The 93,324-nt window shown below is 34.1% G+C and carries 64 protein-coding genes; 18 read left to right on the top strand and 46 right to left on the bottom strand.

Annotation, left to right across the window (positions count from 1 at the left end):
- The 19 genes from ACFS3A_RS16430 to rhaT form a co-directional block, all read right to left on the bottom strand.
- Positions 1-1,908: beta strand repeat-containing protein (locus ACFS3A_RS16430; protein ID WP_379826647.1), on the bottom strand; the 1,908-nt coding region annotated here is incomplete at its 3' end.
- 430 nt (positions 1,909-2,338) lie between these two features.
- Positions 2,339-4,273 (bottom strand): family 43 glycosylhydrolase, encoded by a 1,935-nt coding sequence (locus tag ACFS3A_RS16425; RefSeq protein WP_379826646.1) that lies wholly within the window; start codon positions 4,271-4,273, stop codon positions 2,339-2,341.
- A gap of 48 nt (positions 4,274-4,321) precedes the next feature.
- Entirely contained in the window at positions 4,322-6,880 is a 2,559-nt protein-coding gene (locus tag ACFS3A_RS16420) for an alpha-L-arabinofuranosidase C-terminal domain-containing protein (protein ID WP_379826645.1), read from the bottom strand.
- Positions 6,880-8,250, bottom strand: coding sequence for a glycoside hydrolase family 27 protein (locus ACFS3A_RS16415; RefSeq protein WP_379826644.1), 1,371 nt, complete (start codon positions 8,248-8,250; stop codon positions 6,880-6,882). The genes ACFS3A_RS16420 and ACFS3A_RS16415 overlap by 1 nt, the downstream gene beginning before the upstream one ends.
- A 126-nt stretch (positions 8,251-8,376) precedes the next feature.
- Positions 8,377-10,293 (bottom strand): glycoside hydrolase family 97 protein, encoded by a 1,917-nt coding sequence (locus ACFS3A_RS16410; protein ID WP_379826643.1) that lies wholly within the window; start codon positions 10,291-10,293, stop codon positions 8,377-8,379.
- A 148-nt stretch (positions 10,294-10,441) separates the two neighbouring features.
- Positions 10,442-12,865: a sugar-binding domain-containing protein gene (locus ACFS3A_RS16405; protein WP_379826642.1), complete on the bottom strand. Its 2,424-nt coding sequence runs from the start codon at positions 12,863-12,865 to the stop codon at positions 10,442-10,444.
- Positions 12,866-12,990: 125 nt separating this feature from the next.
- A complete protein-coding gene (locus tag ACFS3A_RS16400) occupies positions 12,991-14,574 on the bottom strand; it encodes a glycoside hydrolase (RefSeq protein WP_379826640.1) in 1,584 nt (527 codons plus the stop codon).
- Between the two features lie 250 nt (positions 14,575-14,824).
- Positions 14,825-16,462: a glycoside hydrolase gene (locus ACFS3A_RS16395; RefSeq protein ID WP_379826639.1), complete on the bottom strand. Its 1,638-nt coding sequence runs from the start codon at positions 16,460-16,462 to the stop codon at positions 14,825-14,827.
- 1 nt (position 16,463) lies between these two features.
- Complete coding sequence (locus tag ACFS3A_RS16390; RefSeq protein ID WP_379826638.1) at positions 16,464-18,065, bottom strand: RagB/SusD family nutrient uptake outer membrane protein; 1,602 nt, start codon at positions 18,063-18,065, stop codon at positions 16,464-16,466.
- Between the two features lie 11 nt (positions 18,066-18,076).
- On the bottom strand, positions 18,077-21,109 hold the full coding sequence (locus ACFS3A_RS16385) for a SusC/RagA family TonB-linked outer membrane protein (RefSeq protein WP_379826637.1): 3,033 nt from the start codon (positions 21,107-21,109) through the stop codon (positions 18,077-18,079).
- 47 nt (positions 21,110-21,156) lie between these two features.
- Complete coding sequence (locus tag ACFS3A_RS16380) at positions 21,157-22,554, bottom strand: hypothetical protein (protein WP_379826636.1); 1,398 nt, start codon at positions 22,552-22,554, stop codon at positions 21,157-21,159.
- A gap of 626 nt (positions 22,555-23,180) precedes the next feature.
- A complete protein-coding gene (locus tag ACFS3A_RS16375) occupies positions 23,181-27,203 on the bottom strand; it encodes a two-component regulator propeller domain-containing protein (protein WP_379826635.1) in 4,023 nt (1,340 codons plus the stop codon).
- Positions 27,204-27,581: 378 nt separating this feature from the next.
- Positions 27,582-28,169: a LutC/YkgG family protein gene (locus tag ACFS3A_RS16370; protein WP_379826634.1), complete on the bottom strand. Its 588-nt coding sequence runs from the start codon at positions 28,167-28,169 to the stop codon at positions 27,582-27,584.
- Entirely contained in the window at positions 28,162-29,562 is a 1,401-nt protein-coding gene (locus ACFS3A_RS16365) for a lactate utilization protein B (RefSeq protein ID WP_379826633.1), read from the bottom strand. Before ACFS3A_RS16365 ends, ACFS3A_RS16370 begins: the two co-directional genes overlap by 8 nt.
- Before the next feature lie 171 nt (positions 29,563-29,733).
- Positions 29,734-30,474 (bottom strand): (Fe-S)-binding protein, encoded by a 741-nt coding sequence (locus ACFS3A_RS16360; protein WP_109193952.1) that lies wholly within the window; start codon positions 30,472-30,474, stop codon positions 29,734-29,736.
- Between the two features lie 95 nt (positions 30,475-30,569).
- Positions 30,570-31,931 carry an FGGY-family carbohydrate kinase gene (locus ACFS3A_RS16355; protein ID WP_379826632.1) on the bottom strand — a complete coding sequence of 454 codons (1,362 nt, stop codon included), beginning with the start codon at positions 31,929-31,931 and terminating at the stop codon, positions 30,570-30,572.
- Between the two features lie 161 nt (positions 31,932-32,092).
- Positions 32,093-33,367 carry a TIM barrel protein gene (locus ACFS3A_RS16350; protein WP_179005570.1) on the bottom strand — a complete coding sequence of 425 codons (1,275 nt, stop codon included), beginning with the start codon at positions 33,365-33,367 and terminating at the stop codon, positions 32,093-32,095.
- Between the two features lie 202 nt (positions 33,368-33,569).
- Positions 33,570-35,711 carry a bifunctional aldolase/short-chain dehydrogenase gene (locus ACFS3A_RS16345; RefSeq protein ID WP_379826631.1) on the bottom strand — a complete coding sequence of 714 codons (2,142 nt, stop codon included), beginning with the start codon at positions 35,709-35,711 and terminating at the stop codon, positions 33,570-33,572.
- A gap of 26 nt (positions 35,712-35,737) precedes the next feature.
- A complete protein-coding gene (gene rhaT / locus ACFS3A_RS16340; RefSeq protein WP_379826630.1) occupies positions 35,738-36,787 on the bottom strand; it encodes an L-rhamnose/proton symporter RhaT in 1,050 nt (349 codons plus the stop codon).
- A gap of 373 nt (positions 36,788-37,160) precedes the next feature.
- On the opposite strand from rhaT, the gene ACFS3A_RS16335 reads away from it, so the two are divergent.
- A complete protein-coding gene (locus tag ACFS3A_RS16335; RefSeq protein ID WP_379826629.1) occupies positions 37,161-38,201 on the top strand; it encodes a GntR family transcriptional regulator in 1,041 nt (346 codons plus the stop codon).
- Positions 38,202-38,313: 112 nt separating this feature from the next.
- Here the strand turns inward: ACFS3A_RS16335 and ACFS3A_RS16330 are convergent, their stop codons facing one another.
- The 11 genes from ACFS3A_RS16330 to ACFS3A_RS16280 all read right to left on the bottom strand — a co-directional run bounded on the left by ACFS3A_RS16330 (position 38,314) and on the right by ACFS3A_RS16280 (position 51,083).
- Complete coding sequence (locus ACFS3A_RS16330) at positions 38,314-38,490, bottom strand: histone H1 (protein ID WP_026729959.1); 177 nt, start codon at positions 38,488-38,490, stop codon at positions 38,314-38,316.
- Positions 38,491-39,007: 517 nt separating this feature from the next.
- The gene (locus tag ACFS3A_RS16325; RefSeq protein ID WP_379826628.1) at positions 39,008-39,397 is read right to left on the bottom strand and encodes a hypothetical protein; all 390 of its coding nucleotides are present in this window, start codon (positions 39,395-39,397) and stop codon (positions 39,008-39,010) included.
- Between the two features lie 19 nt (positions 39,398-39,416).
- Positions 39,417-39,764, bottom strand: coding sequence for a hypothetical protein (locus ACFS3A_RS16320; RefSeq protein ID WP_379826627.1), 348 nt, complete (start codon positions 39,762-39,764; stop codon positions 39,417-39,419).
- A 451-nt stretch (positions 39,765-40,215) separates the two neighbouring features.
- Positions 40,216-40,959, bottom strand: a complete 744-nt coding sequence (locus ACFS3A_RS16315; RefSeq protein ID WP_379826626.1) for a rhamnogalacturonan acetylesterase — start codon at positions 40,957-40,959, stop codon at positions 40,216-40,218.
- Positions 40,960-40,979: 20 nt separating this feature from the next.
- A complete protein-coding gene (locus tag ACFS3A_RS16310) occupies positions 40,980-42,335 on the bottom strand; it encodes a glycoside hydrolase family 28 protein (RefSeq protein ID WP_379826625.1) in 1,356 nt (451 codons plus the stop codon).
- Between the two features lie 21 nt (positions 42,336-42,356).
- The gene (gene pelA, locus ACFS3A_RS16305; protein WP_379826624.1) at positions 42,357-44,357 is read right to left on the bottom strand and encodes a pectate lyase; all 2,001 of its coding nucleotides are present in this window, start codon (positions 44,355-44,357) and stop codon (positions 42,357-42,359) included.
- 7 nt (positions 44,358-44,364) lie between these two features.
- Positions 44,365-45,954, bottom strand: a complete 1,590-nt coding sequence (locus tag ACFS3A_RS16300; protein WP_379826623.1) for a glycoside hydrolase family 43 protein — start codon at positions 45,952-45,954, stop codon at positions 44,365-44,367.
- Positions 45,955-46,080: 126 nt separating this feature from the next.
- The gene (locus ACFS3A_RS16295; RefSeq protein WP_379826622.1) at positions 46,081-47,304 is read right to left on the bottom strand and encodes a glycoside hydrolase family 88/105 protein; all 1,224 of its coding nucleotides are present in this window, start codon (positions 47,302-47,304) and stop codon (positions 46,081-46,083) included.
- A 23-nt stretch (positions 47,305-47,327) separates the two neighbouring features.
- Complete coding sequence (locus tag ACFS3A_RS16290) at positions 47,328-48,548, bottom strand: glycoside hydrolase family 88/105 protein (protein WP_379826621.1); 1,221 nt, start codon at positions 48,546-48,548, stop codon at positions 47,328-47,330.
- A 31-nt stretch (positions 48,549-48,579) separates the two neighbouring features.
- Complete coding sequence (locus ACFS3A_RS16285) at positions 48,580-49,518, bottom strand: alpha/beta hydrolase fold domain-containing protein (protein WP_379826620.1); 939 nt, start codon at positions 49,516-49,518, stop codon at positions 48,580-48,582.
- Between the two features lie 122 nt (positions 49,519-49,640).
- The gene (locus ACFS3A_RS16280) at positions 49,641-51,083 is read right to left on the bottom strand and encodes a glycoside hydrolase family 28 protein (protein ID WP_379826619.1); all 1,443 of its coding nucleotides are present in this window, start codon (positions 51,081-51,083) and stop codon (positions 49,641-49,643) included.
- 288 nt (positions 51,084-51,371) lie between these two features.
- Between ACFS3A_RS16280 and ACFS3A_RS16275 the strand changes: the two genes are divergently transcribed.
- On the top strand, positions 51,372-52,400 hold the full coding sequence (locus ACFS3A_RS16275; RefSeq protein WP_379826618.1) for a LacI family DNA-binding transcriptional regulator: 1,029 nt from the start codon (positions 51,372-51,374) through the stop codon (positions 52,398-52,400).
- A gap of 303 nt (positions 52,401-52,703) precedes the next feature.
- On the opposite strand, the gene ACFS3A_RS16270 is transcribed toward ACFS3A_RS16275, so the two are convergent.
- The 9 genes from ACFS3A_RS16270 to ACFS3A_RS16230 all read right to left on the bottom strand — a co-directional run bounded on the left by ACFS3A_RS16270 (position 52,704) and on the right by ACFS3A_RS16230 (position 63,737).
- A complete protein-coding gene (locus tag ACFS3A_RS16270; protein WP_379826617.1) occupies positions 52,704-54,326 on the bottom strand; it encodes a UxaA family hydrolase in 1,623 nt (540 codons plus the stop codon).
- Between the two features lie 34 nt (positions 54,327-54,360).
- Positions 54,361-55,806: a tagaturonate reductase gene (locus tag ACFS3A_RS16265; protein WP_379826616.1), complete on the bottom strand. Its 1,446-nt coding sequence runs from the start codon at positions 55,804-55,806 to the stop codon at positions 54,361-54,363.
- A gap of 219 nt (positions 55,807-56,025) precedes the next feature.
- A complete protein-coding gene (locus ACFS3A_RS16260) occupies positions 56,026-56,694 on the bottom strand; it encodes a bifunctional 4-hydroxy-2-oxoglutarate aldolase/2-dehydro-3-deoxy-phosphogluconate aldolase (protein ID WP_379826615.1) in 669 nt (222 codons plus the stop codon).
- A 12-nt stretch (positions 56,695-56,706) separates the two neighbouring features.
- Complete coding sequence (locus ACFS3A_RS16255; protein ID WP_379826614.1) at positions 56,707-57,729, bottom strand: PfkB family carbohydrate kinase; 1,023 nt, start codon at positions 57,727-57,729, stop codon at positions 56,707-56,709.
- A gap of 9 nt (positions 57,730-57,738) precedes the next feature.
- Positions 57,739-59,142, bottom strand: coding sequence for a glucuronate isomerase (uxaC, locus tag ACFS3A_RS16250; protein WP_379826613.1), 1,404 nt, complete (start codon positions 59,140-59,142; stop codon positions 57,739-57,741).
- Between the two features lie 25 nt (positions 59,143-59,167).
- The gene (locus ACFS3A_RS16245) at positions 59,168-59,959 is read right to left on the bottom strand and encodes a gluconate 5-dehydrogenase (RefSeq protein ID WP_379826612.1); all 792 of its coding nucleotides are present in this window, start codon (positions 59,957-59,959) and stop codon (positions 59,168-59,170) included.
- A gap of 4 nt (positions 59,960-59,963) precedes the next feature.
- A complete protein-coding gene (gene kduI / locus ACFS3A_RS16240) occupies positions 59,964-60,803 on the bottom strand; it encodes a 5-dehydro-4-deoxy-D-glucuronate isomerase (protein ID WP_379826611.1) in 840 nt (279 codons plus the stop codon).
- 100 nt (positions 60,804-60,903) lie between these two features.
- Complete coding sequence (locus ACFS3A_RS16235; protein ID WP_379826610.1) at positions 60,904-62,220, bottom strand: MFS transporter; 1,317 nt, start codon at positions 62,218-62,220, stop codon at positions 60,904-60,906.
- A gap of 47 nt (positions 62,221-62,267) precedes the next feature.
- A complete protein-coding gene (locus tag ACFS3A_RS16230; RefSeq protein ID WP_379826609.1) occupies positions 62,268-63,737 on the bottom strand; it encodes an MFS transporter in 1,470 nt (489 codons plus the stop codon).
- Between the two features lie 395 nt (positions 63,738-64,132).
- Here ACFS3A_RS16230 and ACFS3A_RS16225 point away from each other — a divergent pair, with 395 nt between their 5' ends.
- On the top strand, positions 64,133-65,071 hold the full coding sequence (locus tag ACFS3A_RS16225; protein WP_379826608.1) for an alpha/beta hydrolase: 939 nt from the start codon (positions 64,133-64,135) through the stop codon (positions 65,069-65,071).
- Between the two features lie 81 nt (positions 65,072-65,152).
- Here ACFS3A_RS16225 and ACFS3A_RS16220 read toward each other — a convergent pair whose 3' ends face one another.
- The 3 genes from ACFS3A_RS16220 to ACFS3A_RS16210 form a co-directional block, all read right to left on the bottom strand.
- The gene (locus ACFS3A_RS16220; protein ID WP_379826607.1) at positions 65,153-66,616 is read right to left on the bottom strand and encodes a PepSY-associated TM helix domain-containing protein; all 1,464 of its coding nucleotides are present in this window, start codon (positions 66,614-66,616) and stop codon (positions 65,153-65,155) included.
- A 74-nt stretch (positions 66,617-66,690) separates the two neighbouring features.
- The gene (locus ACFS3A_RS16215) at positions 66,691-67,929 is read right to left on the bottom strand and encodes a DUF4374 domain-containing protein (RefSeq protein ID WP_379826606.1); all 1,239 of its coding nucleotides are present in this window, start codon (positions 67,927-67,929) and stop codon (positions 66,691-66,693) included.
- 23 nt (positions 67,930-67,952) lie between these two features.
- Positions 67,953-70,352, bottom strand: a complete 2,400-nt coding sequence (locus tag ACFS3A_RS16210) for a TonB-dependent receptor (protein ID WP_379826605.1) — start codon at positions 70,350-70,352, stop codon at positions 67,953-67,955.
- A gap of 107 nt (positions 70,353-70,459) precedes the next feature.
- On the opposite strand from ACFS3A_RS16210, the gene ACFS3A_RS16205 reads away from it, so the two are divergent.
- The 9 genes from ACFS3A_RS16205 (at position 70,460) to ACFS3A_RS16165 (ending at position 81,112) form a co-directional block, all read left to right on the top strand.
- Positions 70,460-71,491, top strand: coding sequence for an AraC family transcriptional regulator (locus tag ACFS3A_RS16205; RefSeq protein WP_379826604.1), 1,032 nt, complete (start codon positions 70,460-70,462; stop codon positions 71,489-71,491).
- A 1,424-nt stretch (positions 71,492-72,915) separates the two neighbouring features.
- Positions 72,916-73,230, top strand: coding sequence for a hypothetical protein (locus ACFS3A_RS16200; RefSeq protein ID WP_379826603.1), 315 nt, complete (start codon positions 72,916-72,918; stop codon positions 73,228-73,230).
- Positions 73,231-73,453: 223 nt separating this feature from the next.
- Entirely contained in the window at positions 73,454-74,143 is a 690-nt protein-coding gene (locus ACFS3A_RS16195) for a hydrolase (protein ID WP_379826602.1), read from the top strand.
- 84 nt (positions 74,144-74,227) lie between these two features.
- Positions 74,228-76,015, top strand: a complete 1,788-nt coding sequence (locus ACFS3A_RS16190) for an amidohydrolase (RefSeq protein ID WP_379826601.1) — start codon at positions 74,228-74,230, stop codon at positions 76,013-76,015.
- A 6-nt stretch (positions 76,016-76,021) separates the two neighbouring features.
- Complete coding sequence (locus ACFS3A_RS16185) at positions 76,022-77,389, top strand: alginate export family protein (RefSeq protein WP_379826600.1); 1,368 nt, start codon at positions 76,022-76,024, stop codon at positions 77,387-77,389.
- A gap of 129 nt (positions 77,390-77,518) precedes the next feature.
- On the top strand, positions 77,519-78,085 hold the full coding sequence (locus ACFS3A_RS16180) for a 2'-5' RNA ligase family protein (protein ID WP_379826599.1): 567 nt from the start codon (positions 77,519-77,521) through the stop codon (positions 78,083-78,085).
- A 178-nt stretch (positions 78,086-78,263) separates the two neighbouring features.
- Entirely contained in the window at positions 78,264-79,187 is a 924-nt protein-coding gene (locus ACFS3A_RS16175; RefSeq protein ID WP_379826598.1) for a helix-turn-helix domain-containing protein, read from the top strand.
- Between the two features lie 198 nt (positions 79,188-79,385).
- Positions 79,386-80,108: an SDR family oxidoreductase gene (locus ACFS3A_RS16170; protein WP_379826597.1), complete on the top strand. Its 723-nt coding sequence runs from the start codon at positions 79,386-79,388 to the stop codon at positions 80,106-80,108.
- 239 nt (positions 80,109-80,347) lie between these two features.
- The gene (locus tag ACFS3A_RS16165; protein ID WP_379826595.1) at positions 80,348-81,112 is read left to right on the top strand and encodes an SDR family oxidoreductase; all 765 of its coding nucleotides are present in this window, start codon (positions 80,348-80,350) and stop codon (positions 81,110-81,112) included.
- Between the two features lie 285 nt (positions 81,113-81,397).
- Here ACFS3A_RS16165 and ACFS3A_RS16160 read toward each other — a convergent pair whose 3' ends face one another.
- The 3 genes from ACFS3A_RS16160 to ACFS3A_RS16150 form a co-directional block, all read right to left on the bottom strand.
- Complete coding sequence (locus ACFS3A_RS16160) at positions 81,398-81,871, bottom strand: hypothetical protein (protein WP_379826594.1); 474 nt, start codon at positions 81,869-81,871, stop codon at positions 81,398-81,400.
- Positions 81,872-82,003: 132 nt separating this feature from the next.
- The gene (locus tag ACFS3A_RS16155) at positions 82,004-82,708 is read right to left on the bottom strand and encodes a LytR/AlgR family response regulator transcription factor (RefSeq protein WP_379826593.1); all 705 of its coding nucleotides are present in this window, start codon (positions 82,706-82,708) and stop codon (positions 82,004-82,006) included.
- A complete protein-coding gene (locus ACFS3A_RS16150) occupies positions 82,705-83,742 on the bottom strand; it encodes a sensor histidine kinase (RefSeq protein ID WP_379826592.1) in 1,038 nt (345 codons plus the stop codon). The genes ACFS3A_RS16155 and ACFS3A_RS16150 overlap by 4 nt, the downstream gene beginning before the upstream one ends.
- Positions 83,743-83,916: 174 nt before the next feature.
- On the opposite strand from ACFS3A_RS16150, the gene ACFS3A_RS16145 reads away from it, so the two are divergent.
- From ACFS3A_RS16145 to ACFS3A_RS16120, 6 genes are all read left to right on the top strand, one after another.
- On the top strand, positions 83,917-85,302 hold the full coding sequence (locus ACFS3A_RS16145; protein ID WP_379826591.1) for a TolC family protein: 1,386 nt from the start codon (positions 83,917-83,919) through the stop codon (positions 85,300-85,302).
- A gap of 12 nt (positions 85,303-85,314) precedes the next feature.
- On the top strand, positions 85,315-88,605 hold the full coding sequence (locus tag ACFS3A_RS16140; protein ID WP_379826590.1) for an efflux RND transporter permease subunit: 3,291 nt from the start codon (positions 85,315-85,317) through the stop codon (positions 88,603-88,605).
- Positions 88,606-88,825: 220 nt separating this feature from the next.
- Positions 88,826-89,914, top strand: coding sequence for an efflux RND transporter periplasmic adaptor subunit (locus tag ACFS3A_RS16135; RefSeq protein WP_379826589.1), 1,089 nt, complete (start codon positions 88,826-88,828; stop codon positions 89,912-89,914).
- Positions 89,915-90,285: 371 nt separating this feature from the next.
- Entirely contained in the window at positions 90,286-91,713 is a 1,428-nt protein-coding gene (locus tag ACFS3A_RS16130) for an AAA family ATPase (protein WP_379826588.1), read from the top strand.
- 30 nt (positions 91,714-91,743) lie between these two features.
- The gene (locus ACFS3A_RS16125) at positions 91,744-91,908 is read left to right on the top strand and encodes a hypothetical protein (protein ID WP_379826587.1); all 165 of its coding nucleotides are present in this window, start codon (positions 91,744-91,746) and stop codon (positions 91,906-91,908) included.
- A 210-nt stretch (positions 91,909-92,118) separates the two neighbouring features.
- On the top strand, positions 92,119-92,586 hold the full coding sequence (locus ACFS3A_RS16120; protein WP_379826586.1) for a hypothetical protein: 468 nt from the start codon (positions 92,119-92,121) through the stop codon (positions 92,584-92,586).
- A gap of 51 nt (positions 92,587-92,637) precedes the next feature.
- Here ACFS3A_RS16120 and ACFS3A_RS16115 read toward each other — a convergent pair whose 3' ends face one another.
- Entirely contained in the window at positions 92,638-92,871 is a 234-nt protein-coding gene (locus ACFS3A_RS16115; RefSeq protein WP_379826585.1) for a hypothetical protein, read from the bottom strand.
- Between the last annotated feature and the right edge of the window lie 453 nt (positions 92,872-93,324).

The following is a 93,324-nucleotide window of genomic DNA, read 5'->3' as shown; positions in this document are numbered from 1 at the left end:
TTCTACCAAACCTAAAGTATTGGTTGTGCCTGAAGCTAAAATTGGACTTAAATCTAAAGCCGTACTTGAAACTCCGTTTACAGTGGTAGTCAAACTTGTTCCTGATAATGATGTTTCATTTAAATTCACAATTGGTGCGCCTGTACTTGTTTGTCCATTCACGGTCACAGTTGCTGTATTTCCAGTCGATGAATTTGAAACAGAAGTTGCATTTGAAAGCGATGTTGGCGTTAATAAAGAACCTCCGTCAGTTCCAACGGTTAAAATATTGCCTGTATTTGTACTTGTTACATTCGCGGTCTGATTAGTTCCGCTTTCATTGGTATACGTAATAACTCCAGTACTTGCAGTCTGAACTAAATCGGTAACCGTCTGCGATGCCGAAATTGCTGGAGCTAAATCCAAAGCTGTGCTAGCAACCCCGTTTACTGTTGTAGTCAAACTTGTTCCTGATAAAGAAGTTTCGTTTAAATTCACAATCGGTGCGCCTGTACTTGTAATTCCGTTTACCGTAACTGTTGCTGTATTTCCTGTCGATGCATTGGAAACTCCGCTGACTGTATTTGATGTTGACGAAACTCCATTTACATTTGAAGTCAATGTATTTCCTACCAAACCTAAAGTATTAGTTGTGCCTGAAGTAAGGATCGGAGCTAAATCCAAAGCCGTGCTTGAAACTCCGTTTACAGTCGTAGTCAAACTGGTTCCTGATAATGATGTTTCATTTAAATTCACAATCGGTGCGCCTGTACTTGTAATTCCGTTCACAGTCACTGTTACTGTATTTCCTGTTGATGCATTGGAAACTCCGCTGACTGTATTTGATATTGATGAAACTCCATTTACATTTGAAGTCAATGTATTTCCTGCCAAACCTAAAGTATTGGTTGTGCCTGAAGCTAAAATTGGACTTAAATCCAAAGCCGTGCTTGAAACTCCGTTTACAGTGGTAGTCAAATTTGTTCCTGATAAAGAAGTTTCATTTAAATTGACAATCGGTGCGCCTATACTTGTAATTCCGTTCACAGTCACTGTTGCTGTATTTCCTGTTGATGCATTGGAAACTCCGCTGACTGTATTTGATGTTGACGAAACTCCATTTACATTTGATGTCAATGTATTTCCTGCCAAACCTAAAGTGTTGGTTGTTCCTGAAGTAAGGATCGGAACTAAATCTAAAGCCGTACTTGAAACTCCGTTTACAGTGGTAGTCAAACTGGTTCCTGATAAAAAAGTTTCGTTTAAATTCACAATTGGTGCGCCCAAACTGGTTACTCCATTTACTGTAACTGTGGAAATATTCGCAGTTGAAGCATTAGAAACAGTCGTAGATCCAACCGGAATTGAAGAAACATCTAACATTGCACCACCATCAATTCCTACCTTAAGTAAATTCCCCGCATTAGCACTTACAACTTGAGAGGTAGTTGAATTTCCTGCTTCGTTTGTATAAGTTATTGCTCCTGTCGCTGTATTTTGAATTTGAGTTGTTACAGTTTCATTAGCTTTAACGATAGAACTAAAATCAATTATTTGAGAGTTTCCCGAATTATCTATGTATAAAAAAGTCTGAGTAACCGGGTTATAAATAACAGATCCGGCAGGAACCGCTGTTTCTCCAGATATCACAATTCTATTCCATTTATTATCAAACCAATAGTAATACCCCGCTTTTATATCTGAAACTGTTGCAGTATTAAATACAAGTAAACTATTTACATTTCCGTTTGTAATTGTTGAAGCATCTGTAGAACTGGTTAAACTTATTCTGGGAATTAAAACCCCTCTATTGCTTGCAGTAATTTCTAATTGAGAAGAAGCATTAGGCATTGGTGTACCTATTCCAACTTGAGAATAAATAGTGAAACTCCCTAAAAATATAAATATGCTAAGTAATTTATTCTTCATAAGATTGAATTATTAGTATTAACAATTTTAAATTATAACAGAAATAAAAAAACAGAGAAATAAACTCTTGACTACTTTGACTGAGCAGAATTCTGAAAAAACTAATGTTTAAACAAAAGACAAATCAAAATTGCCAAAGCAATTTATTTGATAAGTAAAACGAAAAAAATAATTGATAAGGGGGCAATTGTATTCCTAATACACTGATTTTAGATGGCAGGTAATACTAAAAGGAAAATTGGTGCAGATATGAAACTTGATAAAAATATAATCCGTTTATTTTTGATTTGTAAATTTAAACAAAAATAAACTACTAATAATCAAACATTTAGAAATTTATTATTACTAAAAAACTTGCACAGAGGTATTTAGACAAAAAAAGCCAATTTCTGAGTAGAAATTGGCTTTGAATTCTGAGCTATTAAAAAACTTATTTTAAACTTTCTATTCCTTTATGAGTTGGAACAACCTGTTTAATAGTTCCATCAGCATTAAACTCTAATTTATCTATACATACTTCACGATGAAAACCTCCTGCATTACCCATTTTTATTCCGGTTGGATATGAGAATCTATGATAAACCATATACCATTCATCTTTGTTTGGAATTTGTAATACCGAATTGTGCCCTGTTGCATAAATTCCTTCTTCCGTCTTGCCTTGAATAACAATATTATTTTCTGGAATTTCTAACGGCCCAGTTGGAGAATTTGAAATCCCATATCTCACTTTGTATTTAGGACTTCTGGTATCGTCTTCACTCCAAAAGAAATAATATTTTCCGTTTCTGTAAATCACATAAGTTCCTTCACGGAAAGAATTATTTACTGCTATGATTTTTTGTGTATTTGGCTTTAACGAGACCATATCCGGATTTAATTCGGCTACAGCCATATACATATTTCCCCAGTACAAATAACTTTTGCCTGTTTTAGGATCTGTAAACACATCAGGATCTATTTCCTGTCCGTCTTTTATTTCCTGAGGTCTTTCGGATATAAGTGCTTTTCCACTGTCTTTAAAAGGACCTGTCGGATTGTCTGAAACCGCTACTCCCACCTTTTGAGCAGCAGTAAAATAATAGAAATATTGATACTTTCCTTTTATCTTTTTCTCCACAATACAAGGCGCCCAGGCATTTCTATTTCCCCAAGGAACATCTTTTTTAAGATCAAGAATTACGCCTTCGTCTTTCCAATCTACTAAATTATCTGATGAAAACGTTTTAAAATAATAACCAGACCAACTGTCAAATCCATCGCTTGTTGGATAGATATAATATTTCTTTGTTTTATTTGAATACAAGATTTCAGGATCGGCATAATAGCCTTCTAAAACGGGATTGTGATTTACTTTTGGAAATTTTTCAGGAGTTCCCCATTTGTCTGTAATTCTTTTTAATTCAGAACGTGTGATTGGCAGAATAGTTCCGTGACGCGGATTAAAATCCATTGAAATATCGTTATCAATAACCGTAAAGTTTTCTAAATCTTTGGTTTTCGTAAATTGATATCTTCCTTTTGTATAAACATCATACATCAAGATATATTCATCAGAATTGTTTAGTTTAAAAACACTTGATCCCTCCACTCCATCTTTGGTCTGCTGTAGATAATTGTCGTTTTCTATCCATTTTCCAGAAGTTAAATCTGTTGTAGTGGCTACTTTTATGCCTGACTTTTCTGTTTCGGTTTTATAAAAAAGATGATAAACTCCGTCTTTTTCTATAATATCTCCATCAATACAAGCTCTTCCAGATTTCGGAACAAACAATAATTTCGGCTCACTTTCTAAAGCTGTAAAATCTTTGTTCGCATAAGCGTAATAAATTTTATCAGGACCACCAGCATGCTGCATACTGAAATAAATCATATATTTTCCTGCCTTAGCATCATAAATAGTCTGCGGTGCCCAAACTCTTTTTAGGTTTGCGTTTCCTGGAAATGTAGTCTGAATATTTACAATACTGCTTTTCCAGTTAACCAAATCGGTACTTTTTAGTAAAACCATAGCGCGGTTGCTGTCCCAGCCTTTTGAAGAAGTCATATCAGTCAAAACCATATAAAATGTTTTGCCATCATCTCCACGTAATATATGCGGATCGCGAACACCTCCTGTAGAACTTATTGTTTTACTGTCTATAACAGGTTTGTTTCCATTAATGCTGTAATAATGGTATCCATCTTGACTTACGGCATAATTAACGGCTTCTTCTTCGACTTTATTTCCAATAAAATATACGAATAAATAAGCTGTTAAATCTTTCTCTGCCACTGCAGGCGGAATTCCTTTTGCTTTATCTTGTGCTTGTAAAAAAGTTGAAATTAATAACAAGACTACAAGACTATATTTTAATTTTTTCATTTTATAAAAAGTTTAATACCGTTCTATTTTCGAAAATAATACAACAGTTTATTTTTTGGTTTTAATACGAATCACAGTAAAAGAATATGGCGGTAATTCTTTTGAAAATGCTTCTTTAACAGTAACATTTTGAGTTATGGGTCTAGCATCTGTTTTTTCTGGATTTCCCGCTAATACCGTATAACTCGCGTTTTCGTTTGTAGTCAAATTAGCGATTTCAATTGATGGCGTAACCGCAACTGGAAGCACATTAACCAATTTTATAATCAAATCTCCCGAAATACTTTCTTTAACAACAGATACTCCAATGCGTTTATTAACCTCAGCATTATCCGAAGCTTTTATACTTCTCTCCAAATAGATATCGCCAGGATTCTGACCGTAAAGCTTTTGAACGAAATAATTTACCGTCGGTTTTACTTCATTTCCATTAAAATATATGAGATCTGGATTCCATTGCGTATGTTTTTCTCTTGCTATTAACGGCGCATAAGAAGCCATTGAAACCACATCTCCATTTCGTTCAACACCTGTAAGATACAATGCCTCGGCTAATGCATTATAAAACTTATTGCCCCACGAAGCATATTCTCCCAGATAGACTTTAGATTTAGAACGATCATAGCTATCATAAAAATCCTGATTATTGATAAACCAGCCCGGAGATTGGTAATAATGTTCATCAACAAGTGGCAGTTTCAAATCATCGGCAATTCTCCATCCTTCTCTATAATCTGTTCCTTCAAAAAATGGCCCGACAGTACCGATAATTATAATCTCAGGATATTTTTGCTGTACTGCTTTTACGATCATTCGATAACGTTCTTCAAAAACATCACTGATTAAATCTTCATTTCCAATCCCGACATATTTTAGATTGAAAGGTTTTGGATGTCCCGCTTCAGCACGTTTTTTACCCCAAACGGTATTGACACTTCCGTTAGCATATTCAATTAAATCCAAAACATCCTGCACATATTCGTCCATATCTTCCATCGGAATTCCAAATTGCTGTCCAGAACCTCCATCAGATGAATTTTGACAAGGTACTCCCGCTGCTAAAACTGGAACAGGTGCTGCACCAAGATCCTCGCAAAACTGAAAATACTCAAAATACCCCAATCCCATTGATTGATGATATCCCCAGATATTTCGAGATCCAATTCGGCTTTCAAGCGGGCCAATGGTGTTTTTCCATTTGTAAATATTATGCAGTCCATCTCCATGCGCCACGCAACCGCCTGGAAAACGAACGAATTTTGGGTGCATGTCTGCAATTGCTTCAGCTAAGTCTAAACGTAATCCGTTTTTACGATTTTTAAATGTTTTCTGTGGAAAAAGCGAAACCATATCAACAGCAGTTTCTCCATTGGTACTAATTTCTAAATGAGCATCATTTACTGTTTTAGAAGGTTTTAAAACCAGATTGAATTTCTTCCATGAATTTGAAGGGGAAAATGCCGCTTCCGCTAAAGTTTCTCCGCTTGCCGATTTTAGACTTACAACTGCTTTTGTTCCTTTGGCAAAAACACTAAAATCGTACTTTTCATTCGCTTTAAGAGCAATTCCGTCAAAACCTGAATTCGTGATATTTCCGTTTTTGATTACGGCATAATTGGGATTGTTAACATGAATTGGATTCTCTTTTTCAATTTTAAAATCACCGCTCCAAGCCATTGAAGCATTCCATTTCTCGTCTCTTCCTTTTTTATCATGAAGTGAATATTCGAAATCACGATTCTGAATCAATTCTCCGTATAAACCGCCATCTGCTGCATAATTGATGTCTTCAAAGAAAACACCTGTAAGCATATTGCTTATTTTTTTTGAATCCTGATTGTTTATTTTAATTTCGGCTTTAACAGGTTTTAAACCCAAAAATAACAGACTATCACTTTTAGGAGAAGTATTATTCTGCTTATCTCTAAACTTAACCGATTCCATGTTTTTAATCATGTTGTCAACCAAACTCCAATTAACCTGATGTATCGTTCCTTGTAAAACTTCGCCTTGAATTTTGATTTCACTTCTTAATTTTAATGTAGAAACATTAGCATCAATTACAGTTGGCGTATAATTTTGAAAGTCTTTTGTGGCAGTGTAATAATTTTTCCCGCTTTCGCTAAAGTGAACCAGATATTGCCCTTCTTTTTGACTTACCTGAACATTTAGAATTACCGATTTATCTTCGCCTTTTCCAACAAAATTTTTCATTCCCTGAATATAATTTTGTCTTCCCCAATTGATCAAGTCTTTGCTTTCTGAATGCGCAAAAACATTATCCCTAACACTCCAAAAACAGTGAAAAATTCCAGCATTATCTTTAACTAAAAAAGCTTCTGACATACTCTTGCCCGTTGGTCCCCAGCTTCCAAAATCTGATTTTAGAAAACTGAATTCTGGACCAATTGCAAACCAATTTTTCTGATCTGTACTCCACGCAAAATGAAGTCCGTTTTTTCCATTATTTTTTACAGTAGAATAAGCAAACAAATACACTTTATCTGGATTTTTATCATTTGTTTTGATGTTAAATCCAGATATTCCAAAAATAATAAGAAAAGATAGAATCAGTTTTAAACTACTATCAAGCAAAAACCTTTTCATTATTTTTTGCTTTTTAATTGATACAGAACTGAACTATGCGGTTTTAAATCGGCTCCAATTTCTTTTGAAGTTGTTTTAGATTTTTCGCCTGTCCACATATTTAAAACTTCAGCTGTACCTGAAATTCCAAGCTCTGAAAGATTTACAGATACTTTCTCTGAGTCTTTATCTGAAATATTGAATAGCGCCAAATAAACACTTCCGTCTTTTGCATTTTTTGAAGTCACTGCAATTTTTCCGTCTTTCTGGAAAAGTTGTTTTACAGAAGTGCTTTCGTTATGCATTTTTACAACTTCTTTATTCGTCAATAATGATAAAGTGAAAGCATCATTGCTTGGTAAATCCCCACCAAAAAACAATGGCGATTTGAAGATATTGAAAAATGTAATTAAAGTATATTGTTCGTCTTTTGTTAAACGGGTCATTCTGTCGTTGCCACGTTCTCCTCTAATCGAAATACGTCCTAACGGAATCATATCACAATCCGGCCAAGTTCCCGGTGCAATGTATGGATACCATTTTTGAGCCACATCCATCAAATGCGTGATATGAGGCCAAGTATCCCAAACATCATCAACCATACGCCACATGTTAGCATGTGTACTTACGTGCTGTGCCGCAGAAATTGGTGTTTCTCCTGGCGACGTGCTTAATACAATCTTGCGTCCGCAATTGTCTATAGCATTTCTAATTAAATTGATTTCACCTTCGTGATACGGTCTCGATAAATCATCAATTTTAATAAAGTCTACTCCCCATTGTGCGTACAATTCGAAAATAGAATTATAATATTCCTGAGCTCCCGGTTTATCCGCAACAACGGTATAATTGTCTCTCAACCATTCGCATTGCAACGCTGTTGAATAGATCTGATCTGCTGTAATCCCTTTTGCACCTTTAATCGGCATTTTATCTTCAACCGCTTTTTTCGGAATACCGCGCATAATGTGAATTCCAAATTTCAATCCTTTTTTATGAATATAATCGGCTAAAGGTTTAAAACCTTGTCCATCTTTCGCTGAAGGAAATCGGTTTACAGCAGGAAGATATCTTCCGTACTGATCGATCACATAACGTGGATCCGTTTGATTGTATCCACCTGCTTTGTCATTTTCGACAAACCATCGAATATCCACAACGACATATTCCCAGCCAAATTTCTTCAGCTCTTTTGCCATATAATCTGCGTTGGCTTTTACTTCGTGTTCTTCAACAGTCGGACCGTAACAATCCCAGCTGTTCCAACCCATTGGAGGCGTCTGAGCCCATTGTTTAAATTCTTCTTTTTGAAATGGTTTGGTTTGTGCAGTAGATACAATTGATAGGAAAAAGGTTCCTACCATCATGGCTAGTAAGTTAGTTTTTTTCATTATAAATGGTTTATGTGTAATTTTCACACTTTAAAAGTAATGAACTTTTTTTAATAACGATTATAGTTTTCTGTCAATTAGAGATTTACTTGTGAAATTCTTCCAATTTGAATTTCTATTGTAAGGTTATTTTGCCAATTTGATCAAACCGGCAAATCCTCCTCCAGGCAGACAATCAACAGTAATTTTTTGACCTTTTTTTATTTGAAGAACTTTAGTTGTGAAAGATTTATCATCTTTTCCATCTGAAATCAGTTCCAAATTATAGGCATTCCCATCAAGAAAATAAAAATCAAGGGTTAAAGTTTGAGCCGTATCTTTTCCGTTTAATCCCCCGATATACCAAACATCATTTTTCTTTCTGGCTATAATTACTTTTTCTCCCGGATAGCCATCAATCAATTTGGTATCATCCCAAGCGGTTGGGAAATTTTTCAAAAATTCTTTTGGTTCCTTTGGCAGATTATAATAGGCTGAAGGACGGTCTGCAAAATGCTGCAATCCCGATTCAAAAACTACTGACAAAGCCAATTCATGTCCATAAGTTGTTATATGAGGATGCTGGCTATCCGAAAATGTCACAGGCGTATAATCCATTGAACCCACTACGTTACGTGTAAACGGAAGCGTAGTATTATGAACTGCCGCTTTATTGGTTAAAATTGGTTTATTATTATACCATTCTGCACCATAAACAGCTTCTGTCGTCATAAGGTTTGGATACGTTCTTGCCCAGCCACGCGGAATTGTAGCTCCATGAAAGTTAACTATTAAATGAAATTTTGCAGCATCTTTTAAAATGTCAATATAATACTTCATCATATCTTGTTGATCTCCAGCAAAAAAGTCAACTTTTATTCCGTGAATTCCAATTTTATTCAGCCATTCGAATTCTTTTTTTCGTTTTTCTGCGGTAAGCAATCTGTCTACAGGAGTAGGTTCCAACCAGCTTGTTCCGGAGTTGTACCAGATAAGCGGTTTGATTCCTTTGCTTTTAGCATATTTGGCTGCAGCTTCTAAATTTCCTCCATTAGCCATTACATCCCATTCCCAGTCTATCAACACATACGGCCATTTCATTTCTACAGCTAAATCAACATATTCCACTACTTTTTGGTAATCTTTTGATCCGTGATTATAAGCCCAATAGATCCATGAAACAGCTCCTGGTTTAATCCAATCAATATCCTTTAATTGATTTGGCTGACTAACATCTGTAACTAAATTCGACTCTGTAATATCAGATAAACTTCCAATCGCAAATGTATGCCAAGGAGAACTCCAAGGCACTTTGGCAATGACTCCAATCTGCTGAAAATTATCTCTTCCTGTGGGATAAGTTACTTTATATTCCGATTGCATTCCGCTATTATTCAACATTGAGGCACAGTGGTTTTCTGTAATTCCTGCCTCAGAAATAAGCACCCAAATTGGAGCTTCGTTTACCTTATAAAGCGCAGGAAAACCCCAATTATTATTTTTATCTTCACTCAATCCAGTTTGACTTTGAGGATAGAATCCTTCATAAGAAACTTCAAAAGGCTGTATCCATCTGGAAGTACCGTCTGGTATAACGTATGTCGTAACTTCTTCGGAAATATTAATATTCTTTTCTGATGAGTTAGGAAATACATACTGGAAAGCAACTCCATTATTATAAGCCCGAAAAACTATTTCAAGCTTTTGATTGTTTTTATTCTTAAAACTAAATGTTTTTTGATTTCCGAAGTTTTCACAATGTTTACGTTTTCCGCAGATCATTTGGTAATCATCGTGAATCTCAACAATTTTGGATTCTCCTACGAATGCGAGATTATCAAAACGTTCCTTTTTCTGTACAATTCCTAGTTGGGATTGTGGCAAAACTTCAGTAAAGGTTTCTTTGTTTTTACACAATATCTTAAAATAAACCTTATCCGTTCTGTCTTTGGCAGTTATTAATTCTATTTTAATGTTCTTATTTGGAGACACAAGATCTTGCGCTTTTAGAAGAAAAAAATTTAATACAAAACTACAAATTAGAATCTTTCTTATTGCTTTCATTATAAACGTTTTTATGGACAAAATGTCCCAAATGGGACATTTATCAATTTGTTATCAATGATATTATAATCCAACGGGACATTTTTTTACCAATGAAATGTCCCGTTGGAACATTTTTCTACCGATGAGATGTTCCGATGGAACATTTTTATTTTACATTAATCGTAACTTCAACTGGTTTTAGCCATTGACTTGTAAATTTAACTTTGATAGGTTCTGTCGAATCTCCTTTTGCCTGAATATAAGCCGCAATATGTCCGTGGAAAACTCTCTGCACATTATCAGTATAATCAGTCATATCGCTGTTGTTTCCTGCTTCTAATCCTAATAATGTTCCTGGGCCAGTAATTGTACACGTAACTTCATTGTCTGAAAGCATTACCGGAAGTTCGTTTTGGTCTTTAACCTGAACCATGATTTTAGCTACTCCTTTGTCTTTACTAATTGTGATGTTTTTCTCTGCAATCGTTAATTCAACTGGCTGTTGTGTTGAATTGATTGCATAACGGCTCACTTCTTTATCGCTTTTATCTAAACCAACTACCTCTAATTTCCCTGAAGCAAATGGAATATCCCAATATATAATTCCTGTTTTTTCGTCGTATAATTTAGTTTCTCCAACCACTTTTCCGTTCAATTCTAAACGAGCTTTTGCCGCATTGGTATAACAAACTACACGGATTTTTTGTCCGTTTTCGTAATTCCAGATTGCCCATGCATCTTTAGAAACATCTTTTTCATTTACTAAAGGATAAGTTCCTAAATAAGCCATTGGTTTATCTGACCATAAAGACTGACGGAAATATCCTCTCGGTTTAATTACTCCTGCAAAATCAACTAATCCAGAGTAAAATCCTCTTGAAGGCCATCTTCCAGATTCTCCTAAATAATCGATACCAGTCCAAAGGAATTGCCCGAAAATATGTTTGTTATTTTTTACTGCTAACCAAGGTTCCATATCATGAACATTTTCACTTCCGTAGATTACTCTTTTCGGATATTTAGCGTGATCTGACTGATATTTACTTTCTGTATAATTGTATCCTGTAATGTCTAAAGCGCCTGGGTATTCTGTTTCATTAGACATGGCAACTCCTGCTAAACCAGCTGTTGTTGGACGCGATTTATCGTATTTTTTAACTGCTGCCACCAAACGTTTTGCGATAGCTCCAAGTCGCATGGCATCTGGTGCATCTGGTTTATAACCGCCATAAGCTGCTTGTCCGAAACCGTCTTTTCCTTTATCCAAAACAGGATGCGAATACGGATCGTTTGGATAATCTACTTCGTTACCAATACTCCACGCAAATACAGAAAGATGATTTCTATCACGACGCACAAAATCCTCAAGGTCTTTTTCAGCATACTCTGCGAAAATATCAAATGAACCTTCAAAACCTGGAGTTCCATAATTCCAGCCTTCTAACCATTTACGTTTTGGAAATTCCCATTCGTCATACGCTTCGTTTAAAACTAATAATCCTAATTCGTCGCAAAGTTCATAAAAATCTGGTGCCTGCGGATTATGACTTGTTCTGATGGCATTTACACCAATTTCCTTCAAGGTTTGTAATCTTGTTTTCCAAACTTCTCTTGGAACCGCTGAGCCTAAAACTCCGGCATCGTGATGCAAACAAACTCCCTTCATTTTCATCCACTTTCCGTTAAGAGCAAAACCATTGTTTGGATCGAAAGTGAAATTTCTGAAACCTGTTTGTGTTACCGTTTTATCGATTTCTTTTCCGTCTTGTAAAACGGTTGTTTTTAACTGGTACAAATTCGGATTATCTAAATCCCATAACTGTGGATTCTTAACATTGATTTTAGCCGAAACTTTTCCGTTTTGATTGGCTGCAACTTCAACTTTAGAAGTTGTTTTTCCAACTGATTTTCCATCTTTTGAAAACAATTCATTTACAACAGTTAAAGATGATTTGGAAGCAGAACCATTTTCTACATCTACCTCAACATTCAAGGTTCCTGCTCCTTTTTTCACTTCCGGATAAGCATAAACTCCCCATTGTGCAATATGAACCGGATTAGCATAAACTACCCACACATTTCTATAAATTCCAGAACCTGTGTACCATCTTGAATCTGCACTCTGGCTGTGGTCAACACGAACGGAAATCGTATTTTCTCCACCAAATTTCACAAACTGCGTTGCATCATACGCAAAAGAAATATAACCATTGGGACGCTTTCCTAATGATTTTCCGTTGATGAAAACTTCACTTCTGTTGTAAACTCCCTCAAAGTACAAATACACTTTTTCGCCAGATTTGCTCTGCGGAATATTAATTGATTTTCTGTACCAAGCAATACCGCCCGGCAAGTATCCTTGACAGCTTGCCAACGTTGGACTCAATTGTCCTTTTACGCTCCAATCGTGCGGTACATTTACGTTCTGCCATTTAGCATCATCAAAATTGGCATTTTTTGCATCGGAAACATCCTGAAGATTGAATTTCCAGTTGTCATTAATTTTCTTTGAATCTCCAAACGAAATCTGACTGCTCGCAGACAGACATGAAAAGAGTAAAACAGGGATTAAAGTTTTCTTACTTAACACTATATTTTTATTTTTTAGTTAATTTATTTTTCTTGCATTTTCGAATTAGTTATCAGTCGCAGTCTCAGTATACAGTTGCTGGACTGAAAACTGCGACTGCGACTGAATACTAAAAACCTGCTCACTTACTCAAATTCTCCCACAAACGTCACTACCGACTTTGCAGGAATCTCTAAATTATTAATTTTCTGTGTATTTCCTCTTTTTAAATTTAAATTATCAGAAGTTATATAAGGAGTGAACTCATTGTTTTTTAAAGTTCCTTTTGATAAATCGAATTTGTATTTCTGAGTCTCTTTTCCACAGTTTACTGCTACTACTATCAGTTTTTTGTTTTGAATATCCTTGTAAGCGGTTAGCATTACATCATTTGCTGCATCTAATTCTTTTTGGTTTGGAATATCAATTCTCTGCATTCCCGGACGAACAAAAAGCGAATAATTTCCTAATGTCCAAAGCAGTTTTGAATCGTGAAATTCGCCATCATTTTTCACATAATTGGGCTCAGTTCCTCCGTTGCTTTTTCCGTCATCCAGATAGATTAAACCGTCTTTGTAATCTACTCTTGTAATCGAAGTCCACCATTGCCATGAAGCTGCATTGGCAACCGCAATATCATTATGGATTAATCGCGCTACAAACAAAGCAGTCTGCATTCCTAAATCTCTTCCACCTCCCGAGCCTCCAGGAATTTCAGCTTCTCCTGGATTTTCTAAAATACAGTATTCCGACTGCCAGTATTTTAATCCTGGTTTTTGTTTTACCTCTGCTGCAATTAATTTACGGCTTAAAACTTGTCTTTCAATTGGCCATGTTGTAAAATAACTGTGTCCTAGGATTACATTTTTAACATTCGGAAATTTAGTTACATTGGTTTTGGTCTTTCCGAAGAAAAAATCAATCTGATTGTCACGATTTTCTGCATTTACATTTTCATACAAATAGTCTATTTGTGCCGCTTCCGCAATTACAATTTCAGTATTCATTTTTTTTGCTAACAGCTTTTCAGAAAGAGATTTGGTTAAATCATAAATTTCCTGATTCGTTGCCGGCGTTCCTTCCTGACTGTTGGTATCACCTTGTTTTGGCATCCATTCCCACTGCGGTTCATTTATTGGACTCACATAATCGAATTTGATTCCTTCTTTTTTCTCCAATCCCTGAATACTTTGAACTAAGAAATCGGCAAATTTTGGAATTGCACCATCTTTTAGATTCAGTTTATTCTTTTGAGAAGCAAAAGACAATCCATTATTCGTCATATAAACCGGAGGGCTGTTGGTAAAAATCAAAAACTTTTCAACTCCACGTTTTTTAGCTGCCTGCAAAAACCATCTTTGCCCCTCTTGTTTAGAAAAATCATAACTCCCATCAGCATTTAGAAAACATTCACTTCTTCTCCATTCATCAGAAACTTTGCTGTTTTCACCTTGTTCCGTACTTCCGGCTCCCAGATTAAATCGCCAGATCGAAAGTCCGATTCCTTTTGGATTTCCGTTTGCATCGATTTCTTTACTGAACAGTAAATCTGCAATGGCATTTTTTTTCTGTTCCGGCCAGTTTTTACCCACAAACTGTGTTCGCCAGGCATCTGAGCCTCCAAAACCGTCCATGGTTTGTACTACCTTATCTGTGCTGATAGTAACCGTTCGCTGTGCAAAAGACAGCGAACTGATTACCAATAAAAGCGAGAGATATACTTTTCTCATTTATTCTTTTTTTTATCTTATTGACGTTTTTTTTATCGTCTAATTTGTCATTCCGAGGAACGAGGAATCACACTAGGAATTCCGTAAAGCAAGTCGCCAATCTTTGTCGAGTTTCTTGTGTGATCCTTCCTTCGTCAGGATGACAAGATTGTGTTGAATAACTTTGTCAAAGTTTTAAACTTTGACAAAGCTTGTGCTAAAAACCTTAGTATCTTAGTGACTCAGCCCCTATATCTATCGGGACAGCATCTTATTTATATGTTCCTACATAAGTCACAACTGATCTGGCAGGAATTTCAAAACCAGAAACATCAACCGCAGTTCCTTTTTTCAAACTTAAGGCTTCAGAAGTAATATAAGGTGTTAATTTATTATCGGTTACAGTTCCTCCTGCAAGATTCAATTTATAGGCTTTCGCCGATTTGCTGATGTTAACTGCAACCACAACTAATTTTTTGTTGGCTACATCTTTATAAGCCGTAACCATTACATTATTTAATTCTGTTGTATTATCAATACTTGGAATTTGAACTCTAACCATTCCCGGTTTTACGAAGAATGAAAAGTTTCCTAATGCCCAAAGCGTTTTAGAATCTCTGATGTATCCATCATTTTTACAATAATCTGCATTTCCGGCTCCGTTGCTTGCACCATCATCTACATGAATCAGACCATCTTTGTAGTCTCCACGGCTGATTGCTGTCCACCATTGCCAAGAAGTAACACCTCCAACAGCAATATCAGTGCTGACAATACGAGCTGTCCAAAGTGCTAATGACATTCCTAAATCTCTTCCTGCTCCTGCTCCACCTGGAAGTTCAGCTGTTCCTGGACTTTCTAAAACACAATATTCTGATGACCAAAGACTAACTCCACCAACCGACTGGATTCTTGATGCCGCTTCCTGTCTTGACGAAATAAGGGTGCTTAATGGCCAGGCCTGCCAATAACTGTGTCCTGAAATAGTTTTCTTTACGTTGCTTAAACCTGTGATTTTTTTAGAAGAATTCGCCGCAAAAAAATAATCAATCTGGTTTGATCTGCTTTCTTTTCCTGAAACGGTTTTGTACAAAGGCTCGTAAGCTCCTGCTTCTCCCACTACAATTTTAGCCTCTAAGTTTTTGGCCTGCAATTTTGGAGATAAGATGTTTACAAAACTGTAAATATTAGTGTTGGTTGCCGGCGAACCTTCTTGTCCGGAACCATCCCATTCATATTGTGGTTCATTAAACGGACTTACATAATCGATTGTTAAACCGTGTTCTGTTTTTAATTTGTCTAAAGACGTAGCCCAAAAATCAGCTAGATCTGGCATTTTACCGTCTTTTAAATTATAAAACTCTTTGATAGAAGCATGCGCTTTTCCGTTTTGAGTTAAATAAACCGGAGCACTGTTGGCAAAAGCTAATAATTTATCAACACCACGTTCTCTTGCTGCTTTCATAAACCAAACCTGTCCGGCTTGTTTACTCATATCATAAGTAATTCCGTTAGTCGTAAAACATTCCGATCTTCTCCACTCATCAGTAATATCGCTGGCATCACCTTGTTCGGCACTTCCTGCTCCAATATTAAAACGCCATAACGACAATCCGATACCTTTTGGATTTCCGTCAGCATCTAAACCTTGGCTAAACAATAAATCGGCTATTTTATTTCTTTTATCTGTTGGCCAGTTTTTTCCAATAAAATTACACTGCCAGGCATCTGAAGCTCCAAAACTTTCCATCGTTTGAAGATTCATATCCAAACTTACCTTCAATTCTGTTACAGCATTTTCTGAACCTGAATTTTCAGATTTTTCAGAATCACAACTTACAAAAAGAGAACTTGCGAAAAGTAAGCCTGCACATAACAGACCTACTTTATTTTGATTATTTAACTTCATATTAGTATCCAGGATTTTGTTTGATGACATTACCACTCAAATCAATTTCTAATTGTGGAATAGGCCACAACAAGTGTTTTGCCGGGTTAAAATTGATTCCTTTATCCTGAGGTTCTCTCAGGTTCGTGGTTTCGTACGGATCTGTAGAATTCAAATTGTACTGGACAAAAGTTCCGTTTGGTCCCATCAATGATTCTATAACCGGTCTTCCTGTCGTTGGATCTTTTTCACGACGAATATCAAACAAACGTAATCCTTCAAAAGCCAATTCTAAACGACGTTCTTTGTAGATTTGTCTTAAAAGCGTTGGTCCTGAAATTCCTGTTTTTGGATCTAATTTTACACGTGCTCTCACAATATTGATATCTGCTAAAGCATCTCCGCCAGTATGATAATTCGCTTCTGCTCTTGTTAAATACATTTCAGCCAAACGAATCAACGGAATATTTAAAGGCAAGTGCGCATCTTTTTTATCTAATGAACGACGTGTTGCAATTGGAATATAATATTTACGGCAGATACGTCCTGATTTATTATCGTTTAAACTGAATTTATGAGTTGGATTTAAAACCTCATCCCCATAAGCCGCTTCTCCCCATTTTGTAATGGTGCTTCTACGACGGATCACATCATTTTCAGATAAATAAGCATTTTCCAAATCACTTGTTGGCATACACCATCCCCATCCGTCCAGAACATCTGCAGCATCATTACTTGGGAAATTCTTTTTGTCTTCTCCCCTTGCTCCTGATAAAGTTGGCAATGCAGCTCCTAAATCTCTATTTTGAACTGAAGAAGATTGTGCTTCTAAAATAGATTCCACACCGTTATGGTTGTTTACATTCCAAATATTTAAGAAATCTGTTTCTAATTGGAAAGGACCTTCTGTAATTACTTTGTTTGAATACGTTTTTGCTTCGGCCCATTTTTCCTGAAACAAAGATACACGTGCCAATAAAGCATAAGCCGCCCATTTGTTGATTCTACCATCTTTATTTACCGGAGCGCTTTCTAGTTTTGCAGCTGCATCTTTAAGATCGGCTTCAATTTGTGCATAAACATCTGCAGCAGAACTTCTTTCTAATGTTAAATCTGCTGTTCCTAAAGATTTTGTGTACAACGGAACTCCACCAAAAAGATTGACTAATTCGTAATAGCAATAGGCACGTACGAATAAAGATTCTCCCATATACTGATTTTTCTGTGCTTCTGTTATTGGTGACAAAGCCATTTTTTCTAAACCAATATTAGCCGATTCAATCGTGTAAAAATGTGCTGTATAAATACCGTTCATATCACCCATATTATCAGGAGTGATGATGTATTGTGAAGCAGGTCTGTGAGCACTATTATCTTGTCCTGTGTTTCCCATCCAAGCGTCATCTGTTGACATTTCATTGGTTACTCTTGGCGCAGTTAGCACCCACCATTCTTTTGCTAATAACAAACGCTGTGTTAATTCGTTAGCATAATTTTCGCATTCTTGTGCCGTTTTAAAATAGTTTTCTAACGTCTGCGTTCCTCTTTGTTCTTTTTCAATAAAATCACTGCAAGAAACAGTTAATAATGAAAAAGCTATTATTGATACTATTATTTTTTTCATGATTTTTTTAATTAAAATGCAACATTAAGTCCCATCAAGATTGTTGGTTGCACTGGATAATTCCATCCTCCGAAACCTGAACCTTTTACTCTGTCTCCTTTATCAGGATCTCCTGCACCTACTTCCGGATCAACTCCTGTGTAGTTTGTCCATGTCCATAAATTTTGTCCTGACAATGAAATTCTCAATTTATCCAATCCGAATTTGTTGTAGAAAGAATATCCTAATTGCAGGTTTTTCATACGAACAAATGAACCATCTTCAACATATAAAGAAGAGAATTTTGTAAAGTTTTCGTTGTTGTCATCTTTCGATAAACGCGGAATAGAATTAGACGTTCCTTCTCCATGCCAAGCCATTTGCTCTAATCCGCTCACCTTATTAGTTAAACTTGCACCGTTGTATAAATCTGAAATATTAGTATTCACAATATCGTTTCCAATACTAGAGTAGAAATTCGCTACTAAATCGAAATTTTTGTACGCAAAATTTAAGTTTAAACCAATATTGTAATCTGCCCAAGGAGAACCAATTTTTGTTCTGTCTTTATCATCAATTTTTCCGTCTCCATTTACATCTTTAAAACGAATATCTCCCACTTGCGCATACGGTTGTAATTTAGTTCCGTGTTCATCGGTATGAGAATTCAATTGAGTTTGGTTTTGGAATATTCCATCAGCTACATATCCGTAGAAATATCCTGGTTCATCACCTTTTATCGTTAATGTTCTGTTGTTTGAGCCATACAGTCTCTCTCCATCCGCAGAAAGATTCAACATTTCGACATTTACTGTTGTAAAAGTTACATCAACGCCATACGAGAAATCTCCTTTTTTATTTTTATAAGAAAGTAACAAATCAATACCGCTTGACTGCATAGAACCAATGTTTGTCCACATTCTAGAATTATCAGGAAATCCGCTGTAAGTTGGAAATTGTTTTAAGAACAACATATCGTGAGTCTGTTTTCTGTAGTATTCCAAAGAACCCGATATTTTGTTTTTCCAAAATCCGAAATCAAGTCCAAAACTCATATCTTCTACGGTTTCCCATTTAATGTCTTTATTTGCCATTGAAGAAGGAAAAGCAGTATCCACAACTTCACCACCAATTACATAATAACCTTGTCCGATATTAGATTGATACACGGCATCTGGTAAACCTTGATTCCCAACTTTACCCCATCCTGCTCTTAATCTAAGGTCGCTTACAACATCTTTTGCAGATTCCATAAAACCTTCGTTTAAAATTCTCCAGGAAACCGATGCTGAAGGGAAATTAGCCCATTTATTATTGGTCATGAATTTAGAAGAACCGTCACGTCTAAATGTTCCTGTGAAATAGTATTTCCCATCGTAGTTATAAGAAAAACGAGAAATATAAGACATTAATGAGTTAGACCAGCTATTCCCTTTACTATCTTTGTTTTTAGTTGCGGCATTAATCTCTCTCATGGAATCAGAATTATTAGGAACACCTTCTCCATATCCCCAAAGATCATTTCCGTTATATTCTTCCATAGTGTTACCAATCATTAAAGAAGCATTGTGTTTTTCTGCAAATGTTTTAGAATAGGTAATTGTATTCTGCCAGGTCCAATCTACATTTGTAGTATTCCATTTCTCAACCTTATTGATTTCTTGTTTTTCGTGCGCTGCATCGATTACAAAATCAGGAGTAAATGCATTTCTAACTTTATTTCCTGCCTCAACAGATGCTTGTGTACGAATTACCAAACCTTTGATTGGCTCGTATTGTAAATAGCCGTTTGTGTTTAAATTGTACTGATCTGTATAATCATCATATCTATTAACTGATGCAACCGGATTCCATACATACGAAGGAGATCTCGCATAAATACTATATTCGTTTTCTGTACCATTTAACTGATCGGCTGGTTTGTAAATTGGTGTAATTGGATCAATTTTATCAAAATCTGCCCAGTTTCCTGGAGCTCCCCAAGTTTCGTAACGTGGGTTTAAAGTGATTCCTGCCGAAAATTTATCAGAGAACTTGAAATCATTAGCGATTCTCATTGTTATTCTTTCCCATCCGCCTACTCCGTACATAGAATCAGAATTGTAGTAGTTTAAACTGATAGCATACGTATGTTTATCGGAACCTCCAGATAAACCTAAAGAAGCATTAGTTACGGCTGTTCCTCTTCTAATTCCGGCTTTCCACCAATCGGTAGTTTTTCCTCTGTATTGAGATGGATTTGGAAGATAATCCGAATATCCTGAATTATTGTAAGCTGTATTCATAATCGAAGCATAACCTTCGGCATCGGCCATATTGTAAGGATTATTCATGATCTGCATACCAGAACTTAAATCGAAATTAAATCTCGTTTTACCTACTTTTCCTTTTTTAGTGGTAATCAAAATAACTCCGTTTGAAGCACGAGAACCATAAATAGCACTTGCTGAAGCATCTTTTAAGACCTCCATAGATTCAATTTCATTGTTGCTTAAGAAATTAATACTGGTTCCCATTGGAATTCCGTCTACCACATAAAGCGGATCAGTATTTAAGTTTAAAGTCGAAATACCACGAATTAAAACTCTGGGTTGAGCTCCCGGGCCTCCGGCCCCCGTTACCTGGACTCCGGAAACTTTCCCCTGTAATGATTCTGCTACGTTACCTACTGTCATGGTTTGTAATTCTTTTCCTTTTACAGAAGAAATAGAACTTGTTACATCACTCTTTTTTACTGCAGCATAACCTACTACAACTATCTCATCTAATGCCTGACTAGATTCTTCCAGTATTACATTAAGTTCTGTTTTATCTCCAATCGTTTCTACTTTAGTAGTAAAACCAACAAAAGTAAATTCGATCTGCGCATTTTTATTTGGAACATTCAGTACATAATTCCCATCAAAATCAGTTGCTGCCGATGATGATGTTCCTTTTACCAATACATTCACACCCGGAATCGGCACATTGGCTTTATCCTTTACAGTACCTTTTATTTTTATTTGTCCAAAGGATACCGTAGTACACAAAAGGGCAATAAAAAATCCTATATATTTAAATTTCATATGAAGCTGTTTTATTTATTAAATGTTACAACAAAGGTCATAACCCACTATTTTTTTGTGATAAATACTCTTTCTAATTCCGTATCTAAAACTACTTTGTATACACCCGGAGCAGCAGGATATTTAGCATTTCCATTTTCGCCAGGCGACATGGTTGCGATACCATTTTTAATTAATCTCCAAGATGGATCCCACCATTGACCTGTGAAAGTAGCTTCCATAGTCCCCGTTAAAGTATATTCTCCAACTAATTGATATGGATTGGCCGAATTGTTTGCTAAGTGCAACCCTTTTTGTGTCCAGGCATCCCAGGTGTCCCAAGTTGCGCCCTGAATTCCGCCACCGCAAACACTTACAAATGGTTTTCTCTGCGCTGCGTCATCGTGCCATAAACCGTTTGCTATATTTGCCCAAACTTTACTTGAAGGCGTGTATTTTTCGGCAGTATATTTTAAAGTGTTTGGATTTACTTTAATTTTATAATACCCTTTTGTTGGCAAAATAATTGGTGTTGAAGCCACATCATCGACTAATTCATTTGAAGCATTTAAACCAAAACAATGCGGTGCAAAATCGGACTCCTGACCTAAGAAATAAACTTCTTTATTGTCTTTATCAGCATAATATTTGAATTCGAAATCCTGACCTGTTTTTTCATGGAAATACATTGGAACCCCCACTGCATCTGTTGTCAAATTAGTTCCTTTTGGCTGATCGCATAAATAAATTGCAGGATATTCGTTTGTTGCTACGATGTTTACAGTTAATGATCCTGTATTTGGAATCGCAAATTTATCTTTAGCAGTAATAGTTAAAGCATAATTTGCTGCTGTAACTGGCAATGTATAGGTTTTATTGAAGGTATAAGATTGTGGAGAACCTTCTAATTTTATTGTTTCGTCAATTGCTAAGTCTTCACATTTAATTTGAATGTAATCGATTCCTGAATCATCGTTTACTACAAAATTTACTGGCATTTTATTGCTTGTTGACAATAAAATTACTGCTCCTTCTTTTGGAGTAATCATAGAAATACTTGGTGCGGCAAATTCCCCGTCCAGTCGTAAATTGATTTCTTCGTTGACAACATTTCCTGAAACATCGGTAATAATTAATTTGATTTTGAAAGCTTCTGAAGTTCCTCTATTTGCAGGAACTTCAAAAAAGTAACTAAGATCGTACGATTCTAAAAGCGGATCTGTTTTAAAACTGATTACTTTATCTAATGATAATTCCGGAATTTGAATCTCTACACTTTTTAATCCTAAATCGTCTGCAAGAGCTGCTTTGATTTCAAATTTTCTACTAGGTGCTCCATAAATTTCTTTTGTGGAAACTACTACTGTAGGATTATCAGAACTAGGAAATCCTGATTCATTATTTTGACATCCGATTACTAGAATGCCAAAAAGAGCAAGAAAAAATAAAAATACATTTTTTTTCATTTCTTAAAATTTAAGGTTTAGTTAGTTAGGTTTCTTTCGAAAACGAAAGTTTGTTTTTACTCGCAGGTTATTCGAGTTTTATTTTTCCTGAGGCGCGGAAAGGAATCAAAAATCTATTATGTGGCTACTTGCATATTGAATTGAATTTGGTTAATTGTTTGCTATTTTTTTTCTCTTTTTACTACTTAATGTATGTTAGTGGCTTTTTAAATTAACCCGCAGCTTACAAATAAGCTGCGGGTTCAAAAAGTAATGTAACCAACCATTACTTTTAGAAAATTTAAAGAGTGCTCAGCTCTTTAAACAGATAAAAAATTATCTTGAAACTAACATTTATAACTAACAGCAATTCCGTACTATTTGATTGCTATAAGTGCAAAGAAATGTTTATTATACACTTCTAAGGAGGGGTAAAATGGAAAAAAAAGGAGGTCAAAATTGCAATTAGCTGTTATTTTTAAAGAAATTTTACGAAGTATTAAAAATTATATATTCATTTTTGAATTATATGTAATTATTGAATAAATAGCAGTTTTTCAGCTAAAACGATTACGTTAGATAGAAGATATTAATCATTACAGCAAAAACAAAGCAGATTTTGCAAGCAAAAATTAATACCAACCTAACTATTTAATAACGTTTAAATCTGAATTGAAGGAGTTTTTATACTTTTTGATGTATTCTGACGGAGTCATTCCAAAAAGTTTTACGAATTGTTGTCTAAAGTATTTTGGATCTTCAAAACCTACCTCCGCACTTGCTTGTGCAATATTCATTTCTTCTGTCAACATCAACATTGCTGCTCTTCGAATTCGTAAGGAACGAATGAAAGCGTTTAAAGTCTGTCCCGAAATAATTTTGATTTTGGTATAAAGCGTTCTGTGGCTCATTCCCATTTCAAGCGCAAAAGTTCGAATCGTAAAATCTTTTTTATGAATATTGGCTTCTACAATATCTATACACTTTTTTAGCATCTGCTGATATTCGACAGGAACTTTCTGAGTGTTTTCTTTGAGCGTTATACTATCTAAGAAATAAGCACGTAAATTGTGTCGGTTTCGCAATAAAGATTCTACACGTGCTGTCAGAATATCATCGTCAAATGGTTTTGTGATATAATCGTCTGCCCCTTCATTAATTCCCTGTAAATGGGTTTCAGGATTTTTGGATGCCGTTAATAAAATAACAGGAATGTGCGATAAAGCATTGTCTTCTTTAATTTTTCGGCATAATTCCAAACCATCCATTTCTTCCATTGTAATATCACTGATTACAAGATCTGGCATGTGTTTTTTGGTCAGTTTTAGTCCTTCTTCTCCATTTTCTGCACTATAGACAATGTAATTATCAGAAAACAACTTGATTAAATAAGCGCGAATCTCAGCATTATCATCAATAATTAAGACAGTACGTTTTTCTGTTAACATAGTCTTTTTAAAATCGCTTTCAGAAACCGAGTTTATTATTGCTGGTTCTTCCAATTCATCTGGAATCAATTCGTCAAATAACTGGCTTCTCTGTGGTTTTTCGTCTGTTATTTCAGCATTTTCAAAATGGTTGTTTCCTTTTAAAAAGGTTAGTTTAAAAATACTTCCCTTTCCAGTTTCACTACTGCAGGTTACAGAACCTTTGTGTTTGTCCACAAAATATTTCACGATATAAAGCCCGATACCAAAACCAGTTCCAACGGAAACTTTTGAATTGATCTGTTTGAATTTTTCAAAAATAACATCGATATCTTTTTTGTCAATTCCGTCTCCGCTATCGCTTATTTCAAGAAAAACTTCATCTTCATTTTCGGTTACTTTCAAATTGATTTCTCCTCCAATTGGTGTATATTTAAAAGCATTTGACATTAAATTGAATAACGAAATTTCGATCTTTTCATAATCGCCGATAATGGTAATTTCATGCTCAGGAATAATGAAATTATAACTAATCTGCTTTTCTTTTGCCTGATTGACGAAGCATTGATAAACTTCATTAGAGAGATTATTTACATTGATTGGAGACAATCGCAAGGAATCAGCATCGTTTTCAGCTTTTCTTAATAAAAGCAACTGATCAACCAAACTTAAAAGTCTTCTCGCATTTCGGTGCGCAATAGCCAAATCACTTCCAGCAGAACCATTTTCAACATTTTCTTTCTGAACCGCTTTTTTCAATGGATTTATAATCAGCGAAAGCGGCGTTCTAAATTCATGCGAAATATAAGTAAACATTGACGCCTGTTTTTCGGCTATCTCTTTTTCTTTTTTACTTTCCAGTTCGGCGATTTTTACCTTGTACTTTAGTTTTTCTTTATTCTTATTATAATCCAGATATAAAAATAAAATTCCTCCAATTACTGCTAAATACAAGGCATAAGCCCACCACGTTCTATACCAAGGCGGTAAAACGGTTATAGAAACCAAACTGACTTCTTTGTTCCATCCACCCTGAAAATTGGTTGTTTTTACTTTAAAAGTATATTTCCCTTCAGGAAGTCTAGAATAATTTGCTTTTCGGGTTTGTCCAACATAATTCCATTGTTCGTCCCAGCCTTCTAGAAAATAGGCGTAATTTATTTTGTCTGAGTTGTTATAATCCAACGCAACAAATTCTAATGACAATGTCGTTTGATCGTATTCTAAACTAACCTCTTTTATTTTATCGGAATCAGTATCAACTTCTGCTTTACTTTCTTCAATCAGCTGATTGTTGACATAAAAATCAGTTAGCAAAACAGTATTCTTTTGGTTAAAACCTTTTATCGCTTCTGGATAAAAAATATTAAACCCATTAATTCCTCCAAAAAGAAATTCTCCTGAAGAAAGTTTGATTCCTGCATTAAAACTAAATTGATTACTCTGAAGTCCGTCATTCACAGAGAAATTACGGAATGTTTTGCTCTTTTTATCATAGCGGCAAATTCCGTTGTAAGTACTCATCCATAAGTTGCCGTATTTGTCTTCCAGCAGTCTTAAAACAGTATTCGACGGCAGGCCATCATCAATCGTTAATCTTTTAAAAGTATTTGTTTTTCGATCGAATAATAACAAACCTCCTTCTTGTGTTCCAATCCAGAGATTTTTATCTTTATCTTCATAAATACATCGAATAGGATTTCCAATGGCTTTTTTAGTAACTTTTCGCGTTTCTTGTTCTATAGATAAAAGTGTACTATAATTTCCTGCCCACAATTTTCCATCTGAAGTTTCCGTCATGCATTGCAGATTGTCAATATTTTTATCAAAAAGTTTAAAACTATCCTCGTTTCTGTCTAAAAGATACAAGGAACCTTCATTTGTTGCACTTGCCCAAATGTTTGATTTCGAATCCTTGAATACAAACCAGATATTTTTTTCTAATTGTTTTGTATAACTGTTGTAACAAGCGTAATGCCTTAAACTGTTGTCGCTTTTATTTATTTTGTTTACTCCCCCAGCCCATGTTGAAATCCAAATGTCGTTGTTATCATCACGAACGATTCCTGTAATAAAAGTGCTTGGAAGCAGATTCCTGTAAGTCGTATAAGTATTGTTTTTTCTATCCCAATATTTCAAACCTGCACCATCTGTACCAACCCAAACATTCTTTTTTTCGTCTTCACAAAAAGATAAAATAAAGTTATCTGCAGGTTCTTTTGCATTGTATCGGATACTTTTAAAATACTTAGGCGTATCACTCAGCATACTGATTCCCCCACGAAGTGAACCAAACCATTTGTTACCCGATTTGTCTTCGTATAAACTCCAAACCGAATTACTTTTTGCTAATTGTTCGTTATAAGGAAAAGGTTTATTATTTTGATTGATACAAAAAATACCACATCCGTCTGTTGTCAGCCAGGTTTTCCCTTTTTTATCTATTAAAATATCTGTAACACTGCATTTATTGGTAAAATAATTTTCAGAAACTAAACCTGTCTTAGTATTCAATAAAAACAATCCTTCATCGGTTCCTAATAAAAGATTTCCGTCATCGGACAATTTCATTGCTTTTACTCCAATGGAAAGCGGAAATATTATTTTTAAATCTTTTATCTTATAATCATAATTACACACCCCCACATTTCGAACATACACCCAGCATCCTGATTTTTCTTTGTTTTCCTGAATAGCAATCGCGTCATAAGTATTAATGCTGATTCTGTTTCCTAAAGCATTTAGCGAAATATGTTTTCCAATAAAAGAACCATTTTCAAAAGCCAATAATCCTAATTTTTGGGAAGCAACCAACACCAATTGATCTGACACGGATCGCATCTGATGAATAATATCCTGTAAAACTTTTGTTTTTTTATCTTGAGCTATATATCTAACGGTATGAAAGACGGCTTTCTTCTTGTCGTAAATACAAATTCCGTTGGTTCCGCCAATCCAAATATTGTTTTTAGAATCACCTTCAATATTGTAGATTGTATTGAATAAAAGTGATTTTTTATCGTTGATCCGATTTCTAAAAACTTTAAAATTGTAGCCATCATATCGGTTTAGACCATCATAAGTTCCAAACCACATAAATCCCTCATTATCCTGGTAAATAGAGATAATTGAATTATTAGACAAACCGTCAGAGATATCAAGGAATTTGACTGGATAATCTTGTGAAAAAACCTCAGAAGAAAATCCTAAAAGGAGTAGAAAATAGAGAACAAATAGTTTCAAAATGTACTTAGTTAGGGTCGGGTAATAAGTACAATTATAAGATAATTTTGCTTAGATTCCTTAAATTTTAGACCAAAAGCATATTTCTGTACTGTAGTTGCAGGATTTTATTCTTACACGTTGTTTTTAACAAATTAATTCTTGTCTTTTTTTTCAATTAACATATCGCCCAGGTATTCAACCATGGAAATTTTGTATTGAATCTTATATTCCATCCCAATCGTTATGTTTATTATAAATGATAAAATGATCTGTAACCAAACGTTCCTACGGAACGCAAAATAACTATAATTTTACTACCAACGAAATGTTCCTACGGAACATGAAAAAAGAGCCTGCCTCAAAAATAAGGCAGGCTCTATTCTATTATTTTTTTTATTAATCTAATAAAAAAACAATCAATCCTCTTGCACCATGTGCGCCTAGAACTAGAGATTGTTCAATATCTGCTGTTTTTGATGGGCCTGCAATGAAAGTCCCAAATCCATATTCCATATTGCCAATTCTGTCATAAGCCTGTTGCATGGTTGCCAGAATGTCTTTTTTATGAACTACAATAGCTAAATATTGTGCAATAAAAGGCGCAACACGCTGACCTAATATATCATCTGTAACCCAAAGTCCACTGTTTTCTGCAACACCAAAATGCGCTTTGATAACCGTTAATTCAACATCCTGAAGCGAATGAGGATCAACTGTTTTCCAGTCTAAAGACGCAATTTCAGAAAGTTCTGGAAGTGTTGTAATTAATCGTTTCTCCAGATTATAATTGGACTTGATGTAATTAATAATTTCATTATAATCAGCAACTTCAACAGGATCTCCTCCGATCCCTTTCAAAACCGTTTTGTACGTTTCTAATACATCAAATTGTTCAGAACCTAAAAGTTTTAAATCTGGCAATTCTGCAAGTTCATTAGGCTGATTCGCTTTTATTCTTTTTAAAATTTCGCCTTTACTACTCATTTCCTTTTTCTTTAGATTCTCTCGAATTTTTCTTGTACCATTCTCTAAAAGATTCTTCTGGAACATCTGGCATTTCGCGCTGATCATACCATTTATTCATCTTATTGTTAACCATTCCCGGAATGTTCTTCATTACAAATCGCCCTGATTTCCCGGCAATATTAAAAACCGTTGGATTTGCCAGAACTGTTGCCATCGTTTTCATCGCCACCGTTTTTACCTTTGGCGTATGGCCTTCTTTTACCAAAACCTGACGCCATTTGTACAATTGGTCGTGAATATCAATTTTTACAGGACAAACATTCGTACATGAACCGCAAAGCGTGCTGGCAAAAGGCAGATCAGCATTTTTACTCATATCTAAGTTTGGTGCTAAAATAGAACCAATTGGCCCCGCAACTGCATTATGATAACTGTGTCCACCGCTTCTTCTGTAAACTGGGCAGGTATTCATACAGGCACCGCAGCGAATGCATTTCAATGAATTTCTAAAATCTTCTCTTCCTAATTGCGTGCTTCTTCCGTTATCTACAATTACGATATGCATTTCTTTTCCGTCTCTTGGCTTTTTGAAATGGCTTGAAAAAGTAGTAATAGGCTGTCCTGTGGCGCTTCGCGCTAACAATCTAAGGAAAACACCTAAATGTTCTCTTTTCGGAATCAATTTCTCGAATCCCATGCAGGCGATGTGAACGTCAGCTAAATGCGCACCCATATCAGCATTTCCTTCATTGGTGCAAACCACGAACTCTCCTGTTTCTGCAACAGCAAAATTAACTCCTGTTAAAGCCACTTTTCTAGTCAAGAAAGTATTTCTCAAACTATGACGAGCCGATTCTGTTAAATACTGCGGATTAAAATTTCCTTTTTCCGTTCCCAAATGTTCATGAAAAGTTTCACTTACGTCTTCTTTTTTAAGGTGAATCGCAGGAAGTACAATATGGCTAGGCGGTTCTTTACGAAGCTGTACAATATATTCTCCTAAATCTGAATCGATTACTTCAATTCCTTTTTCAGCTAAATAATCGTTTAAATGACATTCTTCTGTAAGCATCGATTTGGATTTTACCATCTGCTTTACATCATGTTTCGCCATGATCGAATGTACAATTTCGTTGTGTTCTTTGGCATCAGCCGCCCAATGTACAATTATTCCGTTTCGTTGCGCATTTGCTTCAAATTCAACTAAATAATCGTGTATATTAGAAAGTACATTAAATTTTATTTGGGAAGCCGTTTCGCGAAGCAATTCCCAATCTGCTATTTGATGAGCTGATCTGTCTCTTTTAGCGCGAACAAACCAAAGTGTTTCATCATGCCAATTCACACGTTCTACATCTTTATTGAACTTTGCCGCTGCTTCGCTGTGCTTTATTATTTTTTCTGATGACATTTTCTACTATTTAAAAGTCAATTTTGAAATGTTTATCATTGGTATGCTTTATTTAACCGCAAAGTTCGTAAAGAAAAAAGCGCAAAGTTCGCAAAGATTAAAATTAACTTTGCGAACCTTGCGTAAAACTTTGCGAACTTTGCGGTTAAATTTTATACTCAACATCTATTCTTAGTTTTCGAGTGAATTTAATATTTCGGCAATATGGATGGTTTTGATCCTGCTTTTCTGTCTTTTTAGAATTCCATCCAAGTGCATTAAGCAAGACATGTCTCCACCTGTAATATAATCCACATCATGACTTTCATGATCTTTAATACGATCTTGCCCCATTTTTACAGAAACCGCTTCTTCAGTCACACAGAAAGTTCCTCCAAAACCACAGCATTCGTCTTTTCTGGTTAACGCAACTAAATCAAGATCTTTTATACTATGTAATAGTTGTTCTGGTTTAGAGAAAAAAGGCGCATTTAATTCAGACATCTGCGAAAGCTTCAACCCACGCTGACCGTGACAACTTACGTGCATTCCGACTTTAAAAGGAAATCTTCCGTCGATATGATCAATTTTTAAAACGTCTGTAATGAATTCTGTAAGTTCGTAAACTGTATTTCGTATTGCTGTCGCTTTCTCTTCTTGTTTTTCATCGTGTAAGTGATCTTTCACATGCAAAACACAGCTTCCAGAAGGACAAACAATATAATCAAATCCAGAAAAATTGGCAATAAAATTAGCGTCGCATCCTTTTGTTAAATGTGCATAACCACTATTTGCCATTGGCTGTCCGCAACAAGTTTGTCCCATTGGAAAATGCACGTCACAGCCTAATTTTTGAAGTAATTCGTAGGTTGCAATTCCTACTTTTGGGTAAAATTGGTCGACATAACAAGGTATAAAAAGTCCAATTTTCATATTGTAGTATTTAGTGTGTTGTTCATTAGGCGTATAAAGTAAAAATGTAAAAAATACGTTTTTCAGCAAATTTACAACATACAGACCGTTTTTACCTAATGTTTATAGAATTTCAAGTCAATTAAATCGTTCTGAATCGGTTTTGGATTCCAGTTTTCATGAATTGCCAATGCCGCGCCCAAAGCACTCGCCTGTGCCATTGAAGCTGCATAAACTTCCACATCTGGAAAAGCCTCTGCCAATAAATTCATATAAATTGAATTCTTGCTGAATCCGCCATCTACAAAAATCTTTTTTACAGGACTGTTCTGGATTACCAAATTGGTAGAAAAATATTGCTGTTCCACTAAATCCAGCATCAATTGATGATACGCAGTTTCATAATCTTTAAACTGTGATAAATCTCTCTTTTGAAAAGGACACTCTTTTAAAATATCATAATCATATTTCTTTGGATAGAAAATCTGATAGTTCAGTGAACGTAAATTGGCTGTTATTTTTTTGTCAAAATAAACCTCCTTATAAGTATCCACAGGTAGATTAAAATGTTCCGCCAATCTTTTGGTTTGCACTTCATGTTCGTTTCCAGCAAATAAACGCGCCGCTTTAACGGGCTTATTTGTGTATTGCATATAACACAAACAATCATGCTGCAACTCTTCAAAAGTCAATGGTTTAGTATTAAAAGGATTTAGAGAAATACTCCAAGTTCCCGTTGATAATAAAACGAAAGGTTCTGTAAAGTTTATGGTGTACGGAATTATTGCTGAAGAACTATCGTGAAGTCCTGTTCCAATAGATAATCCTTCTTTTGTTCTTATAACATCTTTACCATAATAAATTGGAGGTAATTTAGCCTCAATTTCTTCATTTTTTAACCATTTATGATATTTCATTTTTTTGAAATTCCACAAATTGGTATGACAGCCGATGCTTGTAATATCTGCATAAGCTTCATTGGTTAAAAGAAAACTCAAAAACTGTGGCAAATGCAGACAGTATTTTACTTTCTGAAATAATTCAGGCTTTTCTTCTTTCAACCTGTAAATCTGCATTCCGGAATTCAGACTGCCTAAAACTGGAGAAGCTGTTTTTACAGCAAACTTTTCTTCTCCCTTATATTTTTTATAAAAATCAGATTTTAATTCCTCCGGATAATCTTTTAAATAATTATACAGAGGAGTTAAAACTTTTCCTTTTTCGTCTATATAAACGAAGCTGGCTCCGTAAGTGCTGAAATTGATGGCTTTTAAAACATAATCAGTCAGCTTTTTTATTTCTTCTAATCGATCTAAAATCCATTTTTGAAGAACCTCTATATCTTCACAGGGAAATCCGTCTTCATCTTTTGTTTCCTCCAGATTAACTGATTTTTCCCAGACAATTTTATAATTTTCATTAAATAAAAAAACCTTTTTGTTTGTTTTACCAATATCAAAAATCGCAACTACATTCATTTTATTTAGTTATGAGTTATGAGTTATAGGTTATTAGTCATGTTGAAAAGTTTAATATTATTATGCTTAATCATTTGTTTTTTACAACAAATAAACAATACAAGCAACAATAGTTAATCTACTTAACTCATAACTAATAACCAATAACTTAAAAATTCAGATTATAATCCTGTTGCCATTGTTTTTAAACCTCTTTCTTCGATAAGATTTTGTCTTACTTGAAGTGAACGATATAATGCCACTGGATCTAATGCTGCTCCAGAACGAAGACGAGCTTCTGACACTAATGCGCGAACATCTGTACGGAAAGCATTTTGAAGGATTTCTTGTGCTTTTACCACATCATTTTCTTCTTGCGCTTTTTCCAATGCTTTTCTGTCAACAGAAAGTGCTTGTGCATAAGCAATCATAATCGCTTCAACAGATTGCAATAAATCTTCTAAAGGGTCTTTAATGTTATGAGAAGCATCAATCATCCAGCCTAAATCTTTGGCGTGATTCATTCCTCTTGCATCCATACCTTCTACTAATTCATTAAAAATTAAGAATAACTGGTATGGTTTTAAAGCTCCTGCAGTTAAATCATCATCTCCATATTTTGAATCGTTAAAGTGGAATCCACCTAATTTATTATCCATCAATAAAATAGAAACAATTTGTTCGATGTTTGCATTTGGCAAATGATGACCTAAATCAACAAGTGTTTTCGCTTTGTCTCCTAATTTTTGAACGTATGAATAAGACTGTCCCCAATCTGCTACTGTAGTAGAATAAAAGTTAGGTTCAGCACATTTATATTCTAAAAATAATTTCCAATTTGAAGGCAATGCATCATAGATTTCTTCTAAACTTTCTAATGTATTTTGATAAGCTTTTCTAAAATTTAATTGTCCTGGAAAATTAGAACCATCAGCTAACCAAATTGTTAAAGACTCAGATCCTAATTCTATTCCATGCTTAATTACTTCAATATTGTGAGCAATCGCCTGTTTACGAACTGCTTTGTTTACGTTTTGTAAAGAACCGTATTTGTAAGTATGTTCAGAACTAGCCTGATCTTGAAATGTATTTGAATTCATTGCATCAAACTTCAAACCATGCTGACCAGCTAATGTTTTAATTGCACCATAATTCGTTGGAATATCCCAAGGAATGTGAAGTGAAATTGCACCTGATGCATTGTTCAACTTATGAAGCAATCCAACATCTTCAATTTTTTCTTCTAAAGAACGAGGCTCTCCTCCTCCTGCAAAACGTCCAAATCTTGTTCCTCCCGTTCCTAAAGCCCAAGATGGAATTGCAATTTGAAAATCGATTAATTTTTGAATAATAGCTTCTGTTTCATTTATTTCTGAAGCTGTAAAAACTAATTTATTTTGATGTTTTTTTAATAAATCCTCATTATGAGAATCAATATGGTTTGATGAGATTAACATAGTTATTGCTATTTTAATGGAATTTACAAGATATAACTTTATAAGCTGTAAACTCCCGTTTTACTTCAATTTTTTGTTAAGTTTTCGTTGTTAAAGCGCAATGTTATATGCTAAAAAAATCTAACGTCCGAAAGATTCGAACGTTAGACCACAAAAAACCACTTTTGCTTAAACAAACTTATATAAAAAACCTAAACAATCTTTATCTATAAAAGCCCATTGCAACGCCGCCGTCTACGTTTAAGGCATTTCCTGTAGATTTACCAAGTAAACCTCCAACAAAAGCAAAACAAGCATTGGCAATATCATCAGGCAATATGATTTCATTTAATAACGTACGTTTTGCATAGTAAGCCGGAAGTTCTTCCACTGTGATTCCGTATGCTTTTGCACGACCTTCTGCCCATCCTCCAGACCAAATGTTTGAGTCTGAAATTACAGCATCAGGATTTACTGTATTTACACGAATTTTATCTGCTCCAAGTTCTGCAGCCATTAAACGTGTTAAGTGCGCCTGCGCCGCCTTAGCCGAACCATAACCTGGGTTATTTGGACCTGCCACAACAGCATTTTTAGAAACGATATTTACGATATCGCCTCCAAAACCTTGTTTACGCATTACTTCGATTCCTGCTTTAGAAACAATAAATTGTCCTTTTACCAAGATATCGTATAATCTATCCCACTCTTCTAAGGTATGTTCTGCAATAGATTTTGAAATACTAATTCCAGCATTGTTCACTACAATGTCAACACCACCAAAAGCTAAAGAAGCTTCATCTAATGCTTTTTCTGTACTTACTTCGTCAGTAACATTCAATAAAGTGCTAGAAACTGCATCTTTTCCGAAAGATTTGATGAACTCAGCAGTTGCACCTTCTAAACGCTCTTCATTAATATCATTAATAACAACACAAGCACCTTCCTGAGCGAATTTTTTAGCAATAGCTTTACCTATTCCTCCCGCTGATCCTGTAATCAAAGCTACTCTTCCAGATAATGCTTTTGGCTTTGGCATACGCTGTAATTTAGCTTCTTCCAACAACCAATATTCAATATCAAAAGCTTCTTGGTGTGGCAATGAAGTATATTCAGAAACTGCTTCAGCACCTTTCATTACATTTACAGCATTGATATAATATTCAGATGCTAAACGCGCCATTGTTTTATCTTTAGCAAAAGTAAACATTCCAACTCCAGGATATAAAATTACAACTGGATTTGGGTCACGCATTGCTGGTGAATTTGATTTTTTACAAGCATTGTAGTACTCTTTATACATCGCACGGTATGCTTCAAAAGCTGGAGTCAATTTTGCTTTGATTGCATCAACATCAGACAAATCTTCGTTTGGATCTAATTCTAGAACCAAAGGACTAATTTTAGTTCTCAAAAAGTGATCTGGACAAGAAGTTCCTAATGGAGCCAATTTCGACAAATCATTAGAGTTGATGAATTCTAAAACTCTTGCATCATCTGTATAATGACCAATCATTTGACGCTCTGATGAACAGAAACCTCTTAAGATTGGAGCTACTTTCGCTGCTTTTAATTTACGATCTGCTTCTGAAAGACTTTCTAATTTCTGACCTCCAAAAACCGGACGATTTTTACCATAGTTGCTTTCTAAGTATTCAGCACATTTCTCGATTACTTCCAACGTATTGATGTAACTTTCGTATGCCGTATCTCCCCAGGTAAATAAACCGTGAGAACCTAACATAATACCACGTAATTGTTTTCCGTTTTTAGCTGCTTCTTCTAAACAAGCTCTTAACTGAAGACCAAGGTCAAAACCTGGACGCTGCCAGCCAACCCAGCCAATTTCTCCGTTAAATAATTCTTCTGTAATTTTCTTTCCATCTTTTGCAGCCGCGATTGCAATTGCCGCATCTGGATGTAAGTGATCAATATGTTTGAACGGAAGAAAACCGTGCAAAGGTGTATCAATAGAAGGTGCTTTAGAAGCCAAATCAAAAATACAGTGGTTGAATAACTCTACCATCTCATCTTCAAATTCAATTCCTCTGTAAACATTTTCAAGATTACGAAGTCTGTCTAAATACAAAGCCGCACAACCAGATTTTGTCAAAGTTCCAATATCACCTCCAGAACCTTTAATCCACATTACTTCAGAAGATTCTCCTGTTAAAGGATCCTTATCTGTAATTTTTACAGAAGTATTCCCTCCTCCATAATTAGTTAGTCTTAAATCAGCTCCTAATATATTAGAACGATAAATAAAAAGCGCTACTTCATCTCCCGCTAGTTCTGCGGCTTTAGCATCATCCCAAAGGTAGCTTACATGCTTAAAATTTGTATTAATTGTTTTTGTATTCGACATATACTTATATTATTTTCTTGTATTATTTATAATGAGTTACCAATTCCTACCAAAACGATCGCCAGCATAATAAGCCCGATCCCCCAGAAAAAAGTTCTTATTGTTTTTTTAGAAACTCCTTTCCATTCTTTCAAATAAAAACCCCAAAAGTTTGCTGTTAAAATAATGGTTGCCATGTGCAGAATCCATGAACTGGCACCATTTCCAAGTTTGCTCTCTCCCATTCCATAAAAGAAAAACTGTAAAAACCACATTGTTCCAGCAAGAGCAGAATACATAACGTTTTTAGTTATTGGAGTAGATTTGTCTGTATAATTTTTAATTGTTTTATTTTTAAAATTCAAATAAAGACACCAAATAAAGTTAGTGGTTAAACCTCCCCATAACAAAACAACATAAGTTACATTATTCTGAAACAACGGATTAGAACCTGTTATTACAGCTTGCTCTGCCATTGATTTTCCAGCTTCAATTCCGTAATTAAAGAATGAACTCAAAATTCCTGAAATCACAGCTACAATCAAACCTTTTACTAAGTTGAAATCTTTATCCTTATCTTCATGACCTGTTGCAAAATCCTTTTCTTTCAACATTCCTGCTTTTCCAGAAATAGCAATCCCAACAAGATATACGACAACTCCAAATAAAACCAGCTGTCCGCCAGAATTAGAAAGCATGTGAGAAAATGAAATTTTCCCTTCAGTTGGAACAAAATCATAGTAAATAGAAGGAACTAAAGCGCCAAATGCAGAACAAAATCCCAGAGTAATTGAATTCCCTAAAGACATTCCTAAGTAACGAACTCCTAAACCGTAAGTTAGACCGCCAATTCCCCAGATTAATCCCATTGAAAAAGTAAAGGCTTTTATTGATGGAGAAGCTGCTGCAATAATTTCGGCAAAATTTGGAATCGTTAAGTAAGCTGCAATTGGCGGAACGATCAGCCAGGAGAAAAATCCTCCTACAAGCCAATAGCTTTCCCAAGCCCAGTCTTTTACTTTCTTAAAAGGCATATAAAAACTACCTGAAGAAAATCCTCCGATAGAATGAAAAATAATTCCTAATAATGATTCCATATATTTTTTTTGGTTTAAGGTTTGGTTTGTTAGTAATTTGGTTTTGTAAAATAATAGAATGTAAAAAACAAAACTGTCCTGTACTATCCTTTATGTTTTTTGTATTTTTTGTTAAAAATTGAAGGTTATTAGAAATAACAGTCTGTAATTATTGGAGAAATAAATTTAAAATGGCTATTTTAGCAATCGATTTCGTAATTATTGAATCCACATTTTAAGGAAATTTAATAAATTATAAAAAAAGTATTACAAGCCTTGTAGAAATTCTCTTTTTTGTGTGCTCATAGAAAACATTAGGCCTAAAAAGAGTTTCTAGTAAAAGTTATAATTAAAAATCGTTTCGTCGAAATACGCGACAAGTTTCCCAGATACCATGATTAAACTTATTAAAATAGATGAAGATTCACGAGTTCCAAAGTACAAACAAATTGTAGACTCTATTCTTCAAAACATCGCCAATGGAAATTTAAAGATCAATCAAAAAATTCCTTCCATCAATAGTTTCAGCGAAGAATTCTATATGTCTCGTGATACTGTGGAAAAAGCATATAATATTTTAAAGGAACGAAAAATCATTTCTTCTATTAGAGGAAAAGGGTATTATATCACAAGAACTAAGCTGGAGTCCAAAGTAAATATTTTGTTTTTGACAAATAAGCTGAGCTCTTATAAAATGAAAACCTATAGCACTTTTATCAATACTTTAGGAGCCAACGCACATGTCGATCTTCAGATTTACCACTGTGATGAAACTTTGTTCTTAAACATATTGGATAAATTCGAAGGCGCCTACGATTATTATGTAATCACAACCCATTTTAAAACAGACGAATTAAAACACTTAAGTTTTACAGATGAAGTTGTAGATGCTATTAAAAAAATTCCACAAGAAAAATTAGTTGTTTTAGATAATATCAAATTAGGAACCGGAAACGATGTCATTAAAATTTATCAGGATTTTGAAAATGACATTTATAATGCTTTAAAAGAAGGCCTTTCTAAAATAACGAAATACAAACGCTTAATTTTAGTTTATCCAGACAAAGCAGTTTATCCTTATCCGAGAAGAATTTTGCACGGTTTTAGAAAATTCTGTGTAGAACACGAAATCAATTTTGAAATTCTAAGTGAAGTTTATGATGATATGATTCTGAAAAAGGGAGATTTGTTTATCACAATTGAAGAATCTGACTTAGTAAATTTAATGAAACAGATTCGGGATGAAGAGTTTGTTCTAGGAAAAGAAATCGGCGTGATCTCTTATAATGATACACCTTTAAAAGAATTATTAGGTATTACTGTAATGTCTACAGATTTTAATATTATGGGAGAAACAGCAGCCCGAATGATATTAAACAAAGAAAAAGGACAGGTAAAAGTTCCATTTAATTTTATTGATAGAAATTCTATTTAAAGATGCAAAGTTACAGAGGAGCAAAGCAACAAATGTTTCTTCTCTTTGTCTTAAACTTAACTTTTTTTTTAAGCATAAAAAAACCTCGCCAATTGACGAGGTTTTAGTTGTATTATTTTTTTGATTCTTCGATAGAAACTTTTCTGAACTCTTTTAAAAGTTTTTCAATTTCTAAAGTAGCTTTACGTGCTCTTGGACCTGCAGCTTTAATTCCTTTTTCAGTTAAAGATTCAGCTTCTGCTTTAAATGTGTCAATTTCGGCGTTGATTTTTACTAATAAATCTTTCATGCTTATATATTGTTAAATTAAGCCACAAAAATAAAAGTTTGTGTGATAGTTACAACAAAATTGCTGTTAAATTTAATGCAGTTTTTCATTCATTTTCTTTACAATAAATTGACTCATTATTTTGTCAAACCCTTTGCAAACACAAATAACTAACAATCAAACACTTATTTTTTAAAAAAAATATCTACAGTGCCTTCGATGCTTTGTAGATAACATATCTGAATACAAAAAAATGTATGAAATATAGTAGAATGCGATTGTTTTTCTTTGTAAAGAAGGGGACAAATCAGGCTAAAAAGGGAGAGTTCATTGCAAATAATACCTTATTCAGGATCACATTTTTGGAGGAGGGGTCGTTGAGAATGCTTTTATCTATTTTGGTTTTGGCTGATTTTTTACTTCAATTTCTAACTTTTTCTGAAGAAACGTATAACAAAATGCAGGAAAGGAAATTGTTCTTAACCTGCCAATTTTGGTTCTACTATCATTAAAGTAGTTAAACAAAAAAATAAAATAATTACATTAGATAGTACATAGCCTTATAATATTCAGGAAATTTTGTAAGGTTACTATCTGATTTTTTAAACGAAATTTTCTCATTTTTAAAATCCAGTTTCTTTTTAAAAAATGATTTTAATTCTGTAAAAATTTCCTGTCTTGTTTTAGATTCATCAAACAAAATCAAGCTATTTATTATCTCTAAAAATGACAGACTGGTATAAAACTGTTTATCAAATAAACAAACTAAAACATTTGCACTTCGATTTTCTTGCAAGAAACCAAGCAATTCCTGTCTTTCATAAACTACATATACAATACGGTCATATTGCTTGATTTTATCTTCACTATTATCAAAAAAAGATTTTTCATGAAAATCAAAATCAGCTTTTAATCTTCTTTTAAACATTTTCAAAAAGATCCCTTTATTATCTTGCTCCTGGTGCTCCATCACCTCCTGCGATTCCTGAATTGCCTCCTCCTTCTCCGGAAACAGCTATTCTGTTCCATCTTCCTTTATACCAGTAGTAGTAACCAGGTGTAATATCTGTTGCAATTACAGTATTAAAAACTAACAAACTTTCAACATTTCGTGGTTTAATAGTTGTAGCATCTGTTGTGCTTTCTAATGCAACTCGGGGAATCAAAAGCCCCTTATCACTTGCAAAAATATCCAATTGCGCAGAAGAATTTGGCTCTACTGTTCCTACACCTACCTGTGAATAAGCAGAGTAAGACCCTAAAGCGACAAATAATGGGAGTAATCTATTTTTCATGACCTTTCAATTATTATACGTTTTATTTTTTGTTTGCTATAAGAGAATGATTATCAGTAAGATTTTTACAGTGTAGATAAAAACCTTACAAGATTCCCTACAACAGACTCATAATCAAAAACTTATTTTCAGAGTGCAAATTTCTCCTCAAATACCTTTAATTTTTGCCAGTAAAAGTTTTTAAACTTATAGATTAAGACATATCTTATAAAAAACGACTAAAATTTGAAAGACAGGGTATTAAAAATATACCTGTAAGTCTTAAAATCGATTAAGACATTTTGAAAAAAGTTAAATAAAATTCTGTTAGAAAAAGACATGAGACATTCTGGAAATTAATAGTTTAGTTCTTTTCCAGCTCAAAAAATGTTACTCATTGTATAAATAGCATAAAAAAAGGAGAGAATATAAATTCTCTCCTTTTTTGAAGTATTACTATAAAATTTACTTTTTATTTAATTCCTTTTTTAAGACTCGATACTAACGGATTATTAAGTGCTTTAATCTGATCTACTACAATTTGTGCAATTTTTGTAGCTCCCAATACAGAAAGATGGGTATCATCTGCTTTATCTTTATCGTAATAAGGATTCTCTCCTGCTTTGAAATGTAAATGCAATGCTTTTGATTTTTCCGGTCCGTAGGACTGTTCCAGTAATTCTGTATAATATTCCAGATCAATAAAAGGCACTTTGTATTCTTGTGCCACCAGACGCGTCTCTAAAGGATAATCTCCATGTGTGGGAACTAATACTCCTTTGTCATTGAAATTACGTCGGGAAATGGAAGTCAATAATACCGGTATTGCTCCTTTTGCCCTGCTTTCTTTTACAAAACGAATCAAATTGTATCTGTAGGCGGTATGTGGATTAGTATAACGTGAAGAATCTTCTATTTTCTCATCATTATGTCCAAATTCGATAAACACATAATCTCCTTTTTTCAATTTATTGTAAACAGAGTCCCAGCGTTTCTCGTTGATAAAGCTTTTGGTACTTCTTCCGTTTACTGCCTTGTTTATCACTACTATATCATCTTTAAAAAAAGATTGTAATACCTGTGCCCATCCGTGTTCCGGATTACGCTCCGGATCTTTTTTATTTGCCATTGTCGAATCACCAATACAATATAATGCTGTTTTTTGTGCAAAAGATACTGATGTTATCAGAAGGGTTATTAGAATGTATTTTTTCATTTTTAATCTGTTATTATTTTTTAAGGTTTTGAAACCGCAGTTGGTACACTTGCTCTCTGCCCAATAAAAACGTCTGTCATTAAAACATTTTCGGCATTCTCGTTGGACAAGGCATTTTTAGCTTCTTTGATTTCAATATTTTTTAAAGTGATGTTTTGAATCTTTTTATCCGGAAACCCCTGAATAACTATTCCGGATTCGGAAGCTTTGTTGCAAGTAATATTCGAAAAATGTACATTGGATATATCCGACTGAAAACCTTTTCCTTCTCCATGATAATTAGCTGTGATGTAAATACAATCTTCTACCTGGTCTAATTTTAGATCCTGAACAAATATATTCTTAATATACCCTCCACGGTCTGCGTTAGTTTTTAAATAAATGCCTCTTTTTAAATACCCAACGGTTTTGCAGTTTTCTACAAAAACATTTTGTACCCCAGCTGACATTTCACTACCAATTACAACTCCATGAAGTCCTTTAAAATTACAATTTCTTATTACAATATTTTCACTCGGTGTTGCTGTATTGGCTCTTCCTTCGTGATCACGTCCGGCTTTAATTGCAACATTATCATCGCCATTATTAAAGGTTACATCCTCAATCAGAACATCTTTGGCATATTCAGGATCAATACCATCGTTATTGTGGTTTAATGATTTATAACTTATTCCGCGAATTGTGATACTTTGCGATTTTAGTAAATGCAGACACCAAAATGGGGAATTCTCAATTCGGATATTTTCAACTAAAATATTCTTGCAGTTTAAAAACTGAATCATTTGAGGTCTTAAAAAATAACCTTCACCAAATTTTCTTTCTGTAACAGGAGTATTATTATGATTCATTTCACGGCTTCGATTTTTACCTGAACCTTCTTTTGCTTTAAAAGTTTTCCAATTTCTTCCTCCTTCTCCATCAATTGTTCCTTCTCCGGTAATCGCTATATTGTTACAGTCATTTGCATAAATCAGCGGACTGTAATTATAAAGCATCGTTCCTTCCCAGCTTGTTAAAACTAGCGGAAGATAATCTTTCGGATTGTCGCTAAATTTGATTTTTGCTCCTTTTTCAATCTTCAGGTTAACATTACTGACAAAATGTATGGGGCCGTTTATTTTATAAATTCCTTCCGGTACAATTATAGTTCCGCCCTTATTCTTTTTACATAAGGCCATCGCTTTATCAAAAACCTTTTTGTTATCGGTAACAGAATCACCTTTTGCTCCTAATTTCAGCACATTAATTTGATAGGACGGAATTAGCGGAAGCTGAATTGTTTTTACAATCGAATCTGCTTTATCAGAAGGGAAATCGCTTTTTTGGGAGAAACTAACCCAGGAAAGCAATAAGAGAAAACAATATTTGAAGTTCATAAATTCTATTTTTAAGCAATTCTAATTTGAATACCAATTTACAGCCTTATCTTTAAGAATGTTTTCGGTAGTATACTGCAGGGCTTCTTTTTTCGAAAGCTGATGTGACCAGCTTACTCTTTTAGATGGCTGAAAACCTTCGCCTGTACAATTGTATTCTGCATAAAAAGCACTTTTTTCTGCCTCGGGTTTAGACCAATTCTCCCAGCCTTCCGGTTTAATTTGTTTTCCCATTTCACAATTGATAAATACTGTTTTGGCATAAATACGCCAGGGTCTGCCCAGATAAACATCTTTAGCATCAGGATTCGCCGTCAGTTTGCAATTTTTGAAAACAAAGCCAAAAGCTATTCCTGCAGGAGTTGAGGCAGCTGTAACATAAGAGCTTTTGATGCTGTGAATAATACAGTTTTCAAACAAGGCTGTAGCTCCTCCAAAAATAAAATCGGTGGTACCTTCAATATAACAATCTTTAAAATATTGTTTTGCTTCTTTCCCTGATAAATACAAGGTGTCCTGATTTCCTAAAAGATTACAATTTAAAATTTTTACTCTGTTTCCTGTAACAGACAATGCGATTGCCTGACCATGTTCTCCCGAAGTGTTTTTAATCGTTAAATTAGATACCAAGAAATCGTCTCCTTCAACTAAAAGTGTGTAGGTATAAAAAGTACTGTTTCTTCCTAAAGCAATTTTCGAAAAATTATCATCAAAAGTAATGATGGTATTTTCTTTACTTTCTCCTTTTAAGATTACATTATTATTCCATTCCGGAATTCTGACTTTTTCATTATAAATTCCGTTTTTTACATAAATTGTAACTTTCTCATAAGGAAATGCCGGACATGCATAAACCGCATCCTGAATCTTTGAAAAATCTCCTGAACCATCCTGTGCAACAGTAATTAAAGTCACATTTTTCTTTTCAGCAGAAGAGACTTTTGTACCATTTTTTACTGCCCAGTCCGGGAATTTCTTTAATACTTCTTTTGGTGCTTCTGTATACCAGGAATAACCATTTCGTCTTTCTGTACCAATTTGATCAAGTGATTTCTTTTTAATTCCATCCCGATCACAAAAAAAAGGTTCATTGTTTTCCAAATCCATAAATCGAGCCCAGATTGGTGCTGCATTTACAGCCGGAATCATTTTTTTGTCTGTAATTTTTCCGGCATCATTTACAACTCTCTTCTCTTCTAAATTAGTAATTTTAGTCTTTTCAAACCATTCAACAGCACTTTTTACTGCCGTAACTATTTCTCGTGAAGGTTTATCAACGGACATTAAAAGCAAAACAATTTTTGCAGACTCATAACCGCTTAATGAAACCAGTTCAAAAGCCCTTGCATTTGCCGGAGCCAAAGTAACTTCATCATGCTGTGCACACCATGCCGTTAAAACTCCATTTTGTTTGTACTGTGTTTTTAAAATACAGTCAATTCCTTTATCAAAAGCTTTTTTACATTTTTCGACAATTTCTTTAGAAGGTTTGATACTGTAGTAATCGGTTTCATCAGCAACTGCTCTTATTACATTCATTATATTGATCATCGAATCATCATTATAAGTAATGTGTGTATAATATCCTTTTTTTAATGGATAAAACTGAGGCCAGCCACCATTTGCATATTGCGCTTCCAACAGATAGTTTAATCCTTTTAGAAAAGATGCAGCATAACGTTCGTCTTTTACCTGAGCATACATTTTGGACATGAAAAGCATTTCCTGACAAGTAGCTCCATTGTCTGTTGTGGTTTCAACTGCAGTCTTTTTTAGTGCAATCAGATCTTTCTTCTGCTTTTCTGTAAGTTCTTGCTGCATCTGAATGTTTTTTGGCCAACCACCAATATCTCTTTGATATAGCAAAACATTATCAGCTATTTTTTTTGCTTCCGCCGAAGAAAACCAGGCTGCATCACTTTTACGGATTATTTCAGACCAGTTTTTGTAAGTATTTTGAGCCTTTACCATAAAACTGCAAAGGCATAAAAAAAGTAGTATTTGTTTTTTAAACTGCATCATTTCTTTCTTATTTCGTTACTCTAAACCAATCTACGGCTACATTTCCGGAATCATTTTTTACTTCTTCGCCTAAAGCAAAAAGTCCGACTTTAGCACCAATCCATTTTCCTTCTCTAGCTTTAAATTCATTTCCAATTGCCTGGTAATTCTTATCCTCTAAACTGTAAAAGAAAGTACATAAACCATCTTTTTTAATTTTTACCCTTAAATAGATTGTGTTGTTTTCTATCAGTACAGCTTTAGTTTCTGTTTCTGAAACGGTGCTGGCAAAAGTTCCTGTTTTCTGATTTAGGTATAATTTTCCATTATCATTTTTAAAAGAGAGATAACTATAATCTAATCCCATAATAATTAAACCTGTACTTTCCCCATTGTATCTGGCATTGAAAGTAAGTTTTGCAGTTACCGTAAATTCCTCTGCCGGAAATTTCTGCAGCAGTAAATTTGGTGCATTAAAAATGGTAGTGGTTGTTGTATTACAAAACAAATTAAGATAACCTAAACTGGTAGGAAATCCCCAATTGATTTGTTTATTGGCCTGCCACTGCCATTGTAATCCTAGTGTGGGTTCGTTAAACTCATCTGAAGTTTTCGGGACTTCTATTAGATATTTTTTGCCAACATCTGGTTTCTTATAAGTAGTAACAGGCTCTCCGATTCCGTTTTTATCAAAATCCTGTCCCATCACCGGCCAGTCGTTTTCCCACTTCATAGGCTGTAAATGGACAATTCGTCCGTAAGCTCCTTTATCCTGAAAATGAAAAAACCAGTCTTCACCTGTCTGAGTTGTTACCCAAGCCCCCTGATGTGGACCGTTTACAGTTGTAGAACCTTGTTCTAAAACCTTTTTCTTTTCGTAAGGACCAAAAACATTCTTTGATCTTAAAATTGTCTGCCAGCCTGTAGGTACTCCGCCGGCAGGAGCAAAAATGTAATAATATCCATTTCGTTTATAAAACTTTGGTCCCTCTATCGTTTCTTCTCCTTCATGTCCGTCAATTATCATAACTTCATCATTATTAATAACAGTACCATCCAGGTTCATTGTACAGACTACTAATAAACTTTTAATCTGTGCCCGGCTTCCTGCAAAAGCATGAGTCATATAGGCTTTGCCATCAGTGTCCCAAAGCGGACTCGGATCTATAAGTCCTTTTCCAGCTTTAACCAAAAGAGGTTCAGACCAAGGTCCTTGCGCTTTTTTGGCTTTAATCATATAAATTCCGAAATCAGGATCCGGATAATAAATGTAAAACTCATTTTTATGATAAGTAATACTTGGCGCCCAAACTCCATTTCCGTGTTGTACCCTGTCATATGTTTCATACGGCGGTTGTTTAAGCAATGCATGACCTATAATTTTCCAGTTTACCAAGTCTTTTGAATGTAATATTGGTAAACCTGGTATACAATTGAATGAAGAGGCTGTCATATAATAATCATCACCTACACGAACAACATCCGGGTCTGAATAATCAGCATGAAGAATTGGATTTGTGTATGTACCGTCTCCATTATCAGGAACCCAGACTTGCGCTGTGCTTTTCTGAAAGAAAAAAATGGAAAGCAGTAAAAGGATGATTTTTATATTTTTCATTATAGAGGTATTTGACTTTTAAGAGACCTAACAGGTTTTAAAAACCTGTTAGGTCTTTCTTATAACTTTTGGATTCAAAACAAATCCGACAGGTTTTTAAAATCTGTCGGATTTGTTGAACTTTTTTTATCTATTCAATTCTAAAGCAGCCAAAATAAAAGGGCCTGTTGCTTTAGGATCGTTGTCCTTTTTTCTTTCGTTTACATAATATTCGTAAGATCCGTCACGGTAAGGATTTCCTCCTAAACCAGCAACCTGACAGCAGTTTGTTAATGTGATTCCGCCATCTTCATCAACTTTTTTAATTAAAACTGTACTTAAACCGTCGAAAGCTTTATTGGCAGCTTTTTTAAATTTAGTCGGTAAATAACCTTTATTTGCTCCTTTTGCAAAAGCATACGAAAACATAGCAGAACCAGAAGCTTCTAAATAATTTCCTTTTTCACCACCTTTGTCTGTTACCTGATACCATAAACCTGATTTATCCTGAAATTTAAGTATAGCTTCAGATGTATTATTTAGATATTTAACCAATTCTTTACGTTTTGGATGATCTTTCGGCATATAATCTAACACATCAACCAAAGCCATTACGTACCAGCCTAAAGATCTAGACCAGAAGTTTGGAGAATTTCCTGTTTCTTTATTAGCCCAGGGCATTTGTTTACTTTCGTCCCATCCGTGGTACAATAATCCTGTTTTGGGATCTGTTGCTTTTGACTGAATCAACTCAAATTGTTTAGCAATATCATCAAAACTCTTTCCATTCTCAAATTTAGCAGTGTATTCAGCATAGAATGGTTCCCCCATATATAAACCGTCCAGCCACATTTGGTTTGGATAGATTTGTTTATGCCAAAAACCGCCGCTTGCCGTTCTTGGTTGTTCTGTAAGCTGTTTGCGGATTAATTGTAATGCTTTTAAATATTTCTCTTCTTTTGAATAGGCGTAAACATCAAAAAGTAAACGTCCCGGAAGTACTAAATCAATATTAAATTTATCAAACTCATAAGTATTGATACTTCCATCTGCCTGTACCAACTGATCAACATAACCTCTTACATAAGCTTTATATCTCGGATCAGGATTTTTTTTGTACAATTCTTCAATTGAATGTAAGACCAGAGCATGAACATAATCCCACTTTGGCTTTTTAGCATCATCCAACATATAAGATTCAGGATGGCGTTTCATTAATGTCAAAGCCATTTTATCAGACCACTTTGCATTTTTTGCAATTACAATATCCTTTTTTGCCGGTTCCTGAGAAGTTACTTTACAACTTGTAATGGTCATAACGCAGATCATCAAAACCGACATCCAATAACTTTGCTTTCTATTATTTTTCATTTCAAAATATATTTAAATTCTAATTATTTATTTAACTCTATTGCGGCAAGTAAAAACGCTCCAAGGCCTATCGCACCGTTATCTCTTGGTTTTGAAGTAAGATAATATTCGTTTGTTCCGTCCCGAAAGGGTTTTCCTCCTAAACCAATATTTGATGACACATTCAAAACATTTACTTCTCCTTTTTTATCTACTTTTACAAACTCTTTCACAAAACTGTCAAAAGATTTTTTGGCCTGTGATTTATAACTTCCTCCCAAATAACCTTTATTTGCCCCTTTTGCAAAAGCATAAATAATCATACCAGAAGCAGATGGCTCAACATAATTTCCAAACTTTTCCGGTTTATCTGCTACTTGATACCATAACCCGGATTCACTTTTATATTGATTTACATTCTTTGCAATCTGATTCAGATATCCCTCCAAAACTTTATATTTTGGATGTGACTTTGGAAAATAATCTAATGTCTCTACCAAAGCCATCATGTACCATCCAATTCCTCTTCCCCACATTGTTGGTGAAGTTCCTGTTTGTTTATCTGCCCAGCCAATTTCTTTGCTTTCATCCCAAGCCTGATATACTAAACCTGTTTTTTTATCTACCATATAATTTTGCACTAATTCAAATTGTTTGGCAATGTCATCTAAACTTTTTCCTTTTTCATACTTAACTGAAAACTGTGCATAAAATGGTTCTGTCATGTACAAACCATCAATCCACATTTGATTTGGATAAATCTCTTTGTGCCAAAATCCTCCACTAGCTGTTCTAGGCTGTGTTTCTAATTGTGTTCTTAACTTTCCAATTATCTCAAAATAGCGCAAATCTTTTGTAATATCATACAGATTAAACAGCAGTTTTCCTGGATTTAAATAATCTATATTATATTCTTTTATATCATATTTTTTTATATTTCCAGTGCTGTCAATCATTTCGTCAACATACTCCTTGATATAATTCAGGTATTTTTTATCGTTTGTTTTTTGATATAATTTTTCAAAACCGGATAATACAAATCCCATTTTATAATCCCATTTTGGCTTTTCGTTTCCATCCAGCTGCCAAGCCTGTGGATATTTGTTTAAGATCGTAAGCGCCATTCTTTCCGACCATTTTAAATCGTAAGAAATAATTGCCTGTACTGATTTATTCTGATTTTGAGCTATTGTTTTAAAACCTAAAAAAAATAATAAAACAATTGCCGTTTTAAGTTTAATCTTTGTAAGTAGAGATTGATACATAATTTTTACTAGTTTACATTTTAACTCTAAATTACTTAAAAATCTTATCTAAAAATCCTACAGTATACGAAATAGTCTGTCCAAACCAAGGTTCATAAAACCAAAAGGAATGGGGTGAATCAGGAATCGTATGTACTTCATTGTAAATTTTATACTCATTCAAAATTTTAATCATATCATCTCTTCCCGCATGAAATCTTGGAATACTGCTACAGATAAACAATGTTGGCGGCGTATTTTTATCGGTATGGCTTAAAGCAGAAGCATTTTTCCAGTTTTCAGGAATTTCATTTGATTTACCGCCTAACCAAAATGCAGCGACTTCTCCTTCTGTAGATTCTGGGTGTTTCATTGCCAAAACTCCGTCTACATCGATGATTGCATTTACTTTTGATGATGATTTACTTTTAAAAGTCTTGTCTTCAAAAATTGGATTGTTGTTTGTGGTTCCAATCAAAGCCGCCATCTGTCCTCCTGCAGAACAACCTAAAACGGCTATTTTATTGGGATCTACATTAAATTTTGAAGCATTGTCTTTGATAAATTTTATAGCATTTTTTACATCAATAACTCCTGTTGGGTATTTTGCTTCCAATGACAATCTGTATTCAATAGAAAAAGTGGTATATCTTTTTGCAGCAATTTCTTTTCCCATAAACTGCATCTGATCTTTATTTCCAGATCTCCATCCGCCTCCGTGAATCATAATTACAGCTGGATTTTTTTTCTGTTTTTTATTGACAAAGGCATCAAAATGAAGTACTCTCTCTTTTTCTTTATTGTAAACCAAATCAAACATTTCCTGAACATCTGGATTTGGTTTAACCTCTGGAATGGTAATAAAAGGATGTTTCTTAATTAATTTAGCATAAGTGCTTTTTATAGTATAAGATGAATCAATCTGATATTGCTGACTCTGTGCCACAACGACATAAAAAAACACCAATAAAATTAATTTCAATTTCTGCATTTTTATTTTTATTTTTCGGTTAAGAAAGGAGCTTAACAGCAGTTAAACTCCTTTTTAACTCCTTCAAAAAACAATACTCTCAAAAAATTTTCAAATTACTAATTACCAATTTTGAGAAACTCTTATTTTACAGATTCTACTTTTTTTCCATTAACGTAGGTATCTATAAAATTTATATTTTTCACATTTTTCAATAAATAGAGTGAATCTACTTTTTGAATTTTTACATTTTTTAATGTGATGTTTTCAACTGGTGATTCAGCATAGCCATCTGCCCAAACACTGTATTTACCACCATTTTTTACGTTTACATTTTCTAAACTCACATTTCTGATTGTTGGAATAAAATTTCCGGTCTGAGATCCGTAAACATTATAAAACATATTGAGTTTTAAAACACATTCTTTTACAGTTCCCACTTCCAGATTTCGAACAAAAATATTTTCAATAACTCCGCCTCTTTTGGAATTGGTTTTAATACGAATGGCACGATCCAGATTGGGACTGTCCATTACACAATTTTCAACAAAAACATTGTTTACACCTGCAGAAATTTCGCTTCCAATGACAACACCGCCATGACCATCGATCATTTTACAGTTTTGAACAATAATATTTTTACTAGGAATCGCTACTCTTCTACCGTCTCCATCCCGACCTGCTTTAATCGCAATACAGTCGTCTCCTGTGTTGAATGTGCAGTTTTTGATTACAATGTTTTGAGAATATTCAGGATCGCAGCCATCATTATTTGGCCCGTGGCTGTTAACCGTTACACCATCGATAATCATGTTATTGGTTTTTATTGGATGTAAAATCCAAAAAGGAGAATTTATAATGGTAACATCTTTTATCAATGCAGTATTGCACTCAAAAAACTCAATAAAATTTGGCCTCAAATAGCGTCCTTCTCCAAAAACTCTTTCTGATACAGGGACTCCTTTTTCAGCCATATCAACTAAAACTTCACGATTTGTTGGATCATTTTGAGACGGTATCCCTTTTTTCCAGCCATAATTTTTTCCACCAGACCAAATCCACCAATTTGTGCTGTCTGCCTGACCATTTAAGGTACCTTTTCCTGTAACAGCTATATTAGTTTTATTTTTAGCATAAATAAGCGGTGAATAATTCATTACTTCGGTTCCTTCCCAGGAAGTATGAACAATTGGATAATCTTTAGGATTTAAGCTAAAAAGGATTTCAGCATTATCTGCTAAATGTAAATTGACATTACTTTCTAAATGGATTGCACCGGTTAAATATTTACCGTTTGGAACCAAAACTTGTCCTCCGCCATTTGCAGCACATTTTTTTATTGCTCTTTCAAATGCTGCTGTATTTAAAGTTTTACCATCTGCAACAGCTCCAAAATCATTTATGTTGTAAATTTTTTCAGGAAACTTTGTAGCAGGAATACTTTTCAAAACTAAATCCATTTTCTTCCATGGATTAACATCATTTAAAGAAGAAGATGAAAGTTGTTTTGAACAGGATACAAACAACACACCAAAAAAGGTTAAAAATAAAATTTCTTTGAATGTGATGCTCTTATTTGTAATCATTTGAGTAGTAATTTCTTGTTTAATAACTAAAAATGCGCAAAAATTATGTAATCGATTACACGAAAGTAGAAAAATTGTTCTAAGACACCAAATTTATTTAGAAAAAAATTATATATTTAATTTTTATTATAAAATTTAATTACATTTAATGCAAAAATTTAGATAATTTATTATCATTGTAAAACCTAAAACGTTTTAGTTTTGAATTATGGTAATCGATAACAATTTTTATTGCATAATGAAAAAAAATGTACTTTTGTCTAAAATAAACCGATAAACTTTTTTTGAATGAGTGAAAAAGTAACTATTTATGATATTGCTGAAAAACTAAACATCACTGCTGCAACGGTTTCGAGAGCGTTAAACAATAATCCTAAAATTAAGGAGGCAACACGCGAACTGGTTATTAAAACTGCCGCAGCAATGAACTACAAGCAAAATAAACTGGCACTGGCTTTAAAAAGCGGTCGAAGTAATAATATCGGAGTTATTGTACCGCGTATTGACAGTAATTTTTTCGCCTCTGTTATTCGGGGAATTGAAGAAGAACTTTATCCTCACGGCTATCAGGTCATTATCTGTCAGACACATGAAAGCATTAAAAGAGAGAATGAAAATCTTCATACTCTTGTAGACGCACAGGTTGACGGAATTATGATGTCTGTCACAGGGATTTCCAATGAAAATGATAGTGCTTTTAGAAATGTCTTAGAAAAAAATGTTCCATTGATTTTCTTCGACAGAAGTAAACACATTGATGGTGTAAGCTCAGTAACAATTAATGATTTCAAAGGTGGTTATTTAGCCACGAAACACTTAATAGATGAAGGCTGCAGAAATATTGCACATTTTTCAGGAGATCAGTCTTTAGATATATTTAAAAACAGATTTTTAGGATACAAACAGGCCTTATTGGACAACGGTATTGAGTTTAAAGAAGAATATGTAATCTATACCAAAAGTGCTGTGGATGCAGGAAAAGAAGCTGTCGATAAATTATTGCAATTAGAAACACCTCCGGATGCTATATTTTCTTCAAGTGATTTTGCAGCATTAGGAGCTATTCAGGAGTTAAAAGAACGTAATATTAGTATTCCAAATGAGTTTTGTGTGGCAGGATTTAGTAACGAGCCATTTACTAAATTTATGGAATTATCCATCACTTCTGTAGATCAGTCTCCGTTAGAAATGGGTAGAATGTCTGCTCGTGTTTTCTTAGAACAAGTAGATAAAACAGATACTATTAAAATTGAAAAAAAGGTCGTTTTAGCACCAGAATTACACATTCGTAAATCTTCTGCTAAAACTAACTTTTAATTTTTTTTTACCACATAAGTTATGTAAGCTCATTTTAGAATGGGCTTTTTTTATGCAAGCTTCAGAGAAGCGAAATATTTATAGATAACAATTAGTCATCGAGAATAAAGCTCCAGCGGAGCGAAATATTTAGGTTGCAGAAAAAAATGTCGCTCCTCCGGAGCTTTTATTTGTCTGTCTTATTACAATTCTATAAATATTTTGCTCCGCTGGAACACTCTCTATAAAAAAAAAGACGCACAATTGTGCGTCTTTAATATAAAACTTTGTCTCTTTGCAACTCTCTAACTTTGAGTCTAAAAACTAAAGCGATACCCCTCTTTTCCAAGGAATAAAATCGTTTTGATTTAATACTGCAGCTTTTGTTTTAATGGTACCGCTGGCAACATTGATAATAAACTCAAGCATTTCGTCTGCCATTTCATCAATTGATTTTTCACCTGTGATAATTCCTCCAGTGTCAATATCAATAATATCAGACATTTTGTTTGCTAACTGCGTGTTTGATGAAATCTTTACAACCGGAGCAATAGGATTTCCTGTCGGAGTTCCTAAACCTGTTGTAAACAATACCATATTCGCTCCGGAACCTACCATTGCAGTTGTACATTCAACGTCATTTCCTGGCGTACATAACAATGTAAAGCCTGGTTCGTTAATATATTCTCCATAATCGAAAACACCTGTAATTGGTGATGTTCCACCTTTTTTAGCAGCACCAGCTGATTTCATAGCATCTGTAATCAAACCGTCTTTAATGTTACCTGGAGACGGATTCATATCAAATCCTGAACCGGCATCAACAACTGTCTTTTCGTACCATTTCATCAAGTCTAAGAAACGTTTTCCATCCTTATCATCTATACAACGATTTACTAATTCCTGTTCTACCCCACATAATTCAGGAAATTCAGAAAGAATTGTAGTTCCTCCCAAAGCAACTAAATGATCCGATAACACTCCTAAAGTTGGGTTTGCAGAAATCCCAGAGAATCCGTCAGATCCACCACACTCTAAACCAATTCTTAATTTAGACAATGGAGCTGGTTCTCTTTTTATTTCATTTGCCTTCTTAATAGCCTCAAAAGTATCTTTTACCACACTGCTCAACATTGTTTCGATAGTTCCGATAGACTGCTGATCGTAGATCAAAACAGGCTTTTTACTATTTGGATTAATCGCATCTAAAGCATCTTTAAAAATTGAAATTTGAAGATTCTGACACCCTAAACTCAATACAGTTGCTCCAGCCACGTTTGGATTATTTACATAACCCGCCAAAAGTTTTGCCAAACTATGAGAATCCTGACGAATTCCACCACAACCACCTTGGTGCGTGATAAATTTAACTTCAATATTATTGAACAAGTTTGCATCGTTTGAAGCTTCCTGATTTCCTGCTCCACCTGTTTCTGATTTTACCAAAGAACGCAACAACAACTGATAATCGTTCTCTTTTGGCTTCATCAATTCTTTCTCAAAGATATCTTTTAAGATTTCGATGTTTCTGTTTTCACAAAAAACTAATGGAAAAAATAACCATACATTTTCTGTTCCTACTTGCCCATCTTCTCTGTGATAACCCTGCCATGTTCTGTCTTTCCATTTATCTACATTGGGAGCATTCCAGCCGATAGTTTCTGTTTTACCAGTAACTTTATCACTTTCGTGTTTTACGTTTGCTGTAGAAAGTAAACCGCCTTTTTCGATTCTAGCGCTTGCTTTCCCAACCAAAACACCGTACATAATGATTCTGTCCCCTACATTAAAAGGAACCATTGCAATCTTATGTTTCATTTTTACGTCAGACTCTACTGTAATTGATTGTCCTTCAAAATCAATCACTTCGCCTGCAGTAAGATCCACCAAAGCAACCGCAACATTATCGGTTGGGTTTACTTTTATTAATTTTTTCTGCGTTGCCATAATTAACCTTTGTTCTTTGTTCTTTTTGTTTTTTTTATTTTATTCTTTCCTGAAACTTAGCAAAACCAGCTTCAATTCCGTTTGAATCTATTTCTTCTAATGCAATTGTAATTGCTCTTGTTAATCCTGGAATTTCAGTTAAATCTTGATCCCAGAAAGTCTTGTTTTGTAATGTAAGTCTTGCTATTTTTTCATAATCATCTGATTTCCATAATCCATCAAAAAATAAAACAATATCTTCGCCATCTTTAACCGGTAAACTTTGACCATTCCAAGTTCCTTTGTAGAAACGAATTAAACTCGCTAATGAAAAAGTCAAATTAACAGGCAATTTTTTGTTAGTATTATAATATCCTAATAAACTAGGCAAAACTCTTACTTTGAATTTCGATACAGAATTTAATGCAATATCAGCAAGTGCATGTTTGATAAATGGATTTTTAAATCGGTCCATTACTTCCTCAGAATAGGCCGTAATTTCATTTTTATCCATATCAAGAGTTTCACTAATTTCACTAATAACGCTATTTACAAATTTTCCGGTAAAATCTCCGTTAACAGTTTCCATTACCAATTTATTACCATGTAAAAGTGAAAAAGGAACCATCGCAGTATGCGCACCATTTAAAATACGAACTTTAATCATTTTAAAAGGACGTATATCATCAACGATTTTTACATTCAAATCTGTTTTGTGAAAAGGCAATTTTGCTTTTAGATCATCTCCACCTTCAATAGCCCAAAGGAAAAAAGGTTCAGCCGCAACAATTAAATTGTCCTCATAATCTAATTTATTATTGTATTCTTCAATTTCAGCTCTTGGATATCCAGGAACAATTCTGTCAACCAAAGTACTATGATAGGTACAAGCATCTGATACCCAAGTTTTAAACGCATCTTCTAATTTCCATAAATCAACATATTGTAAAATATATTTTTTAAGTGTCTCAGAGTTATAATCAATTAATTCACAAGGAATTATTGTAACTCCTTTAGAAGTATCCCCACTAAAATGTTTAAATCTTTCATATAATAAAACCGTCAATTTTGCAGGAAATGATACTGGTGGCTGCATGTCTGGAGTATCACTTTCAATAAATTCAATTCCAGCTTCTGTAGTATTAGAAACAATAAACTGAAGTTCTTCTTCTTTGGCTAAAGCCAAATAATTAGAAAATTCAGTATATGGGTTTATAGTTTTTACAATATTATTAATTAACTCAATATCTTGTATCTTTTCACCTTTTTTAATTCCGTTCATAAACAAGGTATAAAGACCGTCCTGAGCATTAATCATATTTACCATACCGTCTTTCAAAGGTTGAACTATTGCAATACCGGCATTAAAATCAACCTCTTTATTTAGTTTATCAAAAGCATAATCAACAAAGGCTCTCAAAAAGTTACCTTCACCAAACTGAACTACCTTAATTGGCTGTAACTTTTCTAATCCTGTATTTATTCTATTTAATTTTTTCATTTTAAATTTTCTTTAATGCGTTATAAATAACCATTTATAAACCTTATTTCTTCATTTCTACCTTTTAAATTGTAAAAGAAACATTACACCCGATTGAATAAAATAAAACCTGCTGTGAGGAATGGCGGGTCAAATTTTTCAAGCGTAATGTTCTATTACAATCTCTAAAAATCTAAAAAAAACTTATAAAATAAGGAGTTGGCATGATTACTCCTTAATCTATTTTCTAATCTCTTTTATAATATCAAGAACTTGACTAACTTTTGCCGTTAGGCCATCAAAGTCTTTATTTTCTAATATATCTTTTGAAATCAACTGTGAGCCTAAACCAACACAAGTTGCTCCTGCATTCAACCACGAACTCAAGCTTTCCACTGTTGGATAAACTCCTCCTGTCGGCATAATATTTGTCCATGGACAAGGCCCTTTTATAGCTTTGATAAATTCTGGACCGTAAGTATCAGCTGGGAATAATTTCACGATTTCACAGCCTAATTCTTCTGCTCTAGCAATCTCTGTCAAAGTACCGCATCCAGGCGACCACAATACTTTTCTGCGGTTGCAGGCAATTGCAATATCTTCCCTGAAAACTGGCGTTACAATAAAATTTGCGCCTAAACTCATGTATAACGAAGCCGAAGCCGCATCTGTGATAGAACCCACCCCCAGAATCATTCCCGGAAGTTCTGTCAAAGCATATTTGTTCAGCGCTCCGAAAACCTCATGTGCAAAGTCGCCTCTGCTGGTAAACTCCATCAATCGGGATCCACCATCGTAACATGCTTTCAACACTTTTTTACTCAATTCGATATCAGAATGAAAGAATAACGGAACCATACCATTCTCTTTCATTGTTGATGCCACTTCAATTCTTGAATATTTTGCCATTTCTTATTTAAATTATCTTGATACTAATGCAGAACCATCACCATCGATCATATTTTCAACTTCCTTTAAAGTAACCAGGTTATAATCTCCTGCAATAGTATGCTTCAAACAACATGCTGCAACTGCAAAATCCAAAGCTCTTTGGTTGTTATTTTGATATTCTAATAAACCGTAGATCAATCCGCCCATAAAAGCATCCCCACTTCCAACTCTATCAACTACAGGTGTTACTTCTTTTACTGCTGCACTATGAATTGCTTTTCCGTCATATAAAATTCCCCCAATTCTTTGGTGCGAAGCGCTAACCGAATAACGAAGTGTCGTTGCAGCAATTTTCAGATTCGGAATCAATTCAAATAATTTATCGTACACTGCTGGAAGTGTTTTTTCATCCTGATAGTTCGGATTTACTTTAGGAATTCCCAACATAAAATAAGCTGTATCAATATCTCCTAAAATGACATTGCTATATTTTAACATTTCCGGCATTACTTCACTTGGCGTTTTTCCGTACTGCCAAAGTTTTGATCTATAATTTAAATCACAAGAAATTTTGATTCCTTTTTTGTGAGCCACTTTAATCGCTTCCAAACAAGCTTCCGCCGCAGTTTGTGAAATTGCAGGTGTAATACCGCTCCAGTGAAACCATTCAGCTCCTTCCAAAACTTTATCCCAGTCCACCTGTCCTTTTTCTATTGTTGACATCGCACTGTGAGCACGATCATAAACCACATTGCTGCCACGTGTTCCAGCTCCGGTTTCCAGAAAATAAATTCCTAAACGTTCCCCTCCATAAACAATGTTTTTAGATTCAACATTCATTTTTCTGATTTCTTTTAAAGCAGAAAAACCAATTTCATTTTCTGGTAACCTTGTAACAAATTCTGCATTTACACCATAATTTGCCAAAGAAACACATACATTAAATTCTCCACCTCCATAGGTAGCACCGAATGCTGTAGATTGCGAAAAACGTAAATGTCTTTCTGTTGATAAACGCAACATAATTTCTCCAAATGCAACTACTCTGCTCATAATACTTAATTAAAAGTTGAAATATTCTTTTGCATTGTTATATGAAATATCAGAAACTAATTTTCCAATCCATTCCATATCATTTGGAAGTTCACCACGTTTAATTTCGTCTCCTAAAAGATTACATAAAATACGTCTGAAATATTCATGTCTTGGGAAAGACAAGAAACTTCTTGAATCTGTCAACATTCCAACGAAACAGCTAATTAATCCCATATTAGAAAGGGCATTCAACTGTTTTGTCATACCGTCTTTCTGATCTAAGAACCACCATCCTGATCCAAATTGTACTTTTCCACGTACGCTTCCGTCGTTGAAATTTCCAATCATAGTTGCCATAACTTCGTTATCAGCCGGATTCAAGTTATAAATAATTGTTTTAGTCAATTTATCTTTACTATCTAAAGCATTTAAAAAGTTAGATAGTTTTTGAGCCTGAGGATAATCTCCTATAGAATCCCATCCAGTATCCGGACCTAAAATTCTGTGCATACGGGCATTGTTGTTACGTAATGCACCTAAGTGAAATTGCTGTACCCATCCAAATTCGTGATACGTTTCAGATAAGAATACTAAAACTGCACTTTGGAATTTCAAAGCTTCTTCCGGCGATAAAATTCTATTTTCTCTTTTCTTTTTGAAAATTGCAGAAACCTCAGATTCTGTAAATTCTTCAAAATATATTTGATCTAAACCGTGATCACTTAATTTACATCCGTTCGCATTAAAAAATTCGATTCTGTTTCTTAATGCTGTTTGTAAATCTGCAAAAGTATTAATTGCAACTCCGGACACATCCCCTAATGTGTCCAGATATGCATTATAACCATCGTTAGCAATCAAGATGGCTTTATCAGGTCTGAAAGCTGTACTCATTTTAATTCCAACCGAATTGTTAGCGAATTTTTGGTGAAATTCTAAACTATCAATCGGATCTTCTGTAGTACAAACCAATTCAGCATTTACTTTTTTAAGAAGGTTCTGCGTGCTGTAAGCCTGAGAATTTATTTTCTCAGAAGTTTCGATGTAAATTTTCTCCGCTGATTTTTCATTCAGTAAATCATAAATATCGAAATAACGCGCTAACTCTAAATGTGTCCAGTGGTATAAAGGATTACGCATTGTATATGGAACTGTTTTTGCCCAGTTTAAGAATTTATCTTTATCTGAACCATTTCCTGTTACAAACTGCTCATTAATTCCTAATGTACGCATTGCACGCCATTTGTAATGATCGCCATTGATCCATACATTGGTAATGTTATCAAAAATCTTATCTTCAGCAATAAACTGCGGATTTAAGTGATTGTGGTAATCAATAATTGGCTGATTTTTAGAGTAATTATGATACAACTCTTCAGCGTATTTATTTTCTAATAAAAAATTGTCATGTATGAATGTATTTGCGCTCATGTCTTTTTTAAATATAATTTGAGAATTATTCTTCGTTTGAAGGTTTTCCAATTGTTGCTAAGATTCCACCGTCAACATATAAAATATGACCGTTTACAAAATCACTAGCTTTGGATGATAAAAATATTGCTGCTCCAGCTAAATCACCCGGATCTCCCCATTTTGCGGCAGGAGTTCTGCTAATGATAAAATCATTAAACGGATGTCCGTCTACTCTAATTGGCTTTGTTTGTTCTGTTGCAAAATAACCTGGCCCGATTCCGTTAATCTGAACATTGTATTTCGCCCATTCTGTCGCCATGTTTTTAGTCAGCATTTTCAAGCCTCCTTTTGCAGCAGCATAGGCAGAAACTGTATTTCTTCCTAATTCACTCATCATAGAGCAAATATTGATTATTTTTCCTTGTCTTCTTTGAATCATTCCTTTTGCAACATGCTTAGAAACAATAAACGGACTAACTAAATCAATATCAACTACTTCTCTAAAATCCGAAACTTCCATATCCAAAAGCGGAATTCTTTTAATAATTCCTGCATTATTGATTAAGATATCGATTGATCCCACTTCGCTTTCAATCTTAGCAACAGCTTCTTTTACTTCTTGCTCTTCTGTTACATTAAATTTATACCCCACAGCATTGATTCCTTCTCCTTTAAGCAATGCTACAGCATCATCTATTTTTTGTTGAGATGAATTTCCATTTACTACAATTGTAGCTCCTGCTTCTCCAAGTCCTTTTGCCATTGCCATTCCCAGTCCGTGTGTACTTCCTGTGATAAGGGCAACTTTTCCTTTTATGTCAAATAAGTTTGTCATTTTCTTATCTTAAATCAGTGATTTTACAAACATCCATATCTCCGTAATCTAAATTTTCACCTGCCATTCCCCAGATAAAAGTATAGTTGCTGGTTCCTGAACCTGAATGAATGGACCAAGGCGGAGAAATTACTGCCTGATGATTGTTCATCCAGATATGTCTTGTTTCCTGCGGTTGTCCCATAAAGTGACAAACAGCCTGATTTTCCGGAATATCCAAATAGAAATAAACTTCCATTCTACGATCATGTACGTGTGCCGGCATCGTATTCCAAACACTTCCTGGTTTCAATTCTGTCATTCCCATCTGTAATTGGCAAGTAGTGACTACACTTCCAATAATCATTTGATTCACGGTACGGTGGTTTGCCGTTTCCATTGTTCCTAACTGTAATTTGTTAGCTTCAGCTAAACTTACTTTCTTAGTAGGATATGTTGTATGTGCTGGCGCGGAGTTTAAATAAAATTTAGCAGGATTGCTTTTGTCATCACTTTTAAAAACCACTTCTTTATTTCCAGCTCCGATATACAAAGCATCTTTAAAACCTAATTCATAAGTTGTTCCTTCCACAATTACAGAACCACTTCCTCCTACATTAATAATTCCCAGCTCTCTTCTTTCTAAAAAATAAGGCGCTTTAAGCGGATCGATTGTTTCCAAAGCTAAATCACCTTTTACCGGAACTGCAGAACCTGCGATGTATCTGTCGTAATGAGAATAAACCAATACCACTTCATCTTCCTGCATTAGATCATCAATTAAGAATTCTTCTCTCAATTGTTGAGTATCATATTTTTTTACAGCTTCTGGGCTTGACGCGTATCTTGAACTATATTTTGTCATAATTTTTATTTAATGTAATCGATTGCACAAAATTAATTTTTTTATATTGAAAAACCATAATTCAAGCCAAAAATTATTTCGATTGAATCATTTTTGGTTTTTACAACTCCACTTTTTTCATTCTTGGAACTAGGATATGCATAATCAGCCAAGCCAATAAATACGAAGCTCCACAGATACAAAACATAATAAAATAACCCGTTTCTATCTTACCTATTTTAGTGTAATAAACAAACATATTTTTCTGCACCAACAAGGTTAATAAGATTCCACCAAGTGCTCCAAACATTCCTCCCATTCCTGTAACCGATGCAGTAGCTTTTTTTGGAAACATATCTGAAACTGTTGTAAAAATATTTGCACTCCAAGCCTGATGCGCAGAAACTGCCAGACCAATAACCAAAATAGCAAACCAAATATTTATTGCTCCTAATTGTTGTGCAAATAAAACAGGTAAAACTGCAAAAGCATACAATAACATACTTGTTTTTCTTGCTTTATAAGCCGGCCAATTGTTATTTATTAATTTTAGCGGAAGCCATCCCCCACCTATACTTCCAATGCTTCCAATCATATACACCAATGCGCAAGGCCAAATAATTTCTGTTGCTGTCAGTTTATATTGTTTCATTAAGAAATCCGGAAGCCAGAATAAATAAAACCACCAAACCGGATCTGTCAATAATTTTCCAATCGCAAAAGCCCATGTTTGACGAAATGAAAGCAATTTTATCCAGGAAACTTTTTCTTTCGATTCTGTTTCAACTTCTGTCACTTGGTCAGAAGTAATATATTCTAATTCAGCCTGCGATAAACGTCTCTGTTTCTGCGGTACTTCATAAAATAAAAACCATAATACAAGCCATACAAAACCAACAATACCAGTTATAATAAAAGCCCATTGCCAGCCATAATTTTCAGCAATAAAAGGAACAGTTAACGGAACAATAATAGCTCCAATATTACTCCCTGAATTAAAAATCCCAGTAGCTAAAGCCCTTTCTTTCTGCGGAAACCATTCAGCAGTTGCTTTTATTGCTGCCGGAAAATTTCCTGCTTCTGTAACTCCTAAAAACACACGAGCTATTAAAAACCCTCCAGTTCCGGTTGCCAGCGCATGTCCAATTGCAGCTAAACTCCACAAACCTGTTGCAATTGCATAACCTAATTTCGTTCCTAACTTATCAATAATCCCACCTGCAACCAACATGCCCAATGCATAAGCAATTTTAAAAGCAAGTTCTATATTCGAATAATCAATAACTTCCTGCTCCGGTGTCCAGTGAAACGCTTCAGCTAAAAAAGGTCGAAGGTAACTTATTACATTTCTATCCAGATAATTGACAGTTGTAGCAAAAAAAACTAAACTACAAATAGTCCAACGGTATTTCCCTATTGCTGCATTAGCTTGGTTCATGATATGGTTTTGGTTTAGGTTGGTTAGTTAGTTTCGAAAAATCCTGGTTAGAGATTTGTAATCGGGCTGTATTTTGGAACCAATGTTTTCATTACAATCCAGCCTGTTAAATAACACACTGCACAGATAGAAAAAATGATAAAATATCCTGCTTCAATCCCTTTAAATCCCATAAAAACCATATTAGTCTCTTTTGCATGATCAAATAAAACTCCAGATCCTTTATTGATTAAAGTTGACCCAATTCCGCCTGCTAAACCACCAATTCCTGTAATGGTTGCAATTGCTTTTTTAGGAAACATATCTCCCACAGTTGTAAAGATGTTTGCTGACCAGGATTGATGAGCCGCTCCCGCAATTCCGATAATAATTACCGGCACCCAGTAACTAATGTACCCTAAAGGCTGTGCAATCAAAGCTAACAAAGGAAAGAATGCAAAAATCAACATGGCTCTCATTCTTCCTTCGTATGGATTCATTCCTTTTTTCTCAACAAAATATGTTGGCAACCATCCTCCAATAATTGACAATAATGTAATCATGTAAAGTACAAATAATGGCAACGCTGCTTCTGTAGAATCCATTCCGTAAACCGAACTTAAATACGCCGGAGTCCAGAATAAGAAAAACCACCAAACACCATCTGTCATAAATTTACCAAATGCAAATGCCCAAGTCTGTTTGTATTTAAAACAATCTGCTAAAGATACTTTTGTGCTTGTTTCTGGTTTGTATCCCTCTATTTTACTATCTAAAAGATCATCTTGTTGAATATATGCTAATTCTTCTGCACTTACTTTTGAGTGTCTTTCTGGCTTATCGTACATAAACATCCAAAATCCCATCCAAACAAATCCTAACGCTCCGATGATTATGAATGACATTTCCCATCCGAAAGATTTTGCGATAAACGGAATTGTAATTGGCGCTGCTAAAGCTCCAACTGTCGCTCCTGCATTGAAAATACTGGTTGCAAAAGCCCTGTCTTTTTTAGGAAAATATTCTGCAGTAGTTTTAATTGCTGCAGGAAAGTTTCCAGCCTCTCCCACTGCTAAAACAAAACGAGCGAAAATAAACAATGCAACACTTACATTAATTACCATCGCTGTATCACTAACTGTACTTATAATCTCTTTTGAACCATGAAATCCTACAAACCAGTTTCCTGTAATGATTCCTGAAGTTGCAATTCCGCAAAATGCATGAAGGCAAGCTCCTACAGACCAAATTCCAATTGCCCAAAGAAATCCTTTTTTGGTATCCAACCAGTCAACAAATCTTCCAGCAAACAACAATGAAACAGCATAAAAGATAGAGAACAAAGCGGTAATATTTCCGTAATCATTATTTGTCCAATGAAATTCTGGCGCAATAAAATCACTCCAGGTTAACGAAAGTACTTGTCTGTCAAGATAATTAATGGTTGTTGCAAAAAATAATAAAGCGCAAATACTCCAACGGTATTTGCCTGCAGCTTTGACGCTCTCATTTACTGCAACAGTTTCGGTTTGATTCATAGTAAGTGGGTATTATAGTTTTGTAATTTTTGGTAATTTTAGCAATACTATTTACCTCTATTTAAAAATATTAAAATCAACATATTAACAGTTCTAAAAAGAAATAATGTAATCGATTGCACAAATATAGTTTTTAATCTCTACATTCCAAATAAATTGTATAAAAAATAATTTAAGGTTTTTAAATAAACATATTACATAAAAAAAAGAATACAAAATTACACATTAAACAATATATTTGTTAAAAGCTAATGGGTGAAATTCATCCTTTTTGCAGGGTAAAATTGTACTGAAATTCATGCTTTGTTAAATCGTTTTGATTAATTTAGACTATCGGTTGCAATTTTCACAGAAAAATACATAAATCACTAATAAACAATTAATTAAAAAACAATTTGAAAAAATCAAAATCACCATCTTTAGTAAAAATCACATTAAGTTTTCTGTTTTTTTCGGGCATATTTTCTATTACAGCACAGAATCAGGTAGTTCCATTATGGAATAAAATTCCAGATGAAATTAAAGCAACAGATTATAAAGAAAAAGAGAAGATAAATGACGGAAAAGTGCAAAGCACCAGTCAGGTTTCTGTACCTACTTTAAGTATTTTTATTCCAAAAGAAGCAAAACCAAATCAAACGGCTGTTGTAATTTGTCCTGGAGGTGGTTACACCCACTTAGCCTTTGATAAGGAAGGAACAAAAGTGGCAGAATGGTTCAATAGTTTAGGAATTACAGCTTTTGTATTGAAATATCGCATGCCTGCCGATTTAACTATGAAAAATAAAAATATCGGTCCGCTACAAGATGCTCAGGAAGCTCTTCGTTATGTAAGACAAAATGCTGCAAAGTGGAATATTGATCCGAATAAAATTGGAATTCTGGGATTTTCTGCAGGAGGACATTTAGCCGCTACTTTATCCACTCATTATGACGACAAAGTGTATGAATCTAATTTTAAAGTCAGTGCACGCCCTGATTTTTCTATTTTAATTTACCCTGTAATTTCAATGGAAAATGAAATTACTCATAAAGGTTCACAAACTAATCTGCTTGGAAATAATCCATCGCAAGAGCTTATCAATAATTTTTCAAACGAAAAAAAAGTAACTGCTAAAACACCACCTGCATTTCTAATTCATGCTACAGATGATACCGTTGTGATTCCAGAAAATAGTATTAATTATTATCTGGCTTTGAAAAAAAATGGAGTTACAGCAGAGTTACATTTATATGAAAAGGGCGGCCACGGATTTGGCTTAGGAGTAAACGATACCAGTAAATTCTGGACAAGAGATTGTGCAGAATGGCTTAAAGCAAACGGTTACAATTAAAAAAAGAAAGGCAAAACTTTTTCAAGTTTTGCCTTTGGATCAAAAAAAAACAAAAAGGAATTAAAAAACCATTTTAATATCTTAAGCAGTAACTTCTTGTTCTGCGTTATTTTTCAATTTAGAAACAGGAATCGCTTTACTTGCCACTTTTGGTTTTGCTGCAGGCGTTTTCTTTTTGCCAAACTTCTGTTTTCCCCACCAAATAATAAATCCTGTAATAGGTAAACTGGCAGAAATTAAACTCGCCAAAAATGCAATAATTTTACCTGTTAATCCCAGAACACTTCCTACGTGAATATCATAATTCATTCTACGAATTTTGTCCGGGATATTTGCCTCCATATATTTCCCAGAGAAAGGTGTTTTAATCGAGATCTCTTTAAGAGACTGCTGATCAAAACTATAACGATCCATATTGTAGTAGGTATTTTTTTGCTTGTAAACAAAAGCTCCAATTGGATCAGCAGGTTTACCTGGAATACTTATCATAATCCCCGATGCCTGAGGATTTTCTTTCTTAATATTCAATAATACTTTATCCGCTGTTGTAATTTTAAACTCTTTTACGTGAGTCGTATCCGATTTAGGAGATTCTCTGTTTTCTACTAATGGTTTTCCTCCTGAAGTTACCCAATACAATGATTTACTCCACCAGCCAAAACTCCAGACTAAGCCCGTTACTGCAATAAAAAACAGAAAAATACAGCTGTAAAAACCCAGTACATTATGCAAATCATAATTGACACGTTTAAAGCTCGCGTCCCACTTAATTTTAAAACTTTTATCAATAATCGATTTTATCCACTTTGTAGGCCACCACAAAACGATACCTGAAATCAATAATACAACGAAAATCAAAACTGCAACTCCCACAATAGGACGACCTATATCGTAAGGAAGCCAAAGTGCACGATGACCGTTTAATATCCATCTGAAAAAATCCGGAGAATCACCTCTTGAAAATGTTTTTACATTTAAGATTTCTCCTGTGTACGGATTCATATATACACTTATAAAAGTGCCACTCCTTCTTCCGCCTTTGCCTTTACCTTTTTCTCCCTTTCCTTTTCCTCTTTCTTTCGCTTTTTCATTGGCAAGAGGTTTTAACTCAGCTTTTCTTTCACTTTCATTTTTAGCAATATCTTTTCTCTTACCTCCTCTTTTCTGTTCTTCTTTCTTATTTTCTCCTCTGCCCTTTTCTCCTTCTTCTTTTTTTTCCACAAAATAACCTACAATTGCAGCTTCATCTTTTGCACCAAAAGTTACACTAGTAGCTTTTTTATCTTTCATTTTTTTGTCAGCAATGGCGACCAATTGCGAGGGCAATAAAAATTCTTTCTGCTGTGGTTTAACAAAACGCCAGTCTTCAATAAAATCTTTAATCTCATTTTCGAAAACATAAATGCAGCCAGTAAGACTGACAATAACTACGATAATTCCGGATGCTAGCCCAAGCCATAAATGCAGCCAGGCCATAATACGCTTGAAAAGCGATTTTTTACTCTTTTTCTTATTAGTTGTTTTTGGTTTTGAAGAAGAAAACATATTGGATAGATAAATAGGATAAATATAAAAAACCGTAAGTCCTCATATAAATAAGGACTTACGGCAAAAAAAAATTAGTATTTTAATTTCTGAATTGCAGTAATTTGCCCTCCTTCAACTTTCATACCTTGTGTCGCTGCAGCAGAGGTACCATTGATGGTATAGATCCAGTTTCCATCAGGAGTGTTTACACCAAGAACAGCCGAATTTCCATCTTCTGTTGTAATATTATAACGAGTAGTAGCATTTGTTAATATAGCCGGCATACCAGTAACCCATTTAAAGGTTTGGTTGTATACGTCAGCAACAGCTAACCTAACAGCTCCTGCATTAGTTCCAACGTTTCCGTACATTAATAATAAAAACTTACCATTTGAGATATAACTTGTTGAAGAAATTTTGTACCCTCCTGATTTTTCCTGAACATTAAAGAAATAAGATTTGTCAAATTCTGTGGTTCCTTTAGTAATTTTAACAACAGCCGAAGGTTTTGTAGAAGTAACTACACCATTAGCTGTTCCAATAGCTCCGGAAAATCCATAAACATCTCCTTTTTCATCCTGAAATAGTCCATTAGTAAAGTAAGCTCCTAAGTAACTTGTACGGTTATCTTTAATTACTTTTTCTAATTTTAGATCCGGATAACTATACACCGCTACCCAAGTACTATCAGCATGTCTTGTTCCAAAAGTATCCGGAGCAATACCATTAATTTTCATGTAAGGCATAAATACTTTATCTCCCACCTGAGTTGCCCATGTAAAATGAGCTCTTTCTGCTAAATCCGGATTTTTATTTCCAATTAAAAGTCTGGTATCTTGTGCTTCTGTCCCTGTAAGTATAGATTTTTCTGCATCAACTTTATACATATAAGAAATTGAAGCGCCACTTCTAGGCACTTTTACCATTAGAATGTCTTTATTAACTGGTGCAAAAACCTGTACTGTCTCCGACTGGAAATTTGAAGTCTTGGTTAGATCTCCATTTGCTGTTAAGCCATAAGTAGTAACAGCTCCTGGGTTTCCCTGACCGTAAAGGAAACTAAAAAATTTGTTTTGCGTTGATAAATAATAACGATAAGTACCATCTTGCTCTAATCCGTTTCCAGCTGTGGTAATTGATCCTTTCGAAACGTCATCAGCAGTCAATAGATAATCCGCTACTCCTGTTGCTCCTGTAGAAACGGTAATTATATATTTTGATTTTCCAGTTTCTCCACTAGTTTCTCCATTTTGCTCATCGTTACTCTCACATGAAGCAAAAGTGAAAGCAAATGCTGCTAACAGTAAAGGTAATTTGGTAATTGTTTTCATAAGTATTAAAATTTATATTAGAATTATTTATTCGATTTATTAAAAAAGTATCTAAATTTTACATAAAAAGCCCTACTAGGTTTTTGAAGTGAAAAATTATCCACAAGTTCATTATCCAATAAGTTTTGACACTCTAAGGCGATGTTGTATTTTCCATCCGCCATCGTGTAAACCAGGTTTAAATCATGCTTCATTTGTACAGGAATATCGTGTTTACCATTTGAGCCTCCTCTACTTGGCCAGTACAAATAATAGGCATGGACATAAAGAAGATTATAGCCTACAGATAAATTATTTCCTTTTTTAAAGACATCGTTAAAAAAAACTGTTCCATCAAGATTACCAAATAAGTAAGGGATATTAGGCATTCTGTCCTTATAGTAATAGGAAACATAATTTTGCTCTGGCTCATATTTGGTCATATTGCGTATATCCTGATACGTCATATTAAGACCAGAAGTAAATCGTCTTTTGTAAGAGTATCGAATCTCTCCATCAATACCTTTTGTTCTTACACCTCCCTGATTAACGGTTACAGTTTTGTTCTGATTATTATTAAATTCAGTACGAATAAAATCAGTACTATTGCGGTAGATACCATTTACATCAAATGTTAAAGCATTAACGTCATTAAAACTAGTTTGCCAACTCAAACCTAAATTAATATTGTTACTCGATTCTGGCTTTAAATTATTATTACCCTGTAAATTAGCATTGGGATCACCAAAAATTTCATCTGATGTAGGTAATCTATACGTTTTTTCATAAGAAGCTTTTAGCTGTAAATTTTGCTTTAAATAGTAGCTGCTTGCTCCTCCATAACCTAAATTAGATGATTTATCATTTAACACCACATAAGCAACATCTCCCCAGTTTCCGGAAGGATTATAACTTCTGGTGAGAGTAGTACTTAAATCATAATTTTTCACAAATAACGAAGTGCTCCATTTTTGATTGTAGTCAAATTTATAAGCCGCAGCCAAAATATTCTTTTGTAGCTTTTGAGGCTGCTGATACGTTATGGACTCTGGATAAAGTTCGTCACTTCCTTTGCGGTCAAATGTGTTAAATGTATTGTTTACTAATAAAGAGTGACGTTCTCCTATAGCATAAGTCGCATTGAAAGTAGCTATTCCATTGTTGTTTTTAAATTTATAAAGGGATCTCTCAGCTTCTCCACCCAGACCTGGTCTTGGATCATATTGTCCAAACCAATTGTATCGTCTGTTTACAGTATCTACAGTTTGTTCATAACCAAAATTAAAATTTCCTGTTACATTCACATTCAACCCTTTTGTAAACAAATCTTTTACCTGGTATTTTAAAGTAGGCATCAAAGTATTGCCACGTCTATATCTTTCACCAAATACTGCAACCATTCTGGCTCCGGTTTGAATATCGGCCTTATTTTGTCCAGCTGTAAAACCAAACATCAATTTATCGGCATATTTTTTACCTGTAATTCCAATATTAAAGATTACAGTTTCATTATGGTAATTATCATGAAATCTTCTTACTCGTGTTTCTTTAAAATATTGATTAGTTTCTAAATTTTGAGCTTCAACATTTACCCAGTAATTATTATCCGAATAATTCTGAAATGCATTAATCTCTGCGGTAAAACCACTTTTTGAAGTATAACCTGCATTTATAGCAGTTTTAAACGTGTTAAATGATCCAAAGGAATAAGAAGCATCCACATAGGTTCTAGGTTTACTATTCGTTACAATATTAACCGCTCCTCCCAAAGCATCTCCACCCAGCCAAATAGGCACAACCCCTTTATAAACCTCTACACGATCAGCCAGGTTAATTGGAATGTTATTGATTTGAAAAGACGAACCAAAATTATCCATCGGCACGCCGTCAATAAAAATTTTAATTTGGTTCCCTGAAAACCCATTAATCGATAATTCTGATCGGGATCCCACACCTCCGGCTTCACGAAAACGTACGCCTGACACTCTATCTAAAGCATGTGCCAGATCCAGAGTAGAGTTATGCAGTTTTTTTGCATCTACAGCTGTTACATTATAAGCTTGTTTATTGATCTTATCTACTGACGAGCGTCCTATTACGGATACGTTTTCTAATTCGTTTAACTCATTTTCTAATTTTATAGAGAGGTTAACATTGTTGTTATTAGGCGAAAGTTCTACATGCTTTTTGATGGGAGCAAATCCAATAGCCGAAATTTTTAAAATATACTTTCCGGATTTGACATTCTTAAAAACAAACTTTCCATTTTCATCAGAAATCATGCTTAAGTTAGTTTTTTCTATAACTACTGTTGCAAAAGGAATTGTTTGACCAGATTTTTCAGAAACTTGTCCAGATACCGTGAAACCTTGATTTTGTTGGGCTTTTACAAAGAACGAAAGGAAGAAAAATGAAATAAAAAATAAAAATTTTTGAGTTGACATATCTTTAATTAGACTAATTATAAATAACTTTGCCGCAAAAGTACCATCAACAACCAGAAAAAAGATAGGGAAAAACGGATTATTATTTTGTAAAAACGGATTAAATTTTGAAAATCAACGCCACTCTTTTAACACCAGAAACTCCAATTATTAAAATTCAAATTGGAGATAAGTATTACCCAAAAAGCACATTAACTGAAGAAACAATCAATATAGAAAATAATGATTCTGAAAAAATAACAAGTCGCCATTTAATAACAGAAGGCCTGGTTTTATTAGATACTCAAATGTACTATGACAGTTCTAAAACTGTAATTTTTGAAATTGATGAAGAAACTGTAGTAATGAATTTTATTTACAGCAGTAATGTCGAAACCCAAATTGATCAATTGGAAGGTGAAAAGTATTCCAGAGAAAATACTCATAATATATTTTATACCAATAATTTTAAAGCCACTTTTACTATTCCTGCCCATAAGCAGGTTAACTATTTATCTATTATTCTTTCTAAAGAGTTTTATTACAACATAATTAATGAGGACTGGCAGCTTCATGAAAAATTTTCAAAAAACATTTTACATAAAAAATCCAGTTATCTCACTTCCAAATATCTTCCATTTACTCCAGCAATACAATGGGTTACGCATGAAATAAAAAGCTGTACTCGTCAAGGTGCATTAAAACGAATTTATATCGAAAGTAAAATCAAAGAACTTCTCATTTATCAGCTGGAAGCCATTCATACGAAGCCCTCCACAAAAGAAAAAATTGAAGAAGAAGATTACAAAAAATTATTAAAAGCTAAAAACATATTAGACAACGATTATCGAAACACTCCTACTCTACCCGAACTTTCCAGACAAATCTCCTTAAACGAATTCAAATTAAAAAAAGGATTTAAAGCCTGTTTTGGCACAACTGTCAAAAGCTATATCATTAAACTTCGAATGGAACATGCTAAAGAATTGTTTCAAAGCAAATCGGCAACAGTAAGCGAAGCTGCCTATAAATGTGGATATAAAGATGTATCACATTTTTCGGCGGCATTTAAAAACTATTATGGATTTTCTCCTCAGAAATTCAAAATCAACACCGACATTATTAAATTTTGGCTAATTGGGCTTTCCTTTTTGTGGTAAAAAAAAGGGTTTTAAAATTATGTCCGTCGACTTAATCTTAAAACCCAAAAAAATTAGACATTAATTGTACATTGCAAACTATATACAAATACCCACGATCAAATGAATATGTCTCATTAAAATAAAAACGTTTCTCCAAAAACTGTTTTCTGTAAAAATTCTAAGTGACCTCTAAAAAGGTAAAGAGTAGCACCGTTTTCAAATTTCTACATCCCAAAATTATAATGAAGAAAACAGATTCCCTTACGGTTTTCCACATCATAACAAAAAAGAAAGCATTTTTCAAAACAAAACAAAAATAAGTCATTGTTTTACAAATAATTAGATTTAAAAGTTTAACATTTTTTTAAACTTAATAAAGAGCATTTTTTTCAAAAAAAACATTAAAAATTTAAAAAATACACTTAAATATCGTTTTCTTATTCCAGATTAAGAGTTCTTTCCTCTTCACCTCTTTACATTTGCAAAGTAAATTTATAAGTTCTGTCAAAAACTAAAATTAAAATAGAAAAGAAAACTTAGAATCTTAGTGCCTTAGCATCTTAGAAAATTAAAAAAAATCTTTCTTATTCCAGATTAAGTTGAAGTAAAATTGGAACTGATAAATTTGCAATATCAATTACAAGTTCTGTCAAAAACTGAAATTAAAATAGAAAAGAAAACTTAGAATCTTAGTGCCTTAGCATTTTAGAAATTTTAAAAAATCTTTCTTATTCTAGATTAAGTTGAAGTAAAATTGGAACTGATAAATTTGCAATATCAATTACAAGTTCTGTCAAAACTGAAATTAAAATAGAAAAGAAAACTTAGAATCTTAGTGCCTTAGCATCTTAGAAACTTAAAAACAATCTTTCTTATTCCAGATTAAGTTGAAGTAAAATCGGAACCAATACATTTGCAATATCAATTACAAGTTCTGTCAAAAGCTGAAATTAAAATAGAAAAGAAAACTTAGAATCTTACTGCTTTAGCATCTTAGAAACTCTAAAAAAATCTTTCTTATTCTAGATTAAGTTGAAGTAAAATCGGAACCAATAAATTTGCAATATCAATTACAAGTTCTGTCAAAAACTGAAATTAAAATAGAAAAGAAAACTTAGAATCTTAGTGCCTTAGCATCTTAGAAACTCTAAAAAAATCTTTCTTATTCTAGATTAAGTTGAAGTAAAATCAGAACCAATAAATTTGCAATATCAATTACAAGTTCTGTCAAAAACTGAAATTAAACATAGAAAAGAAAACTTAGAATCTTAGTGCCTTAGCATCTTAGAAACTCTAAAAAAATCTTTCTTATTCTAGATTAAGTTGAAGCAAAAATGAAAGCAATAAATTTGTAAAGTAAAATCACAAGTTCTGCGAAACTGAAATTTCAAATTAAAAAACATAGAAAATCAGAATCTTAGAAGCTTAGAAACTCAAAAAAAATGAAAACACTTGAATTCTTATTACTCGGAAAAAACGAAGCGATCCTGGCCATTTTACTTCGCCTTGTAAATGCTTATGAAGACTGGAATGCAGTCGCATTTAGCAACGAAACAGAAGCTCAGGACTATTTTCAGAACCACAAAATTGACGTTGTTCTTTTGAGCTCCGGAATCGAAGATCATGTCGAAAAAGAATTTACTTTATTTTGCTTAGAACAACAGCCAGACGTAGAAGTAATTGAACATTTTGGAGGCGGAAGCGGATTATTAAAATCAGAAATTCTCCACCGTTTACATCTAAAAGGAAAAATTTAGGTACCACATTTTTCTCTTTTAAAATTCAGTAAAAGTTTACCGAAAATCATTTAACGAATATCCAATTTTTTATAACGATATATCGCTAGGATCACTATTGCCTTTTCTGAAAAACCTTTTAAAATCAATACATTAAAAACAAGGCATTTATTTTGAATGCAAAACACTGAAAATCAAATACAAAATATTAAAAACCTTTATTTAACAACAAAATCAAATTATCATGAAAAAATTAATCCTTACCGCAGCTTTATTATTTGTAACCTTTATCGGATTCGCTCAAAAACCAAGTCCGGCACAATTAGATCCCTTCAATCACACTTTAGTTTTAATTGATTACGAAAGCCAAATGGCCTTTGCAGTAAACAATATTCCAATCGATCAGCTTAGAAACAATACTGCTTTAGTAGCAGGAGCTTCTAAAATATTCAAAGTTCCAACCATTGTAACAACAGTAGCGGAAAAATCATTTAGTGGACCAGTGTTTAAAGAAATTGAAGAATTCTACCCACAAAAAACATCTAACTATATTGACCGTACTTCTATGAATACCTGGGAAGATATTCCGGCACACAAAGCGATAGTTGCAAAAGGTAAAAAGAAATTAGTCTTTGGAGGTTTATGGACAAGCGTTTGTATCGTTGGACCAGCTTTATCAGCAATCAATGAAGGATATGATGTTTACGTAATTACAGATGCAAGTGGCGACGTTTCTAAAGAAGCCCACGAAATGGCTGTAACTCGTATGGTTCAGGCTGGTGCTCATCCAATAACTTCTTTACAATATTTATTAGAATTACAACGCGACTGGGCTCGTCAGGAAACTTATGTACCGGTAACTGATTTGGTTAAAAAATATGGAGGTGCTTACGGTGTTGGTGTTCAATACGCTCACGAAATGTTGAAACACTAAATAAAATCGCATACAGATCTTTTTAAAAAGGCTGTGTTATTGCACAGTCTTTTTTTTTTCCAAAACCAATTAAATACCACAACCATGAAACTCTCTTTAAAAATAGCCGCTTTTCTTTTAATCATTTCCCTTCCCATTTTCGGACAAAACAAAAAAGCCACACTTATCGTTCATCATGCTGTAATTCACACTTTAGATGATAAAAATACAATCGTCGAAGCTATGGCTGTTGTCGATGGAAAAATCCTAAAAACAGGAAAAAACAGTGAAATCTTAAAATTAAAAGACAAAAAGACAACTGTAATTGATGCTAAAGGAAAAACAATCATCCCAGGTATATTCGATTCTCACATGCATATTATCAGAGGCGGAAGATTCTACAATACTGAATTACGTTGGGACGGTGTTCGTTCTCTCAAAAGAGCTTTAGCCATGTTGAGAGAACAAGCACAACGAACTCCAAAAGGACAATGGGTTCGTGTTGTAGGTGGATGGAACGCTTATCAGTTTGAAGAAAAAAGATTGCCTACTTTGGCTGAAATCAACGAAGCAACCGGTGATGTTCCTGCATTTATTCTTCATTTATACGGACACGCTTATTTAAACAAAGCAGGTTTGGAAACTTTAAAAATCGATGCCGATACGCCAAATCCAAATGCCGGATTGATAGAAAAAGATCCAAATGGAAATCCCACAGGACTTTTAGTTGCAGAACCAAATGCTTTTATTTTGTATTCAACATTAGCAAAACTTCCTGAATTAACACAAGAAGAAAAATTCAATTCGACTAAACAATTTATGACCGAAATGAACCGTCTTGGCGTCACAGCGATTATGGATGCAGGAGGCGGATTTCAAAACTTTCCTGATGATTACGGCGTAACAAACGGTTTATGCAAAGACAGCGATTTAACGGTTAGAATGCCTTATTATTTGTTTGCACAAAAAGCAGGAACTGAATTAAACGATTATACTAAATGGATGCAGACAGTCGAAATTGGCGAAGGCTGCGACGACGATCATCATTCAGATAAAGTAGAATATCACGTTCAGGGTGCAGGAGAAAATTTGGTAATGAGCGCCGGAGATTTTGAAAATTTTGATAAACCAAGACCTGAATTAAGCCCTGCAATGGAAGGCCAATTAAAAGAGGTTTTGTCTTTATTGGTAAAAAACAGATGGCCGTTTAGAATTCACGCCACTTACAACGAAAGCATTACACGATTTTTAAATGTAATTGAAGACATCAACAAAGAAACACCTCTAAACGGACTTTTATGGTTCTTTGATCATGCGGAAACGGTTTCTACAGAGAATTTAAAACGAATAAAAGCTTTAAACGGCGGAATCGCAATTCAGCACAGAATGGCGTATCAGGGTGAAAGTTTCATTAAAAGATACGGAAAAACAGCTGCTTCAAGCACCGTTCCATTAAAGAAAATGTTCGAATTAGGAATTAAAGTCGGAATGGGAACAGACGGAACACGTGTAGCAAGTTACAATCCGTGGGTTGGTTTATATTGGCTGACAACAGGAAAAACTTTAGGCGGTTTAAAATATATGAATGATGAAAATATTCTAGACAGAACCAAAGCTTTACAATTGTTTACTTACGGAAGCGCACAATTAATCAATATTGAAAAAGACAGAGGAATGCTCACATCTGGAAAATTGGCCGATTTTGCTATTCTTTCTGATGATTATTTCTCTACTTCTGAAGAAAATATCTTAAACATCGAATCAAAACTGACAGTAGTAAACGGAAAAGTAGTTTATGCCGATAATGATTTTAGAACTTTTGCTAACGAAAAACCAAAAGCAATTCCAGATTGGAGTCCGGTAAATTACTTTGGAGGATATCAAAAAAACTAATTCAAAATGAAAAACACATTCTTCTTATTGTTGCTTTTGGGAATCTTTTTTTCTGCAAACGCACAACAAAAACCAGTTTTCCAAAGGCTGCGATATGAGGATGATTTCACTTATCTAAAAGCTGATTCTGCGAAAACTTTATACGAGAAAATCAAATATATTCCGTTAGGACAAAACGATAAATACCACGCCTCAATTGGCGGTGAAGCCAGACTGCAATATACCTATACAGTCAATAACAAATGGGGAGACGAATCTGATGACGATGGTTATTTACTTTCCCGCTATCTGTTTCATGCGAATGTTCAATTAGGAGTTTTCAGAACATTTATTGAATTACAAAGCAGTTTAGCAAATGGTAAAACAGATCCAAGTCCGGTTGATGAAAATCAGTTAGACATTCATCAGGCTTTTCTGGATATTGATTTTATCAGAAAAGAAAACGAACAATTAACGTTTCGTTCTGGAAGACAAGAAATGATGTACGGTTCCCAGCGTTTAGTTGCAGTTCGTGAAGGTCCAAACAGCAGACTTGCTTTTGACGGATTGAAATTATTTTATAAAAAAAACAATTGGCAGACAGATGCTTTTTACACACATCCCATCGCCAATAAACCCGGAACTTTTAATGACCGTTTTAATGAAAATGCCAAATTTTGGGGAAGTTATACAGTGATTCACAAAGTACCATTTATTCAGAATATCGATTTGTATTATTTAGGATTATGGAAAAGCCGAGCTGTTTTTGATGATGCAATTGGAGAAGAAAACAGACAATCTATCGGAACCCGAATCTGGAAAAACAAAGGAAACTGGAAATATGATTTTGAAGGTGTTTATCAATTCGGAAACATCAATCAAAAGACAATCTCAGCCTGGACAATCTCTTCTTTTGCCTGTTATACTTTCGAAAACATAAAATATACTCCCGAAATTGGCTTAAAAACAGAAATTATTTCTGGTGATAAAAGTTCCGGCGACATGCATTTACAAACCTTTAATCCGCTATATCCCAGAGGCGCTTATTTTGGTTTGGTTGCTTTAATTGGACCGTCTAACTTAATTGATGTTCATCCCTCAATTAATTTCAGTTTATCCGAAAAATGGACTCTTGGAATTGATTATGATATTTTCTGGAGACAAACAATAAGTGATGGTTTATATGCGCCAAATATGCAGCTTTTATATTCCGGAAAAGATACTACTGAGCGTTTTATAGGTTCTCAGTTAATTTCAAATATAAACTATGATATGAATAATCATTTAGGTTTTACATTAGAAACCGGCTGGTTTAACGCAGGAAGTTTTTTAAAAGAAGTCGGTTCCGGAAAAGATTATTTTTATGCAGCGCTGACAGCACAGTTTAAATTTTAATAACAGAACTGAAGGTTCGATGCATTTTGTAGGGACGGATTTTAATCCGTCCATAAGGAAAAGATTATTTTTATGCGACGTTGACGGCACAATTTAAATTTTAAATTTGTGTAATTCAAAATCCTAAAAATGGAGAAAACATATTCGGTTGTATTTTATTCGAAAAAAGTGGTTGGCCCTGTCAAAGAATTAAAAGACCTCTTGAAAAGCAAAGTACATAAAAATTGGTACAGTAGCTGCAACTCTGAAGCTCATATTACCATCTGCGAATTTACTATTGATGAATCTCAGCTTGACTCTGTTAAACCTAAACTTTCTAAAATTTCAGATAATTTTACGCCTTTCCAGGTATCTTTAGATCATTTCGCCTCTTTTCCGAATGCTGGTGTTTTTTTTATTGGTGTAACCGAAGATTCAAAAAATCATTTTGTTCCAATCATGAAAAAGATTCATGAAACTTTGAAATTTTTAAAGCTCAAAAAAAGCGAGAAACCACATATGTCAATCGGCAGAAGATTAACTCCTGAAAATCTTAAAATTGCTTCTGAACTTTTTACTACAATTGATCTCCAATTTGAATGCAATGAAATTGTTTTAAGAGAATTTGATCCAATAAAAAAACAGTTTTTTGTAATGGATGCTTTTCCTTTTGGAAGTAATCCCGAACCTGAATTTGTGCAGGGAAGCTTGTTCTGATATAGGTTTTGCCGCAAAGACACAAAGTCACAAAGATTTTTTAGCAAATTTTTAAACATACAGTTTGTTATTTCAGAAATGACGAACTGTATGTTTAATAAACTTTGCGACTTAGCGCCTTGGTGGCAAAAACCAAATAAACATTTTTTCGTATATTTGAATTTTACAATTCATAAATATGAAATCCTTAGATTCATTTTACCAAGACATTACCGAAGGTTCGGCTGTTGACCCTACTTCTCTATTACCAAATGATATTCAAAAGGAGATCGGGCATTTTAATGTTTTTGACATTAAAGAACTTCTGGAGCGTATGAAAGGAAAACCCGGAATGCCTTATGACAGGAGAGCTTATTATAAAATAAGCTTAATTAGAGGTCACAACAAAGCAGAATACGCCAATAAAATAATCGAAATAGAAAAACAGGGATTGTTATTCGCAACACCAAAGATTCCGTATAATTATTTACCACAAGATACGAATCAGGGCGGGCAATTTTGTGTTTTTACCAGCGAATTTTTATCCAAAAGTAAAAGCGGAATTGATTTGGACGAACTGCCTATTTTCGCCTCAGACGGTTATCCTATTTTTCAGTTATCAGATGAAGAAGTTGAAGAAGTGGCTTTGATTTTCAAAAAGATACAAAAAGAAATCAATTCCGATTATATTTATAAATACGACTTAATTAGAAATTATGTTGCTGAGCTGATTCACTTTGGGCAAAAATTACAGCCTATAACCGCTTTATATTCCAAACACAATTCCGCAGCAAGAGTTTCTTCTTTATTTGCTGAACTACTTGAAAGACAATTCCCAATTGAATCCCCAAATCAGCGTTTAGAACTTAGAACTGCGAAAGATTTTGCAGCAAGATTATCTGTCCATGTCAATCATTTAAACAAAGTATTAAAAGAAAACACCGGAAAAACAACAACAGAATTAATCAGCAACCGATTAACAAACGAAGCCAAAATCCTTTTAAAACAAACAGACTGGAATATTTCTGAAATTGCCTATTCACTTGGTTTTGAAGAATTAGCACATTTTTCTAATTTCTTTAAAAAGCAAACTTCCTTGACGCCTCTGGCCTTTAGGAGTTAGGTTGTTTTATTTCAGATTTCAGATTTCAGGTTTCGAGAACTTTGTAAAAGTTTAACACGCAAGTTTGGAATCTGGAATTTAAAAATTTTGGAATTTACCACTAGTGATTTGAATTTCGCAAACATCGGTTTGATATTTACAATTCTCGACATCTGCTTTGCTCCTACCTTTGCCTCATCAAATTAAAAGAACAAAAAGATGAATTTATCAAACAACAAAATTCTAATAACCGGAGGTGCAAGCGGTATCGGACTTGGACTTACCGAACGATTTATTCAGGAAAACAATACCGTGATTATCTGCGGAAGAAGAGAATCTGTTTTAAATGAAGTTAAAGCAAAATTCCCAACCGTAATTACAAAAGTCTGTGACTTGTCTATTGAAGAAGAACGTACAGCACTTTACGAATGGATTTCTGAAAATCATCCTGATCTAAACGTATTAATCAATAATGCAGGAATTCAAAACTGGAAATCGATAACAGATGTTGATTTCTATGAAAGCATGAAGGCAGAGATCCATACTAATATTGAAGCGCCTTTACATTTAACTTCCTTATTTATTAAGTTAAAATCTTTGACAACAGTAATGAATGTAACTTCGGGACTAGCATTCTCTCCTTTTGCAAAAGTTCCTGTTTATTCGGCTACAAAAGCATTCTTTAGATCGTTTACACTTTCATTACGTCATTTATTAAAATCAAAAAATATTGAAGTAATCGAAATCATTCCGCCAGCCTTAAACACCGATTTAGGCGGAATTGGTCTTCACGACGCACATCCGAGCGTAAGCAGTTTTATCGAATCTATTTTTGAACAATTGAAAGAAGGCAGATCAGAACTTACTTTCGGAACTAGCGAAACAAGATTAAACGCTAGCGCTGAAGAATTGAGAAATCATTTTAATGCAATGCATTCTTAATCTTTAACTTTTAATTTTAAACACATAGAAACATAGTTTTGCTTTGTCCATAAAGGCGTTTTACTCAGATAAATGCACATAGCTATGTGTTAGAAACTAGTTTCTTTCTATAATCTTTAAAAGAGAACAAAAATCTATGTTTCTATGTGTTTAAAAAATAATCGTACTAAATGTCTTCGACTTCGCTCAGACTGACAAACAACAAACAACAAACTATAAACAACAAAATACTATATAAAATGGCAGTAAATACAAAAATAGCTCTGGTTACAGGCGGTAGCAGAGGTTTAGGAAAAAACATGGCAATTGCGATTGCCAAAAAAGGAATTGATGTAATTATTACTTACAACAGCAAAAAAGAAGAAGCTGATTCAGTGGTAAAAGAAATCGAAAACTTAGGTCAGAAAGCAGCAGCACTTCAGTTAAACGTAGCTGAATCTTCAACTTTCGATTCTTTTTTTAAAGAAGTTGAAACCACTTTAAAAAATACTTTTAAAACAGATAAACTCGACTTTTTAATAAATAATGCCGGAATTGGAATTCACAATTCATTCATTGGCACAACGGAAGCTGAGTTTGATCAATTGACTAATATCCAGTTTAAAGGGCCTTTTTTCCTAACTCAGAAAGGATTAAACGTAATGAATGACGGTGGGGGAATTGTAAATATTTCTACAGGTTTAGCAAGATTCTCTTTCCCTGGATATGCGGCTTATGCTTCTATGAAAGGAGCAATGGAAACTTTAACTAAATATCAGGCAAAAGAATTAGGAGCCAGAAAAATCAGAGTAAATATTGTTGCTCCGGGAGCAATCGAAACTGATTTCGGCGGCGGAGTGGTTCGTGACAACGAGCAAATGAACCAGCAGATCGCTTCGGTAACCGCTTTAGGAAGAGTTGGTTTACCTGACGATATTGGTGGTGTTGTCGCCTTTTTGTGTACAGAAGATGCGCGCTGGATAAATGCCCAGAGAATCGAAGCTTCCGGCGGAATGATGTTGTAAAGTGGTTTCAAGTTTCAAGTTTCAGGTTTCAGGTTTAACCGCTATGAACGCTAAGGTTTACGCAATGTTCGCAAAGTTTTTCACATAAAGCTTTGCGAACTTTGTTTTTTTTTGCATGATCTATTAAATAAAAAACTTTGCGCTCTTTGCGTTAAAATTATGTTCAAAGTAAAGAAACCTGAAACTTGAAACCTTGACACAAAAACCTAAAAAACAAAACCCGATAAGCATTAAAAAACTTATCGGGTTTGTCGTTTCAAATATAATTTGAATTAGTAAGCAATCTTAATTTTTTTCGATAATTACATCGAAACCACCGTCTTTATCAAACTGAATGTCATAAAATTTGGCGTCTTTGGTTATTCCAACTTCATAAGTTGTCATATTTTTATAATCCACCACCATCGCAATCTCACGAATGGCTTTTGGCGAATAGTTTTTCTTTAAATAAGCCTGTGCTTTTGGTGGCAATTTACTTAGGGGAATCTGTAATTCATAAGCTTTCATATTACCCAGATTGTCATAAATTGCTAATGCTTTGGTTGTCGTATTTACATTATATCGTGCTTCATAACGAATTTCGTCATTATCGTCTCCCACATACTCCTCAGACCAAACCGGTACTTTGCCCGGATATTCTTTTTCAAAAGCAAGTCTCACCTGTTCCGGCGGCGTGATTACTTTCTTCATATTGATTCCTTCTTGTGCAATTACAAAACTGCTGCATAAAAAAGTGAAAATCAAAAACACGTTTTTCATAGTTTTATTTTTAAATTAAACTTCAGACAACGTATTAAAAGTACTACTTTTTAATGAGGTACAAATGAAGAAAATAAAATTTTTAAGAACGTTTTTTAACATTAAAAACCATACTATTAAACTAAGTTATAATTACAATTCTAACTTTTTTAATCTGTCGGTCAATTCTCTTTTATAAGTAATTCCAATTGGAATTCTTTCATTTTTAATAACAACAAAATCTTTTTCTGTTGCTTCAATTTTATCAAGTGCTACGATGTAAGATTTATGGATACGCATAAAATTCTTTTCCGGCAGACATTTCTCAAACTCAGTTGTCGTAATAGAAGCCAGATAATTTCGTTTGGTCGTATTAAGCTTTACATAATTCCCAAAACTCTGCGCAAACAAAAGTTGTTCTAATTCTATTTCAATAAAATAACCATCTACTTTTACACTAACCGAATTGATTGTCGCTTCTTCTGCTTTTTTTACATTTTCTGTTGCAAAAAAACGGTCAATTGCTTTTAAAAACCTTGGAAAATAAATAGGTTTCAGTAAATAATCAATTACGCCGTAATCGTAACTTTCTAAAGCAAATTCAGAATAAGCCGTTGTCAAAATAGTTTTAGGATGCGTCGGAAGAATTTTAAGCAGTTCCATACCGGAAATCTCAGGCATATTAATATCCAAAAACATTAAATCTACCGTATTTTCACGAAGAAAATTCATAGCTTCAATACCATTATATCCCTGAAAAACCAATTCTAACTGCGGATTCTGTTTGATATAATTAGCCAGAACATAATGCGCAGCAGGTTCGTCATCAACAATGATACATTTTTTGGTTTCTCTCATCCTACAAACTTTTTAAGCTGTATTTCCAAATCTACAATATAAGTCTTCTTATCGTCCTGAATATCCAGTTTATAGTCTTTTCCGTAAATTAAATTCAGACGTTCAATCGTGTTTTTTAAACCAATTTTAGTCGAAATCACATCATTTTTCTTCGGAATCGAATTCATAACATGAAGATTCAACAATCCGTTTTCAACCGTAATCGTGATTTTTACAAAGCAGTTTTCGATAGCACAGGTTCCGTGTTTAAAAGCATTTTCAATAAATGCAATTAACAACATTGGTGAAATTTTATAAGCGTTTTCGTTATCCACATTACTTTCAAATGCAATATCACAACGATAGCCTACACGCTCTTTTTCCAGCTGTACATAACTGTTTATAAATTCCAGTTCGTCTTCTAAAGATACGCATTGTTTACTGTTACTTTCTAACTGATAACGCATTAACTGCGAAACTTTCATAATTAAATCCGGTGTTCTGTCCGGAAACTGAAGACTGATTCCGTAAAGTGTATTAAAAGTATTAAACAAAAAATGCGGATTTAATTGTCCTTTCAAAGAATTTAACTGCATCTGATTGAACAATAAAGCCGCATCGGTTTGTTTTCGGTGAATACGATAAAACTTAAAGACAATTATCGGACTCAGAATACAGACCAAAGTTCCTAAAACACTCGCCAATTGGTAAGCATAACTTCTCTGATGAGAGTTTTGATACAAATGACATTTGGCAAACATATCCAGCATTGTAATTTCATACAAAATAACAGAAAACACAAAAACCCCAAAAAGCGTCAGGATGATATACGTAAAAGGCTTGTTTGCTTTAAATAAAATCGGAAGTAAAAAAAAGCGGTTAAACTGGGCATGCATGTACAAAATGCAATAGAAAAATATACCCATTGCAATAGATACGAATGAACTAAATAACATCCAGTCATTTTTCAAGGTATAAATTGTAAATGAAAAAAGGACAACAGCCACTTCCTGCCACCATTTGTTGTCCAATATGTTATCAATTTTTTTATTCATTCTTAATTTTCAAATAGGGTACAAAGTTCGAACAAATATTTAATTAATAATTCGTAAAAATGACCAATTCAATTCGTCATTTACTAGTGCAGTACATCACTTAACCTGACTTTTATCAGTGTAAGAGAAATAAATTTGTTTCATCAAAAACATTTTATATCACACCTTGAGTTTATGTATTTCAAAAAAATTACCATTTTATTTTTATTGATTTTTGCCTCAATCGGTTACTCTCAAACTCTGTCATTAAAAGAAGCAGTAAAAACAGGGCTTGAAAACTACGGTTCGATCCGGGCAAAAAACAATTACACCAATGCATCAAAAGAGACTCTAAAACAATCCAAACGGGATTATCTTCCGAACTTAAATTTATCTGCGCAGCAGGATTACGGAACGGTAAACGGGCAAAACGGACCGCTTTATGGTTTTGGAGGTTTGGGAGTTGCTTCATCAGGTTTACCTCTTCCTGAACAAAATTGGAATTCGGCGTTTGGAGCGCTTTATTTAGTCAACATGAACTGGGATTTTTTCACGTTTGGAAAAACACAGGAAAAAATCAATTTATCTAAAATTGATATTCAGGCTAAAGAAAAAGATTTACAACAGGAAAAATTCCAGCAGGAAATCAAAATTTCAGCTGCTTATCTGAATTTATTAGCAAGTCAGAGATTGTTGATTTCACAGCAAAAGAACTTAGACCGTGCTGAAGTTTTCAAAAAAACAGCAGTTGCGAGAGTTAAAAACGGATTATTAGCCGGAGTCGATTCTACATTGGCTACAGCCGAAGTTTCTAAAGCCAAAATCGCTTTAAACTTAGCCCGAAATTTTGTTAAGGAACAAAACAACAAACTGGTCGATTTAATGGGCGTTGCGCCGCAGGATTTTGTTACCGATACCCTTTTTGTAACTCAGATTCCAAAAGAATTAATTCAGGGTAATGCTGCAAATGACAGTCTGCATCCTTTATTGCAATTTTATAAAACCAAAATCGATTACAGCAATCAGCAGGTTAAATTATTCAAACGTTTCTATTATCCAACTATGAGTGCTTTTGGTGTTTTACAAACCAGAGCTTCGGGATTTGAAAACAGTTATGCAACAGATCAGACTGCTTTTAACAGAAATTATTGGGATGGCGTAAATCCGGATCGTACAAATTATTTAGTCGGAGTTGGAATTACATGGAATTTAACCACACCATTTAGATCCAGCAAACAAGTCAGCGCTCAGAAATTTGTTTCTCAGGCCTTGCAGGAAGAATACAATCAGGCAGACAGAGAATTGAAATCGCAGTTGAATTTTGCTGAAGATAAGATCAAAATCACATTAGAAAACTATGCCGAAGCGCCAATTCAGGTCGATGCGGCAAAAAGAGCTTACGTACAGAAATCGACTTTATACAAAAACGGTTTAACCGATTTAACTGATTTAACACAAACAATGTATGTTTTAAACCGTGCCGAAATCGATCGTGATATTGTCAACAATAATGTATGGCAGTCGTTTTTACTGAAAGTAGCCGCAACTGGCAATTTTGACTTATTTATAAATGAATTTTAATTATAGATCCTAATGAATTTAATACGTTTTGCACTCCGCAAACCCATTTCCATATTAGTATTGGTTGCGGGTCTATTTTTCTTCGGAATTGGTGCCATCAAAGACATTAAGGTAGATATTCTGCCAAAAATGAATTTGCCGGTTATCTATATTGCGCATCCTTTTGGAGGTTACACGCCGGACCAGATGGAAGCTTATTTTGCTAAGACTTATGTCAACATTCTGCCTTTTGCCAATGGTGTAAAATCGGTAGAAACCAAAAATATTCAGGGGTTAATGATTATGAAATTAACCTATTATGAAAACACAAATATGGCGCAGGCTGCAGCCGAATTGAGTTCACTTTCGAACAGGATTCAGGCGGCATTTCCTCCGGGAACACAGCCTCCATTTATCATTCGTTTTGATGCTTCTTCTCTTCCAATCGGACAATTGGTTTTGAGCAGTAAAGTACGTTCCAACAACGAATTACAGGATTTAGCCAACGTTTATGTTCGTGCTTCGTTTACTTCGATTCCAGGATTATTATCTCCTGCTCCTTTTGGAGGAAGTCCGAGAACTATTGAGGTTAATGTTGATCCCGATTTATTGCGTTCGCACAATATGACACCGGATCAGGTTGTAGAGGCGATTCGTGTAAACAACCAGACGGCTCCTTCCGGAAACGTGAGAATGGGCGACAAAAACTATATTACACCAACAAACAATACGATTAAAGAAGTTAAAGATTTTGAAAACATTCCGTTGTTTAAAGGAAGCGTTCAAAACTTAAAATTAGGCGATGTTGCCACTGTAAAAGACGGTGCCGATATTACAGCAGGTTATGCTTTGGTAAACGGAAAACGTTCTGTTTATATTAGTATTGCAAAAGCGGGAGATGCTTCAACCTGGGATGTGGTTCAGAAATTAAAAAAAGAACTTCCTAAAATTCAGAGTACATTACCCGAAGACGTTAAATTATCGTATGAATTTGATCAGTCCGTTTATGTAATCAACTCGGTTAAAAGTTTAATTACTGAAGGAATTATCGGTGCGGTTTTAACAGGATTAATGGTTTTATTATTTTTAGGAGACCGTCGTGCCGCTTTGATTGTAATTATGACCATACCAATTTCGATTATTTCGGGAGTTTTATTCCTGAAATTATTTGGACAAACCATCAACTTAATGTCATTATCAGGATTAGCTCTGGCAATTGGTATTTTGGTGGATGAAAGTACCGTAACCATCGAAAATATTCACCAGCATCTCGACATGGGAAAACCAAAAGCTCTCGCCATTTGGGATGCCTGTCAGGAAATTGCACTGCCTAAATTATTGATCTTACTTTGTATTTTGGCTGTATTTGCTCCTGCATTTACTATGGTTGGTATTCCCGGAGCGTTGTTTTTGCCTTTAGCTTTAGCAATCGGATTTTCAATGGTGATTTCATTTCTGCTTTCGCAGACCTTTGTACCTGTAATGGCAAACTGGATGATGAAAGGCCACGCCAAACACGAACATGGTCCTGAAATCACAGATGATGAAGCCGAATTTAATGACAGCGGTATAACGCCGGAATCGGAACAAAATCTAATCACTCAGAAAAAAGGATATGTAGAAAGAGAAGATACCAACAACGACGGAAAAGTAAGCTTATTTGAGCGTTTCAAAATTCGCTTTATGAGAACGCTGGATCGATTGTTTGTTCATAAAAAAGCAACCACAATAGTTTATTTAGTTTCGGCTACGGCACTGGCAGTTGTTTTAATTACTTTTATTGGAAAAGATGTATTTCCAAAAACCAATTCAACCCAGTTTCAATTGAGACTTCGCGCTCCGGACGGAACCCGTTTGGAAAGAACAGAAGAGCAAGCCGTAATTGTTTTAAAAGAATTAAAGAAAATGGTTGGGCCGGAACATATCGGAATTTCTTCTGTATATGTTGGTCAGCACCCGTCTTTATTCTCGATTAACCCAATTTATTTATTCATGGCAGGTTCTCATGAAGCTGTTTTTCAGGTGAGTTTAAAAGACATTCATCTGGATATGGATGATTTTAAAGATGACTTTAGAGCAAGACTTAAAAAAGTACTTCCGGATACTAAAGTTTCATTTGAACCAATTGAATTAACGGATAAAGTTTTAAGTCAGGGATCACCTACTCCAATCGAAATTCGAATTGCAGGAAAAGACAAAAAACGAAATGAATTGTACGCTACAAAAATTGTAGAAAAACTAAAAGCAATTTCGTATTTCAGAGACGTTCAAATTGGTCAGCCTATTCATTATCCGGCTATGAATATTGATATTGACAGAACCCGTGCAGCCGAATTGGGAGTAGATATGAATGATATTTCCCGTTCACTTGTCGCTTCGACCTCATCATCAAGATACACCGAAAAAAATATGTGGGTCGATGAAAGAGCCGGATTATCGTACAACGTTCAGGTTCAGGTGCCGTTGAATCAAATGAAAAGTAAAACAGATATTGGAGAAATTCCATTACTGAAAAACTCGCTTCGTCCCGTTTTAAGTGACGTTGCTAAAATTACACCCGGATTTGTAAGTGGTGAAAACGACAATTTAGGAGCCATGCCGTACATTACCGTTACTGCAAACATTAGCCAGACCGATTTAGGAACGGCAACAAATGATGTGGGCAAAACAATTAGTTCATTAGGCGAATTGCCACGTGGTTTATTTATAACGCCTATTGGATTAAGTACTGTACTGACCGAAACATTAAGCAGTTTACAATCCGGATTATTGGTTGCCATTTTCGTAATCTTCTTAATGTTGGCTGCTAATTTCCAGTCGTTCAAAGTTTCGCTGGTTATTTTAACAACAGTTCCTGCGGTAGTTTTAGGTGCTTTATTAATGCTGACCATTACCGGTTCAACGTTAAACCTACAATCGTATATGGGAATCATCATGTCGGTTGGAGTTTCGATTGCCAATGCCGTTTTACTGGTTACGAATGCCGAACAGCTTCGAAAAATAAACGGTAATGCCTTAGAATCTGCGAGAGAAGCGGCAGCGCTGCGTCTTCGTCCGATTATCATGACTTCGGTTGCGATGATTGCGGGAATGTTACCAATGGCAATTGGTCATGGCGAAGGAGGCGATCAGGTTTCTCCGTTAGGAAGAGCAGTTATTGGCGGATTATTATTTTCTACTTTTGCTGTATTGTTAATCCTTCCGCAGATATTTGCGTGGGCACAAGCAAAAACAACGACACAATCTGTTTCTTTAGATCCTGAAGACGAAGAAAGTATCCATTATATCTCATCAATAAGTAAGTCGAAAGTTGGAAAATCATAAGGTTGAAAGTCCAATCGTGTAACTAAAAAATAAACACATAGAAACATAGAATTTTATGTCAAAAAAAGAGAAGAAGAAGAAACAAGTTTCCACACATAGCTAAACTATGTGCATTTAAATTAGTGAAATGCCTTTTTTTAAGCTTCAACAACTATGTTTCTATGTGTTAAAAAAATTACACTCAACGGGTTAAAACATATTTATCATATAAAACCAAAAAATGAAAAGCAACATTATAAAATCATCTGCATTATTATTTACAGCATTAGTTGTATTAAGCAGCTGTGAAAAGAAAAAAGAAGAAACTGCGAAACCAGAAATCGAACCTAAAGTAGAAACTTTCGCTTTAGCTAAAGAAAAACTGACTACAGAATTGCGTTTACCAGCCGAAATTACGGGTTTTCAGCAAGTAGATTTATATGCTAAAGTAAGCAGTTTCGTAAAATTATTAAAAGTAGATATTGGAACGAAGGTAAAAAAAGGACAGCTTTTAATTGTTTTGGAAGCGCCCGAAATTAGCTCGCAACTGGCTGCTGCCGAATCGAGATTAAAATCGATGGAAGCCATTTACGCGACCAGCAAAAGCACTTACAACCGTTTGTACGAAACCAGCAAGGTGGAAGGAACGATTTCTAAAAACGATTTAGAAATGGCAAGCGGTAAAAAGAATTCTGATTATGCGCAATTACAAGCGGCAATTGCAGCACACAAAGAAGTTTCGATTATGAGAGGTTATCTGGAAATCCGTGCTCCTTTTGATGGTGTTGTAGCGGCTAGAAATGTGAATTTAGGAACATTTGTTGGCCCGACAGGAAAAGGGTCTGATTTGCCTTTATTAACGATTCAGGAACAAAGCAAATTGCGTTTGGCAGTTTCTATTCCGGAATTATACACAGGATATTTACACAACGGCGACGAAATGAGTTTTAATGTAAAATCGTTACCTGAAACTTTTAAAGCTAAAATTACCAGAATGTCCGGCGCTTTAGATTTAAAATTACGTTCTGAAAGAGTCGAAATGGACGTTCACAACACCAAAGGTGATTTATTACCCGGAATGGTTGCCGAAGTTTTGTTACCGCTTAACGCGAAAGACAGTACGTTTGTAGTACCAAAATCGGCAGTAGTAAATTCTGCTGAAGGTTTATTTGTGATTAAAGTTTTAGACCACAAAGCAACAAGAGTAAACATTAAAAAAGGAAGAGAAATCGACGATAAAATCGAAATATTTGGCGACTTAAACCCAAAAGATAAATTGGTTAAAATTGCCAGCGAAGAAACTAAGGAAGGCGATATCATAAACGAATAACCTGCGTTTAGTCTTCATTTTAGTGATTACCAATTACTGTACGCATTCTTAGGAGTGCAAATTTTTAAATTTGCTTAAAAGGGCAGTTCTTCTTTAATTGGAGGGACTGTCCTTTTTTTTAATTATCTTTTTTTAATTAATTAACTTTTTAAACTTGATCTGTTTTTTGATTTTAAAATTCTTTTGAAGATTTTGTAAGTTTTTCAAACTTTTAATAAATAAATATCAGGTATATATACGTATTACCACAGTCTAAATATTTATTATAATTGTTAAAATTATGGTTTTCCGTAATAATTGAATTTCTTAAAAAAGCACATTTGTTGCTTTAATGTTTTTCAATAGATTTTAAACAAATTTAAATTATGAATATGGATTTTTTAAAAGGAAGTGCTTTGGTAGCATTTATAGTTGGGTTTTGGGATAAAATAAAAACTGGTTTATGGATGATAGTATCAATTTTTATTCAAAAAATAGAAATTAAAAGTGAAGATACACACGATTCAATAGTCGCTTTTTTAATAAAAAACTACAAAAAACTACCAAGCTATGACAAAGTTTACGGTTCGCAATATGAATCCTTTCGAAATGGAAAATATGGTTTAGTGCCTTATGAAAAGTTTGGCTCAAAATCAATTATTTTTTTGAATAACAAAAAAGTTTTAAATTTCATTAAACTTCCTTTTTATTTTAGTAATTCAAATCCAAATAATGATTCTGTTGCAGAAAATACACACCATGCAACTGAAAATGAAAAGACTTATTCATATATTTTATGTTTAAGATCAACTTTAGATTTTGATGAAATTGTTAAAAACGCAGTAATAGGAAGAAATAAAATTAGTTGGAATATAGACGAGAAAGAAGAAAATTCAAATAGATTTAATATATACTATTTTCCTGAAAGAGAATATGGTGGTAATGAACGTCATGGTCATAATTCTGGATTTGCATGGTACAGACAAGATCAATATAGAATATTAGGTGTCGCACAAGAAGAATTAGGAAGAGAGAGAAAAAGTAATGGGAAAGCACTTGAAAATCTTTTCTTTCCTAAAGAAGTTAAAGATTTGATTGATGTAATAGGATTGTGGGTTAAGAGTCAGAATTGGTATAAAGAAAAAGGAATTCCTTGGAAAAGAGGATGGCTGTTATATGGCCCTCCAGGAACAGGAAAAACTGCTTTAGCACGTGCATTTGCTGAAGATTTGGATATGCCAATCTATTTTTTTTCAATTGGACAACTTTCAAATAGTGATTTCATTAAATCATGGCAAAGTATGCAACTAAATGTACCTTGCATTGCATTGATTGAAGATATTGATAATGTATTTGATAAAAGAAAAAATATTGTTCAAAATTCCATGCTTCTTTCAGGAATTATGAATAATGAAAATGATGGAAGTACTAATGATAACCAATCTATGAAAATGCCATTAACATTTGATACATTATTAAATTGTATTGACGGAGTTGATAAATCAGATGGAATATTCACAATTATTACGACTAATGATATTTCAAAGATTGATTCAGCTATTGGAGTTCCGGAAACCCTCGAAGATGGGTCTCAAAAATTCATTTCTACTCGACCAGGAAGAATTGATAAAGCGATTGAGCTCACATATATGTTGAAAGAAAATAAAATTGAAATGGCAAATAAGATACTAGGTGATTTTCAAGATCAATTAAATGCCACTTTAGAATATATAGACACAGACACAAAAGAAACTCCTGCTCAATTTCAAGAATATTGTTCACAAATAGCTTTGCAAGAGTATTGGAAGCTTAATCAATAATTTTTTAACCCCTAAATAAACTATCAATTTATGAAAAATTTAATTTTAATTATTGCTCTCTTACTTGCATTTAATGTTAATGCACAAGCAAAAAAGCAATATAGAAGTGCAAAAACCGGGCAATATATTACAAAAGCGAAAGCTCAAAAAAGTCCTTCAACAACTTACAGTACAACAAGGAAGTCAAGAAAATAAACAAAAGAAAAAATAAACCTCGATTCTTAAAAAATCGAGGTTTATTCATTTCACAAATTCTACTCCCTACTCAAATAAGGATTCAAAATTTCCCCACGCTAGCGCGAGCGTCTCGCTCGTGAATACTTAGAATTTCTAAACAAAAATAATTGTAAGAGGACTAAACTTTTTACTTTAAATTTGACTTTGACCAAAAAATTTAGATCTAAAATGCCATCAGAAAGTAAATTAAAATATAAGTACGGACAACTTTGGGTAAAAGATGGCTTTTTATTGGTATTCTATATTTTTCTTTTTGACGAACTTAAAAATGATAATTCAGATTTTATTGAACTAAAAAAAGAACTCGTTCAAAACATTGATAATATATTAATGGACATGTTTGGCTTTCTTGATTTTAATGAATTTATAATTTCTGATGAATTAAAAAATAGTATAATCCATCATATTGAAAAGATAATTACAAAAGTAAACGAAGAAAGTAATTATTTTTCGTTAGAAAATTTAGATACAATTTTATCTGACATCAAAATTTATCATTCAGAAAATCTAGATTATGAACCTTCAAAAGAAATGATTTCAAATATATATGATGAAAATTTATACACAGTAAAGGATAATTACGTGGAAGAGTTTAATGATATAAAATCATTGCTAGAAAAAGATTATCGCATTTAAATTAAAAACCTCGATCCTAAAAAAAATCGAGGTTTTTTCATTTCACAAACTCTACTCCCTACTCAAATAAGGATTCAAAATCTCCGCCAATTCATTGAGCCAATAATAATTGTCTTCAAAATTGGTTAGTCCAATTTGGAGGGTTTCGTGTTGTCGCATTACGCCGAGAGCTAAAATGCAATTTACTTGTCTTAAGATTTTAGCCATATCTTCGGGATCTATAATATGGTTAAAAAAATCAATCAGCCTTGTTTCGGCTTCTTTGGAAAGGGTGTTTGAATTCATAATGTCGTAATATTAGGAATATAAAAACCCTTGCATCTTAGTGTTCCTAACGCTTACGACGGCGTTTACGGTCGTTTCCGATACCGTACACATAATACAAGGGCAAATCTTGTTCTAATTTAAAGTCGTAATATTTAGGAACTTCAAATGTAAGAAAACTTTTTAAAAGAAAGATTTTTCTTTCAATAATTATATTATTAATATCAAATATAAGAATTCTATATTTCAGCAGCGATTTATAGCATTTTTGTCATTTTGACCGAAGGGAAAAATCACACCAGAAACTTCGCAATCTAAGTCGCCAATCTTTGTCGATATGCGCGTGTGATTTCTCGTTCCTCCTTTAGATTTGTTTTTTGAAATTTTAAGTAGATTTATGATTGAGAAAGGAAGCAAAAGTAAACTATTCGGTCCTCCGAGCTTATGACTCATATTTCGATTAAGACTTTAGCT

This window comes from Flavobacterium notoginsengisoli, assembly GCF_042686225.1.
GTDB classification, from domain to species: Bacteria; Bacteroidota; Bacteroidia; order Flavobacteriales; family Flavobacteriaceae; genus Flavobacterium; species Flavobacterium notoginsengisoli.
Note: the sequence above shows the minus strand (reverse complement) of the source record. Positions and strands in the feature narration are given on the sequence as shown.

Coding starts and splice junctions, on each gene's coding strand:
- ACFS3A_RS16425 (WP_379826646.1), bottom strand. CDS start 4,273: ATGAAAAAATTAAAATATAGTCTTGTAGTCTTGTTATTAATTTCAACT.
- ACFS3A_RS16420 (WP_379826645.1), bottom strand. CDS start 6,880: ATGAAAAGGTTTTTGCTTGATAGTAGTTTAAAACTGATTCTATCTTTT.
- ACFS3A_RS16415 (WP_379826644.1), bottom strand. CDS start 8,250: ATGAAAAAAACTAACTTACTAGCCATGATGGTAGGAACCTTTTTCCTA.
- ACFS3A_RS16410 (WP_379826643.1), bottom strand. CDS start 10,293: ATGAAAGCAATAAGAAAGATTCTAATTTGTAGTTTTGTATTAAATTTT.
- ACFS3A_RS16400 (WP_379826640.1), bottom strand. CDS start 14,574: ATGAGAAAAGTATATCTCTCGCTTTTATTGGTAATCAGTTCGCTGTCT.
- ACFS3A_RS16395 (WP_379826639.1), bottom strand. CDS start 16,462: ATGAAGTTAAATAATCAAAATAAAGTAGGTCTGTTATGTGCAGGCTTA.
- ACFS3A_RS16390 (WP_379826638.1), bottom strand. CDS start 18,065: ATGAAAAAAATAATAGTATCAATAATAGCTTTTTCATTATTAACTGTT.
- ACFS3A_RS16385 (WP_379826637.1), bottom strand. CDS start 21,109: ATGAAATTTAAATATATAGGATTTTTTATTGCCCTTTTGTGTACTACG.
- ACFS3A_RS16380 (WP_379826636.1), bottom strand. CDS start 22,554: ATGAAAAAAAATGTATTTTTATTTTTTCTTGCTCTTTTTGGCATTCTA.
- ACFS3A_RS16370 (WP_379826634.1), bottom strand. CDS start 28,169: ATGAGTAGTAAAGGCGAAATTTTAAAAAGAATAAAAGCGAATCAGCCT.
- ACFS3A_RS16365 (WP_379826633.1), bottom strand. CDS start 29,562: ATGTCATCAGAAAAAATAATAAAGCACAGCGAAGCAGCGGCAAAGTTC.
- ACFS3A_RS16360 (WP_109193952.1), bottom strand. CDS start 30,474: ATGAAAATTGGACTTTTTATACCTTGTTATGTCGACCAATTTTACCCA.
- ACFS3A_RS16355 (WP_379826632.1), bottom strand. CDS start 31,931: ATGAATGTAGTTGCGATTTTTGATATTGGTAAAACAAACAAAAAGGTT.
- ACFS3A_RS16350 (WP_179005570.1), bottom strand. CDS start 33,367: ATGTTAATCTCATCAAACCATATTGATTCTCATAATGAGGATTTATTA.
- ACFS3A_RS16345 (WP_379826631.1), bottom strand. CDS start 35,711: ATGTCGAATACAAAAACAATTAATACAAATTTTAAGCATGTAAGCTAC.
- rhaT (WP_379826630.1), bottom strand. CDS start 36,787: ATGGAATCATTATTAGGAATTATTTTTCATTCTATCGGAGGATTTTCT.
- ACFS3A_RS16335 (WP_379826629.1), top strand. CDS start 37,161: ATGATTAAACTTATTAAAATAGATGAAGATTCACGAGTTCCAAAGTAC.
- ACFS3A_RS16330 (WP_026729959.1), bottom strand. CDS start 38,490: ATGAAAGATTTATTAGTAAAAATCAACGCCGAAATTGACACATTTAAA.
- ACFS3A_RS16325 (WP_379826628.1), bottom strand. CDS start 39,397: ATGTTTAAAAGAAGATTAAAAGCTGATTTTGATTTTCATGAAAAATCT.
- ACFS3A_RS16320 (WP_379826627.1), bottom strand. CDS start 39,764: ATGAAAAATAGATTACTCCCATTATTTGTCGCTTTAGGGTCTTACTCT.
- ACFS3A_RS16315 (WP_379826626.1), bottom strand. CDS start 40,959: ATGAAAAAATACATTCTAATAACCCTTCTGATAACATCAGTATCTTTT.
- ACFS3A_RS16310 (WP_379826625.1), bottom strand. CDS start 42,335: ATGAACTTCAAATATTGTTTTCTCTTATTGCTTTCCTGGGTTAGTTTC.
- pelA (WP_379826624.1), bottom strand. CDS start 44,357: ATGATGCAGTTTAAAAAACAAATACTACTTTTTTTATGCCTTTGCAGT.
- ACFS3A_RS16300 (WP_379826623.1), bottom strand. CDS start 45,954: ATGAAAAATATAAAAATCATCCTTTTACTGCTTTCCATTTTTTTCTTT.
- ACFS3A_RS16295 (WP_379826622.1), bottom strand. CDS start 47,304: ATGAAAAATAATAGAAAGCAAAGTTATTGGATGTCGGTTTTGATGATC.
- ACFS3A_RS16290 (WP_379826621.1), bottom strand. CDS start 48,548: ATGTATCAATCTCTACTTACAAAGATTAAACTTAAAACGGCAATTGTT.
- ACFS3A_RS16285 (WP_379826620.1), bottom strand. CDS start 49,518: ATGCAGAAATTGAAATTAATTTTATTGGTGTTTTTTTATGTCGTTGTG.
- ACFS3A_RS16280 (WP_379826619.1), bottom strand. CDS start 51,083: ATGATTACAAATAAGAGCATCACATTCAAAGAAATTTTATTTTTAACC.
- ACFS3A_RS16275 (WP_379826618.1), top strand. CDS start 51,372: ATGAGTGAAAAAGTAACTATTTATGATATTGCTGAAAAACTAAACATC.
- ACFS3A_RS16270 (WP_379826617.1), bottom strand. CDS start 54,326: ATGGCAACGCAGAAAAAATTAATAAAAGTAAACCCAACCGATAATGTT.
- ACFS3A_RS16265 (WP_379826616.1), bottom strand. CDS start 55,806: ATGAAAAAATTAAATAGAATAAATACAGGATTAGAAAAGTTACAGCCA.
- ACFS3A_RS16260 (WP_379826615.1), bottom strand. CDS start 56,694: ATGGCAAAATATTCAAGAATTGAAGTGGCATCAACAATGAAAGAGAAT.
- ACFS3A_RS16255 (WP_379826614.1), bottom strand. CDS start 57,729: ATGAGCAGAGTAGTTGCATTTGGAGAAATTATGTTGCGTTTATCAACA.
- uxaC (WP_379826613.1), bottom strand. CDS start 59,142: ATGAGCGCAAATACATTCATACATGACAATTTTTTATTAGAAAATAAA.
- ACFS3A_RS16245 (WP_379826612.1), bottom strand. CDS start 59,959: ATGACAAACTTATTTGACATAAAAGGAAAAGTTGCCCTTATCACAGGA.
- kduI (WP_379826611.1), bottom strand. CDS start 60,803: ATGACAAAATATAGTTCAAGATACGCGTCAAGCCCAGAAGCTGTAAAA.
- ACFS3A_RS16235 (WP_379826610.1), bottom strand. CDS start 62,220: ATGAACCAAGCTAATGCAGCAATAGGGAAATACCGTTGGACTATTTGT.
- ACFS3A_RS16230 (WP_379826609.1), bottom strand. CDS start 63,737: ATGAATCAAACCGAAACTGTTGCAGTAAATGAGAGCGTCAAAGCTGCA.
- ACFS3A_RS16220 (WP_379826607.1), bottom strand. CDS start 66,616: ATGTTTTCTTCTTCAAAACCAAAAACAACTAATAAGAAAAAGAGTAAA.
- ACFS3A_RS16215 (WP_379826606.1), bottom strand. CDS start 67,929: ATGAAAACAATTACCAAATTACCTTTACTGTTAGCAGCATTTGCTTTC.
- ACFS3A_RS16210 (WP_379826605.1), bottom strand. CDS start 70,352: ATGTCAACTCAAAAATTTTTATTTTTTATTTCATTTTTCTTCCTTTCG.
- ACFS3A_RS16200 (WP_379826603.1), top strand. CDS start 72,916: ATGAAAACACTTGAATTCTTATTACTCGGAAAAAACGAAGCGATCCTG.
- ACFS3A_RS16195 (WP_379826602.1), top strand. CDS start 73,454: ATGAAAAAATTAATCCTTACCGCAGCTTTATTATTTGTAACCTTTATC.
- ACFS3A_RS16190 (WP_379826601.1), top strand. CDS start 74,228: ATGAAACTCTCTTTAAAAATAGCCGCTTTTCTTTTAATCATTTCCCTT.
- ACFS3A_RS16185 (WP_379826600.1), top strand. CDS start 76,022: ATGAAAAACACATTCTTCTTATTGTTGCTTTTGGGAATCTTTTTTTCT.
- ACFS3A_RS16180 (WP_379826599.1), top strand. CDS start 77,519: ATGGAGAAAACATATTCGGTTGTATTTTATTCGAAAAAAGTGGTTGGC.
- ACFS3A_RS16175 (WP_379826598.1), top strand. CDS start 78,264: ATGAAATCCTTAGATTCATTTTACCAAGACATTACCGAAGGTTCGGCT.
- ACFS3A_RS16170 (WP_379826597.1), top strand. CDS start 79,386: ATGAATTTATCAAACAACAAAATTCTAATAACCGGAGGTGCAAGCGGT.
- ACFS3A_RS16165 (WP_379826595.1), top strand. CDS start 80,348: ATGGCAGTAAATACAAAAATAGCTCTGGTTACAGGCGGTAGCAGAGGT.
- ACFS3A_RS16160 (WP_379826594.1), bottom strand. CDS start 81,871: ATGAAAAACGTGTTTTTGATTTTCACTTTTTTATGCAGCAGTTTTGTA.
- ACFS3A_RS16155 (WP_379826593.1), bottom strand. CDS start 82,708: ATGAGAGAAACCAAAAAATGTATCATTGTTGATGACGAACCTGCTGCG.
- ACFS3A_RS16150 (WP_379826592.1), bottom strand. CDS start 83,742: ATGAATAAAAAAATTGATAACATATTGGACAACAAATGGTGGCAGGAA.
- ACFS3A_RS16145 (WP_379826591.1), top strand. CDS start 83,917: ATGTATTTCAAAAAAATTACCATTTTATTTTTATTGATTTTTGCCTCA.
- ACFS3A_RS16140 (WP_379826590.1), top strand. CDS start 85,315: ATGAATTTAATACGTTTTGCACTCCGCAAACCCATTTCCATATTAGTA.
- ACFS3A_RS16135 (WP_379826589.1), top strand. CDS start 88,826: ATGAAAAGCAACATTATAAAATCATCTGCATTATTATTTACAGCATTA.
- ACFS3A_RS16130 (WP_379826588.1), top strand. CDS start 90,286: ATGGATTTTTTAAAAGGAAGTGCTTTGGTAGCATTTATAGTTGGGTTT.
- ACFS3A_RS16125 (WP_379826587.1), top strand. CDS start 91,744: ATGAAAAATTTAATTTTAATTATTGCTCTCTTACTTGCATTTAATGTT.
- ACFS3A_RS16120 (WP_379826586.1), top strand. CDS start 92,119: ATGCCATCAGAAAGTAAATTAAAATATAAGTACGGACAACTTTGGGTA.
- ACFS3A_RS16115 (WP_379826585.1), bottom strand. CDS start 92,871: ATGAATTCAAACACCCTTTCCAAAGAAGCCGAAACAAGGCTGATTGAT.